The sequence below is a fragment of the Alteromonas sp. 5NS40-0096 genome, assembly GCF_057544385.1.
Window position 1 is genome coordinate 1 of record NZ_BAAJLQ010000009.1, and the last position, 115,343, is coordinate 115,343.

The 115,343-nt window shown below is 45.3% G+C and carries 97 protein-coding genes; 63 read left to right on the top strand and 34 right to left on the bottom strand.

Features of this window, described 5'->3' with window-relative positions:
• Positions 1 to 54 precede the first annotated feature (54 nt).
• A complete protein-coding gene (locus AC27G9_RS19520; RefSeq protein ID WP_487076163.1) occupies positions 55 to 1,398 on the bottom strand; it encodes a right-handed parallel beta-helix repeat-containing protein in 1,344 nt (447 codons plus the stop codon).
• 252 nt (positions 1,399 to 1,650) lie between these two features.
• Between AC27G9_RS19520 and AC27G9_RS19525 the strand changes: the two genes are divergently transcribed.
• The 3 genes from AC27G9_RS19525 (at position 1,651) to AC27G9_RS19535 (ending at position 5,099) form a co-directional block, all read left to right on the top strand.
• Complete coding sequence (locus AC27G9_RS19525) at positions 1,651 to 2,712, top strand: chemotaxis protein (RefSeq protein ID WP_487076164.1); 1,062 nt, start codon at positions 1,651 to 1,653, stop codon at positions 2,710 to 2,712.
• Between the two features lie 63 nt (positions 2,713 to 2,775).
• Entirely contained in the window at positions 2,776 to 3,828 is a 1,053-nt protein-coding gene (locus AC27G9_RS19530; RefSeq protein ID WP_487076165.1) for an aldo/keto reductase, read from the top strand.
• A 113-nt stretch (positions 3,829 to 3,941) separates the two neighbouring features.
• Entirely contained in the window at positions 3,942 to 5,099 is a 1,158-nt protein-coding gene (locus tag AC27G9_RS19535; RefSeq protein ID WP_487076166.1) for a Na/Pi symporter, read from the top strand.
• Positions 5,100 to 5,145: 46 nt separating this feature from the next.
• Here AC27G9_RS19535 and AC27G9_RS19540 read toward each other — a convergent pair whose 3' ends face one another.
• The 3 genes from AC27G9_RS19540 to AC27G9_RS19550 form a co-directional block, all read right to left on the bottom strand.
• Positions 5,146 to 8,190, bottom strand: coding sequence for an efflux RND transporter permease subunit (locus AC27G9_RS19540; protein ID WP_487076167.1), 3,045 nt, complete (start codon positions 8,188 to 8,190; stop codon positions 5,146 to 5,148).
• A 12-nt stretch (positions 8,191 to 8,202) separates the two neighbouring features.
• Positions 8,203 to 9,303, bottom strand: a complete 1,101-nt coding sequence (locus AC27G9_RS19545) for an efflux RND transporter periplasmic adaptor subunit (RefSeq protein WP_487076168.1) — start codon at positions 9,301 to 9,303, stop codon at positions 8,203 to 8,205.
• Positions 9,304 to 9,461: 158 nt separating this feature from the next.
• Positions 9,462 to 10,622, bottom strand: a complete 1,161-nt coding sequence (locus AC27G9_RS19550; RefSeq protein ID WP_487076169.1) for a DcaP family trimeric outer membrane transporter — start codon at positions 10,620 to 10,622, stop codon at positions 9,462 to 9,464.
• Between the two features lie 225 nt (positions 10,623 to 10,847).
• Between AC27G9_RS19550 and acs the strand changes: the two genes are divergently transcribed.
• On the top strand, positions 10,848 to 12,794 hold the full coding sequence (gene acs, locus AC27G9_RS19555; RefSeq protein ID WP_487076170.1) for an acetate--CoA ligase: 1,947 nt from the start codon (positions 10,848 to 10,850) through the stop codon (positions 12,792 to 12,794).
• Positions 12,795 to 12,806: 12 nt separating this feature from the next.
• Complete coding sequence (locus AC27G9_RS19560; RefSeq protein WP_487076171.1) at positions 12,807 to 13,451, top strand: response regulator; 645 nt, start codon at positions 12,807 to 12,809, stop codon at positions 13,449 to 13,451.
• A gap of 9 nt (positions 13,452 to 13,460) precedes the next feature.
• Here the strand turns inward: AC27G9_RS19560 and AC27G9_RS19565 are convergent, their stop codons facing one another.
• On the bottom strand, positions 13,461 to 16,895 hold the full coding sequence (locus AC27G9_RS19565; RefSeq protein ID WP_487076304.1) for a PAS domain-containing hybrid sensor histidine kinase/response regulator: 3,435 nt from the start codon (positions 16,893 to 16,895) through the stop codon (positions 13,461 to 13,463).
• A gap of 254 nt (positions 16,896 to 17,149) precedes the next feature.
• Here AC27G9_RS19565 and AC27G9_RS19570 point away from each other — a divergent pair, with 254 nt between their 5' ends.
• The 4 genes from AC27G9_RS19570 (at position 17,150) to AC27G9_RS19585 (ending at position 21,915) form a co-directional block, all read left to right on the top strand.
• On the top strand, positions 17,150 to 17,416 hold the full coding sequence (locus AC27G9_RS19570; protein WP_487076172.1) for a DUF4212 domain-containing protein: 267 nt from the start codon (positions 17,150 to 17,152) through the stop codon (positions 17,414 to 17,416).
• 4 nt (positions 17,417 to 17,420) lie between these two features.
• Positions 17,421 to 19,127, top strand: a complete 1,707-nt coding sequence (locus tag AC27G9_RS19575; protein WP_487076173.1) for a sodium:solute symporter family protein — start codon at positions 17,421 to 17,423, stop codon at positions 19,125 to 19,127.
• A 191-nt stretch (positions 19,128 to 19,318) separates the two neighbouring features.
• Complete coding sequence (locus tag AC27G9_RS19580) at positions 19,319 to 21,151, top strand: DUF294 nucleotidyltransferase-like domain-containing protein (protein WP_487076305.1); 1,833 nt, start codon at positions 19,319 to 19,321, stop codon at positions 21,149 to 21,151.
• A gap of 86 nt (positions 21,152 to 21,237) precedes the next feature.
• Complete coding sequence (locus AC27G9_RS19585) at positions 21,238 to 21,915, top strand: 3'-5' exonuclease (RefSeq protein ID WP_487076174.1); 678 nt, start codon at positions 21,238 to 21,240, stop codon at positions 21,913 to 21,915.
• Positions 21,916 to 21,934: 19 nt separating this feature from the next.
• On the opposite strand, the gene AC27G9_RS19590 is transcribed toward AC27G9_RS19585, so the two are convergent.
• A complete protein-coding gene (locus AC27G9_RS19590) occupies positions 21,935 to 23,920 on the bottom strand; it encodes a methyl-accepting chemotaxis protein (protein WP_487076175.1) in 1,986 nt (661 codons plus the stop codon).
• 216 nt (positions 23,921 to 24,136) lie between these two features.
• Between AC27G9_RS19590 and AC27G9_RS19595 the strand changes: the two genes are divergently transcribed.
• On the top strand, positions 24,137 to 24,763 hold the full coding sequence (locus tag AC27G9_RS19595) for a LysE family translocator (RefSeq protein WP_487076306.1): 627 nt from the start codon (positions 24,137 to 24,139) through the stop codon (positions 24,761 to 24,763).
• On the opposite strand, the gene AC27G9_RS19600 is transcribed toward AC27G9_RS19595, so the two are convergent.
• Positions 24,744 to 25,508: a ParA family protein gene (locus AC27G9_RS19600; protein ID WP_487076176.1), complete on the bottom strand. Its 765-nt coding sequence runs from the start codon at positions 25,506 to 25,508 to the stop codon at positions 24,744 to 24,746. The two genes, AC27G9_RS19595 and AC27G9_RS19600, sit on opposite strands and share 20 nt — an antisense overlap.
• 234 nt (positions 25,509 to 25,742) lie before the next feature.
• Between AC27G9_RS19600 and AC27G9_RS19605 the strand changes: the two genes are divergently transcribed.
• Entirely contained in the window at positions 25,743 to 26,918 is a 1,176-nt protein-coding gene (locus tag AC27G9_RS19605) for a tetratricopeptide repeat protein (protein ID WP_487076177.1), read from the top strand.
• Between the two features lie 41 nt (positions 26,919 to 26,959).
• Here the strand turns inward: AC27G9_RS19605 and AC27G9_RS19610 are convergent, their stop codons facing one another.
• From AC27G9_RS19610 to AC27G9_RS19630, 5 genes are all read right to left on the bottom strand, one after another.
• Positions 26,960 to 27,799 carry an isopenicillin N synthase family dioxygenase gene (locus tag AC27G9_RS19610; RefSeq protein WP_487076178.1) on the bottom strand — a complete coding sequence of 280 codons (840 nt, stop codon included), beginning with the start codon at positions 27,797 to 27,799 and terminating at the stop codon, positions 26,960 to 26,962.
• A 79-nt stretch (positions 27,800 to 27,878) separates the two neighbouring features.
• Positions 27,879 to 29,090 (bottom strand): NupC/NupG family nucleoside CNT transporter, encoded by a 1,212-nt coding sequence (locus tag AC27G9_RS19615; protein WP_487076179.1) that lies wholly within the window; start codon positions 29,088 to 29,090, stop codon positions 27,879 to 27,881.
• Between the two features lie 10 nt (positions 29,091 to 29,100).
• Positions 29,101 to 29,724: a uridine kinase gene (udk, locus tag AC27G9_RS19620; protein ID WP_487076180.1), complete on the bottom strand. Its 624-nt coding sequence runs from the start codon at positions 29,722 to 29,724 to the stop codon at positions 29,101 to 29,103.
• 190 nt (positions 29,725 to 29,914) lie between these two features.
• Positions 29,915 to 30,877, bottom strand: coding sequence for a hypothetical protein (locus AC27G9_RS19625; RefSeq protein WP_487076181.1), 963 nt, complete (start codon positions 30,875 to 30,877; stop codon positions 29,915 to 29,917).
• Positions 30,874 to 31,740 (bottom strand): hypothetical protein, encoded by an 867-nt coding sequence (locus AC27G9_RS19630; protein ID WP_487076182.1) that lies wholly within the window; start codon positions 31,738 to 31,740, stop codon positions 30,874 to 30,876. Before AC27G9_RS19630 ends, AC27G9_RS19625 begins: the two co-directional genes overlap by 4 nt.
• Positions 31,741 to 32,316: 576 nt before the next feature.
• On the opposite strand from AC27G9_RS19630, the gene AC27G9_RS19635 reads away from it, so the two are divergent.
• Together AC27G9_RS19635 and AC27G9_RS19640 are read left to right on the top strand one after the other, a co-directional pair.
• Positions 32,317 to 35,460, top strand: coding sequence for a TonB-dependent receptor (locus tag AC27G9_RS19635; RefSeq protein WP_487076183.1), 3,144 nt, complete (start codon positions 32,317 to 32,319; stop codon positions 35,458 to 35,460).
• A 158-nt stretch (positions 35,461 to 35,618) separates the two neighbouring features.
• Entirely contained in the window at positions 35,619 to 35,798 is a 180-nt protein-coding gene (locus AC27G9_RS19640; RefSeq protein ID WP_487076184.1) for a hypothetical protein, read from the top strand.
• Positions 35,799 to 35,811: 13 nt separating this feature from the next.
• Here AC27G9_RS19640 and argR read toward each other — a convergent pair whose 3' ends face one another.
• Positions 35,812 to 36,276 (bottom strand): transcriptional regulator ArgR, encoded by a 465-nt coding sequence (argR, locus tag AC27G9_RS19645; protein WP_487076185.1) that lies wholly within the window; start codon positions 36,274 to 36,276, stop codon positions 35,812 to 35,814.
• A 224-nt stretch (positions 36,277 to 36,500) separates the two neighbouring features.
• On the opposite strand from argR, the gene mdh reads away from it, so the two are divergent.
• On the top strand, positions 36,501 to 37,439 hold the full coding sequence (mdh, locus tag AC27G9_RS19650) for a malate dehydrogenase (protein WP_487076186.1): 939 nt from the start codon (positions 36,501 to 36,503) through the stop codon (positions 37,437 to 37,439).
• A gap of 115 nt (positions 37,440 to 37,554) precedes the next feature.
• Here mdh and ppc read toward each other — a convergent pair whose 3' ends face one another.
• Entirely contained in the window at positions 37,555 to 40,176 is a 2,622-nt protein-coding gene (gene ppc / locus AC27G9_RS19655; RefSeq protein WP_487076187.1) for a phosphoenolpyruvate carboxylase, read from the bottom strand.
• 231 nt (positions 40,177 to 40,407) lie between these two features.
• On the opposite strand from ppc, the gene bamJ reads away from it, so the two are divergent.
• The 13 genes from bamJ to nqrM all read left to right on the top strand — a co-directional run bounded on the left by bamJ (position 40,408) and on the right by nqrM (position 53,310).
• Positions 40,408 to 41,028, top strand: coding sequence for a BamJ family beta-barrel-assembly machinery protein (gene bamJ / locus AC27G9_RS19660; protein WP_487076188.1), 621 nt, complete (start codon positions 40,408 to 40,410; stop codon positions 41,026 to 41,028).
• 167 nt (positions 41,029 to 41,195) lie between these two features.
• Positions 41,196 to 41,735 (top strand): TRAP transporter small permease subunit, encoded by a 540-nt coding sequence (locus tag AC27G9_RS19665; RefSeq protein ID WP_487076189.1) that lies wholly within the window; start codon positions 41,196 to 41,198, stop codon positions 41,733 to 41,735.
• A 1-nt stretch (position 41,736) separates the two neighbouring features.
• Entirely contained in the window at positions 41,737 to 43,104 is a 1,368-nt protein-coding gene (locus AC27G9_RS19670) for a TRAP transporter large permease (protein WP_487076190.1), read from the top strand.
• Between the two features lie 12 nt (positions 43,105 to 43,116).
• Complete coding sequence (locus AC27G9_RS19675; protein WP_487076191.1) at positions 43,117 to 44,211, top strand: TRAP transporter substrate-binding protein; 1,095 nt, start codon at positions 43,117 to 43,119, stop codon at positions 44,209 to 44,211.
• Between the two features lie 231 nt (positions 44,212 to 44,442).
• Entirely contained in the window at positions 44,443 to 45,621 is a 1,179-nt protein-coding gene (fabV, locus tag AC27G9_RS19680; protein ID WP_487076192.1) for an enoyl-ACP reductase FabV, read from the top strand.
• Between the two features lie 552 nt (positions 45,622 to 46,173).
• Positions 46,174 to 47,511: a Na(+)-translocating NADH-quinone reductase subunit A gene (locus tag AC27G9_RS19685; RefSeq protein WP_487076193.1), complete on the top strand. Its 1,338-nt coding sequence runs from the start codon at positions 46,174 to 46,176 to the stop codon at positions 47,509 to 47,511.
• 3 nt (positions 47,512 to 47,514) lie between these two features.
• Positions 47,515 to 48,720, top strand: coding sequence for an NADH:ubiquinone reductase (Na(+)-transporting) subunit B (locus AC27G9_RS19690; RefSeq protein ID WP_487076195.1), 1,206 nt, complete (start codon positions 47,515 to 47,517; stop codon positions 48,718 to 48,720).
• Positions 48,710 to 49,474 (top strand): Na(+)-translocating NADH-quinone reductase subunit C, encoded by a 765-nt coding sequence (locus tag AC27G9_RS19695; RefSeq protein ID WP_487076197.1) that lies wholly within the window; start codon positions 48,710 to 48,712, stop codon positions 49,472 to 49,474. Before AC27G9_RS19690 ends, AC27G9_RS19695 begins: the two co-directional genes overlap by 11 nt.
• Before the next feature lie 11 nt (positions 49,475 to 49,485).
• A complete protein-coding gene (locus AC27G9_RS19700; RefSeq protein WP_487076199.1) occupies positions 49,486 to 50,118 on the top strand; it encodes an NADH:ubiquinone reductase (Na(+)-transporting) subunit D in 633 nt (210 codons plus the stop codon).
• Between the two features lie 2 nt (positions 50,119 to 50,120).
• Positions 50,121 to 50,729, top strand: a complete 609-nt coding sequence (gene nqrE, locus AC27G9_RS19705; protein ID WP_487076201.1) for an NADH:ubiquinone reductase (Na(+)-transporting) subunit E — start codon at positions 50,121 to 50,123, stop codon at positions 50,727 to 50,729.
• 21 nt (positions 50,730 to 50,750) lie between these two features.
• Positions 50,751 to 51,983, top strand: coding sequence for an NADH:ubiquinone reductase (Na(+)-transporting) subunit F (nqrF, locus tag AC27G9_RS19710; protein WP_487076203.1), 1,233 nt, complete (start codon positions 50,751 to 50,753; stop codon positions 51,981 to 51,983).
• A 100-nt stretch (positions 51,984 to 52,083) separates the two neighbouring features.
• Entirely contained in the window at positions 52,084 to 53,067 is a 984-nt protein-coding gene (locus tag AC27G9_RS19715) for an FAD:protein FMN transferase (RefSeq protein ID WP_487076307.1), read from the top strand.
• A 9-nt stretch (positions 53,068 to 53,076) separates the two neighbouring features.
• Complete coding sequence (nqrM, locus tag AC27G9_RS19720; RefSeq protein WP_487076205.1) at positions 53,077 to 53,310, top strand: (Na+)-NQR maturation NqrM; 234 nt, start codon at positions 53,077 to 53,079, stop codon at positions 53,308 to 53,310.
• A gap of 105 nt (positions 53,311 to 53,415) precedes the next feature.
• On the opposite strand, the gene AC27G9_RS19725 is transcribed toward nqrM, so the two are convergent.
• Entirely contained in the window at positions 53,416 to 55,494 is a 2,079-nt protein-coding gene (locus tag AC27G9_RS19725) for a TonB-dependent receptor plug domain-containing protein (RefSeq protein WP_487076207.1), read from the bottom strand.
• A gap of 78 nt (positions 55,495 to 55,572) precedes the next feature.
• Positions 55,573 to 56,256 (bottom strand): CPBP family intramembrane glutamic endopeptidase, encoded by a 684-nt coding sequence (locus AC27G9_RS19730; protein ID WP_487076209.1) that lies wholly within the window; start codon positions 56,254 to 56,256, stop codon positions 55,573 to 55,575.
• A gap of 165 nt (positions 56,257 to 56,421) precedes the next feature.
• On the opposite strand from AC27G9_RS19730, the gene dinB reads away from it, so the two are divergent.
• From dinB to AC27G9_RS19745, 3 genes are all read left to right on the top strand, one after another.
• Positions 56,422 to 57,498, top strand: a complete 1,077-nt coding sequence (dinB, locus tag AC27G9_RS19735) for a DNA polymerase IV (RefSeq protein ID WP_487076211.1) — start codon at positions 56,422 to 56,424, stop codon at positions 57,496 to 57,498.
• A 122-nt stretch (positions 57,499 to 57,620) separates the two neighbouring features.
• A complete protein-coding gene (locus AC27G9_RS19740) occupies positions 57,621 to 57,851 on the top strand; it encodes a DUF1653 domain-containing protein (protein ID WP_487076213.1) in 231 nt (76 codons plus the stop codon).
• Positions 57,852 to 57,986: 135 nt separating this feature from the next.
• Positions 57,987 to 58,838, top strand: a complete 852-nt coding sequence (locus AC27G9_RS19745; RefSeq protein WP_487076215.1) for an MBL fold metallo-hydrolase — start codon at positions 57,987 to 57,989, stop codon at positions 58,836 to 58,838.
• A gap of 68 nt (positions 58,839 to 58,906) precedes the next feature.
• On the opposite strand, the gene AC27G9_RS19750 is transcribed toward AC27G9_RS19745, so the two are convergent.
• On the bottom strand, positions 58,907 to 60,568 hold the full coding sequence (locus AC27G9_RS19750) for an amidohydrolase (protein ID WP_487076217.1): 1,662 nt from the start codon (positions 60,566 to 60,568) through the stop codon (positions 58,907 to 58,909).
• Entirely contained in the window at positions 60,565 to 61,584 is a 1,020-nt protein-coding gene (locus AC27G9_RS19755) for a serine/threonine dehydratase (protein ID WP_487076219.1), read from the bottom strand. Before AC27G9_RS19755 ends, AC27G9_RS19750 begins: the two co-directional genes overlap by 4 nt.
• A 114-nt stretch (positions 61,585 to 61,698) precedes the next feature.
• Here AC27G9_RS19755 and AC27G9_RS19760 point away from each other — a divergent pair, with 114 nt between their 5' ends.
• The 3 genes from AC27G9_RS19760 (at position 61,699) to AC27G9_RS19770 (ending at position 65,855) form a co-directional block, all read left to right on the top strand.
• Positions 61,699 to 64,566, top strand: coding sequence for a putative bifunctional diguanylate cyclase/phosphodiesterase (locus AC27G9_RS19760; protein ID WP_487076221.1), 2,868 nt, complete (start codon positions 61,699 to 61,701; stop codon positions 64,564 to 64,566).
• 87 nt (positions 64,567 to 64,653) lie between these two features.
• The gene (locus AC27G9_RS19765; RefSeq protein WP_487076223.1) at positions 64,654 to 65,463 is read left to right on the top strand and encodes a substrate-binding periplasmic protein; all 810 of its coding nucleotides are present in this window, start codon (positions 64,654 to 64,656) and stop codon (positions 65,461 to 65,463) included.
• A 17-nt stretch (positions 65,464 to 65,480) separates the two neighbouring features.
• Positions 65,481 to 65,855, top strand: a complete 375-nt coding sequence (locus AC27G9_RS19770) for a PH domain-containing protein (RefSeq protein WP_487076225.1) — start codon at positions 65,481 to 65,483, stop codon at positions 65,853 to 65,855.
• 35 nt (positions 65,856 to 65,890) lie between these two features.
• On the opposite strand, the gene AC27G9_RS19775 is transcribed toward AC27G9_RS19770, so the two are convergent.
• Positions 65,891 to 68,092, bottom strand: coding sequence for a S9 family peptidase (locus AC27G9_RS19775; RefSeq protein WP_487076227.1), 2,202 nt, complete (start codon positions 68,090 to 68,092; stop codon positions 65,891 to 65,893).
• Positions 68,093 to 68,167: 75 nt separating this feature from the next.
• Between AC27G9_RS19775 and AC27G9_RS19780 the strand changes: the two genes are divergently transcribed.
• The 3 genes from AC27G9_RS19780 to AC27G9_RS19790 all read left to right on the top strand — a co-directional run bounded on the left by AC27G9_RS19780 (position 68,168) and on the right by AC27G9_RS19790 (position 70,215).
• Positions 68,168 to 68,809, top strand: coding sequence for an NAD(P)H-binding protein (locus tag AC27G9_RS19780; RefSeq protein WP_487076309.1), 642 nt, complete (start codon positions 68,168 to 68,170; stop codon positions 68,807 to 68,809).
• Positions 68,802 to 69,533 (top strand): tRNA1(Val) (adenine(37)-N6)-methyltransferase, encoded by a 732-nt coding sequence (locus AC27G9_RS19785; protein ID WP_487076229.1) that lies wholly within the window; start codon positions 68,802 to 68,804, stop codon positions 69,531 to 69,533. Before AC27G9_RS19780 ends, AC27G9_RS19785 begins: the two co-directional genes overlap by 8 nt.
• A 175-nt stretch (positions 69,534 to 69,708) precedes the next feature.
• Entirely contained in the window at positions 69,709 to 70,215 is a 507-nt protein-coding gene (locus tag AC27G9_RS19790; RefSeq protein WP_487076231.1) for a YgjV family protein, read from the top strand.
• A gap of 42 nt (positions 70,216 to 70,257) precedes the next feature.
• On the opposite strand, the gene AC27G9_RS19795 is transcribed toward AC27G9_RS19790, so the two are convergent.
• The 3 genes from AC27G9_RS19795 to AC27G9_RS19805 all read right to left on the bottom strand — a co-directional run bounded on the left by AC27G9_RS19795 (position 70,258) and on the right by AC27G9_RS19805 (position 72,263).
• On the bottom strand, positions 70,258 to 70,662 hold the full coding sequence (locus tag AC27G9_RS19795) for an ExbD/TolR family protein (RefSeq protein ID WP_487076233.1): 405 nt from the start codon (positions 70,660 to 70,662) through the stop codon (positions 70,258 to 70,260).
• 166 nt (positions 70,663 to 70,828) lie between these two features.
• Positions 70,829 to 71,233 carry an ExbD/TolR family protein gene (locus AC27G9_RS19800; protein ID WP_487076235.1) on the bottom strand — a complete coding sequence of 135 codons (405 nt, stop codon included), beginning with the start codon at positions 71,231 to 71,233 and terminating at the stop codon, positions 70,829 to 70,831.
• Between the two features lie 229 nt (positions 71,234 to 71,462).
• On the bottom strand, positions 71,463 to 72,263 hold the full coding sequence (locus AC27G9_RS19805; protein WP_487076237.1) for a CLCA_X family protein: 801 nt from the start codon (positions 72,261 to 72,263) through the stop codon (positions 71,463 to 71,465).
• Positions 72,264 to 72,552: 289 nt separating this feature from the next.
• Between AC27G9_RS19805 and AC27G9_RS19810 the strand changes: the two genes are divergently transcribed.
• On the top strand, positions 72,553 to 72,969 hold the full coding sequence (locus AC27G9_RS19810) for an FAD synthase family protein (RefSeq protein ID WP_487076239.1): 417 nt from the start codon (positions 72,553 to 72,555) through the stop codon (positions 72,967 to 72,969).
• A gap of 27 nt (positions 72,970 to 72,996) precedes the next feature.
• Here the strand turns inward: AC27G9_RS19810 and fldB are convergent, their stop codons facing one another.
• A complete protein-coding gene (gene fldB, locus AC27G9_RS19815) occupies positions 72,997 to 73,536 on the bottom strand; it encodes a flavodoxin FldB (protein ID WP_487076240.1) in 540 nt (179 codons plus the stop codon).
• A 9-nt stretch (positions 73,537 to 73,545) separates the two neighbouring features.
• On the bottom strand, positions 73,546 to 75,444 hold the full coding sequence (locus tag AC27G9_RS19820) for a metallophosphoesterase family protein (protein WP_487076241.1): 1,899 nt from the start codon (positions 75,442 to 75,444) through the stop codon (positions 73,546 to 73,548).
• A 126-nt stretch (positions 75,445 to 75,570) separates the two neighbouring features.
• On the opposite strand from AC27G9_RS19820, the gene AC27G9_RS19825 reads away from it, so the two are divergent.
• Positions 75,571 to 76,704: an esterase-like activity of phytase family protein gene (locus AC27G9_RS19825; protein WP_487076242.1), complete on the top strand. Its 1,134-nt coding sequence runs from the start codon at positions 75,571 to 75,573 to the stop codon at positions 76,702 to 76,704.
• 76 nt (positions 76,705 to 76,780) lie between these two features.
• Here the strand turns inward: AC27G9_RS19825 and msrA are convergent, their stop codons facing one another.
• Positions 76,781 to 77,323 carry a peptide-methionine (S)-S-oxide reductase MsrA gene (gene msrA, locus AC27G9_RS19830; protein ID WP_487076243.1) on the bottom strand — a complete coding sequence of 181 codons (543 nt, stop codon included), beginning with the start codon at positions 77,321 to 77,323 and terminating at the stop codon, positions 76,781 to 76,783.
• Between the two features lie 127 nt (positions 77,324 to 77,450).
• On the opposite strand from msrA, the gene AC27G9_RS19835 reads away from it, so the two are divergent.
• The 3 genes from AC27G9_RS19835 to AC27G9_RS19845 all read left to right on the top strand — a co-directional run bounded on the left by AC27G9_RS19835 (position 77,451) and on the right by AC27G9_RS19845 (position 80,214).
• Complete coding sequence (locus AC27G9_RS19835) at positions 77,451 to 77,852, top strand: thiol-disulfide oxidoreductase DCC family protein (RefSeq protein ID WP_487076244.1); 402 nt, start codon at positions 77,451 to 77,453, stop codon at positions 77,850 to 77,852.
• Complete coding sequence (locus AC27G9_RS19840) at positions 77,849 to 78,586, top strand: SDR family NAD(P)-dependent oxidoreductase (protein ID WP_487076245.1); 738 nt, start codon at positions 77,849 to 77,851, stop codon at positions 78,584 to 78,586. Before AC27G9_RS19835 ends, AC27G9_RS19840 begins: the two co-directional genes overlap by 4 nt.
• Before the next feature lie 206 nt (positions 78,587 to 78,792).
• Positions 78,793 to 80,214, top strand: coding sequence for a sodium-dependent transporter (locus tag AC27G9_RS19845; protein WP_487076246.1), 1,422 nt, complete (start codon positions 78,793 to 78,795; stop codon positions 80,212 to 80,214).
• 36 nt (positions 80,215 to 80,250) lie between these two features.
• On the opposite strand, the gene AC27G9_RS19850 is transcribed toward AC27G9_RS19845, so the two are convergent.
• Positions 80,251 to 81,063 carry an NAD-dependent epimerase/dehydratase family protein gene (locus tag AC27G9_RS19850; protein ID WP_487076248.1) on the bottom strand — a complete coding sequence of 271 codons (813 nt, stop codon included), beginning with the start codon at positions 81,061 to 81,063 and terminating at the stop codon, positions 80,251 to 80,253.
• Positions 81,064 to 81,135: 72 nt separating this feature from the next.
• Positions 81,136 to 81,942, bottom strand: a complete 807-nt coding sequence (locus AC27G9_RS19855; protein WP_487076249.1) for a DUF2884 family protein — start codon at positions 81,940 to 81,942, stop codon at positions 81,136 to 81,138.
• A 318-nt stretch (positions 81,943 to 82,260) separates the two neighbouring features.
• Between AC27G9_RS19855 and AC27G9_RS19860 the strand changes: the two genes are divergently transcribed.
• On the top strand, positions 82,261 to 82,452 hold the full coding sequence (locus tag AC27G9_RS19860) for a hypothetical protein (protein ID WP_487076250.1): 192 nt from the start codon (positions 82,261 to 82,263) through the stop codon (positions 82,450 to 82,452).
• Positions 82,453 to 82,558: 106 nt separating this feature from the next.
• On the opposite strand, the gene AC27G9_RS19865 is transcribed toward AC27G9_RS19860, so the two are convergent.
• From AC27G9_RS19865 to AC27G9_RS19880, 4 genes are all read right to left on the bottom strand, one after another.
• The gene (locus AC27G9_RS19865) at positions 82,559 to 84,733 is read right to left on the bottom strand and encodes a prolyl oligopeptidase family serine peptidase (protein ID WP_487076251.1); all 2,175 of its coding nucleotides are present in this window, start codon (positions 84,731 to 84,733) and stop codon (positions 82,559 to 82,561) included.
• A gap of 163 nt (positions 84,734 to 84,896) precedes the next feature.
• Positions 84,897 to 86,138 (bottom strand): mechanosensitive ion channel family protein, encoded by a 1,242-nt coding sequence (locus tag AC27G9_RS19870; protein ID WP_487076252.1) that lies wholly within the window; start codon positions 86,136 to 86,138, stop codon positions 84,897 to 84,899.
• A gap of 3 nt (positions 86,139 to 86,141) precedes the next feature.
• A complete protein-coding gene (locus AC27G9_RS19875; protein WP_487076253.1) occupies positions 86,142 to 87,032 on the bottom strand; it encodes an acyltransferase in 891 nt (296 codons plus the stop codon).
• A complete protein-coding gene (locus AC27G9_RS19880) occupies positions 87,029 to 87,943 on the bottom strand; it encodes an acyltransferase (protein WP_487076255.1) in 915 nt (304 codons plus the stop codon). The genes AC27G9_RS19875 and AC27G9_RS19880 overlap by 4 nt, the downstream gene beginning before the upstream one ends.
• A gap of 117 nt (positions 87,944 to 88,060) precedes the next feature.
• Between AC27G9_RS19880 and AC27G9_RS19885 the strand changes: the two genes are divergently transcribed.
• The gene (locus tag AC27G9_RS19885) at positions 88,061 to 89,185 is read left to right on the top strand and encodes an S-(hydroxymethyl)glutathione dehydrogenase/class III alcohol dehydrogenase (RefSeq protein ID WP_487076256.1); all 1,125 of its coding nucleotides are present in this window, start codon (positions 88,061 to 88,063) and stop codon (positions 89,183 to 89,185) included.
• 9 nt (positions 89,186 to 89,194) lie between these two features.
• Positions 89,195 to 90,037: an S-formylglutathione hydrolase gene (gene fghA, locus AC27G9_RS19890; RefSeq protein WP_487076257.1), complete on the top strand. Its 843-nt coding sequence runs from the start codon at positions 89,195 to 89,197 to the stop codon at positions 90,035 to 90,037.
• A gap of 82 nt (positions 90,038 to 90,119) precedes the next feature.
• Here the strand turns inward: fghA and AC27G9_RS19895 are convergent, their stop codons facing one another.
• Together AC27G9_RS19895 and AC27G9_RS19900 are read right to left on the bottom strand one after the other, a co-directional pair.
• Positions 90,120 to 90,419, bottom strand: coding sequence for a hypothetical protein (locus AC27G9_RS19895; RefSeq protein ID WP_487076258.1), 300 nt, complete (start codon positions 90,417 to 90,419; stop codon positions 90,120 to 90,122).
• Positions 90,420 to 90,453: 34 nt separating this feature from the next.
• Positions 90,454 to 90,795, bottom strand: a complete 342-nt coding sequence (locus AC27G9_RS19900) for a hypothetical protein (protein ID WP_487076259.1) — start codon at positions 90,793 to 90,795, stop codon at positions 90,454 to 90,456.
• Between the two features lie 297 nt (positions 90,796 to 91,092).
• Here AC27G9_RS19900 and AC27G9_RS19905 point away from each other — a divergent pair, with 297 nt between their 5' ends.
• The 11 genes from AC27G9_RS19905 (at position 91,093) to AC27G9_RS19955 (ending at position 106,935) form a co-directional block, all read left to right on the top strand.
• The gene (locus AC27G9_RS19905) at positions 91,093 to 91,428 is read left to right on the top strand and encodes a hypothetical protein (RefSeq protein ID WP_487076260.1); all 336 of its coding nucleotides are present in this window, start codon (positions 91,093 to 91,095) and stop codon (positions 91,426 to 91,428) included.
• 33 nt (positions 91,429 to 91,461) lie between these two features.
• On the top strand, positions 91,462 to 91,788 hold the full coding sequence (locus AC27G9_RS19910; protein ID WP_487076262.1) for a hypothetical protein: 327 nt from the start codon (positions 91,462 to 91,464) through the stop codon (positions 91,786 to 91,788).
• Between the two features lie 53 nt (positions 91,789 to 91,841).
• Positions 91,842 to 92,204 (top strand): hypothetical protein, encoded by a 363-nt coding sequence (locus AC27G9_RS19915; protein ID WP_487076263.1) that lies wholly within the window; start codon positions 91,842 to 91,844, stop codon positions 92,202 to 92,204.
• Between the two features lie 70 nt (positions 92,205 to 92,274).
• Positions 92,275 to 101,169: an RHS repeat-associated core domain-containing protein gene (locus tag AC27G9_RS19920; RefSeq protein WP_487076265.1), complete on the top strand. Its 8,895-nt coding sequence runs from the start codon at positions 92,275 to 92,277 to the stop codon at positions 101,167 to 101,169.
• Positions 101,170 to 101,830: 661 nt separating this feature from the next.
• Positions 101,831 to 102,169, top strand: a complete 339-nt coding sequence (locus tag AC27G9_RS19925; RefSeq protein WP_487076266.1) for a hypothetical protein — start codon at positions 101,831 to 101,833, stop codon at positions 102,167 to 102,169.
• A gap of 50 nt (positions 102,170 to 102,219) precedes the next feature.
• Entirely contained in the window at positions 102,220 to 102,543 is a 324-nt protein-coding gene (locus tag AC27G9_RS19930) for a hypothetical protein (RefSeq protein WP_487076267.1), read from the top strand.
• Positions 102,544 to 102,595: 52 nt separating this feature from the next.
• A complete protein-coding gene (locus AC27G9_RS19935; protein ID WP_487076268.1) occupies positions 102,596 to 102,904 on the top strand; it encodes a hypothetical protein in 309 nt (102 codons plus the stop codon).
• A gap of 29 nt (positions 102,905 to 102,933) precedes the next feature.
• Entirely contained in the window at positions 102,934 to 103,254 is a 321-nt protein-coding gene (locus AC27G9_RS19940; protein WP_487076269.1) for a hypothetical protein, read from the top strand.
• Between the two features lie 37 nt (positions 103,255 to 103,291).
• Entirely contained in the window at positions 103,292 to 103,639 is a 348-nt protein-coding gene (locus tag AC27G9_RS19945; RefSeq protein WP_487076270.1) for a hypothetical protein, read from the top strand.
• A gap of 1,722 nt (positions 103,640 to 105,361) precedes the next feature.
• Entirely contained in the window at positions 105,362 to 105,835 is a 474-nt protein-coding gene (locus AC27G9_RS19950) for a hypothetical protein (protein ID WP_487076272.1), read from the top strand.
• A 308-nt stretch (positions 105,836 to 106,143) separates the two neighbouring features.
• Positions 106,144 to 106,935: a tetratricopeptide repeat protein gene (locus AC27G9_RS19955; protein ID WP_487076273.1), complete on the top strand. Its 792-nt coding sequence runs from the start codon at positions 106,144 to 106,146 to the stop codon at positions 106,933 to 106,935.
• A gap of 340 nt (positions 106,936 to 107,275) precedes the next feature.
• Here AC27G9_RS19955 and AC27G9_RS19960 read toward each other — a convergent pair whose 3' ends face one another.
• Entirely contained in the window at positions 107,276 to 108,259 is a 984-nt protein-coding gene (locus AC27G9_RS19960) for a transposase (protein WP_487076274.1), read from the bottom strand.
• A 186-nt stretch (positions 108,260 to 108,445) separates the two neighbouring features.
• Here AC27G9_RS19960 and AC27G9_RS19965 point away from each other — a divergent pair, with 186 nt between their 5' ends.
• The 8 genes from AC27G9_RS19965 (at position 108,446) to AC27G9_RS20000 (ending at position 115,263) form a co-directional block, all read left to right on the top strand.
• The gene (locus tag AC27G9_RS19965; protein WP_487076275.1) at positions 108,446 to 109,516 is read left to right on the top strand and encodes an endonuclease/exonuclease/phosphatase family protein; all 1,071 of its coding nucleotides are present in this window, start codon (positions 108,446 to 108,448) and stop codon (positions 109,514 to 109,516) included.
• A gap of 209 nt (positions 109,517 to 109,725) precedes the next feature.
• The gene (gene dusA / locus AC27G9_RS19970; protein ID WP_487076276.1) at positions 109,726 to 110,781 is read left to right on the top strand and encodes a tRNA dihydrouridine(20/20a) synthase DusA; all 1,056 of its coding nucleotides are present in this window, start codon (positions 109,726 to 109,728) and stop codon (positions 110,779 to 110,781) included.
• Between the two features lie 182 nt (positions 110,782 to 110,963).
• Entirely contained in the window at positions 110,964 to 111,242 is a 279-nt protein-coding gene (locus AC27G9_RS19975; RefSeq protein WP_487076277.1) for a hypothetical protein, read from the top strand.
• A gap of 861 nt (positions 111,243 to 112,103) precedes the next feature.
• Positions 112,104 to 112,793, top strand: coding sequence for a phage shock protein PspA (gene pspA / locus AC27G9_RS19980; RefSeq protein ID WP_487076278.1), 690 nt, complete (start codon positions 112,104 to 112,106; stop codon positions 112,791 to 112,793).
• 74 nt (positions 112,794 to 112,867) lie between these two features.
• Positions 112,868 to 113,065: a PspC domain-containing protein gene (locus AC27G9_RS19985; RefSeq protein WP_487076279.1), complete on the top strand. Its 198-nt coding sequence runs from the start codon at positions 112,868 to 112,870 to the stop codon at positions 113,063 to 113,065.
• A 3-nt stretch (positions 113,066 to 113,068) separates the two neighbouring features.
• Entirely contained in the window at positions 113,069 to 113,398 is a 330-nt protein-coding gene (locus AC27G9_RS19990; protein ID WP_487076280.1) for a hypothetical protein, read from the top strand.
• A gap of 113 nt (positions 113,399 to 113,511) precedes the next feature.
• Complete coding sequence (locus tag AC27G9_RS19995; protein ID WP_487076281.1) at positions 113,512 to 114,504, top strand: DUF2333 family protein; 993 nt, start codon at positions 113,512 to 113,514, stop codon at positions 114,502 to 114,504.
• Between the two features lie 3 nt (positions 114,505 to 114,507).
• On the top strand, positions 114,508 to 115,263 hold the full coding sequence (locus AC27G9_RS20000; RefSeq protein ID WP_487076282.1) for a TIGR04219 family outer membrane beta-barrel protein: 756 nt from the start codon (positions 114,508 to 114,510) through the stop codon (positions 115,261 to 115,263).
• Positions 115,264 to 115,343: the final 80 nt, after the last annotated feature.

Consider the following 115,343-nt stretch of genomic DNA (forward strand, 5'->3'; position numbering starts at 1 on the left):
AATCGAGCGCCTTTTTTGATCGTTTTTCCCGTGAATCTAACGTTGACTCGTCGTTTATTGACAGCCCGTACTGATCTCTAGGTTGTCACCCACAATGTTGCCATTTCCAAGAACTGAGATTTGTGACATCGAGTTACAACGCAAAATATTGTTTTTGAATATCCCGTTTTCGACGCCACTTGCGAAAATGCCAAAGCGCGTATAAGGGTTGGGTAGACGGTGATCGTTACCCACGGTATTGCCAGTGACAATTGCGGTGTCTACGCCCAACAAATAAATACCGATTGAGCTGTCGGCATTATCGACGCCGTTATTAATCAGCGTGTTATCGTTGATTTGAATACCTCTAACCGTGCCATCATTGCTACCTGAGCGCGTTTGAATCGTAATGCCGCGGGCAAAGTTAGAGCGCAGCTGATTATCTGAAATCGTTAAATAGCTTATCGCACCTTTGGCCCAGATGGCCGCTTCCGCATACGCTTGAACGCGTGTCACTGATTCGATGATATTACCATTGATGATAACGGAATAATTGCTATCCAAGGTGTCGAGATCACCGTGTAAAACAATGCCGCTGTGTCTGGTATCACTGATATGGTTGTTTGCGACTATGATGCTTCGAGAGCCCAAATCGGAGTTCGTAGGAGAAACTCCCTTGATATCAAACCCCATGCTTTCTGTAGTTCTGACAATGTTATCGCTTATCACGAGTTTATTGCCACCCCAAAAGGTATCGACAGCATCTTGCGTATCGGTTGAATTAATGCCATTTCCAATGTTTAGGAATTGATTACCTGAGATAATACCGTAGCCGTCGTTTTCTCTTAATCGAATAGCGTCTCGCAGGGTGTCTTTGATAATATTACTTTGGATAGTAAAGTTATCCACCGAATGCAGAAAAATAGGGCGTACGTAACCGTCAAACGTATTTTCTGTTATTAACACGCCAGTTGCCGGTGTGACATAGGCACTACCACCTACCCCTGAGTCCGTCGCCGCGCATATTGCGCTGTAGATATCCCCGTGAAAATCATTGTCTGTTATTCGAATATCACTCGCACCGTCTGCTAGCCTGATGTCGCAATTGGGTTGCCCAGACACAGTCGATGGCGAAAAAGTGATGTCCTTAAGGGTGATATGGCTCCCATCGGCGATAACCCCAGCTGTCGCACTCGAACTTTTGCACAGGGTGCCAGGTCCATATAACTTTTCATTGTCATACATGTGTAGATCGGCAATGCGATAAATAACGCCTGCTGGAATAGTAGCAACGCGGTTAGTGTCGAGTTCAGCTCTTAACAGTGAAGTAGAGTCGGGGAGTTGCTCGCAGTTGTCAGCTCGAGTCGAGCTCGAGATGAGTAACAAAGTAAGTAATGCAATGGCATAACGTTTTGACATGATAGGTTCCCAAAGGAGGTGAAGTAAAAAGCCTGTTATACAGGTCTTATGTTATAGAAGTGTATCGATGGATTTCTAAAATCCTTTAATTTCAAACAATTTAGTGATTCTAGCAGTAGGCAATTTGTATACAAACCGCTAAGCTTTGTGGGCTGACATATAAGCTTAATATGGCCTAGTTAATTTATTGCTTATTCCTCTTTAAAGTTGAATCTTATGCACTTTGACTCGATAAAATCTAGATTGGTACTGATGACGCTCATTTGTGTGATTGGCATGGCCATGCTCATGGGTAACCAGCACTACTTTACTCAGCAATTGGTGTCGCTTAATCAGCAGCGCGATGTGCTGTTGAGGCTAAACACCGATTTATTGCAAATGCGTCGCCATGAAAAAGACTTTCTTCTGCGCCATCAGTTGAGTTATGTCACTCGGTTTAATCACCGAGCTGAACAATTCTCTGTGCGATTGACGGAGTTTTCTGCATTTTTTGCCGAATATGATGAACAGACTGGGGCGATTGGTAACCTCGCCCAGGCTATCAATGCCTACGAACAAGGGTTTGAGAGCGTTGTTTCGCTGCAAAATCAAATTGGCTTGAGCGAGAGTGAGGGCTTGCAAGGAGAAGCCAATGCTTTAGCGTCACAACTAAACAGGCTTCCCACTTTCGATAGTAATAAATCAGCAAAGAGTGTGTTGTTAGAAGCTAAGTTAGCTGAACAGTCGTTTATAACAACAAGAGATACTCAATATCGAGAGATCTTCTCGACAAGGCTAAACGAACTGAAACAAATAGTGGAAAGTGGTAACAGTGAGTCTGCTGTTCATCTATTGGCGCGATATGAACTCAACTTTACACAATTGAGTGATGCGCTGGTCGAGATGGGACTATCCCACAATGAGGGCTTGAGAGGACAGTTTCGTCGCCAAGCTCATGACGTTGAAGAACAGCTGGAAAGCATAGACAAAGCACTGCAGCCGATTATCGAAGAACAGGAGCGAACGGTACAATTATACAGTTTGATGATCGCAGCCTTGACTTCAATTGTATTAGTGTTGGTATTAGTGAAAAGTTTCGCGACATTCCATCGTGCTTTCTCTAATTTTGTTATGTTTTTCTATCGGTGCAAGCGCCAGTACCAAAAAATTGACCCTAAACAATTGGGGTTTTCTGAGTTTAAATCACTGGCAGAGCTGGCGAATGAGATGGTGGAATCTAGAAAAGTAATAGAACAGCGCCTTGCAACCGCTGAAGCGAAATTACAGGCCCTACAACAAGATAACAATGGCGATAACATCGCTGATTCGAACTAAACACAGGTAATCGGCAACACCGGATTCAGTGTTGCCCGAATGAAAAGTAAAAGGTAAGAGTGAATGCAATACACGCAACTTGGCAGTAGCGGATTAAGTGTCTCAGAAATCTGCTTGGGGACCATGACTTGGGGAATTCAAAACACGCAACAAGACGCCGACGAGCAAATGGCGATAGCGTTAGATGCGGGAATTAACTTTATTGACACGGCAGAGTTGTACCCAGTGCCACCTGATGCTGAAACGTACGGTGATACCGAACGAGTCATTGGTGATTGGTTATCGCGAAATCCTGAGAAGCGCGATGACTTGATTATCATGACAAAAGTAGCGGGTCCAGGTTTACCCTATATTCGCAACGCCACGCCAATCTCGGGCACTTCGTTATCAAAGGCATTGGATGACTCACTTGTACGTCTTCAGAGCGACTATATCGATGTGTATCAGCTGCATTGGCCGAACAGAACCACGCCTCATTTTGCTAAACATTGGCCAGGTCAGGTAAACCCTACCGCTACCAATGTGGAACAAGAAGTTGCGGGCATGAGAGATATTCTCTCAGGGATAAAAGCCGCATTAGATTCTGGCAAGATTCGTCATTGGGGCTTGTCCGATGATACGCCTTGGGGTATTCAGACCTACCTTAATCTTTGCAATGAAATGGGCATTCCCAAGCCAGTTTCTATCCAAAATGAATTTAACCTGTTGCACACTAAAGATTGGCCTTATGTGATTGAAAGTTGCGTATTTGAGGATATTGCCTACCTACCTTGGTCGCCATTGGCAACGGGCATTTTATCGGGTAAATACTTGAATGGTCAGTTACCTGAAGGAAGCCGTTGGACAATTGCTCAGCGTATGGGGTTGTTTAGAGATACACCACAAACTCATGCGGCGACGCAAAAGTATGTCGACCTTGCTCACAGTGTCGGTATCACACCAAGCCAGTTAGCTTTGGCATGGTGCAAGCAAGTTCCTGGCGTGACCTCATCGATTATCGGTGCGACAAAAACGTCACAACTCAGGGAAAACATCGCGGCATTTGACGTGGAGTTAAGTGAAGAGACGCTATCTGCTATTAGCGGTATTCTGCAGCAACATCCCGCGACGTATTGATAATCGTTATGCACGTGCTCGATGAATCGAGCACGTGCATGCGCAGTCATCGGAGTGTCACAAAAGAGTAATAGGCTGTCATTGAATGTTTTATGTAGCTTGGTATTCTTTTTATGACAGTGTCTTCTACTAACCCTGAGCAGACCATAGTGACACCCACGCCTCAGAACGCCGCATTTCGCTGGCTAGCCCTTATTGGCCTTATTTATGTCATGCTCGTTGCCGTTGGTACCATCGGTAGTGGGTTTAAGTTTGCGGCGGGTGATCAGGCCCGCTCATTATTTGAGTTTGCATCGAATCCTTTTACCGGCTTAGTCATCGGTATGGTGGCTACCGCGCTCATTCAGTCTTCTAGTACCGTGACCTCGATTATTGTCGCAATGGTGGCAGGCGGTTTACCTATTACAATTGCGGTACCTATGATGATGGGAGCTAACATTGGTACGAGCATTACCAATACAATCGTCAGCTTAGGTCACGTTGCAAAAAAAGAGGAGTTTCAGCGCGCATTCAATGCCGCAACGATTCACGACTTTTTCAATGTGCTGTCGGTGTTCATTTTTCTTCCTTTAGAAATCGCCTTTGGTTTGCTTGAGAAATTGAGCGGTTTTATCGTGTCTTTGTTTGACACTGCAGTAGGAGCCTCGGTTGGCAGTTTTAATCCCATAAAAGCGGTAACGGGCCCGGCAACAGATTTGATAGCGAGTTCGGTGAGCTTTTTGCCATCGATTTATCCAGGGGTGGCGAAAATAGTCATCGGCATTGGGCTTATTGTGTTGTCCATCACCTATATGGGCAAAATCATGAAGTCCCTTATGGTGGGAAGAGCCAAAGATATTCTCAAGCAAAGCATCGGCAAGGGACCAATCTCAGGCATCGCATCAGGTACAATCGTTACTGTATTGGTGCAATCCTCGTCAACAACAACGTCTTTGATGGTGCCGCTTGTTGGTAGCGGCGTGTTAAAAGCGAGGGATATTTACCCCTTTACGTTGGGTGCTAATATTGGTACCTGCATTACTGCACTTATCGCGGCTTTGGGCGTGTCCGGTGACAATGCCATGTTTGCGCTGCAAATTGCCTTAGTGCACCTGTTATACAACGTTTTAGCGGTACTACTGATTTTTTCCATCGCGTTTCTTCGCGAATTACCACCGAAACTCTCCTATCTGCTGTCGGTTAAAGCCTCGGATAACAAACTGTATGGATTAGCTTATATTGCCGGTCTCTTTTTCGTACTGCCTCTATCAATCATTTTTGTCGCACAGTAAGCACTGCTAAATACGAAATAGCCCATCATGAGATGGGCTATTTGGGTTAGTCTGGGCGCTTTACGCCAAACATCCCAGCGTACAATATTGGCACGACGCCTAGGGTCAGAATTGTGCCAATACCCAGCCCAAAAGCAATCACGCTGGCCATTCCAAAGAACAGTGGATCTTTGCCTAGTATTAGCGGTAGCAGCCCCATGATTGTGGTGATTGTTGTCATTACTATCGGCCGGAGACGGGATAAACACGCATTGATGATAGCATCGTAAGCAGATTTGCCAGCCGCTTGTTCTAGATCGATGCGGTCGATAAGAACAATGGCATTGTTAATGATAATTCCAGCAAGGCTATAAATCCCTAATGTCACCATAAACCCAAACGGTGCATCCATCACAATTAAACCAATGACGGCGCCGATGAATGATAGTGGTATCGTCAGCACTATCACGAAAGCCCGTTTAAAAGAGTTAAATTGCGCTACCAGCAAGACAAAGATAACCGCAAGTACAAATGGCACACTTGCGCTCAAGGCTTTTTGTGCAGTTGCGGAATCAACCACAACGCCGTCAAATTCAATTGAGTGATGAGGGGGCAAATCATCGGCTAAGGTCGCTAAATCTTGTTCTATGATTACCGCAAGGTCTTCAGCTGCCATCTTTGTATTTCGCGCTTCGACAGTAACGGTGCGGAATAAATCCTCCCGTTGAATAATGCCATATTGGTTAAGCGGTCGAAAATCTGCTACCTGGAATAAGGGAACGGCCTGTCCTGTGGTAGAAGAATAAACACTCATAGATCGCAGCCGGTCAAGGTTGTGCCGCTCTTTCTCGTTGGCGCGGAAAATCAGGGGAATAATATCGTCCTGTTCTCTGAATTCAGTTATCGCCGCGCCCTCGAAATAACTCTGTAACGATGAAGCGATATCACTGGAGGTAATGCCTGCTCGCCTAGCTCGTTGTTGATCAACATCGACAATGACTTTGACCACTCGGTTTTCCCAGTCTGAGCGAATATCCAGTGTATTGGGCACTTCATGTAGTAGTGACATAACCTCTAAAGACTTTTGAAAAATCACGTCTTTGTCGGGGCCTTTAACTTGGATACTAATGGTGTTGGAATCAGAAGGCCCGAGGAACATCTTGTTCACTCTGACATTGATATTTGGGAACCGAGCTTCGATGTCGCGATCGAGAGTTAATATCAACGATGACGTATCGGTATTAGGGGCAACATTGAGCACCATAAACGCTTTGTTATCTGCTGGGTCAACAGGCGTTAAAGACAATACAAACCTCGGTCCCCCGAACCCAACATAAGCAGAATAACTTTCGATAAAGGGAAAACGCGATTTATCGTTAAACCAAGCCATCATATCTTGTACTTGTCTGTCAGTCTGTTGTTGAGAGCTGCCATTAGGCAGATCTACATAGACCAATATTTGTGTCCGGTCAGAGTCAGGGAAAAACTGTTTGGCCACAAAAGACATCGACATGATAGCGACGATGAACGCCGCGATAACACCCAAACCGTAAAGCGATTTACGACGTAACAATGTATGTAGCAAGCGCTGATATAGCTTGTAAAACCGCCCACCGAATTCATCATCTACAACCTTGTCGACCTTGATAAAGTAGTAGCAGAAGATTGGGGTGACACACAGAGCTAGTACCCAACTGGTCATTAACGTGATTAAGATGACTAACGACACCGAGCGAGTGTATTCACCGGCAACATGCTCTGCCAGCATCAGTGGCATAAAGAACAAGATAGTCGTTGCAGAGGAGCTCAGCAGTGGCAATGCCAGTTCTTTCCCACTTTGTAGCATGGCATCAAAGCGTTCTTGTCCTTGTTCTAAACGTTTTTTGAATTCTTCGGCGATGACAATGCCGTTGTCGACGAGCAGGCCAAGGGCGATGATCAAGGTGGCTAAGCTCATCCGCTCTAGCTTGATGTCCATAAACTGCATAATGGACAAGGTGGCAAGCATGACAAATGGCACGATAGTGCCAACAATCAATCCGGTTCGCAGACCTAGGAATAAAATCACCACTACCAACACAATGGAAAGCGTTTGCAGTACATTGACAGTCACGCCATCAATGGTTTTTTGAACTTGCTCGGCTTGGAACGTAGCAACGTTGACTTGGTAGCCTATAGGTAGGCTTTGTTGCAACGCATTCACTTCTTCCATGATTCTGGGTGCGTATTCCAGAATGTTGTATTCCGGCAACATGGCAATAGTAATCACAATGGCTTGTTCGCCATTAAAATATGCCGGCTGTCTGGGTGGGTCGATGTACCCTCGACGAATTTCTACTATGTCTTTTAGGGCAATATAGTCAGTCTGGTTCGCCAACCGAATGTAGGTATTGCCGATATCGTCAATGGAATCAAAATTACCTGTTGGTTCAATGATGAAAGATTTGGCACCGGTGTCGAGTTGGCCGCCTGAGCTGATGATGTTCTGGTTGCGAAGCTCGGCCATCAGGCTGGCCGGAGAGATACCCAAATTGGCTAATTTTGCGTTAGAGGCTTCAAGGTAAATGCGCTCATCTTGAACTCCCACTAGCTCAATTTTTTTTGTCCCTGCTACGCCATAGAGTGTGTCGCGAATGTGTTTGGCCTTGTCAAACATCTGCCCATGAGTAAAACCATCCGCGGTCAAGGCGAGAGTAATAACGGAAACGTCGCCTACGGTATCGTTAATTTGAGAGGGTAAAGTACCACTTGGCAGGGAAGATTGTGCTTCTTGTACTCTATCCCGCAGGCGCTGCCAGATATTGTCTAGATTGAAATAACGGTCGTAGATTTCGACGTGTATCACAGACAAACCGGTTGACGATGTCGATCGCATTGTCTCGATTTCCGGCAACTGGCGAATTTCTTCTTCCAGTGTTTTAGTAATGAGCAATTCTACCCGTTCTGCGGACATGCCTGGATAACTTGTCACTACGGTAGCTTCGCGTATGGTAATACTTGGGTCCTCTCGGGCAGGCAAGGTAAAGTACGCGAAAACGCCATTGATAAGTAGTAGCGCCACAGCCATGAGTAATGTGCGGCGATAGTTAAACGCTAATTCAGTGAGATTCATGATGGCGATAACCTAGTTAAAAAGCTGTACGTCTTTTTCGAGCAAGGTTACTTTTTGCCCATCGCGTAAAAAGCTTACGCCTGCAATAGCGATAATGTCGCCAGGCTTAAGGCCACTCGATACATACAAGGTATTATCGAGCAGGTTCTCTGTTTGAATCGGTGTGCGTTTCACTGTGCCACTATCGGCATCATAGACGAACACATACCCACCTTGGCCAATGTCGGCACCGACTGCAGATAAGGGAATCAATACGGCATTGCCCGAGTAGCCAGTGCGCCCATGACCTTGATAGCTGACATCGACTTCCGCCGTCATACCAGCGCGCAATTGTGACGGTGAATTGGCTAACACAAGGGTGACGGGGAAGGCATTTGCTGTTTCTGCGCGCACGCCCACCTCAGACACGACGCCATTGATCGTTTCACCGGGAAGTGCTGGGAAATGAATAGGCAAGATACCGCCTACACTTATCATTTGAATCAGGGTTTCAGGTACTGAGATCTGTACTTCCAAACCGTCTTGTCCTTCTATTTCAAATACGGTTTGTCCGGGGGAAATTTGCTGTGAAGGTTCAACCATTCGACGGGTTATGACGCCTTCATATGGTGCGCGCAAGGTGCTGTCTTGCATGTCTTTTAATGACAAGTCCAGCCGAGTTTGCGCCACGTTTCTGGCGCTCAACGTCGATTCATAAGCCGCTTTGGCGTTATCAAAACCCGATTGTGATACAACCCCTTCTTTAACGAGTTCGGCATATCGATTGTATTCGTTTTGTGCTTCTTCAAATGCTGCATTGGCTTGTTGTAACTGTGCTTCTGCACTTTGGTAGTTCAAAGAAAAACTGCGTTGGTCGAGTTTGGCCAAGGTTTGACCTACCGTGACTTCTTGTCCCAATACCACATCGACATTGGCGACTTTACCTCCAACAAGAAAGCTCAGGTTCGCCGTTTCAACCGGCTCGACTGTTCCTGCTAGTCGTCTCACTTGTTCGATGGGCTTGGCTTGCACGGTTATCCAATCAATTGGCCGGATGTTCTCTTGTTCGACGGTAGGCTGTTCGCTACAAGCGGTAAGACAAATAATGGAAAAGCACACGAACCAACGTGTCATGGGGCGCTCCTAAAATGGAAGTGAACTAACCCGTATAGTGTAACTTTTCTCAGCCGATATAGCATGTCGAATCGCTAAGCCAAGTTCGATATTCTGACGTTATAAGCAATAAAAAAGGCCCATATTTTAGCAATATGGGCCCCAAACAAACGCTCAGTTTAAAAAGCGTATTTGGCGGAGAACTGTAGGCGGTTCATATCACCTTCCAAGCCTGATTCTACTTCGCGCTTGGCAAAGGTGTATTCAGCGCCCAAGGTGATCGCTTTAGTTGGAGAGTACAAAATGTTGGCGCGTGTGCTGTAAGAACTCTCGGTAACACTGCCACCAGTAAGCGCAATGTCATTGTCTGCGTTAAAAGCGGAGAACATCACACTACTGCGCATTTTATCATTCCATACGTGGCGATAAGCCACTGAGTAACCGTAACTATCGATAGCTGATATTTGGCCGGTTTCCGTGATAACACCACCGTTTGCGGCGTTCAACGCAGCATAACGGCCTAATCCTGTGCCACTGAAGAATGACATGCGAATATCGTCCTTCGCACCCACTTTCAGCTTGCTGGTGACGGTGACACCAAAGCCGGCTTCAGTATCGTCAATGTTGGCGCCGTCATCATAAGCGAGTTGGTGGTACAAGCCTGCTACTCTGACATGACCCCAATCGCCTTTCATTTTATAGGCAAGAACGACGTCTGGTGTAGAGTTATCGTCTGTCACAATACGACCGCCACCGCCGAACGGCGTGATAGTACTTTCTGGGTTCTCTAGTGCAAATTCAAAACCGCCGTTGGTATAACGAACCATGACTTGGCGCGCAAACGTAATACCGTCTGTCACACCAATGAAATCAACGGATTCCGGTAGAATCGACACGTCCATAAAGGTGGTCCACGTCTGACCTACCAACCAGTTTTGATACTTTAAAAAGGCATGGCGCATACGCACGGTGTAAGAGTTACTGATACGCTCATTACCATCAGGTGTTACCAAGAAGTCAAACTCCAGCACACCGGTGATTTTGTCACCCTCTTCGGTGTCAGTGTTTGAAGTAATTCGAAAACGGGATTGTCTGGCGTGGGAATCGAATTGGGTGCCTTCATCATTGCCTGAAACCGGGGTCAATGACGGAATATAAAAGTCACGACCCAAACTACCAGAGCCCAGAGAACCCTCTGAATAGTTACTGGCAATGGCGTCGACTTTCACATAGCCGGTGAGTTTAACGTCGGTATTGGCTTGCGCATTCATGCTGACGGCACTGACCGAAACGAGCGCAATACTCGCAGCCAGTTTTGATTTTCTTAGAATATTTTTCATGATAGTTTCCGTTTCGAGTCCCATTGGTTAATATTGTGTAAACATTTAGTTAACGGTCATAATTTGGCCGATGAAAGAAAAATTGCAAATAAGCGGATGGTCTATAAGACCAAAGTCTTACAGAATTTTTCGATAAGACCAAAGTCTCATTTTGCTTTATTTATTAGGAACTAAAGTGTTGATATCACATTTTCATAGAATCAACCATGATTGGAGACGAATGCCATGACTGCCACGACCAAGTATCCGGTACCCGAGCAATTAAAAGCAGGCTCACATCTTACCCCTGAGCTGTATCAGGCAATGTACAAGCAGTCTATCGAAGACCCCGATGGTTTCTGGGGCGAACATGCGAGCTCATTGGATTGGTACAAAACGCCAACTGTTGTGAAAAACACCCATTTTGCGAAAGACGACGTATCCATTAAGTGGTTCGAAGATGGTGAGTTGAATGCCAGCTACAACTGTATTGATCGCCATCTAGCTGACAATGCCAAGAAAACCGCCTTGTTCTGGGAAGGTGACTCGCCTGAAGACAGTGAAACGGTAACCTACCAAGAATTGCATTATGAAGTGTGTAAGCTGGCGAATGGTTTGAAAAAGCTTGGTGTTGAAAAAGGCGATCGCGTGGCGATTTATATGCCTATGGTGCCTCATGCTGCCTACGCGATGTTAGCTTGCGCACGTATTGGTGCCGTGCACTCGGTTATATTTGGTGGATTCTCACCCAATGCCATTGCCGACAGAATTAACGACAGTGAAGCGAAAGTGGTAATTACCAGCGACGAAGGCCGTCGAGGTGGTCGTGCAGTACCACTTAAGGCCAATGTTGACGCCGCTTTAGCTGATAATGCATGTCCTTCTATCACCAATGCGATTGTATTGAAACTCACAGGTGGTGACGTCAACTGGAACGCTGATATTGACGTATGGTGGGATGAATTAGTTGACGGTTGCTCCGCGCAATGTGAACCAACGGTGATGAACGCGGAAGACCCACTTTTCATCCTCTACACATCAGGTTCAACGGGTAAGCCGAAAGGCGTGGTGCACACGACAGGCGGCTATCTGTTGTATAGCTCCATGACATTTAAATACGCCTTTGATTATCGCCCAGATGACATCTATTGGTGTACAGCTGATGTCGGCTGGATTACGGGCCACAGTTACATGGTATATGGACCATTAGTCAACGGTGCGACTCAAGTGTTTTTTGAAGGTGTTCCCACTTATCCAGATGTACGCCGTATCGCTCAAGTCGTTGAGAAATACAAAGTCAATAGCCTGTATACCGCGCCTACAGCAATCCGAGCTTTGATGGCACACGGAGACAAGCCGGTGGAAGGCTGTGACTTGTCTTCGCTGCGCTTACTCGGTTCTGTTGGTGAGCCAATTAACCCAGAGGCGTGGGAGTGGTATTACCGCGTCATTGGTGAAAGTCGTTGTCCCATTATGGACACGTGGTGGCAAACAGAAACGGGCGGCATGATGATTTCGCCTTTGCCAACAGTGACCGAGTTGAAGCCTGGTTCTGCAAGCCGTCCATTGTTTGGTATCCAGCCGGCGTTGTTCGACGCTGACGGTAATGAACTGGAAGGGGCAACAGAAGGTAATTTGGTGATCAAAGAGAGTTGGCCAAGCCAAGCGAGAACTGTCTATGGTGACCACGAACGCTTTATTAATACCTACTTCTCAGCATACGAAGGCGTCTACTTTACTGGCGATGGTGCAAGAAGGGACGAAGATGATTATTTTTGGATCACCGGACGTGTTGATGACGTGTTGAATGTCTCTGGTCACCGTTTGGGTACCGCTGAAATTGAAAGTGCACTAGTGGCACACCCGCAAGTTGCGGAGGCAGCCGTGGTTGGCTATCCCCATGATATCAAGGGCCAGGGCATCTATGTGTATGTAACGCCCAATGAAGGCGTTGAAGTGGACGAAGCCCTAACCAAAGAACTTCGCACTTGGGTACGGACAGAATTGAGTCCTATCGCCTCACCAGACTTGATTCAATGGTCTAAGGGATTACCGAAAACTCGGTCAGGTAAAATTATGCGTCGAATCTTGCGTAAAATTGCCGCCAATGAACATGCTCAATTAGGTGATACCTCTACGTTGGCGGATCCGTCGGTAGTTGATACACTGATTGAGGAGCGACTGAATAAATAGCATGGAGTACCAATGATAACGCTGCTAATTGCCGACGATCATCCTTTATATCGTGATGCGCTGAGAGGTGCGTTATCGCTCTCCCTTCCTGAGCTCGTGTTACGCGAGGCGGGGGATTTGAATACCACGGTCAACATTCTTGAGAACGAGGATGTTGACCTGCTATTGCTCGACCTTCACATGCCTGGCAGTAACGATTTGTTTGGTTTATTGCACATTCGTAAACTCTACCCCGATTTACCTGTTGCTGTAGTGTCAGGCACGGAAGATGCGACGATTATCTCTAAAATTGTCGGTGTTGGCGCGCTCGGTTTTATTCCTAAAACAGCAAGCTCAGGTGATATTGCTAATGCCGTTCAAGCCATTCTCGATGGCGATATCTGGTTGCCAGATAACATCAGTGAGCATATCGAAGAAGTCGATGAAGCTTTCTCTGAGCTCGCGGATAAAGTATCGAGTCTTACGCCCTCCCAATACAAAGTTTTGTGTTACATGCGTGATGGATTACTGAATAAACAAATCGGCTACAATCTCGATATTGCCGAAGCAACAGTGAAAGCGCATGTCACCGCGATTTTCAAAAAGTTGGGTATCAATAATCGAACTCAAGCGGTTCTCATTGCATCGCAACTGGAATTGGAACCGCCGGTTTCATAACGCTCTGATTTACGCCTCTTTCAGTGTCCGCGTCATACTCTGCAGTAGGGCGCGCAGCTTGGCTGGCTTTAAGGGCTTGTTCAAGTAACTTACTCCCTGCGCTTTGCATTTCGCCTCTAAACTCTCTTCCTGCGCTGCGGTAATGAGTGCAGCAGGCAAATTGACATCCAAGTGGTCGCGAATCGCTTGGATTAATGACAAGCCATCTCTGTCATCTCCAAGCTGATAGTCCATCAGCAATACCTGTGGAGAGAAAATATCGGCCTGCTTAATACCGTCTTCCCAATTGTCAGCTAATACCACTTTCACACCCCAACGGGTAAGTAGTGTTTGCATGGCATCCAAGTTTTCCTGTTGGTCATCGACACAGAGAATACGTAGTCCCTTAAACGTGTTGTGTTTATTAATAGGAATACTCACTTTCGCTTGCTGAACAAGAGAGAGGGGGAGTGATAAGGAGAAACAGCTACCTTTACCTACTGTAGAGGAGACATTAATTCGGCTGTTCATTTGATGGGTTAATCGCCGGACCACACCCAAGCCCAATCCGACACCGTGCTCGTTACTGTCGTTGGTACGATAAAAATCACTAAATATGAGTGCTTGTTGCTCGGCTGAAATACCTATCCCTGTGTCATATACATTGACAAGTACACGGCCCTCGCGCTTTCTGACGGTTAGTAGTACTTTGCCTTTTTCGGTGTATTTCACTGCATTTGACACCAGATTCTGTACAATTCGGTACAGGAAGGTGCTGTCGGCAACTGCCCAACAGGGTTGTATTACGGCTTTTAACGCTAGCTGTTTTTCATGGGCGAGCATGCGCATTTCATCCACGAGAGGCGACAGTAACTCGCGCATATTTGTTGGCTCGGGGTTGGGTTTAAGGTCGCCTTGATCAAGCCGAGCGATGTCGAGAAGTGCGCCAATTATCGCCTCACTGGCATTGACACTGCTGTCTAGCTTGTTGACGATATCTTTGGTGTTGTCGTCCAAATGAGATTCATGCTCTTGAAGAGCGCTCACATAAAGCTTAGCTGCGTTGAGAGGTTGCAATACATCATGACTGGCGAGTGCCAAGAATCGGGTTTTGCTGGCATTGGCATCCTCCGCTGCCTTTCTCGCCCGAATTAACTCTTTTTCTGCTTCTGACCGCCTTTCAATTTCTAAACGAAGTTCTGCATTGATGGAGTGGACTTCCTCGGTGCGTTTTTTTACTCGATGCTCGAGGTCAATGTTTGATTCTTCAAGTGCTTGTTGAATTTCAACGTGGCCTGTAATGTCATTAAAACTGGTAACGAAGCCGCCGCCTGGCAGCGGGTTGCCAACCATTTCAATGACTCGACCGTCACTGCGCTGTCGTGTAAAACGGTGTGGTGTGCCAGATTTCAGATGTTCGATACGACGCTCGACTTGGCTCTCAACGTCTCCCGCACCAAATTCACCCCGTTCGGCGTTGTAGCGAATAAGGTTCTCGATAGGGGTGCCAACAGTGAGCATGCCATCCGGAAAGTTATAGATGGTGGCATATTGTTTATTCCACGCTACCAAGTTGAGGTGTTTGTCGACAACACTTATCCCTTGATCCATGTTTTCTAAAGAGGTGAGTAAGGCAGACATGTTGAACTGTACTGCTTGAGTCGTATCATCAAAAAAGTTGATTACTTCAGTGAAATCTAGCTTCTTTCCGCGCAGTATGCTGTCAATCAAGGCTTTGGCACTTGCAGCACCAATGACGCCACCGAGTGCCCTCTCACAAAAGGCTAAAAATGGCTGATCTGGGTTGCCGTTTTGCTCGACTTTGCACTGATTGCGGGACTGATACTCACCAATTAACTGCTCACACCGGCTGCCACCCATAAAGGTAGAAAGCATGGTGATGAGATCGGCGTTAGTGACATCCAGGTTGTGCTTTTTGACAACGCCATTGCGCACATCGGCAGGAGACACAAACGCCTCTGCTTGGATGCGATCAATCAAGCGTGGTGCAGCGAATTTCGAAAAAAGTACATAAGCCATGGCATTGGTGACAAGGCTTATCATCGCGCCTTGGCTCAAGGCGTCGTTTTGATTTGAAAGGGACTGGCCCTCGGTGATGACAGGGAAGACTAACCACAAAACCCATGATGCTAAACCCACTAGCAGCCCAGCATAAACGCCATGAGCGTGCCCTTTCTTCCAATACAGGCCACCGATAATCGCTGGTAGTAATTGAATCACCAGCGAGAAGGCAATCAAACCAATCGAGTGCAATGAGCTGCTATTTGTCATTTGGTGGTGATAGGTAAATGCCAACAGCAGAATAACGCCAATGACGTATCGGCGAATCAATCGAATATGTTGGCTGATGTCTGTGCGCATACTATCGTGAGTGCTACGTACAAAAAGGCGTGGCAGAATGACGTCATTGGTCAACATTGTACTGAGAGTTAGCGTAGCGACAATAATCATCGCCGTGGCCGCCGATAAACCACCAATAAACACAATGACTTGTAGCAGTATGGATTCAGAGAAAATCGCCAGAGAAAGGACATAAGTGTCAGGTTCTATGCCACGCCCTGCAAAAATCGCTTCTCCTCCGGCTGAGATAACGGGAATCATGAAAGCAATTATTGCCAGATAAATCGGAAACACCCATCGCGCCGTTTTCAAATGGCCTAGGCTCAAGTTGTCTACGATAGCAACGTGAAATTGCCGAGGCAGGCACACTACAGCGGCAGCTGCCATGATGGTTTGAGCGATAAAGGTAGTCGAGCTGAACTGCGAAAAAGCAGATTGCGTAGTGAACTTCGCCAGCATAGTACTTGACTCTAATCCATCCCAAGCAGAGTAGGCCACGTAAGCAACAAGTACTAGCGCGAGTAATTTTATGATGGATTCGAAGGCAATCGCCAGCATCAACCCTCTTCGATACTCAGTGACGTCTGTCTGTTTCGTACCAAAGTAAATGGCAAATAAGGCGATAAAGCTGGTCGCAACAAAGATAATAAATTCGCTGTTTTCGTTGTTTGTCAGCAGACTGAACGTTGAACCTATCGCTTTTAACTGAAGTGCGATATAGGGAATAGTGGCAAGTAACGCGATGATCGTCACCAGCAAGGCAACCGGCTGGCGTTTACCATAACGAGACGCAATAAAGTCTGAGATGGTATTGATATGTTGCTTTTTACTGACAAGTGTCATCTTGTAGATAAAGCGATACCCGAACAAATAGACCAATATGGGTCCGAGCAAAATGGGTAAATATACCCAAGTATCTCGGGTTGCTTGTCCAACGGAACCGAAGAATGTCCACGCGGTACAGTATATGGCTAAGGCTAGCGAATAGATTGCGGGATGCGATGTGATGCGCCTCGCATTCGTTGAGTTCTTATCTCCCCAACTCGCGATATAAAACAGTCCCAGCAAGTAAAGTACGGCTAAACTGACCCAACCAAATGCCATTTGATTTCCTAACAACATTTTAACAATCCTGCCGTCATTATAACCATAGTTGTCTAAACCAACCTACGACCATGGTCTCATTTGTAGATCGCGATTGCGGGTCTAGAGTATTACCAATGCTTCTATTGGTGGGGTTTTTGCGTGAATTTGCCAACGAGAGTAGAAGCGAAAGCATGGTGGAGTTACGCGAAAATCTCCCCGTTAGGAAAATGTAAAAATAACACATCAAGTTAACCTTATAAGAGGGCGAAAAGATGGCTTTTAAGAATGAAGATGACAAGTCTGCGTACTGGAAGGAGAACCTCTCCCTTCTCGGTAAACTGCTCGTCGTGTGGTTCCTAGTGTCGTTTGGTGCTGGCATTTTGTTTGTCGATGTACTCAATGAAATTCAGTTTTTTGGTTTTAAACTAGGCTTTTGGTTTGCACAACAAGGCTCAATTTATGTATTTGTCGCATTGATTTTCGTTTACATGGCGAAAATGAATGCATTAGACAAAAAATACGGCGTAGACGAGGAGTAACCCCATGGATGTTCAATTATTGACTTTCATTATTGTCGGTGCGTCGTTTGCACTGTATATCGGCATTGCCATCTGGGCAAGAGCTGGGTCGACAACAGACTTTTACGTTGCTGGTGGTGGTGTTCCTCCGGTAATGAATGGTATGGCAACGGCTGCTGACTGGATGTCTGCGGCGTCATTCATTTCGATGGCGGGCCTTATCTCGTTCATGGGATATGACGGTGCGGTTTACTTAATGGGCTGGACTGGCGGTTATGTGTTATTGGCACTGTGCTTGGCACCATACCTAAGAAAATTCGGCAAATTCACCGTGCCAGATTTTATCGGTGATCGTTACTACTCTCAAACTGCAAGAACCGTTGCCGTATTCTGTGCGATCTTCGTTTGCTTTACATACGTTGCAGGCCAAATGCGTGGCGTTGGCGTGGTGTTTAGTCGGTTCCTTGAAGTTGACATCGTAACTGGTGTTGTCATCGGTATGGGAATTGTCTTCTTCTACACCGTACTCGGTGGTATGAAAGGGATCACCTACACTCAGGTTGCGCAATACTGCGTTCTGATTTTTGCTTACCTAGTGCCAGCTGTTTTCATCTCAATGATGGTAACCGGTCACATTCTTCCGCAAACGGGCTTTGGTGCAACATTAGCTGATGGCTCGGGGATGCACATGCTTGCCAAGCTCGACCAGCTCTCCGTTGAACTCGGCTTTACTCAATATACTGACGGTACGAAGAGCATGATTGATGTCTTCTTTATTACGTTTGCATTGATGGTAGGTACAGCAGGTCTTCCACACGTTATTGTGCGTTTCTTCACCGTGCCAAAAGTACGCGATGCACGTAAGAGCGCAGGTTGGGCGCTGGCATTTATAGCCATTCTTTACACAACGGCACCGTCGCTAGCTGCTTTTGCCCGTACTAACATGATTGAGACAATCAACGGCTCTGAAATGACAGGTACATCATACGCTGAAGCGCCGACTTGGATTAAGAACTGGGAAAAAACGGGTCTGATTTCTTGGGAAGACAAAAATGGCGATGGCAAAATGTTCTATGCTGGTGATGAACGCAATGAAATGAAAGTTGACCGCGACATCATGGTATTGGCTAATCCAGAAATTGCTAACCTACCAGCTTGGGTGATTGCCCTTGTGGCCGCGGGTGGCGTAGCTGCCGCGCTATCTACTTCCGCAGGCTTGCTACTGGTCATTTCAACATCCGTATCTCACGATTTACTCAAACGAAACTTTGCGCCCAATATTACCGATAAGGCGGAACTCTTCTACGCGAGATTGGCAGCTGGTGTTGCGATAATGATCGCCGGATACTTTGGTATTAATCCGCCCGGCTTCGTGGCGCAGGTGGTGGCCTTTGCCTTCGGACTCGCTGCATCGAGCTTCTTCCCTGCGATTATCATGGGTATTTTCAGCAAACGTATGAATGACAAAGGGGCTATTGCCGGTATGGTGTCTGGTATCGCATTTACTGCCGCCTATATCATTTACTTCAAGTTTGTTAACCCTACAGCGAATGTTCCAGCTAACTGGTGGTTTGGTATTTCACCTGAGGGTATTGGAACGCTAGGTATGATGGTTAATTTCATCGTGGCATTTGCAGTATTCAAAATGACAGATGAAGCGCCAGTAGAAATTCAGCAGCTGGTAGAGGATATTCGTTATCCCAAGGGCGCAGGAGAAGCGTCTGCACACTAGCCTAACGTGCTAAGTCAAAGGCTCACTCCACAGAGTGGGCCTTTTTTGTTTCGCGTCTTGTTGGCGGTATCGATAGCGTTTCGCGAAGCGCTACACGTCCTAGGTAAATCTCCAAAATACTGATCTAGCTCACGATGGCTGCGAGTCAATTGCACTAGGCTAGACGGATGAATGAAAGGATGGAAACGGCAATGGCAGTGACACCACAACAAACACGAGATTTTCTGAGTACATCTGCGCCCTTTGATACGCTGGGCGATGAACAAATTCAGGCATTGGTAAACAGTGCTAACCTCCTGTACCTCACACCAGAAAACCAACAATTATTGCTCGAGCAAAATCGCGGTCGCTTATACCTTATTAGCAGTGGTCAATTCTCTGTCAAGGATTCAGATAACGCCATTCGACATTTGAGTGAAGGGGATTACTTTGGGTATCACGGGATTTTAGATAACGTGGACTATCCATTGTCGGTTAAAATAGACGAGCCTGGGTTAGTCTATTGTTTCGCACCAGAGACTTTTGTTAATCTGCTGTCGATTCCTGCCATAAACCATTTTTTCCAAAGTACCCAAGCTGACGCGTTACAAAATCAAGCGGTTACGGATTCCAATTCGATGTGGTTGTACAAACCGCTTGAAGAAATCATTGAAAAAGCGCCTGTTTCTGCTGACCTGTCAACAAGCATTACTCACGCTGCCAAAGTGATGACTGACAATAAGGTCTCCTCTCTACTGATTACGCAGAACGGCTTGCTACAGGGGATAGTGACAGATCGAGATTTACGCAGCCGAGTCGTTGCCGAAAACAGAGACCCACAAGAGGCAGTGGCCAACATTATGACGCCCGCCCCCGCCATGATCACACAAAACAAGACACTATTTGATGCCATGGCGATGATGAGCGAACGCAATATTCACCATCTCCCTGTTGTTGATAGGGCAAGCCGACAACCGATGGGCATGATTACCACTTCTGACGTCGTTCGCCAACAAAAGGGCAATGTGCTTTATGTTATTGGCGAGTTGTCGAAAGCCAGTAGTTTGTATGAACTATCCAACGCTGCGTGGCGAATTCCTCACTATTTCGCGACACATGCTAAGCGGGCTGGTGATTTTGATATTGCCGGGAAAGTATTGTCGCAGGCGACTGATATCATGACCCGTAAACTGATCACTTTTTTTCAACAGCAACACGGTCAAGCGCCGATGCGTTACTGTTGGATAGTATATGGTTCTCAAGCGAGAGAAGACCAAACCATGGGGTCGGATCAAGATAATGGCCTGTTGTTAGAACGACAGCCTAAACCTGAAGAAGCTGAATATTTTACGCGCCTTTCTCAATATGTTTGTCAGGGGCTAGGTAAGTGCGGTATCAAACTTTGCCCTGGCAACATTATGGCGTCTAACTCGGCTCTGCGTTTATCAGTTGACCAAGCAATAGATGAGGCGAAGGGCTGGGTCAATGCACCGACAAGTGAGGCGATAATGCATTTTAACATCTTCCTGGATGCTAGAGCCGCAGCCGGCGATCTGGATTTGTTCCGTAAGATGCAAGATGCAAGACGCCCATTGTTACAGCAAAAAATGTTTTTAGCGGCGTTGGCGAGACATACCAATGATATTGCTGTGCCACTTTCTATGTTTCAAAAATTCGTATTTGAAAAAAATACAAAGGTAAAAGATGCCATTGACTTGAAGGTAAGAGCGATAGCGCTTATCAATAACTTAGTCAGGCTATATGCCTTAGAACAGGGCTTGTCGATGCCAGCAACGTTGGCGAGACTGGCGAATTTACCTGCTAACACTGGACTGTCGCAAAAAGACGCAAATAACTTACGGGATATTTGGTTGTTTTTAAATCGCTTACGCTGGCGTCATCAATTATCCCATGGCGTGACAGATAACCTGGTGAGTATCAGTGAACTGTCCTCAATTGAAAAGCATCAATTGAAAGCCGCATTTAAGGCGATTGATCGCGCGCAGCAGTCTGCCGTGATGAAATTTGCGGGTGGTATGAGCTAAGTTCATCTGTCAGGGCAATGCCATCGTGGAATAGCGCGCTCTAGTCAACATTGGTTGATGTAGCGATATCGATAATGGGAGAAAGCATGGGCATAAGTTGGTTTAGCAAATTGGGTGATTTGCTGTCTGGCACATCACTGCCACACCATGTTGATGGTAAGTTGTTGAGCGATCTGCCCCTGCTAGCCATCGATTTAGAACTGACATCACTCGATACGCAAAAGGCAAAAGTGACTTCAATTGGATGGATTAGTGGCCTCAATGGCAACATCGATATGTCTTCTAGCTACTACAACGTGATTCGCGCGAAGGGGGATTTGGCACAAAGCCCTGTCATCCATGGGCTGACAGCCAGTAGCTTAGCAAACGGTTGTCACTTAAAAGAAGCACTAAACACATTAGCGACTTTCGCAAGTAGCCATATTTGGCTGTTTCACAATGCCAGTTTGGATATGGCAATATTGAGAACGGCATTCATCGCCAATGGTTTGTCGCTACCGACCATTGTTACTATCGATACCCTAAAACTGGCGGTATACCAATTTGAGAAAACAAACCAAATTGTGCCACCGGGTGGGGCCACGCTCAGTGCGTGCCGGCATAGGCTGGGTTTGCCTAATGTGCCTGCACACAATGCATTAGATGATGCATTGGCCACGTTGCAACTTTGGTTTGCACAGTGTCATCAAATGAATAACACTGGCAATCTAACTATCAATGATTTGTTACATACCAAGTCAATTAACGCCGTTGAGATTCAATAACTCATCAGGTCAACAAGACCTACTCAATCTTGAAGTTGTCCATTGTCAGTTGTAACACATCATTGTTGGCCTGCATTTTATCTGAGAGTTCCTTTAGGCCTCGAGCGATATCGACTTCGTGGGAGGCTGCGTCTTGAACGCCCAGTATATCTTGTGCGACTTGCGATGCTGTGGTGGATTGTTGCTCTGCAGCAGCTGACATACTGTTTGCCATCTGTTCTACATTCGACGCGGCTTCTTGGACTTGTTTTGCTGTTGCTTCTCCTACCTCGGTTACTGCGACAGAATGACGGGCCGCTTCGGTATTCTTACTGATCCCCTTGACTACGACAATACTCGCATCTTGCAAAGTAGAAAGTAGCGAGGAAATTTTATCGGATGACTCGCGACTGCCTTGCGCTAGCTTTCTTACTTCATCTGCTACAACCGCAAACCCTCTGCCATGCTCCCCAGCACGAGCAGCCTCAATCGCGGCATTTAATGCCAGTAAATTCGTTTGGTCCGACAGGGTATTAATCGTTTCCAGAATACTACTGATTTCCGAGACTTGCTGCTCCATTGCGCCTGCATTGGATTCAACCTCTTGCATGTCGTCTCTGAGTTGCTCCATGGCCTTGCGAATATCGTCATTGGCATTCTGTGCTTCAAGAGCAAGTGTGTCTAACCCTTTACTGGCCTCTAGTGTTTCAATTGATGAGCGGGCGATTTCGCCACTGGTAGCAGCCATCTCTTCAATTGCCGATGCAATACTCATGGCTTTTTGTTGAGTTTCGCCAGCGTCAGCGAGCATGGATGAAGACGAGGAGTCTAACTCAGAAGACAAGCGGCTGCTGGCGGCAATAGACTGGTCGAGACCACTTATCAAGTCTTTTAGCGCCAAAATAGTCTTATTTACCGAGCGTGAAATCGAACCCAGTTCGTTGTCGGAGCGCAGTGATACATCGACTGTTAAGTCGCCGTTGTCTGCGATCTTGTTGAGGTTATCGGTTAACCGCTGAAGTTGCCGGCTCAAAATGGCGAACAACGTACGGTAAATTACAACCAGTGTCACAATAACGAAGGCAATGATGGCGATGTTTGTTACAAGCATCGTATCTTCGTATGCACTTTTATCATTGGCTTCTGCTTTGATTTTCGTCCACTTTTTATCCAATAAGCCTTTCACTTGGCCAATTTGCTGTGTTGCCATAGCAAACCACTGACTATTGTTTGGTAGGGATGTGAAATTAGTGTCTTCAGCCAAAAGCTCTTCGGCAATTTGCTTTATCCGCTGTGCATCTGAAGAGTTCATTACACTCTGGAAATCGTCTTTGAATTCACCTGTTAGCGAATAATTAAGTTTTTCAGATACGTACTGAATTTCGTTAAAGTAGGTCGCTAGCTCTTCTTTTAATGCACCATTAATTTGTTGCCTTGCGAGTACACCATTGGCCTTACCGCGCAATTGGCCCATTCGTTCTTTGAGTTGAGCAAACAGCAGGGCATGGGCTAAATCTGCTTTTGAATCTGGGTCATTTACACTCAGCATCAGTGAGTTTGCAGCATTCAATGCCATGGCATTTAAACGGCTGTAATAGGTAAAGGCGTTCTTGCCTATGGTGCGGTCTACTTCGCCGCGAATATTGGACTTGCGGCTAATCTGCCCCTGCAATGCCCGGAGCTTTTCCTGAACCTTAAGCTCAGAAGGCCAGTCTTGTTCGAGCAATAAAACCATTGAATCAACGGCAGTGTTGGCCTTTGTGCGCTGGTTGTCGACTTTCTGCTTGGCTTCGCTATTGGGGTTGCCTAAATAGCCGGCTGTGAGTCCCCGTTCCACTGCATGGTTATGGGCTATTTTTTCTATGCTGTCGAGAAGGTCTATTAACCGGATATCGAGTTCCGCATCACCTTTTTCATTGAACGAGCGGTTAATGTCCTTAACTACAAGAAATGCCAGTGATGCAGTAAGAATACCCACACCAACAATTGTAAGCTGTAGGATGGAAAGTCGGTTAAGAAAATTCAAGAGAACACTCCCTGTTTGCCGTTTTCTTCTTTACACAGTGAAGAGCTAGTCGCTCCTTGCTATTTCGAGTATAGGTCGAATCTTAAATCTTGCCATTTAAACACCTGACTTATTTAAACTTTACCTAATATTCGCATCGAACGTCGTGAAACCGACCGTCAATGCATTCACTTGTGTTAGTCTATACGCCTTCATTTAGATGAACGGTTCAATTTGGTGATTCCCCTCGATACCTTGATAACCTTTAGCATTGCTGTACTGATACTTTGCTTATCTCCCGGGCCATCCAATATGTACATTATGGCGTGTACATTGGGCAGTGGTGTCAGGGCTGGCATTGCTTGCTCACTGGGTATGGCACTGGGTAGTGTAATCTATGTGACTTTGTCGGCGTTTGGTTTTGGTGCTTTACTCAAGTTATATCCCAACGTCGTGACTATTATTCAAATCGCTGGTGGCGGATACTTATTGTTCCTCGGCGCTAAAGCAATCTACCTCGCCCACAAGCCGGAATTGAAATCACCTGTTAAAGGGGCCCCATTGAGATTGGCAAAACAAAGTGTGTTAGTCGAGTTATCGAATCCAAAAACCGTGCTGTTCTTTGTGGCTTTTTTGCCCCAGTTTGCTGACCCCTCAAACGGCAATATGACATTACAGATTTTATTCCTCGGCATGCTTTACTGTGTTATCGCATTGTTCAGTGATTTTTCGGTGATCGCTCTGTCTCACCGCATTGGAAAATGGATCAGCCAATCACCCGTATGGGCAATTCGACAAGAGCAACTCGCAGGTGCAGTGCTGATCGCTGTTGGCGTTTTTATTTTTACTGATGTAGTTCGTTAAACAAATCAGCAATCTGCATACTGATTTTGTGTTTGGGCAGATAGAAAGGCAAGGGCGTTCGCTCGGAGTGAGATTCCTTTACTTTCACCGTCGCGCTCAACCGGCTCTCTAATACAGGTAGCCCTTGATCTTTCAAGGTATTAACCAGTTCTGTGGGTAACCTGGCTTGACTGTTGAATTGATTGATAACAATACCTTGTAAGGCAAGGTTTTCATTGTGGTCTGTTTTCAATTCCATAGCGTTTTCTAATAGACGATGGATCGCTTGTGCAGAAAAGTCGTCACAATCAAACGGTACAATAAAGCCGTCAGCGGCAATGAGGGCGGCTTTCGAATAGAAGTTAAAATTTGGTGGCGTATCAATAAAAATCTGATCGAAGGTCTCGCTTAGCGTCTTTAAAGTGTCCCTGAGCTTAAACATCTTATACCTAGACTCAAGCTCACGCTCTAGATCGGCCAGTGCAGGAGAGGCGGGCATAACAAAGAGGTTTTCAAATGGCGACGCTTGTACGTAGTCTATTGGCTTGTTAGGCGTGCTGAACCAACCAACAACCTGTTTAAACATATCTGCTACAGTAAGTGTGTCTTCACTTACGTCTACGCCCGCATAATGGGTGCTATTTCCCTGCGCGTCTAGGTCTACTAAGAGCGTTTTAAGCCCAGATTTTGCACTTTGCGCCGCCAAATTTGTGCTTATTGTCGATTTGCCGACCCCACCTTTCTGATTAAACACAACTCTGATCATGACGCTTCCCTTTCTTGATAGCTAAATCCATGTCAGTTGTTTCAACTCACATGGATTTAGCCACACCCGGTTAAAATATGCCCAAAAAATAGCGCAACTGTAAAGAAAAAATCGTGAATTTCGTCGATTAATCGTCGAAATGGTCGCAATCGTCGCAAATGTTACAGTTATGTAAAATTCTCAGTCTAATCTATACTTGAACAGGTATCGCTACTGTGAGGAGGCAACGTGATCATGCAATTCACTTTCCAACCGATGCGCCAACTACAGCCACTGTGGTTGGGGGCCTTGCTACTCACAGTGCTCAGTGGGTGTGCTGGCTCAACTAAAACGGCAGGCGATATAACAAGCCGCTTTAATGATGATTTGTTTCCCAATTTTCAGCAGTATCAATTGGAGCAACCGGAACAGATTTTTTATCTTGGGGAAGAAGCGAAAGCCTTTGTTGATTTGTCGAAAAGCAAGCAACAAACAGACTCTCAAAATATGCGCCATCTGGTGAATAGAATTTTCGACAGAGCCGAGCTGGGTTTGACCTACCTAAATAACGCTAACTCCGTCGCTGATACTACTTTTTTGAATCAACAGGCAAACTGTTTGTCGTTATCAATTATGACGTATGCACTTGCTGATTATGCGGGGTACGATGCAGAGTTTTTTGAAGTTGATATTCCTGAGTATTGGACTCGAAGAGATGGTTTCAGCCTACTTAACGGTCATATCAATTTAAAAATCGAAACGAATGAGCTCACTTCGTCGCGTATGATCACTGATTTTGTGAATGTCGATTTTGATCCACAAGACATGCGCAAACACTTCAAACGACGGGCGATAGGCAAAACCCGGATCGTTGCTATGTTTTACAACAATATCGGCGCTGAAGCGTTGATTAGCAAAGAGTTCGATAAGGCCTATGCCTATCTCAGGGGAGCCTTGCTAACAGATAGTACCTTGTCCGATGCGTGGGTTAATTTGGGTATTCTCTACCGCATGCACGATGCGTATAGCGACGCTTCCAATGCTTATAAAATGGCACTGACGCTCGATACCGAAAACCTAACAGCGTGGGAAAACATGGCTGTGCTTTATAATTACTCGGGTGATAAAGAGACGGCAGCTAACATTATTCAAATGGTAAAGCGGCGTAGAGCAGAAAATCCCTTTTATCACTTCATTTTGGGTGAACAGGCGCTGGATGCCGGAAAATTAGAGGATGCATTAGTCTTTTATCGTCGAGCTTACAAATTGGATGGAAAACGCCATGAAGTGCTTTTTGGTTTGGGAAAAACCTACTATGAGCTGGGCGATCTAACTAAGGCCGAGCGGTTTTTGTCATTGGCAGAACGTTACGCTAATGATGATGTGGCTCACCGCTATCGGGGCAAGTTGTCATTTATTCACAGCCAATAACTAAAAAAGCCTGCAAAGCAGGCTTTTTTCAGTGTTTAACGTTAAATAACACCAAGTTCTCTCAAACGTTCCTGCAAATAGGATTCTGCAGTATAGCGCTCAGATAATTTTACATCTGGGCGAGGGTGCAAAAACAATGGTAGCGAAATGCGGGACTTCGTCATATCTGAGTTTTCAGGGTTTACTACACGGTGAGTGGTAGACGGGAAGTAATGCCCCGAAGCTTCTTGCAACATATCACCAATGTTAATGATTAAGTTACCAAAATCACTCGGTACGTCTAACCATGTATCGGCTGTGCCTTTAACTTGTAAGCCGGGTTCATTTGCCGCAGGTAATATCGTAATTAAATTAATATCTTCATGGGCTGCCGCGCGGATAGCTTCTGGTTCTTCATCGCCACTTAACGGTGGATAATGTAAAACACGCAATAGTGTTTGGTCACTATTTTCAATCATAGAAGACAGCGGTGCACTGTATTTACTGCTGACATCGACTGGCGAGTATTCTTCAATCCAGCCTAACAATTCGGCAGCCAATGCGTTGGCGCTGTCATAGTAGTCTTGAAGTTGCTCTCTTAACTCATCAGGACATTGGCCCCAAGGATAAAAGTGGTAATACTCTTTGATGTCTTTCTTTTTAAAGCCTTTGGCTACTTCAGATACGCTTTGAGGGAAAAAACCATCTTGCGTACCTTTGTTGTACACATAGTTGTTTTTGTCTTCACTGTCGAAGAACTTCTGCCATGTGTCATAAATAGCTTGAACTTTTTCTTGCTGGATAGGGTGATTTTTAAGCACACCAAACCCAGTGTCGCGCAATGATTGCACAAACAACTCTTTCGCATTGCTTGCTGTGTAATCTACGGCTTCTAATTTCATATACAATCCTAGTACATCTTATTGGGCTGCATTTTATTAGCCTGGAAGCATAGGTAATAAAAAGGCGCGAGCCTTTTTACTAACCCAGCGACAGGTAGAACCCGGCCAGGGCTGCGCTCATCAGGTTTGAGAGGGTAGCAGCGATGACAGCTTTCAAACCTAGCGAAGCAATTTCTTTACGACGCGTTGGGGCCATTGCACCAATACCACCCATTAAAATGGCAATGGATGACAAGTTGGCAAATCCGCACAACGCAAAGGTTACAATCGCCTGTGTGATTGGCGATAGTTGGTCTTGATGCTTAACATAATCAAGATAGGCAACAAATTCGTTTACCACCATTTTTTGACCAATGAAGCTACCAGCGAGATTAGCATCCTCCCACGGCACACCAATTGCCCAAGCAAGCGGTTGCAAAACAAAACCGAGAATCTGTTGGAACGTCAGGTCGTCGTATCCAAACAACTCTCCAGCCCAACCAATTAAACCATTAAACATGGCTATCAGTGCCACGAATGCTAAAAGCATAGCGCCAACATTCAGCGCCAGTTGTAAGCCTGAGGCTGCGCCACTGGCAGCCGCGTCGAAAACATTAGCATAACTGCTATCGTCAGCGTCGACTTGATCTAGCTCATTGTTTGGCTCTTGAATCTCAGGTTGCATGATTTTAGCCATCAGCAAACCGCCGGGCGCAGCCATGAAACTCGCAGCTAACAAGTATTTCAATTCTACGCCCATTCCCGCGTAGCCAGCCATGACCGAGCCAGCAATTGAGGCCAAACCGCCCACCATGACGGCAAACAGCTCAGAACGTGTCATGTGCGGAATAAAAGGCCTAACGACCAACGGCGCCTCTGTTTGGCCAACAAAAATATTCGCAGCGGCTGACATTGATTCTGGGCGGCTGGTGTTAAGTACTTTTTGTAAGAACCCACCGATAATACGAATTACCCAGGACATCACTTTTAGGTGATACAAAACTGCAATAAGTGAAGAGAAAAAGATGATGACGGGGAGTACATTGAAGGCAAAAATAAAGCCGAGGGACTTGTCACCCACAGGGCCAAACAAGAAGTTGATGCCCTCTTGGCTGTAATCAATGATACTGCCGACAAATTTAGTCAATGACAGTAACAATTGAATACCTGGTTCAAAGTAGAGAATGAACCCACCAATCAATGCTTGTAGTGCAAACGCACCTCCGACTGTTCGCCAGTTAATATCACTGCGCGCAGAAGACATCGCATAGGCGATGCCGAGCAGCAATACTATGCCCAGTAGACCCGTCATATTGTTATCCTTACATTAGCGCTTGCTGGATATGTGATTTGATCACATCTAGAGCGATTTGGTTTTTACCACCTTGAGTGACCACGACATCCGCCGTGAAACGGCTTGGCTCAATGAACTGGTGGTACATAGGTTTAACCGTCGCTTCGTATTGTTTTGCAACAGATTCAATGGTTCTTCCGCGCTCGTTTATATCGCGGATCATACGTCTCATTAGACAGATATCTAATGGGGTATCGATGAAGATCTTTACGTCGAACAAAGGTAAAAGTTCTGCTCGAGCCAACAGCATGATCCCTTCCAAAATAATGACGGGTGCTGGTGCCAAACGCTCGGTTTCAGGCAGGCGAGTGTGCGTCTTGTAACAATAATGCGGGTAATCGATAGGTTTACCCTGACGTAAATCTTCTAAGTGCGACTTCAATAACTCATGCTCAAACGCGTTGGGATGATCGTAGTTATTCTTTTCGCGCGCGGCCATAGGCAAGTGGTCTTGAGCGCGATAATAGTGGTCTTCTCGAAGCACTTGTACGGGACGACCCTGCACAGAAAAATGACTGAGCAGATTTTCAGTGAATAAGGATTTGCCCGAGCCTGAGGCACCGGAAATAGCAATAATCAGCGGCGATTGCATAAGCCTTCTGTATCTATCTTCTAAAATTAATCGTGCAAAGATACGCGTTTAGTGAGGTTTTATCAATGGGGAATGCGACAAAAGGCTTTATGAACCTGACCTGCGGGCCTGACCAAATGGTCAAGAAATATGAGGTGTGCTAAGGCTTAGGGGGCGATTTTATCCCCTTTTTTTGGCAGTTAAAAAAATGTTAACTGCCAATAAATTCAACGTCCTCTTTTGCAATATCCGTTAGCGCGTAGGAATGTTGCCTAGAACGAGAACCTTCACCTTGGGCACGTGGTGGATAAAATTTCTCTTTATCGACAGGAGAGTATGCAAAGGTTTCGTCTAATGCCGCACGGATTTCGCTTAAGGTCTTATCTAGATTGGCGTTAAAGTCTGGACGCTTGCGCTTGGTGTGGCCGAGTTCGATAAGTCTCGCGAACACACGATTGGCCAAGCTCACTAGTTCTTCCGGTATGTCTTTGTGCAAGTGTAGAGGACGGTCTGGATAGGCGGTGCAATAGTTCACGAGTGCAGCGTAAAAACACAAGGGCTTGTTTTGCAAGGGAACAGATAATCCTGACAAACTACTCGCAAGCGTTTTGTTCTGTAAATCTATTACTAAAACCAAAGCTTCATCAACGTCACCCGCCTTGGAAGTCGAGATGAGCGAGTCCAATCGATTTTGTGGAATAAATAATACGCCTAAGCTCACAATGAGTGCAAAGACACTGAAGGCCCAATCACTGGAAACTGGAAGATGCACTAAGTCGATTTTTATATCTTGTTCAGTGGTGAGTAGATATTGATGTTCTTCAACAGAAAATTCAGGGAATACAGCTCTATCACTGGTTACTCCTTGAATACTCAATACTCTGACGTGAGCATCAGTCTCGACTAGGTGTTCATTCAGCTTATCGAGGTAATATTTTACCGAGGATTCGTTAATCACGGTGTTTAATGCCGAATTCCCTAAATCGAGATGTGGCGTATCCAAGCCTACGCGTTGTTTGATTTCTGCAACTGTTGCCTGATGATTGAAATAGCTGGACAAACTTTGTCCCGCCATGGCACTCAATTGCAAAATCACAAATACTAAGAGTGCTAACACGTAATTGGTGACTTCAATTCTTTTAAATTGCTCGTTGCGGTCGATGAACGTACTCATTGCACGGACTCCCCAACGCACTTATCTTCCAATGTCAGCTTGTGATAGTAGGGTTTCGGGTGTTGAAGGCTAACATCTTTGAGAATGTCGTGAAGAGCACACCGTAAGTCACTGTTACGAGTGGGGTTCTTCATATACCAACGAGAGCCGCTAACACCTTGTTCGAGTGGAGTAATGTAGTTGCTTGATAATAGCTTTTCGTCGGCATTGTCCCAATACGACGAGATAATATCGACTTCACCTGCTCGTAGCATGTCTCTCAATTCTTTGTGTGTATTGTAGTACTTTATGGTCGTGTTTTCGTTACTTAACCCTAAAGACTGCAGGACAGACTTAGGCACTATATGCCCAGATCGGCTACTTGGGTAGTCGAGCAAGCCTATACGCTTGGCCAACAAATATTCTTTGCTTAGTTCGGGTTTTTCTTTCAGCGCAATGAAGTAGGCACTGTAATCGGGATAACTCGCGACAGTTTTGAGGTCTTGAGTGAGTTCAGCCGCAAAAGCGTCTACAATGTTGGTTTTCACTAGCGCCAAATCGGCGATGCCGTGATTGATGTACCTGAAGGTGTCATAGTCACTCCTGCCGACGATGAGATTGACATTACCGTACTGGCGTTTTACGACTTCATTATTGCACAGTGCTCCGAGCACCAAATAACCAATTCGGCCTTCCGTCACATAGACGTCAAACGTATCTGGATTATCTGAAAGTGGGCTTTTACAGGCCGAATTTTGTTCAATTAATGGTGGGATAGAAATTATTTTTACTTTTTTTGTAAAAAAACCAATAGCGAAACTTGCGCAACTAATAAGCAGCACAATTGTTACTACGAAGCTTTTATTTAGCAAAGAAAAGCTCAAACCACTTCCTTCCTCAATCTTTCTCTTAATGCCCAATTTGACCAGTTAAACTTATTTAATGCAATAAATAAGTTTATTTTTAATACTTAAGTATATGTATTTATAAGTTTTTTTATATTTCACTCTGAATGCGGATGACCACTTTTTACTGGAATTAAATCAGGGAATGGTAACACTCGCAACATACTATTTCATTTCTTGACCATTTGGATAAGTTTAATTGAAAAAAAGTAGTCGCTGACAACTGTGATTTTTTCATCAAAATTTGGTTTTCTTCGGTGACTGCTGGGTAGCGTTGTAATAAAAATGAAATGCTTTGCCTTAACAATTCACGTCGTGAAAGTGATATGCAGTGCAAAAAACAGTCAAATTGGTCTAATATAACGACGAATTTTGACGCACCGCATATGAGGCGAAAATTCGCAACTGGCGTCTTTGTCATGCAGTAGTAAGAGAAAGCGAGTACAACATCTAAGATTGAACCGCTTCTTTTATATGAGACTAGCAGTTGAATAAAAAGTTCAACGCAACGACGACAGTTCGGCAAGCACTTAAAAATTAGCAAAGGGAAACACAATGAGAACATCGAGTAAATTTAGCCGTGTTGCACTGGCTGTTGCTATGTCCGTAGGACTTAGCACTGCTGCAATGGCTCAAGAGACTTCATCTAGTATCCGTGGTTCAGTAGTTGGCCCATTGGGTGGCGCAGATGCAGGCTCAGTTGTAACAATTACGCACATTCCTTCTGGTACAAAGCGTACTGTTACTGTTGGTGACAGCGGTCGTTTCGTTGCAAACGGTCTGCGTGTAGGTGGCCCATACAGAATTGAGATTGACTCAAACAAGTTTGAAGATTCAATCATCAACGACGTATTCCTTAGCCTAGGTGATCCTCTGCAACTTAATGTTGCTCTTGAAGAAGAAAACCGCAACATCGAGAACATCGTTGTAACAGGTTCTAAGCCTTTCTTCGCACCTACAGGTAGCTCAAGCTACTTTGATGACCGTGCAATCTCTACTTCTGCTTCACTTAACCGTGATATCAAAGATGTAGTACGTGCCAACCCTCTAGTAACGATTCTTCCTGGCCAAGAAGCAGCACTAACAATTGCTGGTTCTAACCCACGTTTCAACAGTATTACTGTTGATGGTATCGCTCAGAACGATGATTTCGGTCTTAACGGCGGTGGTTACCCTACACAACGTTCTCCACTACCATTTGACGCACTAGACCAAGTTACTGTTGACGTAGCACCTTTCGACGCTAGCGTTTCAGGTTTCTCTGGCGGTCTAGTTAACGCGGTATTCAAATCAGGTACTAACGAAATCACTGGTGGTATTTTCTACGAAGAGTTAAACGACGGTATGGCAGGCTTGCCAGAAGACCGTGGTCTTGCTGTTCCAATTGAATTCGAAGAGAAATCATACGGTGCAACTCTTGGTTTCCCTATCATCAAAGACAAGTTGTTCTTCTTCGGCTCTTACGAGTTCTTCGAAGCACCACAGTCTCTAGAGTGGGGCCCTGCTGGCTCTAACGCTCCAAATACAACTGACGCAACACTTGAAGAAGTAGCAGAAGTTCAGCGTATAGCACGTGAAGTTTACGGCCTAACTGATGATCAAATCGGTAGCGCAACAGGTTCTCCTGTTGAAGAAGATGAAAAGTACGTCATCAAAATTGACTGGAACATCAACGATTACCACCGTGCTGCATTCACTTATCAGTTCAACGAAGGTAACCGTACGCGTAACCTTACAAACAACCAAGGTGAACTACGCCTTTCTTCTCACTGGTATAACACCACTGAAACGTTGAACAACTACACTGCGAAATTGTACTCTGATTGGACAGATGACTTCTCTACTGAAATCAGCGTAACTAGCAAGCAAGTAGAAAACCGTCAGCAGTCTTTCGGTGACATTGCAGACGTAACTATCGAGAACTTGCCTTCAGGCGGTGAAATCGCATTCGGTTCTGACCAGTTCCGTCACGCTAACTTGCTTGATAACGACTTGACGACTTTCAAACTTGATGCAACTTACCTAATGGACGAGCATCAAATTGATTTCGGTTTCGAATATCAAATTCTTGAAATCTTTAACTTGTTCGTGCCTGGTTCAAAAGGTGTTGTGACTTTCGACAACCTTGAAGACTTCGAAAACCGCCTAGCAAGTGAGTACGAGTACTCGAACGGTATTGGTAACGATCCTGCTGCGGTTGGTGCACAGTTTGAACGTACTAACTTGTCTCTTTACGCTCAAGACACTTGGGATGTAACTGAAGACCTAACTGTTACTGCTGGTTTGCGTTATGAGCGTCTTGCTTCTGACGACCGTCCTCCGTTTAACCAAAACTCTTTCGACAGAACTGGTTTTGATAACACGAACAACCTAGATGGTGTTGACATCATTCTTCCACGTGTTGGTTTCACTTACCGTGCAACTGATGAACTAACTGTTCGCGGTGGTGTTGGTCGTTTCACTGGTGGTCAGCCTAATGTTTGGATTTCAAACGCTTACTCACAAAACGGTGTATTCGATGGTTTCTTCTCTCAAGAAGACGTAACTATCACAGCTGACTCAATTGCTGGAATCTTCCCAGATGCGTCTGCTGCACTAGCTGACGGTCAAAGCAACGGTAACGTTTCTTTCACTGACCCAGACTTCGAACTTCCGAACGACTGGCGTTATCAGTTGGCGACAGATTACACCTTCGATCTACCTTACGTAGGCGAAGACGTACTTTGGACAACTGAAGCACTTTACATCGACCGTCAAGACGCACCGTTCTGGGTTGATGCGTCACTTCCAGAAGGTACATTGCTAGCTGATGGTCAGCGTGTAATCTACACTGATGACGACAACCGTTATGACCTTATGTTGACTAACACTAGCGATGGTGGTCGTTCTGTAATCCTTTCAACGTCATTGGCGAAGAGCTGGGATAACGGTTTCAGTGCAACAGCGTCATATACGCACCAAGACATCACTGAAGCAAACTCTGGTACTAGCTCAACAGCTCGTAGTAACTTCCGCTTCTCTGACGGTATCAACCGTAACATCGCTGACAGCCACTTAGGTACTGCAGCGTTCGAAATCAAGCACCGTTTCGTAGTTAATCTAGGTTACAGCGCTGAAATCTTCGAAGGTTACAACACTGATATCAACTTGTTCTTCGAACGTCGCTCAGGTGAGCCAGTATCAATCACTACTAACTTCGACCGTAGTGTCCTAACTAACGATGTTGATGGTACTGTTGTTGGTCTTAGCCCAGAATTCACATCTGGTGATTACCTGACTTACATCCCAACGGCTAACGATCCTAACGTTGTGTACACTGACCCAGCGATTCAAGCTGAGCTATTGGCCGCAATTCAAGATCGTGGTTTAGGTGGTTACGCTGGTGGTTATGCACCTAAAGGTAGCGAAACAACGCCTTGGGTTACTACACTTGACTTGAGTGTGTTCCAAGAAATCCCAGGCCTAATGGAAGGTCACAAAGGTACAATCTACTTCGTAGTAGATAACTTCCTTAACATGATCGACCGTTCACAAGGTAAGATTTACGACAGCCGCTTCAACACGCTTCGTCTATATGACGTAGACAGCATTGACGACCAAGGCCGTTACGTAATCGACCGCGTACGTACAGATGGTTATGACTTCAACGCACTTCAGTCTGCTTGGAGACTTAAAATTGGTGTACGTTACGACTTCTAATCGAAGCCGTTATGCATACAGAGTAATCTGATTGCTCTTATCTAAAAGCCCGCGTTATGCGGGCTTTTTTATACGTCGTGTAATCTGACATTGAAGGTCGCCCTTTTACGAGATTTAAAGATGTATAGTGGGTTTCAAAGTGGGCTAAAGCAGGAAATATGGTGACGGTATCAGACGCTTCTGACGTGAAGAAAAGTACTAAGGATGCGCTACAAAGGGAATCAATGCATCAATGGGAGAAAGCATGGTGCTATCTTTGGTTTGATGGGAGTCGGTCTGCTTTGCGGTATCGCGGTATGATCAAGCTTTTCAGCTATCAAGTTAGTGCAGGCGTATAGGGCCTAAGCAGCCCTATACGTTGTCAAAAAGGTCTTCTACTCGCTGACGAAGGGTTTCAATCTGTGATACATCCGCGGGCGCAATAAAAATGGTATCGTCTCCCGCTATTGTGCCAAGCACGCCATCTTTTTGGCTCAATGAATCTAATAATCTTGCGATAAGCTGCGCAGCACCGGGGCTAGTACGGATAATCACCATCACATTGTTATGAACAATATCCAATACTAGTTGCTTGAGAGGGCTTTTCGCGGTTGGCATGCCCAGTTCGGGGGGGAGACAGTACACCATATCTCCACGAGCGTTTCGGGTTCGCACAGCACCGAACTTACTTAGCATCCGAGAAATTTTGGATTGGCTGATATTTTCAAAACCTTGGCCGCGCAGCGCTTCAACGATTTCGCCTTGTGAACCGTAGCTTTCTGCTTTGAGTATATCTTTAAATGATTTAATGAGTTGTTCTTGTTTTGCGTTCGCCATAGGGACTAACTTGTAGGGCTCATTTCTTAAATAAATTTTAACTATTGTGCACTAGGCGTGAACTTTGCGCAATTTAAATGCATAATCATGCATGAAATTGCATATGGTCTGGGTTTATTCGAATTTTTCATGTCTTAAGACCATAGGGTGATTGAGTTTTGTGCTCAGTTGCATTAGTGTGACTTCCCGTCTAGAAACGTGAATATTTCCATAGGAGAAATAGTATGAAAGTAGCCGTGTTAGGTGCTGCCGGTGGTATTGGTCAAGCGCTGTCATTGTTGTTGAAAACACAACTGCCAGCTGGTTCTGAATTAGCACTTTACGATGTTGCACCTGTTGTTCCTGGTGTTGCTGTTGATTTGTCTCACATCCCAACAGCGGTTAAGGTAACAGGTCATGGTAAAGACGACCTAGCCGACGCATTAACAGGGTCTGATGTTGTATTGATTCCAGCGGGTGTACCACGTAAGCCTGGTATGGACCGCTCTGACTTGTTCAACATCAATGCAGGTATCGTTAAGAGCCTAATCGAAGGCGTTGCAGAGAGCTGCCCAGACGCTTGTATCGGTATTATTACTAACCCAGTTAACACGACTGTTGCTATCGCAGCTGAGACGCTGAAAGCAAAAGGCGTGTACAACAAGAACAAATTGTTCGGTGTGACAACGCTTGACGTAATTCGCGCAGAAACCTTCGTTGCAGAGCTGAAAGGTCTTGATGTGTCTAGTGTTCACGTACCTGTTATCGGTGGTCACTCTGGTACGACTATCCTTCCACTACTTTCTCAAGTAGAAGGCGTAAGCTTCTCTGATGACGAAGTGGCTAGCCTGACAACTCGTATTCAAAACGCGGGTACAGAAGTTGTTGAAGCTAAAGCGGGTGGCGGTTCAGCGACACTTTCTATGGGTCAAGCTGCAGCGCGTTTCTGTTTGTCTCTTGTTGCAGCGATGCAAGGCGAAAACGTTGTTGAGTACACGTATGTACAAACTGACGATAGCGATGACGCAGCATTCTTCTCACACCCAGTTCGCTTGGGGCCAAATGGTGTTGAAGAGATTCTACCTTACGGCGAGCTAAGTGCATTTGAGCAAGAAGCAAAAGACAGCATGCTTGAAGGCCTTCGCGGTGACATCAAAATTGGCGTTGAATTCGTAAACGGCTAATTTTGTCAGTGATACAAAAAAACCGGCTTTAAGCCGGTTTTTTTATCGTCGCGAAAAACACAAGCGATAAAAAAGCCAGCGTAATGCTGGCTTTTGGTTTTACGTGTAATCGCGATTAACCTGTATTTCGCATACCGATTGCGATACCCGCAATGGTTACCATCATCGCTCTTTCAAGTACCGTGTTTTGGCTGTCATCTCCAGCTGCACGGATTCGCTCTAACAATTCAATTTGCAAATAGTGCAAAGGTTGTAAGTAACCCGCACGTATGTTCATTGATTCTTTGCCCTGAGGGTCGCTTTCCATGATGCTGTCTTGACCTGTAATGGCAAGAATGGAGGCAATGCTCTCTTTCAGCTCTGCACGCAACGCTTCGCCAAAGTGTTTCAACTCCTGTGGCACAAGACGATCGTCATAGGCTTCGCTGATACGAGGATCGGCTTTGTGGAACACCATGTCGAGCATGGACAAGCGCGAGGCGAAGAATGGCCAGCTCGCTACCATCTCTTCAATAGTCGCTTCATTGCCATCCGCTTTAACAGCTTCAATGGCACGGGTTACCCCTAACCAAGACGGCAATACAAGACGCGTTTGCGCCCAAGAGAAGATCCACGGAATGGCGCGCAAGCTTTCAATCCCGCCAGTCGGTTTACGTTTCGCTGGACGGCTACCTAAAGGCAGTTTACCGAGCTCTTGTTCCGGTGTTGCGACTCTAAAATAAGGCACAAACTCAGGATCTGAACGCACTACACCACGATAATTATCGCGACCTTTTGCCGCCATCTGAGTAATAACGTCTCGCCACTCATCTTTTGGCGCCGGCGGTGGGAATAGCATGGCTTCGATAATTGCGCTAGCGTATATGCCTAGGCTGCGTTTAGCCAACTTCGGCATACCAAACTTGTAGCGAATGGTTTCACCCTGCTCAGTAACGCGGAAGCCGCCGTCAAGCGAACCCGGAGGCTGAGAGTAAATGGCAGCGTGCGCTGGAAGACCACCGCGACCGATAGTACCACCACGACCGTGGAACAAGGTGAGAGTAACGCCGTACTCTTCTGCTAGCTTAACCAGTGCTTCTTGCGACTCGTATTGTGCCCAACCTGCCGCAATTGCTCCGGCATCTTTGGCTGAATCCGAGTAGCCAATCATGACATATTGGCGACCCTGAACATAACCGCGATACCAATCTATAGACAGCAAGTTGTTCATTACTTTAGGTGAATTGTTCAAATCATCCAGCGTTTCGAACAGTGGCGCTACTGGCATTGGCCAAGTCACACCCGATTCTTGCAACAGTAATTGAACGGCGAGAACGTCAGACGGTTCACTTGCCATGGAAATAATGTAGATACCAAAACCGTGCTGACTGTTTTCGGCAATGACTTTGCAGGTTTTCAGTACTTCTTTTACATCGTCAGACGCTTCCCAAGTTGCAGGGAAAAGCGGACGTTTGGAAGCGAGTTCCCTGAGTAAGAATGCCTGTTTATCTTGTTCGGTCCACTGTGCGTAATCGCCCAGGCCCAAATAGCGAGTTAATTCACTAAAGACGTCAGCGTGACGCTCAGAATCTTGTCTCACGTCCAGTTTTAGCAAGTGAACGCCAAAACACTGTACGCGGCGAATCGTGTCTTTTAACAAGCCATTCGCAGTAACGGTTAGTCCCGCCTCTAACAATGACTCGTAACACAACAACAATGGCGCTAAGAGCTCTTCGTTGTATTGAACCCAATCATCTTGATTAACGTCTTTGCCAGACAGGTAGTCGGCGATACCGTCACGCGTCGCGCCAAGTTTTCTCACCAATGGGCGAAGCAACGCACGGTAGGGTTCATTGACATCACCTACTTTTTCACGCAAAGCATCGCTGCAATCGCTCATTGAAAGTTCTACTTGCAGGCGGTCGAAATCAGTGGCAAACAGCTTAGCTGCGCGCTTGCGAGCGAGTAATAATACTTGTTTAGTTACGGTTGACGTGACAAATGGGTTGCCGTCTCTATCTCCGCCCATCCAAGAGCTGAATTGCACCGGCGTCGCGTCAAAAGGCAAGGATACTTGGTAGTCTTTTGCTAGACGGTCATCTAGTTCACGTAAAAACTCTGGTACCGCTTCCCACAAGGAGTTTTCGATGACTGAGAATCCCCAGCGAGCTTCATCTACAGGCGTCGGGCGCACTGAGCGAATTTCTTCTGTATGCCACGCCTGACTGATAAGGTCGGAAATACGCGTCTCGATACTTTCTCGTTGGCGATCAGATAAATTCTCTTGATGAATATCTTTCAAGCATGCTGCTAGCTCGCTGTGCTTGTGAATGAGTGTGCGTCGCGTCACTTCCGTCGGGTGAGCGGTTAACACTAAGTCGATATTCAACTTATTCACCGCTTCTTGTACTTTGTCCGCAGACAGCTCAGCTTTGTCCAAGTGCTCGAACAAACTGTCGATAGTGGCATCGACATCCATCGCACTGTTGTACTCTTGTTCAGCAATATTACCTAGGTTGAGAAACTGAGCGAAGGCTCTTCCCACAGTTAACAAGTCTGCATCAGACATGTTCTTGAAAGTTTCTTTCAGATTTGAACTGCAATCCGCGTCGCCCTGATACGACGAACGACCGTCTTTTCTGATAGTTTCAATACGCTCTAACCACTCGGTTCCCAGCTGGGCTTCAATGGTTTTACCAAGGGTCTTCCCAAGATAACGAACAGTATCTTTTAGTTGTGCATCATAATGAGATTGCATTGGATCCTCCTAAATATAGTGCCTGACACCATACTGCTTCTAATTTAACTTGTCTAACCTCTTTAGTAATAACTTAAAGCTATCAGTTAGAATGTTCATCCTAATTTCAGCTTGGGAGGCACGAATTTTCTCACTGTGGTACACTTATACACGAAAAATATTGCAACACCGCGACAAGATGGTTTCGGTTAAATATTGAGCAATATTTGTAATTTAATTTCAGGAGTTATCGTGTCAGATACATTCAATACAGTCGAAACTCAGGCGAGTTACGGTGTTGGTTTCCAAATGGGTGAGCAATTAAAAGCGAATCCTTTCGAAGGTCTTTCTATTGATGCAGTGGTTGAAGGCGTGAAAGATGCTTTCCTAGGTAACGATGCAAAAGTAGACAATGAAGCCTTGCGTGTAGCGTTCAATGAAATTCATCAGCGCATGCAAGCTGCAAAAGCTGAGCAGCACAAAGGTGCAATCGCAGAAGGCGAAGCATTCTTGGCTGAAAATGGTCAGCGCGAAGAAGTCACAGTACTTGAGTCTGGACTTCAATACGAAGTGATTAACTCTGGTGAAGGCGAAAAGCCAACTGCGAGCAGCACGGTACGCACTCACTACCACGGTACCTTGATTGACGGCACAGTTTTCGATAGCTCTTACGATCGTGGTCAGCCTGCTGAATTCCCGGTTGGCGGTGTTATTCGCGGTTGGACAGAAGCGCTTCAGTTGATGTCAGTAGGCGACAAATGGCGCTTGTACGTACCTTACCAACTTGCCTACGGCGAGCAAGGTGCGGGTGCGGCAATTGGTCCATACGCGACATTGATCTTTGATGTTGAGCTTCTCGATATCCTAGCTTAATGCTAATGCGCGCTGCTGTGTGAATTCGGTTGCGCGCTGCTTCTCCTCTTTTTCCTCGTTTTATTCTATCTATTCAAACGCAAACCATTGGCAAATAGCTGATTTATTATTACTCTTGATGCCCATGTAAATGTGCTGTAAACCGTACAGACCAATAAAGCGTTGTTATGAATACTGCTAATTCCAATCCTTTGCTCCCATTACAATCCGTCTCATTGCGAATAGACAAGTTCAACCAGTGGCTGTGCCATGCTGTTGCGACAACCACTATTGTGATGGTGTTACTCACCTTCATCATAGTTGCCTTGCGCAAAGGTGCAGATATGGGCTGGATTGCACTGCAAGAGTCGGTTATGTACTTCCATGCATTGGTTTTTATGGTGGGTGCAGCTTACACACTGCAAGTCGATTCCCACGTAAGAGTTGACGTTTTCTATCGCAGCTTCACAACGCGTCAAAAAGCGTGGGTTGATATACTGGGTACCTTATTTTTGCTCGCGCCGACATGTGTCGTTATCTTAATTTATAGCTTGCCGTACGTGTCTGAATCTTGGCGTTTATTGGAAGCATCAAAAGAAGCGGGTGGGTTGCCCCTTGTCTATCTTCTTAAATCACTTATTCCCTTAGCCGCTGTGCTCCTGTTGATACAAGGTGTCAGTGAAATATTGAAAAATGTGTGTGTCCTGAAAGAAAAGGAGAGCCAATAATATGGAATGGATGGCGCTGTTGTTGTTTGCGTGCGTTTGCATCGTCCTGTTGTTTGGATTTCCGGTGGCATTTAGCCTAGCAGGGACGTCGTTGATTTTTGCTGGTGTAGGGTACCTGTTAGGTGCCTTCGATGTCAGTTATCTGGGCGCGCTGCCCAGCCGTCTATATGGCATCTTATCCAATACCACATTGCTTGCGGTCCCGCTGTTTGTCTTTATGGGGATCGTGTTAGAAAAATCTAAAATTGCCGAAAACCTGCTCATTGCAATGTCTGATTTGCTGTGGCGATTTAAGTCGGGTATGGCCGTGTCAGTCGTCATTGTGGGTATGTTACTCGCAGCGAGTACAGGTATCGTCGGTGCCACGGTAGTGACGATGGGGCTGTTGTCTTTACCGACTATGTTACAAAGAGGATATTCTGCCTCCTTTGCAACAGGCACAATTTGCGCAACTGGTACATTGGGACAAATAATCCCACCTTCGATAGCGCTTGTGCTCTTAGGTGACGTGTTATCGAGCGCTTATCAACAAGCCCAACTTAATATGGGTATTTTTGCGCCTGAATCGGTATCAGTGGGAGACTTGTTTGTTGGTGCCCTTATTCCCGGTATGGTACTGGTGGCGCTATATTTGCTGTATGTATTTCTGACTAGCTGGCTGTCAAAGAGCGCAATACCAGCCAAATTGGACGACACGAAACGCCCTGAAAACCCGGGATTGTGGGGAGCATTAGTGCCGCCGTTGTTACTTATCGCCGTTGTACTTGGCTCTATCTTGTCGGGGTATGCCACGCCGACTGAAGCGGCAGGCGTTGGTGCAACAGGCGCGCTCATATTGGCGTTAGTCACGGGCCGCTTAAATCGCGATATGTTACGCGCTGTTATGATGGAAACCACGAAAGTGACTTCCATGGTCTTTATGATTCTTATCGGCGCCTCTATTTTTTCTTTGGTATTCAGAGGTTTCGGTGGCGAAACCTTGATTCACGAATTTCTGACTGGGCTGCCTGGTGGGGTATTTGGCGCCATGTTAATTGTTATGTTGGTGGTGTTCGTCTTAGGCTTTATTTTAGATTTTATTGAAATTACCTTTGTGGTAGTACCAATAGTCGCTCCCGTTCTCCTTACAATGGGTGTTGACCCTGTGTGGTTGGGGATCATGTTGGCGATTAATCTGCAAACATCATTTTTAACACCGCCATTTGGTTTTGCTCTGTTCTATTTACGCGGCGTGGCGCCGGCAAGTGTTCCAACCAAAGCCATCTATAAAGGGGTTGTACCTTTTATTGCCATACAGCTATTGTTACTTATTGCCCTTGCCATATGGCCTGATATGGCAACCTGGTTACCTGATAACTTATACAATTAAAGAGACACTGCGATGAATACAACAAGGAAGCTTTTGCTAGCGGCGTCAGTCATGATATTGGCTGCATGTGGCGGGAATGAGCAAGCGAAACAAACCGAAAGTGCGCCCGTCGCTGCACAAAAAACTTACCAATGGAAGCTCGTCACTTCATGGCCAAAAAACTTCCCGGGTCTAGGCCGTGCGCCTGAAACCTTTGCCGAGATGGTCAACGACATGTCGGGAGGTCGGTTAAAAGTGACTGTCTATGGTGCGGGCGAAATTGTGCCAGGTTTTGAGGTATTTGATGCCGTGTCCCAAGGCACTGCTGAAATGGGGCATTCGGGAGCGTACTATTGGAAAGGTAAAATGCCTGCTGCTCCAATTTTCTCAGCAATTCCTTTTGGTATGAACGTGACAGAAATGAATTCTTGGATTCATTATGGCGGTGGTATGGAATTGTGGCGTGACTTGTATGCCCCATTCAATGTTATTCCCTTTTCTGGTGGTAATACTGGCGTACAGATGGCGGGGTGGTTCAAAAAAGAAATCAACAGCCTCGACGATTTTGCTGGTTTGAATATGCGTATCCCAGGTTTGGGGGGCGAGGTGTTCAAGGCCGTCGGTGGCGTACCTGTTACACTAACCGGTGGCGAGATCTTCGTATCGCTACAAACTGGTGCCATCGATGCAACTGAGTGGGTTGGCCCATACAATGATTTGGCATTTGGATTGTTTCGCGCAGCCGACTATTACTACCATTCAGGTTGGCATGAGCCGGGCACGGCCCTTGAGTTTATTGTCAATAAATCAGCATACGAAGGCTTGCCAAAAGACTTACAGCGTATCGTTGAAGTCGCTACTCTGGCTGTTAACCAAGACATGCTGAATGAGTATACGGCACGCAACAATTCGGCTATGCAAACCTTGATAAACGAGCATGGCGTAAATGTTCAGCCATTGCCGCAGGATGTCATGGAAGCACTCAAAGTGGCCACCGAAAATGTCTTGGCAGAGCAAGTCGCCGCCGACGAGGACTTTGCTAAAATCTACGCCTCTTATAAAGCATTTTATGACGGCATTTCGGCATACCATGAGCTGTCTGAAAAAGCGTATTACGAAAACCGATAACAACAAGCGTGATAATGTTTATCGTCAAAGTTTAAATATGGCGGTGCTTCATTTATCCAATGCTGTGTGACCCGAGTGTGGCTAGCCTACAAAAGGGAGCGAAAACGCAGTTAACAAAGAAGCACAAGCCCGATGCTTTGGAGCGGTTAGTGCGTTTGCCTAGCTGCTCCGAGTTGTTATCGTCTGACGCCACATTACAATAGCCGGATTATTCCTAAAGGACGTACCGTTATGATTATCAAGCCTAAAGTACGAGGCTTTATTTGCACTAATGCACACCCTGCGGGCTGTGAAGCCTCAGTTCAAGAACAAATCGATTATATAAAGAACTTAGGTGACTTGGGTGAAGGCCCAAAAAATGTCTTGGTTTTAGGTTGCTCGACCGGATACGGTTTAGCGTCGCGTATTACTTCAGCTTTTGGCTACGGCGCAAAAACGCTTGGCGTCTGTTTTGAAAAAGCGCCAACTGAACGTAAAACGGGTACTGCTGGTTGGTACAACACTGCGGCGTTCCACGGTTTGGCAAAGGATGCTGGCGTGTATGCCGAAACGTTAAACGGTGATGCTTTCTCTTCTGCGTTAAAGGCAGAGGTTGTTGATAAGATCAAAGCTGATTTGGGCCAAGTTGACTTGGTGATATACAGTTTGGCGGCTCCACGTCGTACCGATCCTGTGACAGGCGATGTATACAAGTCTACCTTGAAGCCAGTCGGTGACACCTACACGACAAAAACATATGACACGGATAAAAACCTGGTTCATGAAGTAACGCTGGAACCTGCTAACGAAGATGAAATTTTCAATACTATCAAAGTGATGGGTGGCGAAGATTGGGAGCTTTGGTTAGACGCCCTCGGTGAGGCAGGTGTACTTGCTGAAGGTTGTAAAACGACGGCTTACACGTACATAGGTAAAGAGTTAACGTGGCCAATATACGGCCAAGCGACTATTGGCAAAGCGAAAGAGGACCTCGATCGCGCAGCGGCAGCCATCATCGATAAGCACGCGGCGCTTAATGTTGAAGCAAACGTGTCTTCTCTCAAAGCATTGGTCACTCAGGCGAGCTCTGCTATTCCGGTTATGCCTTTGTATATTTCGCTTATCTACAAAGTGATGAAAGAAGAAGGCACACACGAAGGGTGTATTGAACAGATCGCGGGCCTTTATCGCGATTGTTTGTATGGCAGCGAACCGACGTTAGATGAAATGAAGCGTTACCGTATGGATGGTAAGGAAACGAACGATGCCACCCAAGCTAAGATCAAAGCGATTTGGGATCAGGTAACACAAGACAATTTCCACGACCTGAGTGATTACGCGGGTTATCATCACGAGTTTTTGAAGTTGTTTGGATTCGACATTGAAGGTGTCGACTACGACGCTGACATCGATCCACAAGTTGGATGGTAATCACCCATTTACCTATCAAAAAGCCGCCACCTGGCGGCTTTTTTGTGCAAAAATCTTTGAATAATCTAATACTTTGGTAGGTTATCTAGTACAAGTACTATTACCCACTTTCCACTGACTTTCCTTACTATTCGTTGCATTTTTCACGATTTTCAAAGCAGAATTTCATTAATTTTAAAGTTGAATCTTATTTGTCATATGCAGGTTTACACCGATTGGCCAGAAAAAATGTGGTTTATCCATTATTTGCATAGCGCAAGTCCCCCGAAAAATGCTAAAATCCCGAAATTAGGTGCACTGTGTTCTCGGTGCGTCAAGGAACCGCGCGGGTAAAAAATACAATAACTACCCCACAACAAAGAGACGCGCGGACAATCTGTTGTTTTGATTATGCAAGAAGTAGACGCGTTGCCGACCATTGAGAGTTAGCGGGTGTCGTGCAGCCGATGAAGAGCAGCAGGAAAACAAAAGGATTGCGCTTATACATGGCGTTAGCCGCGATTAGCAGCTATGTATAAGGGTATTTTTTTTATTAGAGTAGTGCGATTACATATGATAAAAATCAAGAAAGGTCTCGACCTCCCAATTGAGGGGGCTCCGCAACAGCAGATCCAAGATGGTAATGCTGTCTCGCGCGTTGCCATTCTGGGAGAAGAGTACGTTGGTATGCGTCCTACCATGCACGTCCAAGTTGGCGATGTAGTGAAAAAAGGTCAGGTTCTTTTTGAAGACAAAAAGAATGCTGGCGTTAAGTACACTGCACCTGCTGCGGGCGAAGTGGTAGAAATTAACCGTGGTGCCAAGCGTGTTCTTCAGTCAGTGGTTATTGCTATCAAGGGTGACGATAAAGTTACTTTTGACGCAGTGAATGCTGATCAGATTGCTAACGTATCTCGTGAACAATTACAGCAAACTTTGGTTGATTCTGGTTTGTGGACGGCGTTTAGAACTCGTCCATTCAGCAAAGCGCCTGCGCTTGACGCTGAGCCAAGTTCAATCTTCGTTACTGCGATTGACACTAATCCACTTGCTGCAGACCCTGCGGTTGTCATTGCTGATCGTCAGGATGATTTCGCAAACGGTTTGAAAGCAATCAACCAACTACGCGATGCTAAAGTTTACTTGTGTAAAGCACCTGGCGCGTCATTGAACACTGGAAACGCGACTGTCGACGTTCAAGAGTTCGGTGGATTGCACCCAGCAGGCTTGGCAGGTACTCACATTCATCACCTTGACCCAGTTGGTCCAAACAAGTCAGTTTGGCATATCAACTATCAAGATGTAATGGCAATCGGTAGCTTGCTTACAACAGGCGAACTAGACAATCGTCGCGTTGTAGCCTTGGGCGGCCCAGCGGCGAAATCGCCTCGTTTGGTTCGTACCTTAGTGGGCGCAGATTTGGCGGAATTGACCGCGAATGAATTGAACCAAGACGACGTTCGCGTGGTTTCAGGTTCAGTACTTCACGGAACAAATGCTCATGGTGTGCACGGCTATCTCGGTCGTTTCCACACACAAGTATCACTATTAAAAGAAGGTCACGAGAAAGTGTTCTTGGGCTGGTTAGCACCAGGTTCGAACATGCACTCAGTGACTCGAGCTTATTTGGGCCACTTAGGTAGCAAGTTGTTCAACATGACAACCTCTACAAATGGTTCAGACCGCTCTATGGTACCAATTGGTAACTACGAACGCGTGATGCCTCTAGATATCATTCCTACGCTATTGTTGCGTGATTTGATTTCTGGTGACACTGATGGCGCACAGTCTCTAGGCTGTTTGGAATTGGATGAAGAAGATTTGGCACTGTGTACTTATGTATGCCCTGGCAAATACTCATACGGCCCAATTCTGCGCGAATGTCTCACAACCATCGAGAAAGAGGGTTAAGTCATGGGTTTGAAAGAGTATTTAGAAAAGATCGAACCGAATTTCGAGCCGGGTGGTAAACACGAAAAATGGTATGCATTGTACGAAGCAGTGGCTACGATTTTTTACACGCCTGGTAAAGTCAACAAGTCGTCTACTCACGTTCGTGACAGCATCGACTTGAAACGCATCATGATCATGGTGTGGATGGCGACTTTCCCTGCCATGTTCTACGGTATGTACAACATTGGTTTACAAGCGCACGAAGCCATTGCCGCTGGTGCGGGTACTGCACCTGATGCATGGCAAGCCTTGTTGTTCGCAGCGCTAGGTGGTGACATCACTGGCGACATCGGCGTACTAGGCATGATGGCCTATGGTGCGTGTTTCTTCCTACCTATCTATGCGACAACGTTTATTGTTGGTGGTTTCTGGGAAGTCCTTTTTGCATCAGTTCGCAAACACGAAGTTAACGAAGGCTTCTTCGTAACTTCAGTACTATTCGCTTTGACATTACCTGCGACTATCCCTTTGTGGCAAGTGGCGCTGGGTATCACCTTTGGTGTTGTAATTGCGAAAGAAGTGTTCGGCGGCACTGGCCGTAACTTCCTTAACCCTGCACTATCTGGTCGTGCGTTCCTCTATTTTGCTTATCCGGCGCAAATTTCGGGTGACCAAGTATGGGTAGCGGCTGACGGCTATTCTGGTGCAACGTCTTTGAGCCAAGCGGCTGCGGGTAACCTAGATTACTCAAACATGGCGCTATGGTGGGATTCTTTCTTCGGTTCTATTGCTGGTTCTGCAGGTGAAGTATCGACACTAGCGATTATGCTGGGTGGTTTGTTCATCATCTACTTGAGAATAGCGAGCTGGCGTATTGTCGCTGGTGTTGCTGTTGGTGTTGCAGTATTCAGTACGTTACTCAACATGATTGGAAGCGACACCAATGCAATGTTTGCTATGCCTGCGCATTGGCACTTCGTTGTTGGTGGTTTGGCGTTTGGTATGTTCTTTATGGCAACTGACCCAGTTTCAGCATCGTTCACTAACCAAGGTAAATGGGCTTACGGTATTTTCATCGGTTTCATGACCGTTGTGGTTCGTGTACTTAACCCTGCTTTCCCAGAGGGTGTGATGCTAGCAATCTTGTTCGCTAACTTGTGGGCACCATTATTCGATTACTTTGTAGCGCAAAGTAACATTAAACGGAGACTTGCACGTGTCGGCTAAGAAAGAATCATTAGGAAAAACGGTCGGCATCGTTGTCGCCGTATGTTTGGCTTGCTCAATCGTGGTATCTGGTGCCGCGGTTGGTCTTCGCAGCCTACAAAAAGATAACGCTGATCTTGATAAGAAAACAAACATTCTCACTGCCGCTGGTCTTTTTGAACAGGGTATGACGAGAAAGCAAATTGATACGACTTATAAAGACCTTGTTGATGAACGCTTTGTTGATCTTGCATCTGGTGAATTTGTAGAAGCACCTGAAGCAGACTATGACATGTACACTGCTGCTAAAGAGCCTAACTTGAGCTCTAAGGTTGAAGGTAGCAATGTTGGTTTCCAACGTCGTGCTAATGTCGCGAGTGTGTACCTAGTACGCGGTGAAAACGGTGGTGTAAGCCGCGTTATTTTACCGGTTCACGGCAGCGGACTTTGGGACCTAATGTACGGTTTCCTTGCAGTTGACGCTGATGGTCACACGGTAAAAGAGCTTATCTATTACCAGCAGAAAGAAACGCCTGGATTGGGTGGTGAAGTACAAAACCCAGCATGGCAGGCAAAGTGGGATGGCAAGCAGCTGTTTAAAGACGGTGAAGTTGCGATTCAAGTTAAGAAAAACGCAGATCCAGCGAGCCAGTATGCGGTTGACGCACTTTCTGGCGCGACCCTAACCAGTAACGGTGTGCAGAACACTCTAGATTACTGGGTTGGTCAGAATGGATTTGGTCCGTTCCTTAAGAAACAAGCCTGGCGTTCATAGGGAGTTATCTCATGGCAGATACTAAAGAAATGAAAAAGGCTCTGTTTGGGCCGATTCTAGACAGCAACCCGATTGCTCTGCAGGTATTGGGTATTTGTTCTGCGTTGGCGATTACAACGAAGTTGGAAACAGCACTAGTCATGTCACTAGCGCTAACCAGCGTTGTTGCATTCTCTAACTTGTTTATCTCATTAATCCGCAACCAGATTCCATCGAGCGTACGTATCATCATCCAGATGACGATCATCGCCTCTTTGGTAATCGTTGTTGACCAAATCCTCAAAGCTTACTCGTACGAGGTCTCGAAACAACTTTCGGTCTTCGTCGGCTTGATCATTACCAACTGTATTGTAATGGGTCGTGCAGAAGCTTACGCAATGAAGAGTCCACCTCTGATGAGCTTCCTTGACGGTATTGGTAACGGTCTTGGTTATTCTTTTGTTCTTATCGTTATCGGTACGATCAAAGAGCTATTCGGCTTCGGTACTATCCTTGGTTTCGAAATCTTGCCACTAGTACAAAACGGTGGTTGGTATCAAGGTAACGGCCTACTTATTCTTCCATTCAGCTCATTCTTCCTGATTGGTGGTTTAATTTGGGTAATCCGTACTATTCGCCCAGAGCAAGTCGAGCCTAAGGAGTAATCATGGAACACTATTTATCATTATTCATTCGCTCGATTTTCGTCGAAAATATGGCGTTGTCTTTGTTCCTAGGGATGTGTACGTTCCTAGCGGTTTCAAAGAAAGTAAAAACAGCAATGGGCTTGGGTGTAGCGGTAATCGTTGTATTGGGTATCTCGGTTCCTGTGAACCAAGTTATCTACACTAGCGTATTAGCTCCAGGTGCATTGGCATGGGCTGGCTTCCCTGAAGCAGACCTAAGCTTCCTTAATTTCTTGACCTTCATCGGCGTTATCGCTGCGTTGGTTCAGATCTTGGAAATGAGCTTAGATAAGTTCTTCCCTGCACTTTACAACGCACTCGGTATTTTCTTACCACTTATCACAGTTAACTGTGCAATCTTCGGTGGTGTTGCGTTCGCGGTACAACGTGAATACAACTTCGGTGAAAGCATCGTTTACGGCGTAGGTAGCGGTATCGGTTGGGCTTTGGCCATCGTTCTTCTTGCTGCGGTTCGTGAAAAACTGAAATACGCTGACATGCCTGATGGTGTGCGAGGCCTGGGTTCAGTATTCATGATTGCGGGTTTGATGGCGTTGGGCTTCCAGTCGTTCACTGGTATTCAGCTGTAAGTCGGGCTAGGGAGCAACTTTATGAATAATATTGAAATTTATCTTGGCGTCGGCATGTTCATTGCCATCGTATTGGCGCTGGTATTTATCATCATGTTCGCTAAATCCAAATTGGTACCTAGCGGTGATGTAACGATTACTATCAACGGTGATCCTGATAAAGCGATTACTGCTGCACCAGGTGGTAAATTACTTGGTGCACTTGCGGATGCGGGTTACTTCGTATCTTCAGCTTGTGGTGGCGGTGGTTCATGTGGCCAGTGTCGTGTTGATGTGCATTCAGGTGGCGGTGAGATCCTGCCAACTGAACTTGACCACATTACTAAGCGTGAAGCCCGTGATGGCTGTCGTTTATCTTGTCAGGTTGCAGTTAAGCAAGACATGGATATCGAGCTAGAAGAATCGGTATTTGGTGTGAAGAAGTGGGATTGTGAAGTTATTTCTAACGACAACAAAGCGACTTTCATCAAAGAACTTAAGCTTAAAATCCCGAATGGTGAAAGTGTACCTTTCCGCGCTGGTGGTTACATCCAGATCGAAGCACCTGCTCACCACGTTCAGTACAAAGATTTTGATATTCCAGAAGAATATCGTGCTGATTGGGAACGCTTCGGATTCTTTGATATCGAATCAAAAGTTGATGAAGAGACAATCCGTGCTTACTCAATGGCGAACTACCCAGAGGAAGAAGGCATTATTATGTTGAACGTGCGTATCGCTACGCCGCCACCTAATAATTTGTCTCTACCAGCGGGTAAGATGTCATCGTACATTTGGAGCCTTAAAGAGGGTGATAGTGCTACGATTTCTGGTCCATTTGGTGAGTTCTTCGCGAAAGAAACTGAAGCGGAAATGGTCTTTGTTGGCGGTGGTGCAGGTATGGCGCCTATGCGTTCGCATATTTTTGATCAACTTCGTCGCATTAAGACTGAGCGTAAGATTTCATTCTGGTACGGTGCTCGTTCACTTCGCGAAATGTTCTATGTTGAAGATTTCGATATGCTGCAAGATGAGAATGACAACTTTAAATGGCATGTGGCACTTTCCGACCCTCAACCTGAGGACAATTGGGAAGGTTACACAGGCTTTATCCACCAGGTATTGCTAGAAAACTACCTGAAGGATCACCCTGCGCCAGAAGACTGTGAGTTCTACATGTGTGGGCCACCTATGATGAACGCCGCAGTAATCAACATGCTTAAAGACTTGGGTGTTGAAGACGAAAATATCCTGTTGGATGACTTCGGCGGTTAATCAAATCAAGTTTGAATGTAAAAGGGGCTTAATGCCCCTTTTTTGTTAAACACAGGGGAGTGTCGTGTTGCAAACCTTGAAGATATCCTTACTGTCTTTGATGTTGGTTGTACTGGTGGCATGTGGCAATGCACCAAAACAGGTTGTACACATCCAGGGTAAAACCATGGGTACAACATACAATGTGAAATACGTGGTAGGGCAATCAGGTCCAATTGATAGATTGGATGATGAAATTGAACAGCGCCTTATTGTAATTAATAAGTTAATGTCGACGTATGACCCTACGTCAGAGTTATCCCGATTCAACCAAAATCGTTTCGATACACCGTTTGCGGTGTCAGAAGAAACGAGAGTTGTTGTCGAGGAAGCGATACGCTTGGGGGAATTTAGCCATGGTGTACTTGATGTCACCGTTGGCCCGTTGGTCAACCTATGGGGATTTGGGCCGACTAAGCGGCCAGAGAAAATCCCAACTCAAGAAACCATCGCGTCGATTCGCGATTATGTGGGTTTAGATAAACTCACCGTTCGAGGAAATACGCTGATTAAGCGCCACCCAATGCTTTACGTCGATTTGTCAACGATTGCTAAGGGGTACGGGGTAGATCAATTGGCGGCGTTGCTCGAAGGCCATGACATCGAGAATTATCTCGTAGAGATTGGTGGCGAAATGCGGGTGAAAGGGGTGAGAGGTGATGGCAATCATTGGATTATTGCTATCGAGAAACCACTCAGCACTGAACGCGCCGTTCAGAAGCTTATCGCGATCGGTGACAATGCCATAGCGACGTCAGGAGATTATCGAAACTATTTCGAAGAAGACGGTGTGCGTTATTCTCATCTTATTGATCCTAGAACGGGTAAACCCATTGGGCACGACTTGGTGTCTGTGGCTGTCATTCACCCGTCTTCTATGACGGCAGATGGTCTTGCTACGGCGTTTAATGTCATGGGCTGGGATGAGGCGAAAAAGCTAGCGGAAGAATCCTCGCTGGCAGCCTTGTTAATACGCTATAATGGCGAAGAGTTCGAAGAGTATCAAACGAGCCAATTCCAAGAATTGGTTACGGTTTATGAGTAGAGGGCAGTTATGTCTACATTTATCTTAGCATTCGCGTTTTTTTTGATTATGGTGGCGGCGATGGCCGTTGGCTATATGGTTCAACGCAAAACGATTTCAGGCAGTTGCGGAGGCCTTGGAGCCTTGGGCATCGAAAAAGCCTGTGATTGCCCAGAACCGTGTGATCGCAAAAAAATGCGCATGGAAAAAGAAGCCGCTCGAGAGAAAAAACTCGCCGAGTGGAAGCAAAATCAAATTTTGTAAATTTAAACAGCAAAAAGGCCTTTAAGAAGGCCTTTTTTATGTAGAGAAATGTCGTCTGGTAACGCCGCAGTTTACGTTGCCAATTGCTGTCTCGTGAATCGCGGGTTAATCGAAGTGATAAACGGCGGAAACGAAAATGTTGCGACTTAGCATCGGGTAGTCGTCGGGGAAACCGAGGCCTAGGGCAAACAGTGCGGAGTTAGGTACGGGCTCAACGATTTGGTCATTGAACACGTTTTTTACGCCCGCCGAAAGATCCCAATCGTCATTTGGTTGCCATAACAAATTGATGTCTGTTTGCGTGTAATCATCGGCTTCTGGGCGCGTATCTCCAACTTGGCGCTTGCGGTCGGTAATGACATAGCTTTGGGTTGTAAATACGAGGTTTTCAGACACTTGGTAGCGAACGTCAAAATAGGCGGTAAACCCTGGTACTCGCTCTTTTTCTCCATCCATTAGAGGTTGTTCAGTTTCCAACCAAGAGGCATTTGCCCTTATCACCAACGCTTCGGTCGCTTGCCAATCTAATTCGATTTCTGCGCCAGTGCCGTCCAACTCGCCAATATTTTGATAAGTAAAAGTTTGGTCTAATTGGATAAGGTCTTCGGACTGATAGCTGAAGATATTGAGGTTACTTTTGAAGTTCTTGTTAGGGTGGTAGCCAAAAGCGACTTCAATTGTTTGGATTTTTTCAGGCGCTAAGTTCGGGTTCCCCAATGTAGTGGGGTTATTGATGAAAGCTAACTCAGCCACTTTGGGGGCCCTGAATGCCGTGCCAAACATCAGCTTTGTCGAGAAGGTGTCTGATGCGTTATATACCATTGCTAATCGCGGATTAGTGGTAGAACCAAAATCAGAGTAGTGGTCATAGCGAAGCCCTGCTGTTACTTCGAGCTTTTCGCTGACTTTGAATTCATCTTGAACTGATACATACCAGATATCTCTCTCGTAGTTTGGCGTATAAACAAAATCAGTATTACTCACATCAACAATAGTCTGGCTAATCAGGTCAGCCGGTAAATTCGCAGTATCCAGAATGCCCGGGCCAAAATTTTTCGTTTCGTTAACATCAGTGAGCTCAGCGTGTTCACCACCAAATCCAAGGCGAATTCTGTGATTCTCAAACGCCGAGTAAATCAACGCTGTATTGTATTGGACTCGATTCGTCGTGCCTCCGGGTTGACCGATGACGCCATCGGGGAAATTCACTGGTGTGAATGGTGGCAGAAAGATATTTCCATCAGCGCCGACGGGCCAAATACCCGCAGGGAACAGCTGAAACGATGCTTCATAAACCGCTTTTGTTGCCGCGATATCAAATTGGCCTTCGAGGTTTTCTGACAAACTGCCTTGCCAACTCAGCTGTGAATGCCAATTTTGCATAACATCCAAATCAAAATCATTGGCAAAAATACCAGCGCCTACCCCCATAAACTGCTCTGAACGCCAAAACCAGTTATTAAAAGTGAAGCCTTCATAGGACATATTCAGATGAATATTGTGCATGTCGCGATTGCGCTTCATCACACCATAAGGCGTGATCCTATTGTCATCGTTGTTCTGAGACTCAGCGGTGACCGACAATGCGGCCTTAAACTTATCATTTACCCAAGTGCTGTTGACCCAAGCTTCGACGGCGTCAAATGATCCAACTCTGAGCCCCGCATCCACTGAATTGGCCTCTTTTGCCGTTTTGGTGATGATATTGATGACACCACTGAATGCATCTGCGCCGTAAACGGCTGAACCTGGGCCTCGAATCACTTCTATGCGATCTATGGCATTGACTGGGTAATAGAATGAATAGGGGACGGATAACGCCGTGAGTTCCGAGGTTTCAACGCCATCAATCATGACCAATACTTGTGGTGTACTGTCGGTAAAAATCCCTCGAATGGCAATCAAGGGCGTCAATCGGTTAATTGACGGCATAATGTGAAGCCCGGGAATTTGTTCTAACGCCTCGGACAGGTTTCTAGCACCGGTCAGTGCGATTTCTTCAGAGGTGATGACAGAAACAATGGCGGGAACATCAGCGAGCTCTTTCGTTGTGCCTGTCGCGACTTCAACTTGCAGAATTTCCTCTAAGCTCATCGCCAGTAATTCATCAAGTTTCCCCGCTTCTTCTGCTGATGCTAGGGAGACGGAACAACCGAGTAAAAGAGCGGATATCGGAACTTTCATTATTATTTTGTGCCAGCCTGTTATGGGTCAATCTGCATCATTGACATAATCATAGTTTAAATATAACGGCAATATGCTTTATGTGCCAGACGGAAACGCCAACATGGCTCCCATGCCAACCGTATACAACCAAAGCCCATAAAAGCTGTGCTCAACAGAAACAACGATGAAAGAACGCGTGCGCAAATAGGTATAGGAGAACAGCAGCCCTCCACAGAACGTCAACAACAGCACTAAATGATTAAAGAACATCACATGCGCAATGCAAAATAGGCTAGCATTTAGCAAAATGAGCGTGCCTCGATGACGAATGAGGTCGCCATAGCGCTCAATAAAATAAACGCGATACAGGAACTCTTGTGGTAGCACGGAGAAAACACTGTAAAACAGCGAGATGAAAAACCACAAAAGGGTATTGTTTATCACCACATGAAAAAAATCATCTGGCATGGTGTACCAAACAAACGCGCTAGAACCGATAGCAAACACACTGAACATCACAGCAAACCGCAAAACCATGGGGCTTCCCCCCCATTTGTTTTGGGACAGACTAAACGCATTTTTAGCGGCCTTAAACATGGCTTTCCAACTACCACTTCCCCAAATGCCTCTGCTGATAAACGCGATGTAAATTAGGGCACTAGCAACCAGCGCTAAACTCACGTAAATGATAGGGTTAAATGCCAGAAGCAGTGGTAGTACGATGAACAGTAAGGCCATTTCTAGCCCGCGGTACAGAGGGGAGTGATTATGGGTTTGCATAGTAGTTCTATTAGCGCTGAGTGGCTGAGCCAATTGATTATTACTGTAAATCAAGTGAACGAGGTTCGCAGCCCATAATTTCCAGAATTGGCTAAATTCGAAAGGAAAATTGCGTTTTATCGTGAATTTCGATATATATGTATATATATACAGTTTGGTGGTGTCATGCGCAAAATCATTCACGTCGATATGGACTGTTTTTATGCCGCTGTCGAAATGCGTGACAATCCGGCGCTTACACATGTCCCCATCGCTATTGGCGGCAGCGTCGATCGTCGTGGGGTTATCTCAACGTGCAATTATCCCGCGCGAAAATACGGTGTGCGCAGCGCTATGGCGACAGCCTATGCTTTGCGGCTTTGCCCAGATCTTGTCTTGGTTAAAGGGCGCATGGATGTCTACCAAACCGAATCGAAACGCATCCGGCAAATCTTTGAAGAATATACTCACTTAATCGAACCTTTGTCCCTAGACGAAGCTTACCTAGACGTATCTGACTGTAGGCAATTTGGTGGCAGTGCCACTTTGATTGCCGAGGATATCCGCCGACGTATCTTTGAGGTCACTGGGTTAACGGCATCGGCCGGTGTCGCGCCTTGTAAGTTTGTGGCTAAAATCGCCAGCGACGAAAACAAACCCAATGGCTTGTGCGTCGTTACGCCAGAAAATCTTGATGAATTTGTCAGAACCTTGCCATTGGGGAAAATTCCAGGGGTAGGTAAAGTGTCGCTGCAAAAACTGAATCATCACGGGCTCTATACCTGCGACGACATTCGTCACTATCCATTTGAAAGGCTGCAAAAGCTGATGGGGAAGTTTGGTAAAGATCTTTGGAACAGAGCGCATGGTGTAGATGAGAGAGCATTGTCTATTCACAGAAAGCGCAAATCTGTGGGTGTCGAAAGAACTTTAAGTGAAGATATTCATACACTCGCATCATGCGATGACGTCATGTGTCGTCTCATTCCCCAGCTCCAACAACGGTTGTATAAACATCTGAATCTTGAGGAAGGCGACGAGCCGCCACGGATTAAACATCTCGGGGTGAAACTGAAGTTCAGTGACTTCCAGCAAACCACAGTAGAGCATCGCCAATCAGTATATAAAGAGCACCAGTTTGCTCCGCTATTGGCAGAGGCCTTTGAGCGAGCGAGGGGCAGAGGTATTCGCTTAGTCGGTGTGCATGTCGGTTTGGCGCAAGACAGTGTGAGTGAGCAACTCGCACTGCCTTTGGACCACTAGCTAAAGCGTTTGTATCATAGGTACGGATTGTTTGTGGTTTTAGGTAGAATTGCTAGGCTTTGTTCATCCACTATTGCATCAATGAAGCGTTAGCCGCCATAAAATTGTCCAGCGTGAACTAAATGGGAGAATCTATTTTGCTTAAACCCGGTCGTTATAGACACTACAAAGGAAATGACTATCAAGTTATTGATGTGGCAACACACTCTGAAGACGAATCAAAACTTGTCGTTTATCGTCCACTTTATGGAGAAGGAGCATTGTGGGTAAGGCCTTATGAAATGTTCATTGAAACGGTGGAAAAAGACGGAAAAACCATACCGAGGTTCGCCTTTGTAGAAGAGATGAAGTAAACCAATAGAGGTTGTACTTCATACTCATACCAAGGTTGGCGCGAAAGCATCAACTTGTTGGTTCGTGCGCAACACCTTGTTGCGTGAGCTAACACAATCGCAATGTAAAACACACTAGACGAAAGGAATACAACAATGAAAAAGTCCCTTGGTGGGTTAGTGATCGCGGCAGCGTTACTCTCTCACAGCGCTCTGGCTGACGATCGGTTTGCAGGGGTTGAAATCGATACACAAGCTGTAAGTGGCTCAGTGCATATGTTGGTGGGTGCAGGCGGAAATATCGGTGTATCGGCGGGTAAAGATGGCATTCTTATCGTCGATGACCAATTTGCTCCGCTAGCTGACAAAATTTCAGCTGAGCTAGATAAACTTGGCAGCGGGTCGCCGAAATTTATTATCAACACCCATTATCACGGTGACCATACCGGTAGTAACGCCGTTTTCAATGAAAAACACGGCTCAACGATTTTTGCGCATGAAAATGTGCGCATCCGTTTGGCGTCGGCCGAGACACCTGTGCCAGCGGCTTTGCCCGTTGTGACCTATCAAGATGGTTTGAAGTTTCATTTCAATGACGAAACTATTCACGTTTTCCATTTGTTTGCTGGCCACACTGATGGTGACAGTGCGGTTTGGTTTGAAAACGCGAATGTTGTGCATACTGGCGACCTGTTCTTTAAAGACACCTTTCCTTATATCGACTTGGGGGCAGGTGGAACGGTTGAGGGCTATATGGCGTCAGTCAGTGCCATAATTAGCCGCATTGACGATGACACTAAAATCATCCCAGGTCACGGCTCACTGGCGACTAAGCAAGACTATCTGTTGTTCTTAAACATGATTCAAAACACCCATGCTTATGTACAAGGGCTCAAATTAGAGGGCAAAACTCTGGATGAAGTGTTAGCTATAGGCTTGGATGAAAAGTGGGATGCCTGGTCTTGGCAATTCATTAATGAAGAGCGTTGGATTCGCACGCTTTATTAGTTTTCATTTCAATAGTAAAAAAGCCACGTTTTTGACGTGGCTTTTTTCGAAACGCGTTAATTCAAATTCTACTGATTGGCGTCAAAGACCTTATTCCCTGCAATCCATGTTTGGATAACGTGAGTTTTCCATATATCACTTGCTGGCACTGAGAAAATGTCTTGATCAACTAAGATAAAATCAGCCCATTTGCCCGGTTCCAAACTGCCAATGGTGTCTTCCATATGACCACCGTATGCCGCATCCAACGTGAAACCTTTGAACGCTTGTTCTATGGTCAACGCCTCGTGTTCATACCACCCTTTTACTGGCTGGTTTTCGCGATTTTGACGTGTGACAGCGGCGTGAAGGCCATAAAACGGATTGGCAAGTTCCACTGGGAAATCTGAGCCTAACGGCAATGCAATACCTGACTCTAATAAGGTTTTCCAAGCATATGCCCCTGCCATCCTATTTTTACCAATTCGAGCCACAGCCATATTCATATCACTTGTAGCATGAGTTGGTTGCATTGACGGCAGAATACCCAGTGCAACAAATCGTTTGATGTCGTCTACGTTGATGACTTGGGCGTGCTCAATGCGGTGGCGAAGATGATCTGCATCTATGGTCTTAAACGTTCTTTCAAAGGCATCGAGTGCTAGGCGGTTCGCTCTATCACCGATGGCGTGATAGTTAAGCTGGAAGCCTGAGCCCAACACCGTAGTGTAGAGTTCGTCCATATCCTCTGGTTGAGTAAGCAGTAAACCATGAGTGCGAGGAGCGTCAGAGTAAGGTTTTATCAATGCAGCACCACGGCTGCCTAATGCGCCATCCCCATAAGCTTTAACACTGCGAACAAACAGCATGTCATCGTTGCTGCGAACAATACCATTGCCCAGCATCATTTTTAAATTAGGATCAGTGGCACTAAGCATGGCATACACGCGCAACGGCAGCTTTGACTGTGCCGCTTGAGCGAGATAGAACTCATAAACGCTCTGGTCGACTCCGGCGTCGTGCATTGACGTGATGCCCAGCGAAAGCAGATGTTGACCTGCGGCATTGAGCTGATTGCTATAAACGGTAGCATCGGCTTTGGGAATGTGCTTTTCAATTAATGCCATGGCGTTATCAATAACGATACCAGTGAGGTTTCCTTCACTGTCTTTGGCAATGAGTCCACCTGCTGGGCTAGGGGTGTCAGGCGTAATGCCTGCCAATTCTAGCGCTTTACTATTGGCCCAACCTGCATGGCCGTCCACGCGGGTCAACCACACGGGCTTGTTTTTAATCGCACTATCCAAATCAGCGGCAGTGGGGAAGGCTTTGTCAGACCACAATTCTTGGTTCCAACCTCTACCTGTGATCCAAGCTTGGTTCGGGTTTGCAAAGACGTACTCTTGAACACTTTTGACGGCATCTTCGGCACTGGTGCTATCGCGAAGATTGACCTCCAGTAAATTCGCACCCAATCCGAGCAAATGGCCGTGAGCGTCGATAAGACCTGGTAGTAGGTAGTTGCCTTGGCCGTTTATTACCGTGTCGGCATTGTTTGTATTAGGATTCAAACTTACCACTTTGCCATCATCAATTAGCATCGAAGAGAATGAAACAAGATCCCCTGTCTTATTGAGCGTTTTACCTTTGATGTTTGTTACCAAAACCGTCTCGGCATACGATGAGGTACTAACTAGTAATGCCCCCAGTGCGGCAAGACAGCGCCATTTCCATTTTGTCGTTTTTATCATTGTGCTTCCTCTCCATGAATGATTGGAGGTTGTTGTAGGTAATCTGTTTCCCATACCTGCGCCATGCTTTGTTGACTAATATTGCCACCAGACAGCACGACGATGGCCGTTTGGCCTGGTTCATTATTGATGGCCCAAGACGTCACCGCTGCCATAGACATGGCACTGGTAGGTTCAACGTGGATTTTTAAAAGGTGGTGCAGCCATTGAGTCCAATAAGCAATTTGCTGCTCATTGACTTCGTAAAAGTCATCTAATTCCTGCAGTAACGGGAAGGTAAATTCTCCCACTGCGGGTGTTGCCGCGCCATCAGCCAGTGTTTGTACCGGGCCAGATAGGCTTTGGATCTCTCCGCTTTGCAACGACAAGGAGGCGTCGTTTGCCACTTGCGGTTCTGAACCTATCACGACGGCGTTTGGCAACAGTGCTCGTGTCGCTAACAAAGACCCGCTGAGCAATCCGCCACCACCACAAGGGGCAAATACCGCATCTGCATGGCCAACCTGTTCAATGGCTTCTGCGACCACTGTTCCTTGACCCGCGATGATATCAGGGTGATTGAAAGGCGGTATCCAAACGGTGTTGGGTTCACTTGCCGCTGCTTTTACCGCTGCATCGGCTTCTGGGCGTGTAGGGAAGGTTCGCAATGTTGCACCATAAGCTCGCGTAGCGGCCGCCTTGATAGGGGAGATGCTCTGGCCAGCAAAAATCGTCGTATCTAGGCCATAAGTATGACCAGCTCTCGCGACTGCTTGGGCGTGATTCCCAGAACTATTGGCTACAACTTTTTGGGGCAACTGATGTTGTTCAGCGAGTTTAGCCAGAAAGTTTGACGCACCGCGATATTTGAATGACCCGGTGTGCTGTACACACTCTACTTTGAACAAAATACGCTGGCCCATCCAACGGTTGAGTAGCGAAGATTCTGCAATGGGTGTTTGCTTTACGATGCTTTTTAGACGGCTTTGGGCAGAAAGAATATCTTCGTATGTCGGTTGGGTGACGCTGTTTGTCATGTAGTTTCCTTGTAGTCGTCGCTTTTTCTTGAGTATGGCAACGACGCGTTTGAGTCATAAATTCGTCATGAAGGCTTACTATACTTCAACGACATTTCTGTGACGATGAAGTTTATGTCAGAAGCGATAAAACGACGTATTTATTGGTTGCCATTCGCGCTCTTAATACTGCTATCGATATTGTTTTTGAGCTTGGGATTTTTCATGGCCGAAGAAGAGCGCCAAGCAAGAATATCGAAAGCCAGCTCAGTTGCACAGCAAGTTAAGATCAGTCTCGAAGTTTTTTCACAAGAAAGAGAACAAGCACTGGTGAACTTGATGCGCACCTGGCCCACTTATGAACCGAATCCCGTTGATTGGTTCAATGCCCAAGCCGTGTCGTTAATGGGGATGCAGCGGGGGTTTAGCTCTTTGGTTTACGCCGATCAGAACGGTATTGTGAAATGGGTCGTCTCCCCGGAATTTGGTGTACAAACGCGCCTTGATAACAGTTTGGTGGGGCAGCATCTCAGTGTCACTGGTCTTACGCTTTTCGCCGATGCCGAAACCTTTTCACACGCTTTGATCCAATCCAACCACAATGGGCACAACTATGTCGCCGTAGGCAGGGCTATTAGCCCGCAAGAACCTGAACATGGCTTTATCGTGGCGAGTTTTGATATCAATACCATATTAACGGTGATGCTAGGAGAGCTGGTGGGGCCGCAGTTTGCATTTGAAATTATTGATATCGACCAAGTATTGTTTGCCAATGGCGATTTTATTGATGACAGCAGCGTCGTAGAACCTGAAATCATGTCCTTTGTCGGGCGGCAGTGGCAATTGCGAATGCAGTCTCAAATTACAGGGTTTAACGCCGGGTTTGCTGTGGCTTTGGTTGGCATTTTGATGTCTGTCGTTGTGACCTGGTTCTTCCACAAACAGCTAATTGGTGCGTTCAAGTTGTCCATGAGTCAACAACGCTACAAAACGGCGAGTGACGCCGCTCTCGATGCCATCATGATCTATCAGCCCAAAGCGGACGATTTTTCACTCGTTGAAGCCAACACGTATGCCCTAAGAATGTTTGCCGGTGACATTCGCAAGATTTGTCACGATCCATTGTCCAAGCAGCTGGTGACCTTGGGTCAGGGAGAGTTGTTTAGTGCGGTATCACAGGTATCAGAAACAGGACGACCTTTGGAACACTACGTACAGATTCGCACGCGCTTGATCACCCCAGAATGGATGAAAATCCAAGTGGTTAAAGCGGGAGACAACTTAGCCATTACGGTAAGAGACGTCAGTGAGCGTTTTAAAGCGCAGCGCGAGTTGCAAAAAAGTGAAGAGAAGTACCGGCGTCTTGTCGATGGTATGAATCGCCATTTTGTCTATACCAAAACTCAGTTCCACGACTTTATTTACGTCAGCGCAGGGGTCAAGCCGATTTTGGGTTATGCGCCAGAGGAGTTTTGCAAGGTAGAAAAAAACGTGCTGCATCAGATCCCTGATGCGACCTTTTCTATTCGAAAAGCGATAAGAACCGGCCGCAAACCAGAACCTTACTTGATGCACTACATGGGAAAAGACGGTGATATCAAAGTCATCGAATACGCCGATACCCCAGTACTAGATAGTGACGGAAGCCTCATCGCGGTTGAGGGGATTGCCAGAGACGTCACTAAAGAGCTCGAGTTACAGGCAGAAGTGGCGTATCAAGCTAATCATGACCAATTGACCGGCTTAATGAATCGTTATGCCTTTGACAACCAATTGAAATCACTGATTTCAAGGGTCGACAAAGGAGAAGAATCGGCGGTGATGTGTTTTGTCGATATGGACAGATTCAAACTGGTAAATGACAGTTGTGGCCACCCTGCCGGAGACCGTCTGCTCAAAGAAATCGCCTTGCTGTTTTCTACTCATGTGGCAGAAAAAGACATGCTAGCACGTATTGGTGGCGATGAATTTTGTATGATTTTCCGCAATCAAACATTAGATGATGTAACCCGAAAACTCGATACCTTGCTGCATGATATTTCCAATTACCGATTTGTCTTCGAAGATAACATCTTTTTTGTGGGCGCGAGTATCGGGGTGATTGAGGTCAATACGCATAACCATACGGCAGCTGAAATGATAAAAGCGGCTGACAATGCGTGTTATCAAGCTAAATACTTGGGGCGCAATCGATACTATATTTATCAACCGACACAAGAGCAGCAAGAACTTGATGTGGCCGAAAGCCAAACACTGAGTACTTTACATTTGGCAATCCAAGGCGATGGCTTTGAGTTATATGGGCAGCCCATTGTGCCACTTCACGGCCGCGATGAAGGCTTAAATTATGAAATTCTCTTACGGTTAAAAGAAGCTAATAATCAATTGGTTAGTCCAGGACTGTTTATTCCGTTGGCCGAACGTCATGGTTTGATGAATAAGATTGATTGGTGGGTAGTCGACAACACCTTGGCGTTTTTAGAAAGCGTACCACAGCATGTCGAATCCCTAGCGAAAGTCGCCATCAATTTGTCTGGAATCACGCTGGGTGATGAAGCATTGTTGCGAAAGATCGTGCAGCGAGTGCAAGCGTCGTTAGTGCCCGCTGAGAAATTGTGTTTTGAAATAACCGAAACCACTGCCGTCACTAACCTAACTGCGGCGCAAGGCTTCATTACCACACTCAGAGACTTAGGGTGCCGATTTGCCCTTGATGATTTTGGCGCGGGCATGTCGTCGTTTACCTATCTCAAACACCTTGATGTTGATTATGTCAAAATTGATGGTTCCTTTGTTCGCAATATGGCGAGAGATCCAATTGATCACGCTACAGTCAAAGCCATCAATAGCATCGCTCATAGTATGGGCAAACAGACTATCGCTGAATTTGTCACAGATATGGAAACGAGCGATGCGCTCAAGGCGCTACGGGTAGACTATGGCCAAGGCTTTGCGCTTGGCAAACCTGTACCTGTGGAAGGAATGCTGTCGTATAATACCTAAAGAGGGCTAGTTGGTTTACCTTCTCTCTTTATCGTTCTACATTAGGTCAATGCGACCTAGTTTTGGTACGGATTAAAAGGCAGCAGTTTGCGTTTAACAACGATAAATACAATCTTATTTGCAACCGTTTGGTGGATTGGTTTTGCCAGTGCCTTAAGCGTTGTTGCTGAAGCCAAGGCAGAACCCCCCAAGCGATTGGTGTTTGCGGTAAATTCGCCAGGCGCTGCTCCCTATTTGTATTTAGACACCGACAGCAACCAGTACGTTGGTTTGGTCGTAGACTTTTTTAATACAATGGCAGACGACAATCAGCTGTTCGTCGAATATATTGACGCCAATCGCACCCGCAGTGAGCAGTTTATTTATACTGGCAAAGCCGATGTATTCCTATCAAGCTTGGTGTGGCTGAAAAAGCCTAATTTGGTTATTAGTTCCGAAGAGCTCAGCCCCAATGCGAGCTTTTTGTATAGTACCGAGCCATTTGAAGACAATTTTTCACTGACAACTTTGAGCAACGAACGGATTTGTACGCGAAGGGCTTACGTATACCCGGCGTTGACCGAACGCTTTACCCAATCAGTACAGCGGGTGGATTCATCAAGCCAAAAAACGGGGTTACAAATGCTATTAAAGGCACGTTGTGACTACCTAGTGATGAATCAGTACAACGCCATCAGCCTGTTCAACACTCAAGATTTTTGCCACCTCAAATTTCATCGGTCGCCCCAGCCAATTAGTTCGGTGCCGAATGCTCTGATTTTTAGCAAGCAAAACGCGGCAATAGTGCCTATAGTCAATGACTACTTAAGACGATTTAAACAAAGCGGTAAACGAGACGTATCGCTGTCCAAACACATGAAACGATTTGATCGTGATTGTGAAAAACCACCGCAATAACAACACAGGAGTGAAACATGGGATTTTTAGACGCAATAATGGGCAACGCGAGCGAGACCGATGCCGCATCTATTCAAGAAGAGTTGGCACCTATCTTGGCTGATGGTGAAAGTGTGGTCAGTGCGTATAAGCTAGTGAGAGACTTAATCGTCTTCACGTCTGCCCGTATTATGTTTATCGACAAGCAAGGGTTAACTGGTTCTAAGGTCGAGTATCACTCCATTCCGTTTAAAGCGGTTACACAGTTTAAAGTTGAAACGGCGGGACATTTTGATACTGATGCTGAGCTGTATATTTGGGTATCGGGTAAGAGTGAGCCCTTGTCTGTAGAGTTAGGCAGGAGCACCGCCGCGAGCGTACAGAAAACGCTGGCTAACGTACTGTTTGGCTAGTAATAAAAAACGGGGCTTTTGCCCCGTTTTTGTTGTTATTTTCCGATGTTGCGATCGAAGAAGTTCGTGATCGTGTGATACAAGTGAATACCTGTATTCTTTCCACGAATACTGTGTTTCTTCCCTGGATAGTCCATCACCTCAAACGGCTTCGCCAAATCTTGTAAGTGCTTGTAAAGTTTAGTGCTGTGAGTAAACAACACATTGTCATCCGCCATTCCGTGGTAAATCAACAATGGCCCTTTTAGATCGTTGGCGTAAGGGAATACCGATGAAGCGTCATAGGCCGCTTTGTCTGTTGTTGGGTTACCCATGTAACGCTCGGTATAGTGGGTGTCATACAAGCGCCAATCGGTCACTGGCGCGCCAGATACACCAGCTTTAAAATAGTCGCCAGCTTTGAACATTGTCATCAATGTCATGTAACCACCATAGCTATGCCCGTGCACGCCAATACGCTCGGCATCGACAAATGGCAGTGTACGCAAAAACTCAACTCCGGCGACTTGGTCCGCAACTTCAATACCGCCCATCGCCTTGAAGATAGGATCTTCAAAACCTTTGCCGCGATAGTTTGAGCCGCGATTGTCGAGTGTGAAAACGACATAACCTTTATTGGCCCAATGTTGGAACAACAAACCGCGATTCCCTGCCCATTGGTTAGTGACCACTTGAGCATGAGGACCACCGTATAAATAAACGATTACAGGGTGTTTGCCTTCTAATTTTTTAGGCTTGTACATGCGGTAGATAAGCTCTGCATTATCTTGGGTTGTGATAGTACCGAATTCGGGCTCAACCCAATCACTCATGTAAGGTGTAAGCGGGTGGTTTTCGTCCAAGGCATTCTCTTCCAACCACGTGATTTGATCGCCATTGGCTTTGTGTAAGCTGACTTGGAAAGGACTATTGATCGTAGAAAACTTGTCGATGTAAATCGATGCATCACCACTGAAAACGACATTTCTGTATGCACCAAGTTCAGATACGCGAGCGATATCGCCACCCGCTACGTTTGTTTTGTAGACTTGCTTCTCCAGTGGCGTATCCTTGCGGCCGCTAAAGAAGATATTACCCGTTTTCTCATCGATAGCTTCGACTTCATCCACGACCCATTCGCCTTTGGTGAGTTGGCGAACCAATTTACCCTCGTTGGTGTACAGGTATAAATGTTTATAGCCGTCTCGCTCTGACGCCCACACGAAGTGTTTGTTGTCAGACAAGAATCGCAAATCGTCATGCAAGTTGACCCAAGTGTCGCTGTGTTCCGCTACTAACACAGATTGCGTTTTGGTTGCTAAATCATAGGCGCGTAATTCAAGGTCTTGTTGAGTGCGATCTTGCCATTGGTAGGTGAAGACTTTGCTGTCGTTCATCCACTTGCCGCGAGCGAAATAAATATCAGTGTTCTGACCTAAATCTACCCATTCTTCTGTCTTCGATGCGACGTCGTAAATCGCAAGGCGAACCTTAACGTTTGGTGTGCCTGCACCAGGGTAACGTTGCTCTATCGTTTTAATCTCATCAGCGTAAATCTCAGAGCGAGTAATCACCTCTACTGGCGACTCATCCACTTCGGTAAATGCAATATGAGATTCATCTGGAGACCACCAGTAGCCCGTCATACGGCCCATTTCTTCTTGCGCGACAAATTCCGCCATGCCGTATTTTAGGGTGCCACCGCCTTGCGTGGTGACGGCGGTTTCCTTGCCTGAAGCGATGTGCTTGATGATCAGGTTTTGATTGCGGATAAATGAAATAAAGTTACCTTTGGGCGACAGTTTAATGTCGGTTTCAAAGGCGTCAGTATTAAGCAAGCGCTCGGCACCTTTCTCACCCAGTTTGTGATAGTAAACATCACCACCTAGAGGAAACAGCAAGGCTTTGCCGTCGTTTGACCATTGATAACTTACAATGCCCGAACCAGATAAGCGCATGCGTTCTCTGCGTGCTTTTTCTTCATCCGATAACTCTTCTTCGCCACTTGATAGCTCATCTGAGTCAAATAGCATACGGGTTTTACCCGAAGGAATATGGTACTCCCAAAGGTCTAGGCGGTTGTAGTCTGTCGCCTTGCCTTGTAGAAATGTGACGCGTTGACCGTCAGGGGACACTTTTAGCGTCTTCGGGGCTTTTCCATCAAGGCCCGGCGATTGGAATATACGTTCGATTGAAAGAGGCTGAGCTTGTACAATGCTACCCAACATGAGGGCTCCCAGAGCAAGATATTTTTTCATTATTATGTACACTGTCGTCTTTGAAGTCTGTGATTGTATTAAACCCACCAAATCATACAAGTGGTGAGAGAGGAAATTCGGTTGAAAGCGTTAGTTCTTGGGGCAAGTGGGTTGGTTGGAAAAGCCTTAGTAAACCAACTCTTGGCCAATGCCGATTACAGCGAAGTTGTCTGTCTGGTTCGCAAACCGTTGCGTCAACAAGACTACCGAGACCCTCATCACAAATTGCGTCCTATCGTTATTGAATTCGAACAGCTGGACGACTATCAGGGCTACTTTACGGTTGACCACGTTTATTGCTGCTTGGGCACAACGATTAAACAGGCGGGCAGTAAGGCAGCATTTCGGAAAGTCGATTTTGAATATGTTCATATCGCAGCGCAGCTGGCTCGGAGTCAAGGTGCAAAAGGATTTGTTTGGGTATCAAGTGTGGGAGCTAATGCGAAAAGTCGCCATTTTTACTTGCGCGTAAAAGGCGAGCTGGAAAATGCGATTTTGAACATGCCACAACTCAATCACGCCGCTGCTGTGCGTCCATCTGTATTGATCGGTCAGCGAGACAAGCTACGCCTTGGTGAACGAATCGGTCAGTATGGCCTGCAACTAATCTCTCCTCTATTGATTGGGAAATGGCAGAAATATCGACCAGTCAATGGACCAACCGTTGCCAATTGGATGATTCAACTTCAACCAAGAGTGAATCCACCGCATGGCTAAAGCCAAGGGTTTTCAGTTCAAGCAGTTTTTTGTCGCTCACGATCAATGCGCAATGAAGGTGAACACCGACAGCATAATCTTAGGTTCTTGGTGTGAACCTGTTGTGAGCCAGCGGATTCTCGATATCGGTACGGGCAGTGGCTTGTTGGCACTAATGCTGGCACAAAAAACAGCAGCGACGGCAGCCATTACGGCCATCGAAATTGATGAAGCGGCTTACCGACAAGCCAACGACAATGTTGCAGCGAGTCCATGGGCTGAACGCCTACAGGTGATTCACGGTAATCTCTTAGCATACCGGCCAGCGCAGCCATTCGATTTTATTGTAACTAACCCGCCTTATTTTGCTGGCGCGACAAAAAACTCAGCGGCATATCATCAGCAATCCAAAGAAAGACATACTGCCCGACAAGAAGACGCTTTGGATATTGATGGCTTGTTCGGCTGGAGCCAAACCCATTTAGCCGATGATGGGAAAATGGCAATGGTGTTCCCCTATGCGAGGGAGGCATATTTGCTGGAAAACGCCTCGAACAATGGGTTTTACGTACACAACAAGTTGCTCATCCATGCCAGCCCAGCCCTGCCACCTTATTTAGGCGCTTACCTCTTTGGTCGAACTGAGAACGAACAAACAGTCCAGTCAATGACGATTCGTACACAAAGCGGTGAATATACCGATGCTTATCGCAAGCTGTGTAAAGACTTTTACTTAAAATTTTAAATCCAGTTTGCGCTGAAAGTGGTAATGAATGCTGACTTCGCTTTATAATCGCCGCGCTTTGACGGGGGCTCGCCCTCTTTATCATTGAGTCATCTATACTCAATGCGCAATTCTTCGTATGTTGACTGACCAGCAGAAAACATACCGCGATATACCAACTCTCGAAGGATATTGAATGTTACTGTGGCTCGCTGAAGCTTTAGGCGCTTTAGCTGTTGTACTTAATTTTATCGGTTATCGTCAAAATGACGTGAATCAGTACCGCTTTTTTTCTGCGCTAGCTTTAGCAAGTGTAAGTGCTCACTTCTTCATGCTTGGAGCCATGGCAGCGGGCATCGGCTGTCTATTGGCTTGTATTCGTAACTTTGTTGCGATGCGCTATCGTAGTAAGGAAATCCTCTACTTATTTATGGCCAGCAATATTGGCTTCTTTTGCTATGAGTGGTTTGGACTGGATCACCCCTGGTACATACTATTTTCTTACGTCTCCTCGCTGATTTTCACCGTTGGCTCAATCGTATTGCAAAACGCCATGCGAATTCGTCAGTGGTTTATTGTGGCCGAATTATTGGGGTTGGTTTACGCCGTGATAGTTGGCAGTATCTTCGGTTCTATTTTTAATATCAGTAATCTGTTTAGTATTTTGCTTAAGCTGTATCAAGAAAAGCAAGGCAAGGCATAACGAAAAACCGGCACTAAGCCGGTTTTAGTCAACGGGTTAAATTTAAGATTTCACCAATACAGGCTCTTTTCCAATCCCCGCAATTTTCGCTTGGTTCATCACGTCCACTACAATACCGTGCTCAGTATTTTCATGGGCTTGAATGGCGGCTGAATCAGTATTGTGTTCGGCGAGATAGGTTTGAATGTTGGCTACCACTCGGCGAATATCAACTTCGCGCCCATTCATTTGAATATTGCCATTTTCATTGATGCGAATCGACAGTGACTTTTTCGCGACAATGGGTGGAGTATTGTTTGGATCAGGTCGGTTTACCTCAAGGCCCCTCTCGTTGATGTGAGAGGTAGTAACAATAAAGAAGATCAGCATGATAAACACAATGTCTAACATTGGCATCATATCCACTTGAGCCTCGTCCAAACCCGCTGCGTGTTTGTTTCTTTTCATCGCGTTAGCCTAACAAGAGAAGTGTGTATTGAGTATTCGATTGTGCGGTGTCGGTATGCCAGTGTTTGAGCAGGGGCGGTAACTAAGGTGGACGATATCAACGTTACTAAACCCTAGATACAAAAAAACCGGCATAAAGCCGGTTTTTTAAAAAGGACAAACTGCCTTAAGATTTAACAAGTACAGACACTTTCTCGATACCTGCAATCTTAGCTTGGTTCATTACTTCAACAACCACACCGTGCTCAGTATCTTCGTGGGCTTGGATAGCCGCAGAATCAGTATTGTTCTCAGCAAGATACGTTTGGATGTTCGCTACAACTCGACGGATGTCGACTTCACGACCATTCATTTGAATACGACCGTTTTCGTCAATACGAATAGATAACGAACGAGACGGCGTCTCAGGTGGTGTTTGATTTGGTTTAGGACGATTTACTTCAAGACCTTTCTCTTTCACGAAAGAGGTAGTAACAATGAAGAAGATCAACATGATGAACACGATGTCCAACATGGGGGTCATGTCTACCTGGGCTTCATCATCACCCGATGTATGCTTTTTTCTTTTCATCTGGAGTTCTTTCTTCTATGAGTTCCGAGCCGATTAGTATAATGCTTGTGACACAAAAAGGTAGCCTTTTGTTCAATCACAAGACAAGAAAGTGAATCATTTGTTGGTAATTTAACCAGATCTTGCACAGGTCAGTCCTCTTCACATGCACTCATCACTTTCGAATTAGCTGTTTTTTATAAAAACGGATCCCGATTCGGGATCCTCGCGATCAAAATGGGCGATCGTTTTACGATATACGGTCGAGCGCTTGCCCTAGTGTTGCGAAATAGCGAGCAAAATACTGATTGATCAATCGTCGCTCTTCGCCTGCCGGGTAAATACCGAGCCTCGCTTCGCTGGATTGTTTCGTACCTTGTACCAAAAACGCATTTTTGGTTGTACTGTCTTGGATAAAGGATTCGAACGCTCGCGCACATACCTCTTGAGGTAGAGAGTAGTAGTGTATTTTTAATGCCCGGTCAGCGGCGGCGCTGCGCGTAAAAAGGGTATTTAATTCGTCGCTGTTTTGTTTGAGAAACACGTGTTGGTAACAAGCTTCAAGCATGCGGTTAAGAGGGTGTTCAACGGTTTGCCCGTTATTGATCCACAACTCAGATGCAAAGTTTTGGCTTGTCGCCCGCTGAAACAGTCGTGAAGCAATGAAGTGATCAAAGGCGTGAAACCACTCATGGGCAAGCGCACCTGCACCGGCGTTTTTCGCTAAGGCCAGGGTCCGTGTTTGCGCATTGTAATGGGCGGATGAGCCCTTTTGACCGCCTTTGCCAAAGGCAATAGAAAGCGTACCGTTCAGTGAGATCACATTTTCCGGCACATTTAAAATAGACATGAGATCGCAAAACGCATCAAAAAACAAATTGGCCGCGATCTGCTGCTCTTCCTTTGTTACCCAATTCCCTATCGTCGCGGTTTTAAAACCAAAAATTTTGATGATGTCTGAAAATGTGACGTCGGCGCCGTCTCTGTGGCTCGGCCCATTGCGATAAAAGGTTTTATACAACCTCGACTGTTTGTTTTGGTTCGTCGACATAGGTTTACTTTAAGACACTACCGTCAGGTTGTAGGCACAGAATGACCCATCTGTTTCTCATTAATGTTGTTTATTTTACAACATTTGGCTAAGCCTGTTGATATTGGCTAGGCAACTTTTGTTCGAGTAGGGCCATTTAGCGGGTGTTCGAATTGCAATTAACAAGTCAATTGGATTACGCCGTCAGAAGCTATACTCTATAAAGTGAAAGACGCAATACTAATGCCGTTATGATCGCAACTGTGACGACGCGCAGGTGTTTCTATTTTTGTCTCCGTATGAGTTAACTGTGAAGAAAATTATTACCTTCGGTACCTTTGACGTATTTCATGCAGGTCACGTCAAAATATTAGAACGAGCCAAATCACTGGGTGACTATCTCGTGGTGGGCGTATCGTCTGATGAGTTGAATATGCAAAAGAAAGGGCGCTACCCAGTTTATTCTCAGGCCGACAGGCTGTATATCGTGGGCGCGTTGAGCTGTGTTGACGAAGTCTTTGTCGAAACATCACTCGAACTTAAAGCGCAGTACATTCAAGAGCACAATGCCAGCGTGTTGGTAATGGGCGATGACTGGAAAGGCAAGTTCGACCGATATAATGAATATTGCGACGTTGTTTACTTTGAGCGCACACCTTCTATTTCAACGACTGAAATCATAGAAGTGGTGCGCAGTGATACCTTTAGCGATACCCGCGGACAGTAACATCTGCTGAGGGTAACTCTGGCTTTTTTACTCGCTCATCTCGACTAAAAGCTGTTCACACCATGCACGAACGCGTTCCTCAGTGAGGTCGTATTGATTTTCATCGTCGAGTGACAAACCAACGAAATGCGTACCTTCAGCCGTTAACCCTTTTGACGCAGCAAACTCATAACCTTGGTTTGGCCAATACCCAATTATCTGACAACCACTTGGCGCAATGGCATCGTGAAGCATGCCCAGTGCATCTTGAAACCAGTCAGCGTAACCGTATTGATCACCTAATCCGTAGAGAGCGACGATTTTGCCATCGAGATTAAGTTGATGTGCATCTTCCCATTGGGATTCCCAGTCTTCTTGTAACTCGCCAAAATCCCATGTTGAGATGCCAAAAATAATGATGTCGTACTGTTCAGCATTTTTTAATGGCACGTCTTTGATATTGAACACGTCAACGACATTGTCTTCGAACAACTCATTGAGCTGAGCTTGAATCTTTTCTGCTGCCATCTCTGTGTAGCAGGTCGTAGAGCCATAAAACAAGCCAATGGAAAAGGCCTGATCAGTCATTTCGCAACCTTATTTGTCTTCGCTATTTCGTTTGGAGCGGAATTCTACCGTTTCTCCGTCATTACACAACGCTCGGCAGATAACTTTATCGCCCGTTTCGTTGAGTAACATTTGGCCGATGGCGGGTTTATTCAATAGTGTGACTCGCCGTTTCGACGGCGTGCGCGCCCGAATTTTCATATACCTGCGTCGGGTAAAATAGTTGAGTATGGATTTGGGACCATAAAACCAACGATTTAGCGTTTCAAATACACTCAGCAGGGTTGAGGGAAACGCGTTTTTGTAACCACTACAAGTAAATTGCACGATTCGAGGGCTATTTCGTCTGAACCTGAGTCTTACGTCATAAACGAACGAATAGTGCACGTCACCGGATAAAATAAAAAAGTTAGGTGGCGTCTTGTAATGTCTGAACACATTGAGGATCACGCTGGCCGTACCTTTGTGCGCCATCCAATTTTCTGCATCTACGGTTAAGGCTTTACCAAAGAACGTAAATACTTTTTGTACGGCTTCGATAAACTTCACCCCGTAAATCGGGGCAGCAGAAACGACGATTACCGAGGATTGGTTGATAATACTGTGTTGAAATTCACACAGGGCTTCCCAATCCATTAAACCAGAAGGTTTATTCATACTTGATTCAGAGCGCCAGCGTCGAGTTCGAGTGTCGAGTACCCGAATCGGTGGGCTAGTGTTGATGCTGTAATGCCATTGTTCAAATTCAAACAACCCATCAATAAATGCATCTTGACCCACTAAGCCTTGTGGCGTAAAAACAGACTGAGCTTTGGTGTAGATATCGTCAAATTTGTCCGGTTGATTTCCCCAACCCTGACATAGCCAATAGGCAATCAATGCGTTCCCTATCATGCGACGAGATAGTGGGTGTTGATATACCTCTTGTTCCCACCCCACAGTCAAGTTCCAATCGTCTGTCACATCGTGATCATCAAAAATCATGTAGACGGGGATGTGTGCCATAGCGCGTTTAACCCGTGGCAAGTCCGCCCTGAAATCGTCGAGAATGGCCCTTTCTTTATCAAATCGCGGGCGGTGAGCGTCACTGATCACGCTAGGGTCTAATTCAATCAGTTGCCAAGGCGTGTCAGACCACGACAATAAATACATTGCCATGATCTCAGCAAGCGTGAGTAAGTGATTTTGTGCGTGGACTGATGTAAATACCGGTTTTCGCTTGGCGTTGAACAACATACTTGTCAGTACGTCGTTCGCTTCGACTTTCGGGAGTAAGGCTTCCCGTTCATAGAAATTATTGGGGTGATCCCACAATGAGCGCCCAGAGTTTATCGTGGCACCGTCTAGGGTTTCATCAAAAAGATCGAGCTTGTACGACAATTGATGAATCGCTTGCAGCATAGGGCCGGCGACATCATCTGCATAGATTTGGTCGCCGCTAAAAATGATCAGATCGGGCCGGTTCGCATCAGATGTAAATTCATTCGCAATTTCATCGTCGAGCCGTGAAAGTGCATCTTTGCCATCAAAGTGGGGTTTGCGACACGAGCCATGGAGCACGTTAGTCAGTTTGGGCTGATAGCGGAACGATAAACCCGATTGCTCGGGGTAGAGCAAGGCTTTTTGCGCTTCAAGCCAACGGTTTTGTTGGCTGGCATCACTGAATTCAATGGTGTACTGATATTTCTCACCGGGCTGCCATGTGGTGGTTGTCGTGGTTGACAAGATAGACACAAAGCAATGTGTGCCTACCTGAATTTGCTGATGGCAGCTTTGGGTATTTTGCGGGCTACCGCTGGCGTCGGTAATCAAAGTGGTGGCGTCAATCGCTTCACTGGTAACTAACCACAGCACGTGTTCGTCGTCATCAAGACGGCGTAAGATTGGCCCAGCAATGACCAATGGCAGCTTGTCTTGCAAACTTGTCATCTAAAACCCTTATCTACCGCGTATAAACGTACATAATACTTGACCGCCAACGGGTCTTACGCGACTATTTTCAACCTCATACGTTGGATAGTGGCATTAGTTCACAGAGATTAACAGGATAAAATCATGAGAAAGTGTGTAAGTGCACTGGTTGTACTGGCGCTGAGCCAGTTTGGGTGTGCTGAGAAACCCGCAGAGAGCCAGTCAGGTGAAACGTCTGACGTGTTGCTAGTACATGGCAAATGGATTCAAGAAAGCGCAGGTGGCGTGATGGCGGATCCTCAAACTTCGGGTTTGAGCCATTGGCGGGGGCAATTAGTGTCTATTTCTGACGGCAGTGGCCAAAGTTCACAGCGACGTAAACTGCACATGATTAACCCAGAAACAACCACTCTCGCACCTGCACCTCAGGCTATGACGATGGCGTCTGCTGTGCGTCGCAGCTGTTTTGCTCAATACTTGAGTGATGAACCAGATCTCGAAGCCGTTGTAGTTGACCCTCAAGACGACACCATTTTTTACACGGTAACAGAAGACGCAACGCGCTCTGGGGCACTGAGCGAACGATGCCAGCAACAATTCGAGAACACGGGGTCAACGGATTACCCAACCTTACTGGTCAGAATCAAACGCGAAGAGTCAGGCAAAGCGGTTATGACCCACGTTAGGCCAGTACAATTCCCGACCCAATACGAAGTCGGCGATTTCCCCAACGATGGCATAGAAGGATTAGCCATTTCCCAAGATAAGCTGCTTTATCTCGGTTTGGAAAAAGACGCCAAGGGCCAACCCCGAATCTTTACGGTACAGCTCGATGATGAATTTTGGCAGAAGAAAGGCTTTGCTGAAGTCAGTGATCCTAAACTGAAAGTTCCAACGTTTGCGTCGGGCAATCATCCGATTAACGGTTTGGAGTATTATTTCGACAAAACAAACGCCAAAGGGTATGTGTTGGCAGCAGCGCGCAATGACAATCAACTATGGGTGATTGATGCGACGGCAGCGTCTGACACTGTGGTGGTAGACATGCAGTTTAGCGCTGATGTTGGCGATGCTGCTGGGCAATGCGAAACGCCTGAGGTAATGGATAACGCCTCGATAGAAGGGTTAGCGGTTATCGGCGATACCTTGTGGCTGGTAAATGATCCTTGGAAGAAAAACTACTTGAAGAATATCAAGTGTCCCTCGCTAGCGGAAAGTTACAAAGCGATGGCACCGCTACTGTTCTCAACGCCTCTGAACCCCGACTGGTTTCAGTAGGCCTCTTGCAATAACAAAAAAGCCGAGAGTCATACTCTCGGCTTTTTTAATGGAACGCAAGCGGGGGCTGGCCCTGCTATTCACTTCTTAAGCGCTGAGCGAAGGTCTTTTTAAACTTCGCTAGTTTCGGCGCCACTACCATTGCACAATATTGATTCTGCGGGTTGTTGTTAAAATAGTCTTGGTGATAGCTCTCAGCTTCAAAATAATTATTGATCTGTGTAACTTCTGTCACGATTGGGTCCGGCCAAACGCCATCATCTGTCATTTCTTTAATGATGGCTTCAGCTGCCGCCTTCTGCTCGTCGTTGTGGTAATACACCGCACTTCGATACTGAGTACCAACATCATTGCCTTGACGATTGAGTTGTGTCGGATCGTGAAGTGCAAAAAAGATCTCAAGCACTTCTCTGTAACTGATTTGGTCAGCATCGAAATTGACACGGACGACTTCCGCATGGCCAGTGTTGCCTTTGCAAACTTCTTCATAGGTCGGTTTGTCTTGATGGCCGCCAGCGTATCCCGATAATGCTGATTCCACACCTGATACCTTGTTGAATGCAGATTCAATGCACCAGAAACAGCCTCCAGCCAGTGTTGCTTCTTGTATGTTTGCCATGATTCGATACCTTTTTCTGTCTGATGTCTTCAGTGTGGGTACGCACTATCGATAGTTCAAGTCATCCGTTGACGAAATTTGCGCGTATACTTCAACAAAAAGAGCATATCTAAATTCAAAACGAACTATGACATCACAAGATTACCCACTGACATTGTTCTACGACGGCACTTGCCCATTGTGCATGATGGAAATGAAGCAACTGATGAAGCACAACAGTGCCAAACAACTCGCGTTCGAAGATATCAATGTTGACGACTTCTCCAGCCGCTACCCGACATTTGACAAAGCGGCACTGAACGCACGGATTCACGCTATGTGGAGCAATGGCGACGTGATCACGGGTTTAGATGTGACTTATGAGGCATGGCGCGCCGTTGGCAAAGGTTGGGTGTACGCCCCATTGCGTTGGCCATTGATCAAACCACTCGCCGATTGGGGTTATACCAAGTTTGCAAAGCACAGGTACACCATCTCGTTTTTGCTAACAGGCAAACGCCGACAATGTGATTCGGGAGTGTGCCGATGAAGCATCAATCCCATTTAGTCATCGGTGCCAGCGGCGGTATTGGCCAAGCGGTAGTACAAGACATTGCAACGCGATACCCCAATGACACCGTGTACGCCCTTTCACGGGGAGAAATAGACACGACATTCAATAGCAATGTGGTCGCGATAGCGATGCAAACGGATGATGAGACAGCCATCAAACATTGGTTAGCGCAATGCAAAGCCGAAGGTACAGCGTTTCACACGGTTGTTTGCTGCACTGGCATGCTACACGGGGAAATCGAACAACAGCGTATTCGACCCGAAAAGCGTTTGGAAGACATTCATCGCGACCAAATGTTGGCGTATTTTGACGCCAATACTGTCGTGCCCAGCTTGTGGTTAAAGCATTTAGTCAATCACATGGTGTCAACCAATGCTTACATTGCCATGCTGTCTGCACGTGTGGGCAGCATCAGCGACAATCGACTAGGCGGGTGGTATGGATACAGAGCGTCCAAGGCTGCACTCAACATGATGATAAAGACGAGCCAGGTCGAATATGGCCGTCGAAGCCCCAATACCATTTTAGTCAGTTACCACCCAGGCACTGTCGATACTGGCTTGTCGAAACCATTTCAAGCCAACGTAAAACCCGAAAAACTATTCACCCCCGCCTTTACTGCTCAGCAATTAATCACTCATTTAGCCGGATTAAATCGTGAGCAAGCGCCGTACTTTATTGATTGGGAAGGTAAACTTGTTAACTGGTAGAAGGTCACCGAGCCTTCTGCCGTAAACCCCTGACTTTTTGTGACACTGCTGTTACCATTCTGCTTCCATAATAATAATTCGCGTCTTTATCTGGTCGCATACCGTTTGCTGCCAGCACCTAGGGGAATCGCAATCCAAGATATTGCGATGTTGGCGACAAAGCGAAAAAAACAACAATAAACAATAATTACGACGAGGAAGAAGGTATGAGCGGGGCGAGAGAGCAATTCGGGTCGCGTATTGGCTTTATTTTAGCCGCAGCAGGCAGTGCGGTTGGTATCGGTAACCTGGTAGGTTTCCCTGTAGGCGCAGCAAAAAATGGCGGCGGCGCGTTTCTATTGATGTATGCAATTTTTGTATTTGCCATTTGTTTACCAGTGATGCTGGCTGAAATGTCGGTTGGTCGTCACGCTAGAAAAGATCCTCTGGGCGCTTACAGCACCCTAACTAATGGCTCTCCACTGTGGAAAGTGCCCGGTTGGTTGGCCGTCATCACGCCATTTATGATTGCAGTATTCTACCTAGTGATCACGGTATGGATATTCGGCTATTTGGCCGAGGCCGTGATGGGGAACCTAGACAAATTAGCGGATCCCAGCACATTTGGCGCGTTTATCACAGATTACACTATGTTCGCTTACATGGCGGTGGTGTTGGCTGTTGTCTATTTGATTCTACAAGGTGGGGTAAAAGAAGGGATTGAAAAAGCCGCTAAATTCTTGATGCCTGCCTTGTTTGTAATGTTGCTCTTGTTGGTGATTTTCGTATTGACCCGAGATAACGCCATGGCTGGTGTAAAGTACTACCTGGTACCTGATTTCTCGAAAATCAGTGCTTCGGTTATCAATGGTGCGCTATCTCAAGCCTTCTTCTCACTGTCGCTGGGCATGGGTATATTGATCACTTACGGTAGTTACATCAGCAGTAAATCTGATGTGCCAGAAGCGGCAAAGCTAGTGGCATTCACAGACACCGCTGTAGCGTTCACCGCGGGTCTGATGATTCTTCCTGCTATTTTTTCTTACAACCCCAATGTCAATCCTGACGAGTTGAGTGAATCGTCGGTCAGTATGATATTTACGTTCTTGCCACAGATATTCTTGGATTTGCAGGCAACGATTGGTTACGTCGGCGCGTCGATTTTTGCCAGTATCTTCTTTTTATTGGTGTTCTTTGCGGCCATCACATCATTGGTATCAATTTTCGAAGTACCAGTGGCGGCGTTGATGGACGAAAAAGGCGTTGAGCGTAAACACGCATTGATGATTCTGGGCGTGTTGCTCGTTGCTCTTGCGGCAATCAGCGCTTTGTCTTTCGGACTGAGCCCATTCTTTACTGAGTTTACGTTTTACGCTGGATCGACTAAGTCATTCTTTGATGTGGTTTATGACGTTTTTTACGACACCATCTTGCCACTCAATGGTTTCTTGATTTGTATCTTTGTTGTTTACCGCTGGAAAAAAGCGAACCTCAATGCTGAACTAGAAGTGGGGGCGCCAAACTACAAAGGTAGCTGGTTTGAACGCTACGTGAATTTCTCAGTGAGTACCTTTATCCCAGTGATCCTGTTGGTGATTTTCATCAACACTGTGGCACTGAAATACTTCGGTATCAGTTTGATTGGCTAGCAATCTAACGCCTACCATTAGCGCGCAGTAAGCGCGCTAGATCATGTCATAAGGGCTGGCGTACTTCAGTGTCAGCCCTAATTTCTCCCAACTGTTGTCTGACACTATTCGCTTACCTGCAGGTGACTGCTCAGTGCTGTAGCCAGAAAATTGTGGCACTGGTAACCCTTTTTGTTCAGCGCAGTACACGTAATAATCCGCCCTTTTGGGTTGCGCTAAGCTCGACAATAAGTAAGCCGAAGAAGATGGCCCTAAGTTGATCATTGTTGTCAGCGCACTCACTACATCTTCTACATGAACTAAGTTTGTGACCTGATTACCGTTTTCCAACGTTCGTCCGGCAAGTGTATTGATAGGGTGCCTATCTGGGCCAACTAAACCACTTAGACGCAAGATATCGAATTGTTGAGTTTGTGACTGCAAGAAAGCCTCAATGGCTTGATGGGCTTCACCAGAGGCGGTATTGGGAGAGAGTGCTGTATCCTCTGTAACGTCCCCCTGAGATATTGCGCCATAGACAGACGTAGTACTGACGAAAATCGTGTGTCTGACTCCTGCACTAATGGCCGAAGCTATCAGTATTTTCATGTTATCGATAAAGCTAGGATCGAGCGCTTTTTTTCTACCCGGAGGCACATTCAATATCAGTACATCGGGTGCAGTATCAAACAGTATTTTGGGGTCGTCACCAAGGGAAAAGAGTACTGGCGTGACTTGTCGTTGAGATAGTGCTTCAGCTTTGTCTTGGCTACGGGTTGTTCCAATAACCTGATTACCTTCAACAATAAGCCGCTCTGCTGCGTATTTTCCCAGCCAACCACAGCCACACAACACAATAGTTTTAGACACTTGCTCTCCTGAATGCAGACATAAAAAAACGGAGGATAAACCTCCGTTTAGGATACGCGGGTCTGGTTGAAATTACATCTGCTGTTGATTGTTTTCTACTTCAAGAATATTCAACGCCGATAATTCAGATACGCTATTTGCCAATTGGTTTTCAGCATAATCCGCTTTTGCTAACACATTACAAAGCGCCTCAGCTTTAAATTCTAATCCCTCAGCCCGTTCTTCGACTCGCGCTTCAATAGATTCGCCAAAGTTTTCCATTTTCGCTTCAAATTCGTCCATGTTGCCGTCGGACCATAGCATTTGCGTGCCGACAGCGATGAGAATTTTGCCCATGGATTTCTCTACCATTTCTTCGACTTTTTCTTCGAACTCATTATCCCATTTGTCGCTCATCCAACCGTCTTCATCTAAGTCAGCGGTATTGATTTGAAACTCGCCGTTAGCGTCGTAAAAATGGGCTTGGATCTCATCGTTCATATCACTGAACAACACATTAAAGTCTTCAATTAAGCTGTCGTCTGTGCCCAGTAGCTCACCGAAGACTTCGGTCACAGTTACGCTTGCAATCTCCAAACCTTCAGACGCGATATCGATAGTTAGGGGAATGGCTTCTTGAATGTGGCCATAGTAGTCTTCGGCCCAAGCTTGTTGCTCAGACGTTAGGTCAAGGCGCTCACCATTTACACTTACGTTGTAATCTTCATCAATGGTCATGGTATTGCGCTTATCCATTTCCACTGTCAACAGACCCTGTTGGTATTGAATATCGCCACTCAAATCAACATCACAGCTATTGTCAAACTCGACATGGGCTGAAGCCGATGCACTTGCCATTAATGTTGCGCCAATGATTGAAGCTAATACGTGTTTTTTCATGGTTGCGTCCTCGCAAAAAGTCGGTAGTCGATAACAGATAAGATAGAGCAAGAGCTGAACCAGTTTTTAAATATTTAATAAAAACAATTGCTTAAGTTATTTTTATGAGCGGCCAGTTTCATTCTTAGATTGTTTTTTGGTGAATAAAACGAGTAATTAGTCAATTTGACTAACACTCAATAACGATGAAATGGTCGCATTACGGATTGCGATCTTTGGTTTGGATCAATGATCTGCTAAAAAATGCGCGGATTGCCGTGGTGATACTTATTACTTTCGTGCATAATACCGCCAGCAAAATGTAAGGGTTTATATATTATGAGTGAATGGCTAGACGCAGTATTGTTTGGTGTTGCACTTGTCGCCTTCGTATTAGGTGTCAGCAGCATCTTATTGGGTGTATTTTCTAACAAAACTGGCAGCGAACGTATGCAAGAAAAAATCGAGTATGGTTTCTTCGGCGTATCGGGAATAGTTGTTTGCCTAGTGATGGGCTACGCACTCGCATAAGCCTTTGATAAATACCTATGAAAAAAGCACCTTTAGGTGCTTTTTTTGTGCCTGGTTGGCAGGCAAAAGCGGTAGCTGACTACCGCTTTGAACTGTTGTCTATCAACTAGTTAAGTGTTTCAACACCCATGTTGTATAGCGTAAAGCCATAAATGTCAGCGTATTGCTCAATCGTTTTGCTAACAGGCGTTCCCGCACCGTGACCAGCATCCGCCTCGATTCTGATGAGCGTCGGGTTAGGGCCCGATTGGTTTTCTTGTAAGGTGGCAGCAAATTTAAACGAGTGCGCTGGTACTACTCTGTCATCATGATCCGCCGTAGTGATCAAGGTAGCCGGATAGTTGACGCCAGACTTCACATTGTGGACCGGAGAGTAACCCAATAGGTAATTAAACATCTCAGGGCTTTGTTCAGATGTGCCGTAGTCATATGCCCAACCTGCACCCGCGGTGAAGGTGTGGTAACGCAACATATCAAGTACACCAACGGCCGGTAATGCTACTCGAGCCAGGTCAGGCCGTTGAGTCATGACGGCACCGACTAGCAAGCCACCGTTTGACCCACCTCTCAGCGCTAAATAAGGGCTGCTAGTGTAGTTGTTATCAATCAAGTATTCGGCCGCAGCAATGAAGTCATCAAAGACATTTTGCTTTTGCATTTGCGTACCTGCAATGTGCCAATCTTTACCGTATTCACCGCCACCGCGAATGTTAGGCACAGCATACACGCCACCTAGCTCTAACCAAGCCGCAACTGTTGAGCTATAGCGCGGTGTTAGGCTCACGTTAAAGCCACCGTAGCCGTATAGCATGGTTGGGTTTTTACCATTCAGCTTAGTGTCTTTGTGGTACGTGATGATCATAGGGACGCGAGTGCCGTCCTTCGACGTGTAGAACACCTGCTCAGATGTGAAGTCTTCACTATTGAATGCGGTTTTCGGCTTGTAGAATACAGTGGCATCGCCATTTGCAATATCCAAGGTGTACAGCGTCGAAGGCGTGCTGTAGTTAGTAAAGTTGAAATAAGTAGTCTTATCTTCCAACTTACCTGAATAAATGCTGACAGAGCCCACACCAGGTAGGGTAATGTCGCGAATCAATTCACCCTTCAAGTTGTATTGCTTCACTTGTGAAATCGCATCTACCATGTACTCGGCGTATATCGAGCCGCCCGCCGTACTAGCCGATAAAACGTTGTCGGTTTCTGCAATCAGGTCTTTCCAGTTTTCCATGCTCGGGTTGCTGACATCAGTCACGACAATTTTGGAATTTGGTGCATCGTGGTTGGTTACCATCAGCAGCTTGTCGCCGTCAGTGGTAATCACGTAGACATCTGACGCGATGTCTTGCTTCACAGTGACCCACTGACTCTCTGCTTGTGTTAGGTCTTTCATGAACATGCGGTTACCCGATGTGGTGTTAGCCGCATAAACAAATAGGAAACGGTTGTCTTCGCTAACATCGGCAGAGATGTATCTGTGTTTTTCTGCGTCGTCATGGCCAAACACCTTGTTATCGGTGTCTTGCGCCGTACCGATTTGATGGTAGTACAACTTGTGTTGGTCGGTTTTTTCGCTCAGCTCTGAGCCTTCTGGCTTGTCATAACTGGAGTAGTAAAACCCTTCGTTCTTGTACCATGCCAGACCGCTAAACTTCACGTTGTCTAGCTTGTCAGCCAATAGGGTTTTGGTTTCTGCATCCATCACATAGACTTCGCGCCAATCGCTACCACCGGTAGAGGTTTGGTAAGCGACCAGTGAACCATCTTCAGAAAAGCTTAAACCGGCTAGAGATACAGTGCCGTCTTCGCTGAATTTGTTTGGATCGATAAAGACTTCAGGCGCTTCATCGCCTTTTTGACGATACACCACAGATTGGTTTTGCAGACCATCGTTTTTGTAATAGTAGGTGTAGTTGCCTTCTTTAAATGGCGCGCCGACGCGTTCGTAATTGAGCAGTTCTTTGACCACTTCGCCGATTTGGTCGCGATAAGTGATTTTGCTCAAGAAGTCTTGAGTCGTGGCGTTTTGCGCCTTCACCCAATCGCCGGTTTCTTCACTTCTGTCGTCTTCTAACCAACGGTATGGGTCGGCAACTTGTTGGTCGAAATAGGTGTCTACCACATCGCCTTTGGCGGTAGTTGGGTAAGTCATTTGCATTGTCGTAGGCGACTCCTGCGCGATAGCATCTTTTGACTCAGTGTCAGTAGTACTGGGCTGACAGGCCATGAGCCCGCCGGCGACAGAGATAGAAAGAAGGAGCTGTCCCCTGAATTTGTTCATTGGTCGACCTTATTGTTTTGATTTTCTGTTAGATCCATAAAAACCACAGAATCCTGTGAAGCCTAATACTAGGCCACAGCGAGTCGCTGTGGTCAATATACCCGCGGTATTGATCGATAAGTGGTGCAAAGTCTGCGTTACTTATTGTTCAAGGCGGGCAGATTTAGTGTGTGTGACCGTCTCTTTGGTAAGCGCGTAAACCGAATTGTGGCAACATCGCAAAAATGTGATCGAAAATGTCGGCTTGTATGCCTTCGTAAATCACCCACTCTTGTTTGTTGCTAAAACAGTATATCTCCAGCGGCACACCCAGTTCGTTGGGTGCTAACTGCCTGACCATACGAGTCATCTTATCGCTGATGTCTGGGTGTTGCGTCAAATACGCGTCAAGGTAGGCTCTAAAAGTGCCGATGTTGGTCAGCTTACGACTATTGAGTAAGTCGGCCTCGTCAATATCTCGGTCTTGGTTATAGCGTTGTAACTCGGCGACTTTTTGCTCGACATATGGGGTGATAAAACGCACCTTCTTGAACTGCTCCAGCATCTCTTGATCACACAGTTTAACGCTGTGAATGTCGATGTGTACGGCCCGTTTAATTCTTCGTCCACCTGACTCTGACATGCCTCGCCAGTTTTTAATCGCTTCATTGGTCAGCGCATAGGTTGGCAGCGTGGCAATGGTTTTGTCCCAGTTTTGTACTTTGACATTGGTCAAGCCGATTTCGAGGATTTCACCGTCAACGCTGTATTTATCAATTTGTATCCAATCGCCATTGTTGAACATTCGGTTTGCAGCAATCTGAATGCCAGCCACTAGGCCCAATATGGTATCGCGGAAGATCAACAATAAAACCGCGGCAATGGCAGTTAAACCACTGAGTAAAATAAGCGGGCTTCGGTCGATGAGAAGCGATACGCTAAGCAGCAATACTAAGATTGCAAATATCAGTTTGATGACTTGGATAAAGCCCGTGATCGGCCCGCGATTGGCTAGGGCTGAGCCATAGTAGATATCCTCAACTGTGTTGAGAAATGCGAAGAGCGTTAGCAAAGCGCTGTACATCATGTAAAGCAGTGCCAATTTGCTTATGATCTGCAGGGCAAGCGCGGTTTCATTAAGCAAGATAGGGGCAGATAAAAACAGGGTTAGGGCAGGAACCAGGTGAAATAGACGATTGAAAAAACCGTGGTCCATCAAGGCGTCGTCCCACGATAACTTGGTGCGCTTTACCCACTTTTCGAGTTGTGGTTTAAACAGCAAGCGGCCAATGGTGTGAAACACTAGAGCGGTACTGATAATCGCAGCGACCGCTAATAGATTATAGAAGGGCGAATCGGTTGGCGTATTGGGGAAAACGCCATCGACAAACTCTACGAACAGTGCGTGAATAGATGACGTTTTCATCGTTTACATCCCTAAAAGTTTGTTAATCCTTTGGTCTTTCTCTGTCCAAAGTCGGTTTAACCAAGCCTGAAAACGCTGCCTAAAGCTTTCATCTTCAAAGTAGTCACCTTGCGCTTCAGCAGGTACTTCTAGCACTTTAACATCGATAACAATTTTCTTCATGCAACCGCTTAGCATCTCCACCATTGGGTGCCTGCGATTTTCCGGGTACATCAAAGACACATCCAAGATATTGGTAAACAACTCGCCCATTGTTGCCAACGTGAAGGCAATACCGCCAGCTTTGGGTGGGAGCAGGTGGGTAAATTCACCGCCTTTTTGCGCGTGTTTCTGAGGCGTAAAACGCGTTCCCTCGACAAAGTTGATCACGGTAGTGGGCTGGGTTTTAAACTTCTCGCAGTACTTTTTGGTGGTGGCGATATCCATGCCTTTTTTATCTGGATGTTTCGCAATGTAAGCTTGGCTGTAACGGCGCATAAATGGCATGTCGAGTGCCCAAGCACCCAACCCAACAAAGGGCAGCCAAATGAGCTCTTTTTTCAAAAAGAACTTAGGAGCAGGGATGCGATCTGCGGCAAATTCGATCATCAATACGATGTCTAAGTAGCTCAGGTGATTTGCGACAATGAGATACCAGTTGTCTTTATCCAACTCGCCATCGATACGGTATTCAATATCAACAGGGTTAAACAACCGAATCATACTCACACTGACTTTGCCAAATCCACACAACATACCGTTCATCAAACTGGAAAACAGTGCTTTTATGCCCTCGAAAGGCAACACCAGTTTGACCAGACCAAAGGTGATTATCAACATACCCCAAAACGCAAGATTGCTGATTTGCAACGTGGTATGGATAACAAAAATAAAGGGGGCTAATACAACTCTCATAGCGGCTTTTGTGTGGCTCCAAGTGATTCAAGTAAGGCGTCTTTTGTTTCCCAACGCTCGTTCAACCACTTTTGAAAGCGGCTGCGTTGCTCTGGGTCATCAAAGTAATTGTCGTTGAATACCCCATTTTCGAAGAGTTCTTTTATTGGCGTAACAACAATATTGACGCGGATCTCTTTGACTTTACCGGACACAAAATCCCAGTAAGTCGGTATGCCTTGCGGATAGTCGATGGTAACGTCTATCAGCTTGTGAAGTTGGTCGCCCATGGCGTTGAGCACAAAGGCAACGCCGCCCGCTTTGGGTTTCAGTAGGTGTTTGAATGGGGAAGCTTGGCGGCTATGCTTGGATTCGGTATAGCGAGTCCCCTCGACAAAGTTCATGACACTTACCGGTTTAAACTGAAATTTTTCGCACGCCTTTTTGGTCGTTTCCATATCCTTGCCTTTGAGGTGAGGATGTTTCGCTAAGAAGGATTTGCTATAGCGCTTCATAAATGGGAAGTCGAGCGCCCACCAAGCGAGTCCTAAAAATGGCACGTAAATAAGCTCTTGTTTCAAAAAGAACTTTAAAAATGGGATTTTGCGATTGAAAACTCGCTGTAGCACCAATATATCCACCCATGATTGATGGTTAGCAATAACGAGATACCAGTCTTTAGGCGATAATTGATCTAGCCCTTCTACCTGCCACTGAGTGCGACTGGTGAGTCTTTGATTGAGGTTATTGATGGATATCCACGCCACTGCACAACTGTCAGCTAAATACGACACAAAGGTACGCCATACATTTATCGGAATAAGTTTGAAAAATGACAACAGGAAAATAGGTACAAACCAGAAGATGGTATTTATTGCGTAGGCAATAACTGACAAAGTACCAATCAAATGATGGCCGAGCGTTTTTAGCATAGTTAAAGCTCTTGGTCTTAACGGGTTGATATTAATGCAGGTAGTGTATCTTAACTTGGTCTAAAATCCGATATATGCCGTACCTTTTACAGCAAGAGTCACACACGGAGAATAATAATGGCATTAGCGCCAATTAAATGTAAAGCCGCTGTCGCCTGGGAAGCAGGCAAACCCTTATCTATCGAAACGGTTGAAGTTGCACCGCCAAAAGCAGGCGAAGTGCGAGTAAAAATTGTAGCCAGTGGTGTTTGTCACACCGACGCTTTTACTCTATCTGGGGAAGACCCAGAAGGTGTATTCCCCAGTATTCTCGGGCATGAAGGCGGCGGTATCGTTGAAGCCGTGGGAGAGGGCGTAACCTCGCTTGCTGTGGGTGACCACGTTATTCCTTTGTACACGCCAGAGTGCGGCGAGTGTAAATTCTGCAAATCAGGCAAAACTAACCTGTGTCAAAAAATCAGAGAAACACAGGGCAAAGGCTTAATGCCGGATGGTACAAGCCGTTTTAGCATTGATGGCAAGCCCATTTACCACTACATGGGCTGCTCAACGTTTTCTGAATACACAGTGTTACCTGAGATTTCCCTAGCAAAAGTTAACCCAGATGCGCCACTCGAAGAAGTATGCCTACTGGGGTGTGGTGTAACCACTGGCATGGGCGCTGTGCTCAATACCGCCAAAGTCGAACCCGGTGCAACGGTTGCCGTGTTCGGATTAGGTGGCATTGGATTGTCTGCCATTATCGGGGCGGTAATGGCCAAAGCAGGGCGCATTCTTGCTATCGATATCAACGAAGACAAGTTTGAATTGGCCAAGCAGTTGGGTGCAACCGATGTTATCAACCCCAAAACCTTCGACAAGCCTATTCAAGACGTGATTGTTGAGATGACAGACGGTGGTGTTGATTATTCGTTCGAATGTATTGGCAATGTGGATGTGATGCGCTCAGCACTAGAGTGCTGTCACAAAGGTTGGGGCGAGTCTGTGATTATCGGTGTTGCTGGCGCTGGCCAAGAAATCTCGACCAGGCCATTTCAGCTAGTCACCGGCCGCGTTTGGCGCGGTACCGCATTTGGTGGGGTAAAAGGGCGCTCTGAATTACCAGGGATAGTGGAACAATACCTCAATGGCGACATTCCACTAAAAACCTTCATCACGCATAATATGCCGATTGATGAGGTTAACGACGCTTTCGACTTAATGCACGAAGGCAAGAGTATTCGCAGCGTGGTTCACTTTTAAGGGATTGATATGGAATTGATCAGTGAAAACAGAGCGTTTGGTGGTAAACATCAACGTTTTACGCATCAGTCGACGGTAAACAACTGCGCAATGACCTTTGCAGTGTTTCTACCGCCGTTCGCGTCTAAAGACAACCCAGTACCCGTGCTTTATTGGTTGTCTGGCCTAACGTGTACGGATGAAAACTTTATGCAAAAAGCTGGCGCGATGCGCTTAGCCGCTCAGCTGGGTTTGGCCATCGTTGCTCCTGACACTAGCCCACGGGGTGAAGGCGTTGCCGATGATCCTGAGGGCAATTACGATTTGGGCTTAGGTGCTGGGTTTTATGTGAATGCTACACAAGCGCCTTGGGCCAAGCATTATCAAATGTACGACTACATAACGCAGGAATTACCGGAGCTGGTTGAAGCCCATTTTCCTGTGACCAAGGAAAGGGCGATCAGTGGCCACTCTATGGGCGGCCATGGTGCACTAGTTGTGGGCCTGCGTAACCCTAACCGTTATGTATCGGTATCGGCGTTTAGCCCGATTGCCAATCCAACAGGCTGCCCGTGGGGGCAAAAAGCCTTAACGGCGTATTTGGGAGAGGACCAATCCACTTGGGCAGACTACGATGCCAGTAGGTTACTAGCGAGCAAAACGCATTTTGTGCCATTGTTTGTTGACCAAGGCGCGTCAGATCAGTTTCTCAAAGACGAGTTGCACCCAGAGGCGTTACTTCACGCCGCGCAGCAATCAGATACGCAAATCACATTGAATATGCATGAAGGGTACGATCACAGTTACTACTTTATCGCGTCATTCATTGAAGAACATTTGAACTATCACGCAGAGCATTTAGGGTTGATTTGATGACCCCAAAATAGCGGCGTAGCCTTGATATCATGACAAAAAGAGGCAGGCATTTTTCAATGCTTCCCTCTTTTATTCCGGTTTATTCAAACCCAACATCAATACGATATGCACGGGGTCTGCTTTTATGGCAACCATTCACACCAAAGCCAACTAACCTCTTTTGTGATGCGGCTGCTAGTGCTGCACTATACATGGCTTCGCCCTGTTCATTTGAAAGGTCGATAGCGATGGTCCTGTTGCCGCCATTTTTACAACCTTGTGTTGATTCGAAATGAGGCGTGATGTAGATGAACGCTAAATCTTTATAGGTGTTGATGCGAGTGATAGTGTGCTCAATAGCGACTTGCTGTGACTCGGCAATGGCACAGAATGTTATCAAGCACGTTGTCAGTGTTAGTAATATTTTTTCATTGTTACTTCCGTAATCTTACAGACCGCACGGGCGTATTTCTATCATGCATGTCGTCGCAAGAGTTGACGGTATCTGTTGATACGAACTCTAACGCTACGGGATGATCGTTATAAAACGCAGATAGGATCATACTAAATTGTCGATCTCGCATTTCTGAAGTACTTTCAGCTCTGAATGTTAAGCTAGCCCAACCATTAAGCCCATCAATTCTAAAAGACGATTCTTCCGCGGAGTCTCTCGTAACAATATCCAATATTTTGCCGGTGCAGTAATGGAAATTGGCATTGGCTGCCGATGAAAAACAAAGTGTAGCGAACAATAGAGGGGTGAAGCGGATTTTCATCTCATCTCCTTGAGGTATCGAGCTTATTCCATATAACTTCACTTTTGTAATGTACGTATAAAACACTACATATTTGGAAGCATTCGACGGGACGTTACACGAAAAAAGCGAATCTAACAATCCGTTTTACATGGTTAAACTGGCGCTATACTCCCGCCATCTAGTATCAAAGTTAATGTCTTTATACTTTCGTATAATAGATGGTGTTGTTTACCTTTGTTATTGTTTTGCGATGGAAAAAGGGTCACTAATGTTACTTACGCAAATAGAGCCTCACAGACTTAAGGATAAGCGCGCATGAGAGCATTTCTTCTCTCCATTCTATTTGTTTGCTCAACCACACCAGCTTTCGCAAGCGGCTCAACCGATTGGGGAAAGGTCTCTGAAATCTACGTAAATGGCGGCTGGACCATGGTTAAGGTCGAAGGGATAGACAACAATCCCGATTCTTGTCAGCAGCCCAATTACTATGCCTTAAATCCAACTCAACCCAATTATGAGACTCTTCACAGCACATTGATGACTGCGCTAGTTACGGGTCATAGCGTAAGATTTTGGGTGGACGGGTGCAACGGGCAAAACAACAAACATCCTCATATCGCCAGCGTATTTGTAAAAGCACCAAGTAACTAAATTTTTACTTTGAATTTCAGGAAGACATTCAACATGAAAAGACTATTGATGGCACTATTGTGCGCGGCATCGTTCAACGCCAGCGCGTTTACCGAGTGCAAATATTACGTGGATAAGATTTGGATGAATAGTTCGGGCTATTCTGTTTGGATTTGTTTTGAAGGCGACCCAGCGTGTATCTACAAAACCAAGGATCAAGTCAGCGAGAGTGCAATGGAAAGGCTTTATGCTGCAGGCACAACTGCAATGCTTGCCGAGAAGCCGCTTTTCGTCAGGTTCAATGAAGACAATGCCAGTTGCGAAACAATTTTGGCGACCAGCAGAAATGACTTTGTCGGCTTTTGGATATTGAAGAAATAGTCAATTCGGATATTCGCACTTTGGGCAATTGCAGTAACAAGGGAACGTATTCAATGAAAATGACTAAGTTCATTTTATTATCAACGATGATAACTATGCCATTGTTTGCTAATGCCGCTTTTGCCCAAGACGGTTGGGTTGAAATTAGTGAATTCGCGTTGTGGAGTAACACCTACGAACAACGCCAGATTCGAGTTGAGACAAAAGCGCAAAGGCACAATCCGGCACAGTGTAGTGATCCGGATTCTTACATGGTAGACGAATCGCTGCCAGCCGAAGTAAAAGAAAGAATTTATTCGACACTGTTATCTGCGTATCACGCCAATGCGCCGATAAAACTCTTTGTCAATACAAATGCGTGTGAACGCTCTAGACCGGAAATATTGAATGTGCTCCTGCCAATTAAGGCAAATTGAGGAGCACACAAAACCTTGATATATTTCGGCCGCTAACGAATTGGATTACATTAATTTAAGGGACTAAATCATGCCTAAGAAGCTTGGTCTTGCTCTATTTTTATCAGCGTTTTCAATGCTTTTTGCTCAAGTAGCACAAGCCTCTGACAAGCCATATCAACTGTACAACAGTGGCAATAGCTATTATTTAAAAACAGAGCCGACGTGGGTGCCAATCTCCACAAGCGTCTTTGTGCTGATCCCTACATACAAAGCAGACGAGCTACTCAAATTAGAGCAATCAGCAGGGCAATGGCAACTGTCGCCGATTAGCCTCGGCGCGTTCAATAATGCGAACCCCAGCGTTGTTAGCGATAGTAGCTTGATTAGCGGTGACGTAAATGGCGATAACAATACAGATTTGACGTTATCCATTGATGGCCAAACGTTACAGCTCGTTGCGACAGGCAACGAAAGATATGAAGTGAACTTAGCACCTGACATTCAATTATTAGCGAACCAATCGACGCCAGAAGACACGCCTACACGCTTACTTATCCCGATTAGCGATTTGAATACCGCTACTCAAGACCTCGCGATTAATGTGACTTCATCCAATTCAAGCCTAGTCACCAACGGCAATATCTCATTCGAAGTACAGGGAGAGCAAATAGAAGTCGACATCACGCCCAACGACAACCAATTTGGGTCATCGACGATTTCAGTGCAGGCTTCGGATGGTTTGTTAAGCGAAACCATGTCTTTCTCGTTGGCGGTTACGCCAGTCAATGATACGCCAGTGCTTTCTTTCGCCAGTGACATAGCATTCAATGAAGACACACCAAAAACGGTTGCGGTAACCGTTAGCGATCTAGAGCAGTCATTGGGCTCAATTTCGCTTGAAGCCATATCGAACAACGCTACAGTTTTGCCATCGGGCAATATCGCCGTTAACAAAACGGCACAAGGCTTCACACTCACGCTTACGCCAGCGCCAAATCAGTTTGGTCCGGTACTTTTGACGTTAAATGCAAATGATGGAGTGGGAACCAGTGAAACGTCTATGCTGGTGGATGTTCTCCCTGTTAACGATGCGCCTGTGGTATCTGCCATCTCAGATATCACCATTGACGAAGATGGAATAGCGACTGTTCAATATCAAGTCACAGACGTAGATACGCCATATTCTGACCTTAATGTTTCTTTTGCTTCGACTAATACCGCGTTAGTGTCATCGGCAGATATTCAAACGAATCGTATCGGCACGGATAACGCTTTGGTGTTATCGCCTAAACCAGACGCATTTGGTGTGGCAACTGTCACGATGACCGTGTCTGATGGTGCACTGACTGGGCAATCTCAGTTTGCGCTCACGGTGAATGCTGTTAACGACCAACCGGTAATCTCTGAAATCGACGACGTTTACTTACTGTGGAACGACCCTGATAACATCATTATGGAAGTCGATTCTACAATGCAGGTTATCAGCTCTGAGACAGTATCTTTATCGCAAGACACGGTAACCCGCCGTATCCCGTTCACGGTAACTGACGTGGATTCTGCATTGTCCGATGTGGATTTGAATTTTTCCCTCATCTACGAGTTAGATATTACCAGCCAATACTTTATTGATACGCTATTCTCCACGGGTGGACCGGTGTTGTATCGATCTGATGTCAGCATTGAAGGGACTGGATCAGAGCGCGAGTTGGTGATCAATCCTAACGTTCGTCACCTTGGTACGGCGCGAATTGTCGTGACTGCGAAAAATACCAACGATACGAGTGAGTTAGCGGAAACTGAAGAGTCATTTACCGTAATTGTTGCCCCAGATACGGCACCGCAAATTTCGGCAATCGATGATATTTCTGTCGATCAGGGTGATGTTGGCTCAGTATCATTTACGGTTAGCGACACGCATACTCCTGCAGAACAACTTGTGGTTGTGGTGGAAACCAGCAACCAAGCGTTACTGCCTGACAGCAATATCATATTAAATGGCGGAGCGGGCAACTACACGCTGCAGCTAGATCCATTACCGGGTGTAAATGGCTATTCAGAAGTAACGGTGAAAGCGACTGACGGTGTGATTTATGGCATTGAAAAGTTCTTGTTTACCGTTGGCGACGCCATTTTCGTAGAGCAAGCGCCGGAGGCTAGCAACTATGATCTCACAAAGGTGGCAAAAAACATTGTAGGGACCGTGCCGGGTAGTTTTAGGGTAGATGAAAGTGGAGCTGCTACGTATAGCATTCCTTTCGATTTACCTCGTGGCATTGCAGGAGTTACACCTTCTCTGGGGGTCTCATACAGCAGTAATAGTGGTATTGGTTCATTAGGTATGGGCTGGAATATCACTGGATTATCTTCAATTGAGCGATGCCGAGCGACTAAAGAGCAAGACGGGTTTGATGGCAGACTAGATTTTGAAGAGAGCCGTTTGTGTTTGGATGGCCAAAAGTTAGTTCTGGTCGCGGGAGAATATGGCGTCGCAGGTTCTGAATATCGAACTGAAATAGACACAGGTACACGTGTTGTATTGAAAGGGGATGTTAATTCAAGCTCTTCATTTATTGTTACACGACCAGATGGCTCAATTACTGCGTATGGAGAAACGGCGAATTCCAAGGTTGTGAGCGGAAACAACCCTGTGACTTGGTTTATTAGTTCTATTTCCGATAACTACAAACAAGCGGACAACAAAATCAAGTTTAGCTATTTAAATCTAGACAGCAATGGCCGAATTGAACGTGTAATCCGCAGCGTAGAGTACAGCGACAATACGGTTACCTTTAATTATTCTAGTGTTGGTAAACGCAGGCCCTCTCTAGGATTTAGTTTAGGGAATCACTATACGTCGACAGCTTTGCTTGAGTCTGTTGTGGTAACTCAACATGAAGATGAAAGGCTGAGAGCTTATTCATTTGATTACGAGGTCGACCCGAATTCTCAAATTGACATACTGAAAAACGTGACCCTTTGCGGAACGAATAACAGTGGCTGTTACCGCTCTACTGAGTTTAACTGGAATCCCCAATTAAGCTCTACTAAAAGTACTGGCCAATCTGTAACACTGGCAGATGTTGCTATTGCAGCTCCTACACCAGTAGATCTTAATGGAGATACCAAAACCGACTTGGTGTTCCTAAAACAAGACGAGGGTAATCCAACATTCTACAATGCTTATTACAAGTTGAGTAACGGCCGAGGAGGTTTCTCTGACGAGGAGTACATTTTTCACCTGAGAGGTCGAGACAGCAGTGTGCCCAGACTTTACCCGGCTGATATAGATGGTGATGGTAGTCTGGAAATTGTATTTGCATCCGGTAGCAATACACAGCTTACATGGCAGTACTACGATCTTAATAACTCGACATTACGACAAGTCAGGTTGTGCGACAATGCGTTTGAATATGAGCAAGATTATATTCGCTCTGATTCCGATACTGCTCCAAATTGTGAATATGAAACAGAAACCGACAGGATTTATTCTCTTGGTTTAACAGCAGTAGCGGAAGACTATAGTCCAGACCATACGTCTGCTAACGTTAGCTTCCAAGACCTCGATGCAGACGCATACCCCGATATGTTATATGTCAGGGATGGTCGCCTGAAGCATAGAATGAACATTAAGCAAGGCGCGGATTCTGACCACATAGAATTTGATGACGCATACACTTATCCAATCGATGACTTTGATGAAAGCAATATCCCTGAAGAGGGCATGCAGTACATTTCGACTTGGGTTGACTACATTGATGACAACATTGCTGCTTCGGACTTTGATGGCGATGGCAAGTCAGAATTTTTGATAAAAATCATTGACCGCTTTGCTCGCACGCAAACGCAATCTGACTCTGCATGTGACGTTGTTGTAGATGCGATTGGCGATACACTTCCCCTTGATGATGAGTGTCCTCGATTAGAAACCTTCGGGTATGTGAACGATGGCAAGATTGAACGTGTAGGTTTGGGCTTAGATTATCGTGTAAACACAGATAATGTGCGCATTGCAGATATCAATAGTGATGGCCTTGCAGATGTATACATCATTCGTAATGCAGGTACCAAAAAGCAAATCGTTTATCAACTCAATACGGGCATGAAGTCTTTCACTGCTCCACAAACCTTTGGATTGGAACTCGGTGGACTCAGCAACTTCGAGGAAAGTGAATCTGAGGCCTTTGTTGACCTAAACCGAGATTCGTTAGCCGATTTTGTTTACTTCAACAAAGACACAGGTGCTTGGAGGCAGGTACTGCAAACTATTGAAGAAGGCGAGAGAGGTTTTGGTACTGATCAGCCTTACGGCAACACTTTAAGCGCGTTTTACGATAAAGACTATGACTTTGTCTTCTTAGCTGATTGGGATGGCGATGGTGAGATAGGTAGAGGCCTTGTACAAGTTTATAGAGAAAACTACAACACGAGACGATTGTTCTTCTATCCCGATTATATTGAGAACAACGCCCCGCTTAAGCTTCAAAGTGTTAAAAATGGTTTTGGTATAGAGACGACGATCGAATATGCCCCCATGAGTGATGCTAGCGTTTATCAAAAGGGCACAGGCGCTCAGGATTTACAATGGGGAAGTTGTGTAATCAACAGTAGTATCGACTACTGCTCTCCGGTCTTCGATTTAATATCTACGCAATATGTTGTGAAAAAAGTCGTATCAGATGCACCAAGTACCGCAGACATCACAGATAAGCTAGCTGTAGAGTACTTCTATCAAGGTATGCGTGCGCAATCCGGAGGACGCGGTGTTCTGGGTTTTGAGAATATCTATACCTTCGATGTTGATCGCAAAATAACGACCCAAACGACGTATGAGCAAGGTTTCCCGTATTCAGGCATGCCGAAAGAGACAAAGCAGTATTTAGGATCATGGCGCACGAATGTCGCAGAAAATGAAATACTGTCTCATGCCATAAACACCAATAGACATATTGCTTTAAACGGCGGCACTACTGTGTATCCGTTTGTTTGGCAGACTATCGATAAAACCTATAGCGTAAGCCAGGTGTTGCCCGGTGCTGCTGAACAATTTGTAACGGCACTTAAATCGGTAACTAATACTTGGAATCACTATGGTGCTTATGGATTAGATGGCTTTGAGCTGCAAAGTTCAGCCGATGCAGATGGCTTTAACGTTTACGAACCTTATGGCAATCATGCGAATTTAACTAAGTCTGTTATTGAGCAACGAGAAAACATGCAGGCCACTTCTTGGCTGAAGCGTGTCACCACTAACAACACTTACGAAAACGAAAAAATAAGCGAAGAGACTTGGTGGTTGAACCGAGTGACTAGAACAGAAGTGTTGCATGAACGCAGTGACGGCGCTGGGCTAAAAGCTGTCAATCGAGTCAGCGAATTTGATTATGCTGCCGATACGGGCGTGTTGCATAAAGAAATAGTCTCTCCAGATGTAGAGTACACTCAACTCACCACAATGCATTGCTACGATAACTATGGCAATGAGGTCGCAACCCACACGTACAGCTCGCACTTTAATGTCGAAGACTGCGATTACATTCCCGGTTCGGAAAACTATGACGACGATAGCTCTGCGGTCTATCGTTTCGGTGGGGTTACTTACGATGAAACAGACAGCCGTTACGTAACGGCGACATTTAACGCTTACTACATCGAGTCAGAGGCACTTGCATTCAATCAGTTTGGTGTACCCAAACAGTTGAAAAACGAATTCAATATGAACACGGAATTTACCTTTGATTCGATGGGCGAAGTTGTTGCAAGTGGTAACGAGCTCGGTGAAGCCATGTTTACCGAGCGAGGCTATGCTAACGAACTAGGCGAACCTGTGATTGCAGGCGTCAACTACTACTATGTTGTAAAAAGCAGTGGTCATGGTAAACCACAGCAATTCGCTTACTTTGATACTGTTGGAAGGCAGGTTGGGTCGGCCAAGCAGAGTTTTGATGGCCAATATGTATTCACGAAAGCCGAATACGATAAATATGGGCGTCAAGTGTCTTCGACTGTCCCGTACTTTGACGGCGACAGACCGTTTGAGCAAACATCGGTATACGACAAGTTTGGTCGAATGATGTCCTCAACGGTCGAAAATTCAGATGAAACTAAAATGACCTCAACCTATACCTATGCTGCAGATGGTTTGAGTACAACCGTTGAAGAAAGCAGTAGCTATAACGGCTACTCGGTCACTAACGAGAAGACGGAAAGCTTCAATATCATTGGTGAATTGGTTTCTGTAAAAGATACGCAAGGCACTGTGTACTATGCCTATGACGCAACTTCGAATCTATCGGAAGCTAAGGGTGTTAATGGTGATACGGTTGTTACTAATTTCGACCACTATGGTAGAAAAACGTCGATGACTGATCCCGATAAAGGAACATGGGCCTATGAATACAACGCTGCTGGAGAATTGATCGAACAAACAGATGCAAAAGGAAATAGAACGGTATTCTTCAGAGATTTCCTTGGTAGAGATGTGAAACGCGAAGTGTATTCAAGTGCTGGTATTGAAACTTCAACGTTTGCCTACAATGAATTCGGAGCGGCTAACCCTGGGCCAGTACTAGTTCGAGAGCAGCTTAACGATATTCGTCACGGCAGTAAATTTTACTACTACGACCAATACGGTAGACCGAATAAAGTCGAAACCATTATTGATGACGAGGTCTACACACAGTACACCACTTACGATCAATACAACCGTACATTCCAGCAGTTTGATGCAAGCTCTGCGTCGTTGCCAGGTTGTGGGGCTACGTCGGCTATCGACAGTGGCAGTTGTCAGGGTATTAGGCACCATTACAACAGCTATGGCTACATGTTCAAACAAGAAGAAGCTAAATACAGTGGTGCACCCGATCACTATCGTTCAAAAGTAACATATAAAGAAATTAAGCAAGTTGATGCATTAGGCAATGTCGAAATCGAGGACACGAATGTTATTGATGGCAGTGCCTTATATACAACGACACGTTCTTTTGACGACGTTACAGGGCTCAATTTATCTGTTCGCACCACCCAAAACACAAGCGGTGCGCTATATCAAAGTATTTACTTTAAGTTTGACGGGTTCGGCAACCTTAGAGAGCGTAATAACCTCGGTAGTGGTTATGAACAGACATTTGATTACGACGAAGCATTCCGTTTAACCGCTGCTAATCATCAGAGCGGTAGCTTTGAGGTGGCCGATGTCACGTTAACCTATGATACCAATGGTAACATTCAGTCCAAGTCAGATGTCGAGTCTGGTGCCATCTATCGATATGGTGCAAAAGAAACTCATTGTGCGATTGCAGCAGGACCGCATGCGCTAACGAAGGTGGGTAATCGAGAGTTGTGTTACGACAAAAACGGTAACATGGTCAAAGATTATGATGGCAACATACTGAGTCGCTCACTGACATATTCACACTTTGATAAAGTAACAAAGGTTACGGGCGATGGTGGTGTGACGGAATTTGTCTACAATACCAATCGAAGCCGATACAAACGGGTGACGAGTAAAGACGGAAAAAACACAACAACGCATTACATTGGCAATGTGGAAGTCGTCAAAACCGGCGACAACATCGAGCATCGCCGATATATCCCCGGAGGGTTACAAACGGCTTATACGCTATCTGGTGCAGTACAAACTAACTATCTTCTAAAAGATCACCTAGGTAGCCTTGATACCGTGGTAACCAATGACGGGAAGGTACGTAGCAAGGTTTACTTCGACCCTTGGGGTAAGCGCATAGATATTGCGAGTGAACATTGGAATGCAGGTGCCACTGGTGGCAAGTTACCCACGTTTACTGCGGTAACGAATATTACGGACAGAGGTTTTACTGGGCACGAGCATGTTGAACATGCGGATATTATCCATATGAACGGTCGGATCTACGATCCAACGTTGGGTCGATTCTTGCAGGCTGATCCCTTTATTCAGGCTCCAACGAATAGCCAGTCGTTTAACCGCTATTCATATGTACTGAATAACCCTCTGAGTTACACCGACCCGAGTGGGTATTTCTTTAAATCCTTAACCAAAGTCGTCGGGGGCTTTTTGCGCGAGATTGCTAAAATCCCTGTCTTAAACTTAGCTGCACAAGCCGCTGCTTGCTTCTACGGTGGGCCATTTGGGTGTGCAGCATATTCATTCGCATCTACATATGCAGTAACAGGGCAATTAGGCTCGGCATTTATGTCGGGAATTGTATCGCTCGTAACCCCTGGCGGAGGAGATTTTGGCAGAATAGCGTCTTCAGCAATTGTGGGTGGTATTTCCTCCATAGCGCAAGGCGGCAAGTTTGGCCATGGCTTCTGGTCCGCAGGGTTAGGAGCCGGACTCGGTGGCCGAATCAATTTAGGTGATCCAATAGCAAATGTTATCGCAGCCTCATTGATAGGGGGAACAGTGAGTAAGTTAACAGGAGGAAAATTTGCAAATGGGGCGCAAACATGGGCTTTTTCAAGAACGTTAGGAGAGGTAAGGCGAAGCAGCCTTTTTGCGAAAGAAGATTCTACATCTGAAAAAACACCTCAAGAACTGAAAGTTGCGAATGTTGCTAAAAACTTGACGAATCTGGAAGAGGCAATTCAATATGTAAATGACACATACGACAATTTACTAGAAGGTATAGACATAGAATTGTCAAATTTAAGTGAAAAATACATAGGACAAGTTTGTGTGACAGATTCTTGTATCAAATTGAATTTTGAAAAGATTTATTCAGGGGACGTTCGTTACCGTACACAGGATTTCGTTAATACGTTGGTACATGAAGCTCTCCACTTAAGTGTTTTTCAAGAAATCGGAATGTTCAGTTATGCGGCTGGGGAAATTAGGGCAATGTTAGGTGGTGCTGATATGGGGCGGGCTCATGAGTGGATCGATAGTCAAGGTAACGCGGCCGCAGATTACTATTTTTCTCCACAACAATATCAGAAGCCTGATATTTCTATGGAAGCTTTTAGAAGACATATGGCTGGAAACTAGTGAAATACCTAAAGACTAATTTAAGCGTCGTTACCGGAATTTTTTTGCTGTGTTTTTTTCCGATTTGGCTCAGTATGTATTGTTTTTCCCAGATAAACAGACACTAGTTATTATTGTTTTTGTCTCAATCAGTATTTTTTTGCACGGGGGTAAGCGAGAGGGTGTTTTCAGTAAACGAATTATCTGTCGCACTCAACAGTTCAAAAATAGTACTTAGTGAAATGAAACCAAAATTCAAAAATTTTGTAAAAAAAACGCTTGTCCTTCAGCATTTAGTCAATTAAATCTCAGAGAAGGATTCTTAAGTTATAATATCGAAATTAACTATGAGATTAGGGCGGAGCGAGATAGCTGCTATATAGTAGCCAAACATATTGGAAGCAGTAAAACAGATAAGATTGTATTTCCAAATAAAGTTCATCTCGTCTATTTAAAGAGCAGTATGTATTGGACGTTCATATTGAATGACCTAATTTACACTCTTAGTTCTTACGAGAAGAATAGTATTAACTTTGGAATTTCAGAAAGTTTAAACTTGGAATAGCGAAATTACCAGGACAGGGGAAATTACTAGGACAGACATGTAAAACAGAGCTAAGGCCTCATAGCTCTGTCTTCCAAATTACGTAACGTTAGCTTCTAAAAATGGATTAGATATTCGATGGATAGAAAAGTGAACCCCCTCTTAACATCTTGCTGTTTTCTTTTAGTCGCTTTAAGCCCTGCGGCATTTGCTGTTGATGTCGAAGTACAGGTTTGCGATTTGCAATCTCATACGGATAAGAACGCGGCTTTCATGAGACCTTGTGAATGGAAGTCAAAAAATAGCTGCCCCAGTGACCATTGGGTTGCGTGGGATATGAGTCAACATCAAGGTGAGGCGATGTATAGCACTGCGCTGACGGCGCTTATAGCGGAAAAAGAAGTGACAGTGCGACTTGATGGCTCATCTTGCTTGGCACAATATGATCAAGTTTCAATGATTAGGATAAGCCGTTAGTACGTTAGCCATTTGAATCTATTGTTCTGTAACATGAAAAGGAATTAGATTTGAAAGTCTTTATACGCTTGTTGTGCATATTTACTCTTATCGGTACCACAGTGCTCGCTGCAACGACGAGCACAGGGAAAGGCAAAATTGAATTTACTGAAGGGCACATCAGTGCTAACTGCCGCACTGTGAGTTTTGTCGCAAATGCAGACGGTACGAAAAAAAGGTTCAGAATCTCTAATGTTGCAGATAGTGACGTTAACGCTATTGCCATTGCTGCCGTTTCAACAAATCAAAACGTTGAAATTTGGTACGACCCAAACGTTACAACAGGGTGTGGGGCTGAGCCGCAAATTACCTATATACGACTGTATTCAAATTAAGTGATATTCCCTTTTAAAATATTGTTTTAGATGAATTTTATGTGGAGAAAATATGCGTATATTGATGTTTATTGTATTGGCCCTGACTTTTGTGAAGGCGCACGCGAGCGAGGCGCATGGAAGAGTGTATGATGTTTATGTGCACAAAAGCACAAAGGTGTTTTTTCGTATAGAAGGCGCGAAAACCGCAGAATGTGCGGGCAGTGGAAGATACGCGATATCATTGACTGGAGAAGGCGGTGAAGCACTGTTTGCGACGTTGTTATCGGCGAGAGCATCAAAAGAACCTATCTATATCAAAGGAAGTGGAGTATGTAATCTGCACCACGACACTGAAGATATTAATTATATAAAGTACTAGTAAATTCAAGATTAAAAAGAGCATTCCGAATGAAACTTAAGTTAACTACTGTATTGATGTTGTTCGTGTCAGCCAGCGTTACTGCAGAAGAAGCAACTGGAAAAGTCACTGAACTATGGATTAATCAAAAAGTCTGGGTGCGTCTTGATACTATGACTTCCCCTTCAAACTTGAGCTGTAATACGACTCGTAGATTTGTAGCTGATGGGGAAACCGATAAAGGGAAAAACATATATGCCGTATTATTGGCAGCCAAAGCCTCGGGTGAAGTAGTCACCATCGTGGGTGACAACAAGTGCGATATCCATCATGACTCAGAGGGAATCGCCTATATAAAAGTCGGCGCCTAACTTAAAAAATTACTTCTTCTGTTAAAAAGGTATAAAAATGAATTTTGGAAAACGTTTTTTGTTGCCACTCTCATTGTTTATTGGCACTGCTAACGCTGCATACATAGGAAATGTCGAATCGAAAAAGATGTTTGGTTCAACGGCTATTCTGTTCGGTGTGGCTAACCCTCCCACTGACACCTGTGACTATTTCGGAAGGCATTTTTACTTTGATGCCACAACCGATAGCGGGAAGAACATGCTAAGTATGCTCTTAGCTGCTGAGATGGCAAATCGCAAAATCGATGTATGGTATGTCGAGAGCAGTGCTCCACAGACAACAGAAAAAAATGGATGTGCACAGTCTAGCATGGCCAAGGTAGAGTCGATTGGATTTTCTGACTGATTACTAAGACCATTGATAAGCCCAAGTTAGGACAGGCATGAATAACTAGGACAGGCATGTTAAGTCCCTTGACGTAACTAGCGTCTATATTTGGAATACGGATACCAATATTATATATCTCATTATACTAGGCCTTCGATAAGTGATCGTTGGAGTTGTAAAATTTATGATGTTGATACGAGTTGCTAAATTCAGAAGATATCTAAAATTTGTTGCTTTCGCGTTTTTGTTTTTTTATATCCCTGTAGGTCGAGCATATGAAATGGTCTCTATTTTTGAGCTTTTGGGAAACAAAAACTACTACTCCAGTAAACAAGTTATAACCACTGGCTATCTTGATATAAAGGACGGTAGGTTATTACTTTATCCATATATGTTGGACTCTCAAAATTCAGATTTCACAAGAGAAATAAGTATCATTCTTAGTGAAACTTTTTACCAAAAAATGCTAGAGAGTGAATGTTTGCAAAATTATGTTTTGGTGTTCGGAGTCTTTGAACACCGTAAAGGTGCGCCAAAAGCCATAACGGTCTCTTCAGAGAGAGACGACGTCTTACCTCTTGAGAGAAAAAAAGATTCTCCAGTGCGTTCGAGTTGTAGTTAGTTACATGGACACGTGAATTTCTAGCAGAAATTACTAGGACAGGCATGTAGAACAGAGTAATACATTTATCGCGTTTATTACCCCAACAGAAAAAATTACTAGGACAGGCATGTAAAACAGAGTAATACATTTATCGCGTTTTTTACCCCAACAGAAATAGGGCCATCTACGGTATTTTCAGCAGACTATGCAGACAACTCATTTGCTTTAACCAGCCTTAGAGGCGGAGGAGGAGGAGGAGTAGGTGTTGGTGGCGGAGTCGGTGTTTTAGGTGATAGATTTTCGGTTATATATTCGTCGACTTCATTGCAAGAAATGTGGGATAACTTTAACTCATTTTGGGGGGATTAATTTTGGGGTTGTATTCGATTATTAAAGTTGTGTTACTTGCAATCGTGACAATCCTTCTTGCTAGGGCAGGGTTTGTATTAACTAACTTGTTTTTTTTTGGTACTGCTTTTTTTATGTCTGTTACTTCGGCTGCGAAAACGTTTAAGGTCGAGTCTTTTAAGAACAAAATAGAAGAGCTATGTATAGAAAAGTTATGTATTGAGAATGTGAGAATGAAAACCATGTTTTTTAGAGGCAAGGTTTTCTATTTTTCTTCAGCAAACCAATTGTGTTTTAAAGTTGAAGAAGACAACTCAACTTTTATCTTTTTATGTGGTTCGCCGATATTGGGCTGTTTCACAAAAGTCATTAAAGTTTATTCAAAGACAGATGGAAAGCTAAAAGAGGTTCTCACTGAGCAGTTTTGAAAGCTCAAGTTAGGACAGGCATGCAAAATAGTATTGGGATAGCTCCAAGACCAAAAATTAATGGGTACACAAAGGATGACTAGTAACGTTCGCGCTATTTTTGTTTTCGTTGGCCTGTTTCTTTTTTCTGACAGCGTTTATGCCAATCAAAAAGGATTACTAAGACAGTCATAAAAAATACCTTTCCAACTGCAATATAGTCAGTCTAAATTACCGATGTTTTGTATTGAGTTGCCGAACGCAAACGCTGTTTAATCGCTTTCTTTATTTTTCGGTAAACGGAAAAGATGTCCCCTAGTAGTAAATTGGGAGGCATTGAAATTACTAAGACAGTCATATGAGGTCTGGTTGCAAAAACTTATGAAACAAATAGCAATAATACTGATGTTTATGTTGCTGATTGGTTGTGGTGATGATTATGGAAGGCATCGGAGTCAATTTAGTAATGTTGATACTGGTATGAAGAGAATAAACGTTAAGTTATCTAATAGTTCTTGGCCAGCGTATTGTGGTAACAGTGAATCTGAAGCTGGTACGGAATTTAATAATTCAACGGAAATATTCGCTCGACAAGAGATTGTAAATGACTTGCGAGGGAGGACTCAGATATCTAAGGGAGTGTATCTGTACTCGAAAATTGGAAGCGATGTTTTTGTTGTTGCGTCGATTCCCCATGATAGATTTCCGATAAGCGAGATCTATTTGATGATTAATGGAAAATTCAAGAAAGAAGATAAGGTACTCTATTTCAAGACTGGAATAGGTATTCAAGAATATGATGAGTTAGTAAGACTGATCGGTGAAGGTGCTATTCAACGCAAATGTTTTGATTGATCGAAACAAGAGTTAACGTCTCATTAACTAATTGGATACCCATCGTAATTTGAAACCAAATCCCGCTTCGGCGGGGTTTGCATTGACTGAACTATGTGAAACAGACTGCTTGTAATTCGATGTTCGTGTTGGTTGTATTTGTCTCAAAGAGTTCATTCTTTCACTGATTGTCATAATTATTACTTGGACATCCACTTTAATTTGTTTATTAAATCAATGGATTATTAAATTACTAAGACAGTCATATGAGGTCTGCATTTTTTGAGATGGGGGCGCCCTTCAGATCATTTTGTTCAAGGAGATTAGGTGTGAAAAAACGTTATTGTAGTCGCCTGCTTCTATCTTTAGCTACTGTGTTGTCCTTTCCTGTAAATGCAGTCGAATGTAGTACACAGCACAAGGAGAACTTTGTAAGTTTAAAAACATCAATGGTGAATAATGCAATTGACGTTGATGGTAGCGACATTGAAAGACTGTTGAAAGAATTCTCAGCTTGTTTTCCGATGGAGGTTCACTTAGCACTGGGTGAGTTGTATTACTATGGAAAGCTTTCTGAGCGAGATATCGGAAAGTCGATCCATAGTTATAAAATTGCGGCACAACAGGGAAGTTCTGATGCTATGAATGCCCTAGGAGTTATCTTTACTACGGAAGCTGGTTTTATAAACCTTAACGAAGGTATAGAGCTACTTGTGAAAGCGGCTCAAATTGGTAACTCTGAATCTAAATACAATTTGTTTCTTCAGTATAAACAAGGAAACTATAAAAATCTCAAACAAGCGCTAATTTGGTTGCAAGATGTGGCTGAGGAAGGGGATGAAGATGCAATCATATTATTTGCCCAACAAATGCACGATATTACCGACGCAACTAAACAAGAAGGCTTCGTTAAAAAAGGGTTAGCGTATCTTAATAACAAGGACTTTAAGAGGAAGAAAGCTGCTGCTGAGTTTGTAAAAGCTCAGATATATGGAGATGAATTTTTATCCCTGTTTGATCCTCAGAAGCGAAATATTCACCTAAAAAACTCAGCGGATCTTGGGTTTGAAAGGGCAGTGGAACTGTGGACTGAATATGAGCGTTTAGGTAGGGCAAACTAGACTATAGAGCGAAACAATAACAAGAACAATAACTAGGACAGGCATGTTTGAAAGCTGTGTCTAAATATAACTAGGACAGGTAGATGAAGCCGAGCTTGAGGAGATATCGCGCTCTTGAATTGGCCATCACATGAAATTACTAAGACAGTCATGTGAGTTCTTTGGCTATTGCTTTGAACTATGACAGCGCAAAATCAATTTGGCTTCTGAGAGAGAGCTAACTTGGTTGGAAAAAGTTACAACCGCTGTGTTACAACGCAGTATTCAAGCTTTTGGGCAATAGTCGATTCGAAAAACGAACCTTATAGTTTCGTTTGGCTGTTGTTCAGCACGTTAGTCTTCAGCCAAACAGCCTCATTGCGTTAGCACGCCCAGATACGCGTTTTTTACCGTATTTTGCCGCATAAGTTTCTAGGCTGATGACGTTACCAGCTACTGACTGAAAGCAAGCTTCAAACTCAGTAGACAGTTCCAGCCATTGCGCTGAGTCTAGGTTCAGTTTCGTTAAGGCACTAGGCTCGCTACTGTGTATTTTTCCTCTCTTGTTCGGAGTAACTTGCCTACCAGTGTCATCTACTAGCTTGATGTAGTCGGCGAGCGAAAATGGAATACAAGTAATTGTGATTTTGAGGGAGCTCTTCGCAAATGGCATTAAGAATTTGGCTCTTCTCCCCGCTTTTATGGCTTTTAGTCTATGTTGGATACTTGTGTAGTCTGAATCTTCAATAGATGAGGCTATGTTGGCTCGTACTGGGTTTAAGTCTACATAGGCCATGCATGCTAAGAGTGACGTCTCGTCGAGGAGTGCTTGAGATTTGAATCTGCCTTCCCAAAAGTGCCCTGTGCAGTTATCTTCTATGTTAGCTTGGCGTGCGATATATTCGTTGAGTGAACGCATAAACCAACTGATATCACAAAGTCTTTTTCTCCAAACTTCGGCCGTTTCTTGAACCGTTGTTAACGATAAATCATCCATTGACTCGTTATTTTCTGCAGCCAAGTATTGGCGAGTTAAATGTGTGCCTTTGTATAGCTGATGCCATTTTTCGATTATCTCTTTTATCGACATTCGTTTTACTCTATTGCTATCGACATGAACTACCAAGTGAGTGTGATTACTCATGACCGCATAGGCACAAACGTCAATACTAAATACGGTCGATAAAAAGCGAATCCTATCTTCAACCCACTTGCGTCTGTGCTCATAACACTGACCTGTTAAAGTATCTGTTCCACAAAGAAAGGCTCGGCGAACGCACCGCGACACGCAGTGGTAGTAGGGAGTGTCGGAAAGGTTTATTTGAGTTTGTCTTGCTCTTGGCATGTGGAGATATTCAGTCCATCAATCTTTGATGGGAATCTTGCTGAAAGTTGATGAGAAACGGTACTGTATTCAAGCCTTGTTTTATGACTGTCTCAATCTCGTAGCCTCAATATCGTAAAAAATATTTGCGTGACCTCGCGTCGATCGCTATACCTTTGTTTTAACCACAAGGAAGGTGAGCAACTTATGGCAGTCCCATTTGCAAAACCTGACGACCCTTTAGACTTCAATAGTGCGCTAGAATGCACAAAGTTGGATGCACACTTTACACTTCGAAATGTTCCCGAATCCTCTGATAACAACCTTCTAATAGCGAGTTGGAACATCGCTAATTTTGGGGTTCAAGACCGAACAGATGAATCCTTGCTGACACTAGCTTTTATTATGAAACGCTTTGACCTAATTGCCGTTCAGGAGGTAAACGACAATTTCAGAGAGTTTGTGCGCTGTGTTGAATTAATGGGTGATCACTTTGATTTTGTGATGTCTGACACCGGGGGTAACAATGAACGACTTGCCTATGTATACAACAAAAACAAAGTTACTGCCGATGAGTTATTTGGTGAGGTGGCATTAACAGAGCGGCGCTTTCCCAAGCGTGATGTGACAGTGCGTTATCGAAGACACTCACAGGAAATGGTACAAACGTTCGAAAACGTAAAGTTTAAGCCTTTTGATCGCAATCCCTTCATTGGTAGTTTTTCTAGCGGCAATATCAGCTTTGTTATGGCTAATGTTCATTTGTATTTCGGAGCGTTTCAAAACTCTGGATCTGAGAGTAAACGTTTAAAATATGCTCGCCGCGTGCTTGAAATTCATGCGTTGGCCAAGTGGGCCAGAGACAGGGTAAAAAGCGGTAATGCATGGAATGAGCACATTATCCTTCTAGGTGATATGAATATTCCGAATATGGAGTACAACGAGTCGACAATAAAGGCGCTACACAAGTTCTCATGGAAGGCTGTAGATTTGTATCGAGGTAGCGGCTTAGCGAGAAATGAAAAGCTCACCAGAATAGGCGGTTCAAACCTGGGCAATGACAAAACCTATGACCAGATTGCGTTTGCTCCCACAGACTTAAAAAATAGGGTGAAGCAACATGGCGTGTTTGATTTCGATAATGCCGTTTTTGATGAAAAGTGGCAGGAGCTCTCTGCTCAGTTGTCCAATGGGAAAGCAGTAAGAGCATTCAACAAATACCTTCGGTACTATTTGTCTGATCATCGGCCCATTTGGGTAGAGTTGGACAGGCAATAAATAATTAACCTAATTGGTATTGGGTTTATTTTAAATGACCCTGGGCCAATCAAGGCCGCTAGCTGCCGTTATTGGTAGCCAAAATGTAGCTTTATCTATGATCAATTCAGTTTCTGCAAAAACCGCCATGTGCTACACTTCGCGTCGATTTAGCCCTTGTAATTAAAGGGCTTCTTGCAACACATTGTTATACAAGAGAGATATTCGAAGTGGCCCAAAGTAAAGATGTAAATCGCAGTAGCGCTATCACCGATGAAGACAGACGTTTTTCAGTCGCGCCTATGCTTGATTGGACTGATCAACACTGTCGCTATTTTTTGCGATTGATTTCTAAACGAGCCCTTCTTTATACCGAGATGGTAACCACTGGAGCCTTGATTTACGGTAAAGGTGATTATCTGGCATACAACCGAGAAGAGCATCCTGTTGCTCTTCAATTAGGTGGTTGCGATCCGACTGATATGGCTCGATGCGCCGAAATGGCCCAGGAGCGTGGCTACGATGAAGTCAATATCAATGTTGGGTGTCCCTCTGATAGGGTAAAAAATGGCAGCTTTGGGGCTTGCTTGATGGTGCAGCCTGATGTTGTCAGTGCATGCGTTCAAGCGATGCAAAATGCGGTAGATATTCCTGTTACCGTAAAATGCCGAATCGGTATAGACGATATGGATGAAGATGCCGACTTTAGCCATTTTGTTGAAACGGTCGCTGAGGCGGGCTGTGAAACCTTTATCGTGCACGCTCGAAAAGCTTGGCTTCAAGGGTTAAGTCCGAAAGAGAATAGAGAGATTCCACCTTTGAATTATCCTCGGGTACATCGATTAAAAGCCGCGAATGACAAGCTTCATGTCAGTATTAACGGTGGCATCAAAACACTTGATGAAGTTAAAGCTCAGCTAGAGTTTGTTGATGGTGTTATGGTTGGCCGTGAGGCATATGGAAACCCGTATATGCTAAGTCTAGTAGATAGCGAAATATATGGGGACACAAGCACACCACTTAGTCGGTCCGAAATTGTACACTTGATGAATGATTACGTTAACAGACAAACCGACGAACGGTTTAGGCCTTGGCACGCGGTTCGCCATATGCTCGGACTGTTTCAGGGGCAAGCGGGTGGTAAAATTTGGCGCCGTTATTTGAGCCAACATGGAACGGGTCGAGGTCCTCAACCCGACTTACTATTACGCGCTCTTGATGAAGTTGAAAAAGCTCAAGCTGCCGTACAAAAATTCAACGACTCAAAAAATAGTGAAATTGCCTAATTGTAGTGGTTATTTTAACCACTGCTGATACTTGAACTCATTAAGCTTTCTCAATGATACCGTAAATATTTTATTAAAATCATGTGTTTACGAATTTTTTCAAAGTTGGCACACCTCTCGCAATAAGTTAATCGTCGAAGCAATAACGCTTCCAAACTTAACTTAAACAAAGAGAGAACATCATGAAAAAGGCTTCACTAATTATCGCTGCTGCATTGACTACTGGTTTGATTTCTAACGTTGCGCAAGCACAAGAATCAGTTCTAGAAAGATTCATGAGCCACGTAATTGATCAAGCAGTTACTGTTGCTACAAATGAGATTGAGCTTGGTGTACAACAAAGCGTAGCGAACACAGTTCATTTGTTTGACATCAATGGTGAGACAGTAGTAGGTAAAGTTGATATCACGGATATCGCAGCGGTAGAAACGAAGGACGAGTCTGCAGCCAAAGGCGAGTAATAGGTGACGTTATGCATCAACCGTTAATATTACTACTATTTTTGTTAACGCCGGTTGCAAGCTTAATTGTTAGCGCCATCGTCTTCACCAGATACCGTCAGTGGTCATCGTCTAGCAACAAGAGTCGCAGACGCTACACTAGGCCACTGATGGAATATCAGATAAACAGGTAACGCGAATATCGTTACCTGTTTTTTTGCGCTTGTGATTATCTATACATCTATCACCAACTTATCTTCAAACGTTCTTCACTCTTATCTAATCAACCTTGTCATTTACTACCTTTAAAACTTCTGCTTTTTCTTTTCTGTGGACAGGCATGTTAATTTGAAACCCTACTGCACCAATTGAATTGTTGCTGTGACTGTCTCTCAAATCAGCATTTTAAGCTCTCCTGAATAAATTCAAGCTTTGCCTTGAGGAAATTGCCGAATTCAATCTCAATAGGAGATACGTGGACAGGCATGACAAATGGAAACGCTGCTTTGATTCACAAATCGTATCTCTACCATGCCTGTCCCAACAGAAGAGTGTTGCTTAACTGACATTTTTGTCAAAACGAAAATCGCAAATGGCATGCCTGTCCAAATAAAAGAAGCCCAGTCCCAACAGAAGACTGTTGCTTAAATGACATGCCTGTCCCAATAAAAGAGTAAAAGTGGTTTTTTGACTTGGTAAATTTGACCAATTTAGGTGGTTAAATTCGCTATCTATCGGTTTTTTCCAATCTGTAAAAATTACTCTCTAATGTTGAAAATTATTTTTTATCAATAAAAACAGTGATTTAAATAATTGGCACGGTGATTGTAATAGTTATATCAAACATGACTTGAGTGACTTAATTAACCTGGAGGAATAACAATGGGAATGTTTTCAAGACTATCAGATATCGTGCAAGCTAACTTAAACGCAATGCTAGATAAAGCAGAAGATCCTGAAAAAATCGTTCGTCTGATTATTCAGGAAATGGAAGAAACCATGGTTGAGCTTCGCTCGGTCGCTGCAAAATACTTAGCAGAGAAAAAGCAACTAGAACGCGAGTTCGCCAATGCTGAAAAACAAGCTGAACAGTGGCAAGCAAAAGCAAGCTTAGCGATTGAAAAAGACAAAGAATCACTGGCTCGCGCAGCGCTTGTTGAAAAGCAAAGCTTTGTTCAAAAGCAGCAAGACATTCAAAAACAGTTGGATGAATTGGAAGAAGCGCTAAATCGCCTACAAAACGATACGGCAGCGCTGGCGGAAAAGCTGACTGAAGCTAAAGCGAAACAAAAAGCGATTGTCGTACGCAAGTCTTCTGCTTCGGTTCGCCTGAAAGCTAAACAAGTAGAACACAGTGACAAACTTGCTAGTGCCATGTCTCGTTTCGATGAATACGAGCAACGCATCGAAGGCCTAGAAGCGCAAGTTGATGCATACGATGTAGTACCTGGTTCGGCGGCGTCAGATTTGGAAAGCCAATTCAAAGCCCTTGAAGCAGATGATGCCATCGAAGCTGAATTAGCAGCATTGAAGCTAGCTAAACAGCCAAAGCAAAAAAAGAAAGCGGCTTAAGCACCGCGTAACGTCCCGGAGGGAGGCAATTCGGCCTCCTTCGCGGCTCAACCCTAACGTGTCGGAGAATTGTAATGAAAACGGTTTACGGTGAAAAAAGAATCAAGCGAAGTGAACATGATGCCATGATTTCAGGTGTTTGCGCGGGTGTTGCACGCTACTTCAACATCGATGCAACATGGGTGAGAGCCGGCGCGCTAATCGGGGCGTTTTGTCTACCAATGGTCACGGTTATAGCTTACATCGCTGCAGTCGTGTTGTTGCCGAGGTAGACCATGAAAAACTTCTTATTAGCAGTATTGATTGCTGTTGTATTAATTAACTGTTTTGGGATTGCGATTAACGATTGGTGGGGAGTGAATATTGTGATGCATGATGATTTGCTTTCACCACTTGAGGGCTTTGCCGTGTTATCCGCTCTTGCTGCAGTTGCCGTCCTTGTCGGTTTCATTGTCGCAATTAGCGTGTTCGGTGCCTTGTTTTTGGCAGTAGGCGCTGCGGTTGTCGCACTTATTGTGGCTGGCGTCAGTATCTTCTGGCCAGTATTGTTAATCGGCGGCGTAGTCTACATGATACTTCAACGTCGTAAACCATACGCAAGTTAATCACTAAATGGGGTAATATTCCTTCTGAATTTCGTAGCAAGGCATTGATTAGAGGTTTAGTTTCTTTGTTACCCCAGCTAAACTAATCATACGAAATTGAGATAGGAAGTCTGATGACACAATACTTAAACGCGAAGTGGATTTCAGCCGGTGCCGGCGTATTGGTAATCTTGTTTACCTTATTAGGAATGTACTGGAGCAGTGCGCCTGATACCTTCGACGTAAATGAATCGGCTAGACAACAAGCGGGTGACCGCGTACACACAGATGTAACGGGGTTTACCACTACAGCAACAATGATCACCGTTGCTGATACTCTTCTTAATAAGCCCGGCGGCTACTTATCTAACGATGTTACCCCTCCTAGCGTGTTTTTAGACAATATGCCAAGTTGGGAATTTGGCGCGCTGGAGATGATACGAGACCTCGCCTTGTCAATGCGAAAAGACTTCAGTCGCTCGCAATCCCAATCCATCGAAAACGAAATGTTGGTGCAAGCACAACCCAAATTCAATATCGACCACCGCAGTTGGTTGCTACCTTCAGCTGAATCACAATATCAAGATGCAATTGATTGGATGATTTTGTATCGCGACGAGTTGGGCTCGCCTGTTGCCGGCGATAGCCAGTTTTACGCCAGGGCCGATAATCTTAGAGACTATCTCAAACAAGTCGAAAAGCGTTTGGGGAGTTTATCTCAACGTTTGAGCGCAAGTGTGGGCAGTGACAGGGTTAATACGGATTTGGCTGGCGATACTGCGGCAAGTAATTCAACACCACTGCCAAGCCAAAGCTACACAAAAACAAGCTGGTGGCAGTTGGACAATAATTTTTATGAAGCAAGGGGCGCAACTTGGGCATTGCTGCATTTTTTGAAAGCGATAGAAGTCGACTTTAGAGATGTCCTAGAAAAGAAAAATGCGCTAGTGAGTTTGCAACAGATCATTAGAGAATTAGAGGCAACCCAGCAAACCGTATGGAGCCCAATGATACTCAATGGCAGTGGCTTTGGTATGTTAGCTAATCACTCGTTAGTAATGGCGAACTATATTTCTCGAGCTAACGCTGCCATCATCGAATTATCTGAACTACTAAACCAAGGATAACACATGAAGAAAACGTTACTGATCGCAGCACTAGCAGGTGTTGCTGCAGTACCTTCTGTTTCGGCAGATACCTTGTTGGGTGTCTATGCGGGCGCTCAATACTGGGATACGGGCACAAGTGGTGGTTTTGCCAGCACTAACTCAACTGCCGATTTTGACTTTGATGACGAAGGCGAAACCGCGTTTTACATCGCCTTTGAGCACTTTGTTCCTTTTGTTCCCAATATCAAAGTAGCTCACACGACACTCGAATCAAATGGTTCGACATTGCTAACGAGCAATTTCGAGTTTGATGGCACACTTTATACCGTTGGCAGCACAGTCGACACAATCAGTGATATTACCTCAACAGATTTTATCTTGTATTACGAGTTGTTTGACAACGATCTATTGAGCTTTGATTTAGGGATCAACGGTAAGTACATCGACGGCACATTAAACGTTGCTGATACTGCAAGTAACTTGATGAGTCAGGAAGAGTTCTCTGGTGTGATTCCAATGCTCTACTCTCGAGTTGAAGTAGGCCTACCATTCACAGGTTTGTCTGCCTATGCAGAGGGAAGCTACTTAACTTTTGATGATCACGAGTTGAGTGATTTTCAAGTGGCAATTACTTATGATCTGATCGAAAGTGTAGCGTTGGATCTGACTCTTCAAGTGGGTTATCGCGATGTCACTGTTGATGTAGAAGATCTTGATGATATTTACGCTGATCTTAGTTATGACGGTGTATTTGCCGGTATCGAGATGCATTTCTAACCCCTTTTTTGTTAAAAAGGGATGAATATCAAAGGGCTATTGCAATATAGCCCTTTTTTATTAGCGCTTGTTTCTTAAAG

Bases quoted from the DNA above. Each gene is read 5' to 3' on its own strand.
- ppc (WP_487076187.1), bottom strand. From the start codon at position 40,176: ATGCAATCTCATTATGATGCACAACTAAAAGATACTGTTCGTTATCTT.
- AC27G9_RS19570 (WP_487076172.1), top strand. From the start codon at position 17,150: ATGGCTTTTAAGAATGAAGATGACAAGTCTGCGTACTGGAAGGAGAAC.
- fghA (WP_487076257.1), top strand. From the start codon at position 89,195: ATGGAATTGATCAGTGAAAACAGAGCGTTTGGTGGTAAACATCAACGT.
- nqrE (WP_487076201.1), top strand. From the start codon at position 50,121: ATGGAACACTATTTATCATTATTCATTCGCTCGATTTTCGTCGAAAAT.
- AC27G9_RS19700 (WP_487076199.1), top strand. From the start codon at position 49,486: ATGGCAGATACTAAAGAAATGAAAAAGGCTCTGTTTGGGCCGATTCTA.
- AC27G9_RS19605 (WP_487076177.1), top strand. From the start codon at position 25,743: ATGCAATTCACTTTCCAACCGATGCGCCAACTACAGCCACTGTGGTTG.
- AC27G9_RS19800 (WP_487076235.1), bottom strand. From the start codon at position 71,233: ATGAAAAGAAAAAAGCATACATCGGGTGATGATGAAGCCCAGGTAGAC.
- AC27G9_RS19910 (WP_487076262.1), top strand. From the start codon at position 91,462: ATGAAAAGACTATTGATGGCACTATTGTGCGCGGCATCGTTCAACGCC.
- AC27G9_RS19520 (WP_487076163.1), bottom strand. From the start codon at position 1,398: ATGTCAAAACGTTATGCCATTGCATTACTTACTTTGTTACTCATCTCG.
- AC27G9_RS19785 (WP_487076229.1), top strand. From the start codon at position 68,802: ATGGCTAAAGCCAAGGGTTTTCAGTTCAAGCAGTTTTTTGTCGCTCAC.
- AC27G9_RS19940 (WP_487076269.1), top strand. From the start codon at position 102,934: ATGAAACTTAAGTTAACTACTGTATTGATGTTGTTCGTGTCAGCCAGC.
- AC27G9_RS19525 (WP_487076164.1), top strand. From the start codon at position 1,651: ATGACGCTCATTTGTGTGATTGGCATGGCCATGCTCATGGGTAACCAG.
- AC27G9_RS19675 (WP_487076191.1), top strand. From the start codon at position 43,117: ATGAATACAACAAGGAAGCTTTTGCTAGCGGCGTCAGTCATGATATTG.
- AC27G9_RS19860 (WP_487076250.1), top strand. From the start codon at position 82,261: ATGAGTGAATGGCTAGACGCAGTATTGTTTGGTGTTGCACTTGTCGCC.
- fabV (WP_487076192.1), top strand. From the start codon at position 44,443: ATGATTATCAAGCCTAAAGTACGAGGCTTTATTTGCACTAATGCACAC.
- AC27G9_RS19935 (WP_487076268.1), top strand. From the start codon at position 102,596: ATGCGTATATTGATGTTTATTGTATTGGCCCTGACTTTTGTGAAGGCG.
- AC27G9_RS19790 (WP_487076231.1), top strand. From the start codon at position 69,709: ATGTTACTGTGGCTCGCTGAAGCTTTAGGCGCTTTAGCTGTTGTACTT.
- AC27G9_RS19725 (WP_487076207.1), bottom strand. From the start codon at position 55,494: ATGAAAGTTCCGATATCCGCTCTTTTACTCGGTTGTTCCGTCTCCCTA.
- mdh (WP_487076186.1), top strand. From the start codon at position 36,501: ATGAAAGTAGCCGTGTTAGGTGCTGCCGGTGGTATTGGTCAAGCGCTG.
- AC27G9_RS19950 (WP_487076272.1), top strand. From the start codon at position 105,362: ATGAAACAAATAGCAATAATACTGATGTTTATGTTGCTGATTGGTTGT.
- AC27G9_RS19845 (WP_487076246.1), top strand. From the start codon at position 78,793: ATGAGCGGGGCGAGAGAGCAATTCGGGTCGCGTATTGGCTTTATTTTA.
- AC27G9_RS19755 (WP_487076219.1), bottom strand. From the start codon at position 61,584: ATGACAAACAGCGTCACCCAACCGACATACGAAGATATTCTTTCTGCC.
- AC27G9_RS19640 (WP_487076184.1), top strand. From the start codon at position 35,619: ATGGTGACGGTATCAGACGCTTCTGACGTGAAGAAAAGTACTAAGGAT.
- AC27G9_RS19670 (WP_487076190.1), top strand. From the start codon at position 41,737: ATGGAATGGATGGCGCTGTTGTTGTTTGCGTGCGTTTGCATCGTCCTG.
- AC27G9_RS19635 (WP_487076183.1), top strand. From the start codon at position 32,317: ATGAGAACATCGAGTAAATTTAGCCGTGTTGCACTGGCTGTTGCTATG.
- AC27G9_RS19685 (WP_487076193.1), top strand. From the start codon at position 46,174: ATGATAAAAATCAAGAAAGGTCTCGACCTCCCAATTGAGGGGGCTCCG.
- AC27G9_RS19855 (WP_487076249.1), bottom strand. From the start codon at position 81,942: ATGAAAAAACACGTATTAGCTTCAATCATTGGCGCAACATTAATGGCA.
- AC27G9_RS19990 (WP_487076280.1), top strand. From the start codon at position 113,069: ATGAAAAACTTCTTATTAGCAGTATTGATTGCTGTTGTATTAATTAAC.
- AC27G9_RS19760 (WP_487076221.1), top strand. From the start codon at position 61,699: ATGTCAGAAGCGATAAAACGACGTATTTATTGGTTGCCATTCGCGCTC.
- argR (WP_487076185.1), bottom strand. From the start codon at position 36,276: ATGGCGAACGCAAAACAAGAACAACTCATTAAATCATTTAAAGATATA.
- AC27G9_RS19745 (WP_487076215.1), top strand. From the start codon at position 57,987: ATGAAAAAGTCCCTTGGTGGGTTAGTGATCGCGGCAGCGTTACTCTCT.
- AC27G9_RS19775 (WP_487076227.1), bottom strand. From the start codon at position 68,092: ATGAAAAAATATCTTGCTCTGGGAGCCCTCATGTTGGGTAGCATTGTA.
- AC27G9_RS19740 (WP_487076213.1), top strand. From the start codon at position 57,621: ATGGGAGAATCTATTTTGCTTAAACCCGGTCGTTATAGACACTACAAA.
- AC27G9_RS19885 (WP_487076256.1), top strand. From the start codon at position 88,061: ATGGCATTAGCGCCAATTAAATGTAAAGCCGCTGTCGCCTGGGAAGCA.
- AC27G9_RS20000 (WP_487076282.1), top strand. From the start codon at position 114,508: ATGAAGAAAACGTTACTGATCGCAGCACTAGCAGGTGTTGCTGCAGTA.
- AC27G9_RS19550 (WP_487076169.1), bottom strand. From the start codon at position 10,622: ATGAAAAATATTCTAAGAAAATCAAAACTGGCTGCGAGTATTGCGCTC.
- AC27G9_RS19965 (WP_487076275.1), top strand. From the start codon at position 108,446: ATGGCAGTCCCATTTGCAAAACCTGACGACCCTTTAGACTTCAATAGT.
- AC27G9_RS19625 (WP_487076181.1), bottom strand. From the start codon at position 30,877: ATGAGTACGTTCATCGACCGCAACGAGCAATTTAAAAGAATTGAAGTC.
- AC27G9_RS19535 (WP_487076166.1), top strand. From the start codon at position 3,942: ATGACAGTGTCTTCTACTAACCCTGAGCAGACCATAGTGACACCCACG.
- fldB (WP_487076240.1), bottom strand. From the start codon at position 73,536: ATGACTGATCAGGCCTTTTCCATTGGCTTGTTTTATGGCTCTACGACC.
- AC27G9_RS19540 (WP_487076167.1), bottom strand. From the start codon at position 8,190: ATGAATCTCACTGAATTAGCGTTTAACTATCGCCGCACATTACTCATG.
- AC27G9_RS19565 (WP_487076304.1), bottom strand. From the start codon at position 16,895: ATGGCATTTGGTTGGGTCAGTTTAGCCGTACTTTACTTGCTGGGACTG.
- AC27G9_RS19865 (WP_487076251.1), bottom strand. From the start codon at position 84,733: ATGAACAAATTCAGGGGACAGCTCCTTCTTTCTATCTCTGTCGCCGGC.
- AC27G9_RS19575 (WP_487076173.1), top strand. From the start codon at position 17,421: ATGGATGTTCAATTATTGACTTTCATTATTGTCGGTGCGTCGTTTGCA.
- AC27G9_RS19915 (WP_487076263.1), top strand. From the start codon at position 91,842: ATGAAAATGACTAAGTTCATTTTATTATCAACGATGATAACTATGCCA.
- AC27G9_RS19925 (WP_487076266.1), top strand. From the start codon at position 101,831: ATGGATAGAAAAGTGAACCCCCTCTTAACATCTTGCTGTTTTCTTTTA.
- AC27G9_RS19610 (WP_487076178.1), bottom strand. From the start codon at position 27,799: ATGAAATTAGAAGCCGTAGATTACACAGCAAGCAATGCGAAAGAGTTG.
- AC27G9_RS19920 (WP_487076265.1), top strand. From the start codon at position 92,275: ATGCCTAAGAAGCTTGGTCTTGCTCTATTTTTATCAGCGTTTTCAATG.
- AC27G9_RS19600 (WP_487076176.1), bottom strand. From the start codon at position 25,508: ATGATCAGAGTTGTGTTTAATCAGAAAGGTGGGGTCGGCAAATCGACA.
- udk (WP_487076180.1), bottom strand. From the start codon at position 29,724: ATGCAATCGCCGCTGATTATTGCTATTTCCGGTGCCTCAGGCTCGGGC.
- AC27G9_RS19840 (WP_487076245.1), top strand. From the start codon at position 77,849: ATGAAGCATCAATCCCATTTAGTCATCGGTGCCAGCGGCGGTATTGGC.
- AC27G9_RS19730 (WP_487076209.1), bottom strand. From the start codon at position 56,256: ATGCAAACCCATAATCACTCCCCTCTGTACCGCGGGCTAGAAATGGCC.
- AC27G9_RS19960 (WP_487076274.1), bottom strand. From the start codon at position 108,259: ATGCCAAGAGCAAGACAAACTCAAATAAACCTTTCCGACACTCCCTAC.
- pspA (WP_487076278.1), top strand. From the start codon at position 112,104: ATGGGAATGTTTTCAAGACTATCAGATATCGTGCAAGCTAACTTAAAC.
- AC27G9_RS19580 (WP_487076305.1), top strand. From the start codon at position 19,319: ATGGCAGTGACACCACAACAAACACGAGATTTTCTGAGTACATCTGCG.
- AC27G9_RS19770 (WP_487076225.1), top strand. From the start codon at position 65,481: ATGGGATTTTTAGACGCAATAATGGGCAACGCGAGCGAGACCGATGCC.
- AC27G9_RS19995 (WP_487076281.1), top strand. From the start codon at position 113,512: ATGACACAATACTTAAACGCGAAGTGGATTTCAGCCGGTGCCGGCGTA.
- AC27G9_RS19900 (WP_487076259.1), bottom strand. From the start codon at position 90,795: ATGAAAATCCGCTTCACCCCTCTATTGTTCGCTACACTTTGTTTTTCA.
- AC27G9_RS19690 (WP_487076195.1), top strand. From the start codon at position 47,515: ATGGGTTTGAAAGAGTATTTAGAAAAGATCGAACCGAATTTCGAGCCG.
- nqrM (WP_487076205.1), top strand. From the start codon at position 53,077: ATGTCTACATTTATCTTAGCATTCGCGTTTTTTTTGATTATGGTGGCG.
- AC27G9_RS19875 (WP_487076253.1), bottom strand. From the start codon at position 87,032: ATGAGAGTTGTATTAGCCCCCTTTATTTTTGTTATCCATACCACGTTG.
- AC27G9_RS19530 (WP_487076165.1), top strand. From the start codon at position 2,776: ATGCAATACACGCAACTTGGCAGTAGCGGATTAAGTGTCTCAGAAATC.
- AC27G9_RS19545 (WP_487076168.1), bottom strand. From the start codon at position 9,303: ATGACACGTTGGTTCGTGTGCTTTTCCATTATTTGTCTTACCGCTTGT.
- AC27G9_RS19825 (WP_487076242.1), top strand. From the start codon at position 75,571: ATGAGAAAGTGTGTAAGTGCACTGGTTGTACTGGCGCTGAGCCAGTTT.
- AC27G9_RS19985 (WP_487076279.1), top strand. From the start codon at position 112,868: ATGAAAACGGTTTACGGTGAAAAAAGAATCAAGCGAAGTGAACATGAT.
- AC27G9_RS19560 (WP_487076171.1), top strand. From the start codon at position 12,807: ATGATAACGCTGCTAATTGCCGACGATCATCCTTTATATCGTGATGCG.
- AC27G9_RS19665 (WP_487076189.1), top strand. From the start codon at position 41,196: ATGAATACTGCTAATTCCAATCCTTTGCTCCCATTACAATCCGTCTCA.
- AC27G9_RS19750 (WP_487076217.1), bottom strand. From the start codon at position 60,568: ATGATAAAAACGACAAAATGGAAATGGCGCTGTCTTGCCGCACTGGGG.
- nqrF (WP_487076203.1), top strand. From the start codon at position 50,751: ATGAATAATATTGAAATTTATCTTGGCGTCGGCATGTTCATTGCCATC.
- AC27G9_RS19870 (WP_487076252.1), bottom strand. From the start codon at position 86,138: ATGAAAACGTCATCTATTCACGCACTGTTCGTAGAGTTTGTCGATGGC.
- AC27G9_RS19820 (WP_487076241.1), bottom strand. From the start codon at position 75,444: ATGACAAGTTTGCAAGACAAGCTGCCATTGGTCATTGCTGGGCCAATC.
- msrA (WP_487076243.1), bottom strand. From the start codon at position 77,323: ATGGCAAACATACAAGAAGCAACACTGGCTGGAGGCTGTTTCTGGTGC.
- AC27G9_RS19715 (WP_487076307.1), top strand. From the start codon at position 52,084: ATGTTGGTTGTACTGGTGGCATGTGGCAATGCACCAAAACAGGTTGTA.
- acs (WP_487076170.1), top strand. From the start codon at position 10,848: ATGACTGCCACGACCAAGTATCCGGTACCCGAGCAATTAAAAGCAGGC.
- dinB (WP_487076211.1), top strand. From the start codon at position 56,422: ATGCGCAAAATCATTCACGTCGATATGGACTGTTTTTATGCCGCTGTC.
- AC27G9_RS19975 (WP_487076277.1), top strand. From the start codon at position 110,964: ATGAAAAAGGCTTCACTAATTATCGCTGCTGCATTGACTACTGGTTTG.
- AC27G9_RS19835 (WP_487076244.1), top strand. From the start codon at position 77,451: ATGACATCACAAGATTACCCACTGACATTGTTCTACGACGGCACTTGC.
- AC27G9_RS19945 (WP_487076270.1), top strand. From the start codon at position 103,292: ATGAATTTTGGAAAACGTTTTTTGTTGCCACTCTCATTGTTTATTGGC.
- AC27G9_RS19880 (WP_487076255.1), bottom strand. From the start codon at position 87,943: ATGCTAAAAACGCTCGGCCATCATTTGATTGGTACTTTGTCAGTTATT.
- AC27G9_RS19805 (WP_487076237.1), bottom strand. From the start codon at position 72,263: ATGTCGACGAACCAAAACAAACAGTCGAGGTTGTATAAAACCTTTTAT.
- AC27G9_RS19905 (WP_487076260.1), top strand. From the start codon at position 91,093: ATGAGAGCATTTCTTCTCTCCATTCTATTTGTTTGCTCAACCACACCA.
- AC27G9_RS19795 (WP_487076233.1), bottom strand. From the start codon at position 70,662: ATGAAAAGAAACAAACACGCAGCGGGTTTGGACGAGGCTCAAGTGGAT.
- AC27G9_RS19585 (WP_487076174.1), top strand. From the start codon at position 21,238: ATGGGCATAAGTTGGTTTAGCAAATTGGGTGATTTGCTGTCTGGCACA.
- AC27G9_RS19615 (WP_487076179.1), bottom strand. From the start codon at position 29,090: ATGACGGGTCTACTGGGCATAGTATTGCTGCTCGGCATCGCCTATGCG.